General features: G+C 69.3%; 107 protein-coding genes, 1 tRNA gene and 3 CRISPR repeat arrays (1 of these 111 only partly in view). Of the genes, 48 read left to right on the plus strand and 60 right to left on the minus strand.

The genetic code is table 11. From position 1 onward, the window contains the following. Window positions 1-6 precede the first annotated feature (6 nt). Window positions 7-1258: direct repeats of the CRISPR family, unit length 29 nt; unit sequence GGGACCATCCCCGCGTGCGCGGGGAGCAG. A gap of 489 nt (window positions 1259-1747) precedes the next feature. From cas3 to cas2e, 8 genes are read left to right on the plus strand one after another with little or no spacing between them, the layout of a single operon-like run. Beyond that, window positions 1748-4630, plus strand: a complete 2883-nt coding sequence (cas3, locus tag AB0L06_RS30930) for a CRISPR-associated helicase Cas3' (RefSeq protein ID WP_500234656.1) — start codon at window positions 1748-1750, stop codon at window positions 4628-4630. Next, window positions 4620-6326, plus strand: coding sequence for a type I-E CRISPR-associated protein Cse1/CasA (casA, locus tag AB0L06_RS30935; protein ID WP_500234657.1), 1707 nt, complete (start codon window positions 4620-4622; stop codon window positions 6324-6326). Before cas3 ends, casA begins: the two co-directional genes overlap by 11 nt. Then, complete coding sequence (casB, locus tag AB0L06_RS30940; protein ID WP_500234658.1) at window positions 6323-6979, plus strand: type I-E CRISPR-associated protein Cse2/CasB; 657 nt, start codon at window positions 6323-6325, stop codon at window positions 6977-6979. Before casA ends, casB begins: the two co-directional genes overlap by 4 nt. Next, on the plus strand, window positions 6976-8175 hold the full coding sequence (cas7e, locus tag AB0L06_RS30945) for a type I-E CRISPR-associated protein Cas7/Cse4/CasC (protein ID WP_500234659.1): 1200 nt from the start codon (window positions 6976-6978) through the stop codon (window positions 8173-8175). Before casB ends, cas7e begins: the two co-directional genes overlap by 4 nt. Beyond that, a complete protein-coding gene (gene cas5e / locus AB0L06_RS30950) occupies window positions 8172-8891 on the plus strand; it encodes a type I-E CRISPR-associated protein Cas5/CasD (protein WP_500234660.1) in 720 nt (239 codons plus the stop codon). Before cas7e ends, cas5e begins: the two co-directional genes overlap by 4 nt. Next, complete coding sequence (cas6e, locus tag AB0L06_RS30955; protein ID WP_500234661.1) at window positions 8891-9589, plus strand: type I-E CRISPR-associated protein Cas6/Cse3/CasE; 699 nt, start codon at window positions 8891-8893, stop codon at window positions 9587-9589. The genes cas5e and cas6e overlap by 1 nt, the downstream gene beginning before the upstream one ends. Next, entirely contained in the window at window positions 9586-10536 is a 951-nt protein-coding gene (gene cas1e / locus AB0L06_RS30960; RefSeq protein WP_500234662.1) for a type I-E CRISPR-associated endonuclease Cas1e, read from the plus strand. Before cas6e ends, cas1e begins: the two co-directional genes overlap by 4 nt. Continuing rightward, window positions 10533-10883 carry a type I-E CRISPR-associated endoribonuclease Cas2e gene (gene cas2e, locus AB0L06_RS30965; RefSeq protein WP_500234663.1) on the plus strand — a complete coding sequence of 117 codons (351 nt, stop codon included), beginning with the start codon at window positions 10533-10535 and terminating at the stop codon, window positions 10881-10883. The genes cas1e and cas2e overlap by 4 nt, the downstream gene beginning before the upstream one ends. A gap of 151 nt (window positions 10884-11034) precedes the next feature. After that, window positions 11035-12116: direct repeats of the CRISPR family, unit length 29 nt; unit sequence GTGCTCCCCGCGCACGCGGGGATGGTCCC. Window positions 12117-12285: 169 nt separating this feature from the next. On the opposite strand, the gene AB0L06_RS30970 is transcribed toward cas2e, so the two are convergent. Next, a complete protein-coding gene (locus AB0L06_RS30970) occupies window positions 12286-12669 on the minus strand; it encodes a hypothetical protein (RefSeq protein ID WP_500234664.1) in 384 nt (127 codons plus the stop codon). A 516-nt stretch (window positions 12670-13185) separates the two neighbouring features. On the opposite strand from AB0L06_RS30970, the gene AB0L06_RS30975 reads away from it, so the two are divergent. The 6 genes from AB0L06_RS30975 (at window position 13186) to AB0L06_RS31000 (ending at window position 20375) form a co-directional block, all read left to right on the plus strand. Further along, on the plus strand, window positions 13186-14175 hold the full coding sequence (locus AB0L06_RS30975) for a LuxR C-terminal-related transcriptional regulator (protein ID WP_500234665.1): 990 nt from the start codon (window positions 13186-13188) through the stop codon (window positions 14173-14175). A 150-nt stretch (window positions 14176-14325) separates the two neighbouring features. Beyond that, the gene (locus AB0L06_RS30980; protein ID WP_500234666.1) at window positions 14326-16005 is read left to right on the plus strand and encodes a S9 family peptidase; all 1680 of its coding nucleotides are present in this window, start codon (window positions 14326-14328) and stop codon (window positions 16003-16005) included. Then, a complete protein-coding gene (locus tag AB0L06_RS30985; RefSeq protein ID WP_500234667.1) occupies window positions 16002-17240 on the plus strand; it encodes an MFS transporter in 1239 nt (412 codons plus the stop codon). The genes AB0L06_RS30980 and AB0L06_RS30985 overlap by 4 nt, the downstream gene beginning before the upstream one ends. 189 nt (window positions 17241-17429) lie before the next feature. Further along, window positions 17430-17975, plus strand: a complete 546-nt coding sequence (locus AB0L06_RS30990; RefSeq protein WP_500234668.1) for a hypothetical protein — start codon at window positions 17430-17432, stop codon at window positions 17973-17975. 293 nt (window positions 17976-18268) lie between these two features. Continuing rightward, a complete protein-coding gene (locus AB0L06_RS30995; protein ID WP_500234669.1) occupies window positions 18269-18568 on the plus strand; it encodes a hypothetical protein in 300 nt (99 codons plus the stop codon). Between the two features lie 64 nt (window positions 18569-18632). Then, window positions 18633-20375, plus strand: coding sequence for a relaxase/mobilization nuclease domain-containing protein (locus AB0L06_RS31000; RefSeq protein ID WP_500234670.1), 1743 nt, complete (start codon window positions 18633-18635; stop codon window positions 20373-20375). Between the two features lie 64 nt (window positions 20376-20439). Here the strand turns inward: AB0L06_RS31000 and AB0L06_RS31005 are convergent, their stop codons facing one another. Continuing rightward, window positions 20440-23667: an NACHT domain-containing protein gene (locus AB0L06_RS31005; protein ID WP_500234671.1), complete on the minus strand. Its 3228-nt coding sequence runs from the start codon at window positions 23665-23667 to the stop codon at window positions 20440-20442. A gap of 1154 nt (window positions 23668-24821) precedes the next feature. On the opposite strand from AB0L06_RS31005, the gene AB0L06_RS31010 reads away from it, so the two are divergent. From AB0L06_RS31010 to AB0L06_RS31025, 4 genes are all read left to right on the plus strand, one after another. Further along, window positions 24822-25265, plus strand: coding sequence for a transposase (locus AB0L06_RS31010; RefSeq protein WP_500234672.1), 444 nt, complete (start codon window positions 24822-24824; stop codon window positions 25263-25265). A gap of 20 nt (window positions 25266-25285) precedes the next feature. Next, window positions 25286-25477, plus strand: a complete 192-nt coding sequence (locus tag AB0L06_RS31015; protein WP_500234811.1) for a transposase — start codon at window positions 25286-25288, stop codon at window positions 25475-25477. Between the two features lie 447 nt (window positions 25478-25924). Then, window positions 25925-26437, plus strand: coding sequence for a hypothetical protein (locus tag AB0L06_RS31020; RefSeq protein WP_500234673.1), 513 nt, complete (start codon window positions 25925-25927; stop codon window positions 26435-26437). Window positions 26438-26551: 114 nt separating this feature from the next. Further along, window positions 26552-26974, plus strand: coding sequence for a hypothetical protein (locus AB0L06_RS31025; protein WP_500234674.1), 423 nt, complete (start codon window positions 26552-26554; stop codon window positions 26972-26974). Window positions 26975-27415: 441 nt separating this feature from the next. Here AB0L06_RS31025 and AB0L06_RS31030 read toward each other — a convergent pair whose 3' ends face one another. The 11 genes from AB0L06_RS31030 to AB0L06_RS31080 all read right to left on the minus strand — a co-directional run bounded on the left by AB0L06_RS31030 (window position 27416) and on the right by AB0L06_RS31080 (window position 36623). Then, window positions 27416-28336 carry an aKG-HExxH-type peptide beta-hydroxylase gene (locus tag AB0L06_RS31030; protein WP_500234675.1) on the minus strand — a complete coding sequence of 307 codons (921 nt, stop codon included), beginning with the start codon at window positions 28334-28336 and terminating at the stop codon, window positions 27416-27418. Window positions 28337-28438: 102 nt separating this feature from the next. Next, window positions 28439-28606, minus strand: coding sequence for a hypothetical protein (locus AB0L06_RS31035; RefSeq protein ID WP_500234676.1), 168 nt, complete (start codon window positions 28604-28606; stop codon window positions 28439-28441). Between the two features lie 119 nt (window positions 28607-28725). Beyond that, the gene (locus AB0L06_RS31040; RefSeq protein WP_500234677.1) at window positions 28726-29466 is read right to left on the minus strand and encodes a hypothetical protein; all 741 of its coding nucleotides are present in this window, start codon (window positions 29464-29466) and stop codon (window positions 28726-28728) included. Continuing rightward, window positions 29463-31361 carry a radical SAM protein gene (locus AB0L06_RS31045; RefSeq protein WP_500234678.1) on the minus strand — a complete coding sequence of 633 codons (1899 nt, stop codon included), beginning with the start codon at window positions 31359-31361 and terminating at the stop codon, window positions 29463-29465. Before AB0L06_RS31045 ends, AB0L06_RS31040 begins: the two co-directional genes overlap by 4 nt. Before the next feature lie 30 nt (window positions 31362-31391). Beyond that, the gene (locus AB0L06_RS31050) at window positions 31392-32219 is read right to left on the minus strand and encodes a hypothetical protein (protein WP_500234679.1); all 828 of its coding nucleotides are present in this window, start codon (window positions 32217-32219) and stop codon (window positions 31392-31394) included. 47 nt (window positions 32220-32266) lie between these two features. Beyond that, window positions 32267-33208: an NAD(P)-dependent oxidoreductase gene (locus AB0L06_RS31055; protein WP_500234680.1), complete on the minus strand. Its 942-nt coding sequence runs from the start codon at window positions 33206-33208 to the stop codon at window positions 32267-32269. After that, a complete protein-coding gene (locus AB0L06_RS31060) occupies window positions 33205-33882 on the minus strand; it encodes a TylF/MycF/NovP-related O-methyltransferase (RefSeq protein WP_500234681.1) in 678 nt (225 codons plus the stop codon). The genes AB0L06_RS31055 and AB0L06_RS31060 overlap by 4 nt, the downstream gene beginning before the upstream one ends. After that, window positions 33876-34334 (minus strand): NUDIX domain-containing protein, encoded by a 459-nt coding sequence (locus AB0L06_RS31065; RefSeq protein WP_500234682.1) that lies wholly within the window; start codon window positions 34332-34334, stop codon window positions 33876-33878. The genes AB0L06_RS31060 and AB0L06_RS31065 overlap by 7 nt, the downstream gene beginning before the upstream one ends. A 23-nt stretch (window positions 34335-34357) precedes the next feature. Next, complete coding sequence (locus tag AB0L06_RS31070; protein ID WP_500234683.1) at window positions 34358-35227, minus strand: isocitrate lyase/phosphoenolpyruvate mutase family protein; 870 nt, start codon at window positions 35225-35227, stop codon at window positions 34358-34360. Continuing rightward, window positions 35227-35904 carry a dTMP kinase gene (locus tag AB0L06_RS31075; protein ID WP_500234684.1) on the minus strand — a complete coding sequence of 226 codons (678 nt, stop codon included), beginning with the start codon at window positions 35902-35904 and terminating at the stop codon, window positions 35227-35229. The genes AB0L06_RS31070 and AB0L06_RS31075 overlap by 1 nt, the downstream gene beginning before the upstream one ends. Next, on the minus strand, window positions 35904-36623 hold the full coding sequence (locus AB0L06_RS31080; RefSeq protein ID WP_500234685.1) for a hypothetical protein: 720 nt from the start codon (window positions 36621-36623) through the stop codon (window positions 35904-35906). The genes AB0L06_RS31075 and AB0L06_RS31080 overlap by 1 nt, the downstream gene beginning before the upstream one ends. Before the next feature lie 195 nt (window positions 36624-36818). On the opposite strand from AB0L06_RS31080, the gene AB0L06_RS31085 reads away from it, so the two are divergent. From AB0L06_RS31085 to AB0L06_RS31095, 3 genes are read left to right on the plus strand one after another with little or no spacing between them, the layout of a single operon-like run. Continuing rightward, a complete protein-coding gene (locus AB0L06_RS31085) occupies window positions 36819-38360 on the plus strand; it encodes a helix-turn-helix domain-containing protein (protein WP_500234686.1) in 1542 nt (513 codons plus the stop codon). A 60-nt stretch (window positions 38361-38420) separates the two neighbouring features. Then, the gene (locus AB0L06_RS31090) at window positions 38421-39413 is read left to right on the plus strand and encodes an asparaginase (protein ID WP_500234687.1); all 993 of its coding nucleotides are present in this window, start codon (window positions 38421-38423) and stop codon (window positions 39411-39413) included. 33 nt (window positions 39414-39446) lie between these two features. Beyond that, window positions 39447-39914 (plus strand): PPC domain-containing DNA-binding protein, encoded by a 468-nt coding sequence (locus tag AB0L06_RS31095; protein ID WP_500234688.1) that lies wholly within the window; start codon window positions 39447-39449, stop codon window positions 39912-39914. On the opposite strand, the gene AB0L06_RS31100 is transcribed toward AB0L06_RS31095, so the two are convergent. From AB0L06_RS31100 to AB0L06_RS31115, 4 genes are all read right to left on the minus strand, one after another. Beyond that, window positions 39892-40530 (minus strand): nucleotidyltransferase domain-containing protein, encoded by a 639-nt coding sequence (locus tag AB0L06_RS31100; protein WP_500234689.1) that lies wholly within the window; start codon window positions 40528-40530, stop codon window positions 39892-39894. The genes AB0L06_RS31095 and AB0L06_RS31100 overlap by 23 nt on opposite strands. 257 nt (window positions 40531-40787) lie before the next feature. Further along, window positions 40788-41627 carry an alpha/beta fold hydrolase gene (locus AB0L06_RS31105; protein ID WP_500234690.1) on the minus strand — a complete coding sequence of 280 codons (840 nt, stop codon included), beginning with the start codon at window positions 41625-41627 and terminating at the stop codon, window positions 40788-40790. A 276-nt stretch (window positions 41628-41903) separates the two neighbouring features. Then, window positions 41904-42089, minus strand: coding sequence for a DUF397 domain-containing protein (locus AB0L06_RS31110; RefSeq protein WP_500234691.1), 186 nt, complete (start codon window positions 42087-42089; stop codon window positions 41904-41906). Next, window positions 42086-42943, minus strand: a complete 858-nt coding sequence (locus AB0L06_RS31115; RefSeq protein WP_500234692.1) for a helix-turn-helix domain-containing protein — start codon at window positions 42941-42943, stop codon at window positions 42086-42088. Before AB0L06_RS31115 ends, AB0L06_RS31110 begins: the two co-directional genes overlap by 4 nt. A gap of 84 nt (window positions 42944-43027) precedes the next feature. Here AB0L06_RS31115 and AB0L06_RS31120 point away from each other — a divergent pair, with 84 nt between their 5' ends. Continuing rightward, window positions 43028-43390 (plus strand): hypothetical protein, encoded by a 363-nt coding sequence (locus tag AB0L06_RS31120; protein WP_500234693.1) that lies wholly within the window; start codon window positions 43028-43030, stop codon window positions 43388-43390. A 564-nt stretch (window positions 43391-43954) separates the two neighbouring features. Beyond that, a complete protein-coding gene (locus tag AB0L06_RS31125; protein ID WP_500234694.1) occupies window positions 43955-44437 on the plus strand; it encodes an ATP-binding protein in 483 nt (160 codons plus the stop codon). 126 nt (window positions 44438-44563) lie between these two features. Here the strand turns inward: AB0L06_RS31125 and AB0L06_RS31130 are convergent, their stop codons facing one another. From AB0L06_RS31130 to AB0L06_RS31225, 20 genes are all read right to left on the minus strand, one after another. After that, window positions 44564-44800, minus strand: coding sequence for a hypothetical protein (locus AB0L06_RS31130; RefSeq protein WP_500234695.1), 237 nt, complete (start codon window positions 44798-44800; stop codon window positions 44564-44566). A 19-nt stretch (window positions 44801-44819) separates the two neighbouring features. Next, entirely contained in the window at window positions 44820-45716 is an 897-nt protein-coding gene (locus AB0L06_RS31135) for a hypothetical protein (RefSeq protein WP_500234696.1), read from the minus strand. Between the two features lie 27 nt (window positions 45717-45743). Further along, on the minus strand, window positions 45744-47690 hold the full coding sequence (locus AB0L06_RS31140; RefSeq protein ID WP_500234697.1) for a toprim domain-containing protein: 1947 nt from the start codon (window positions 47688-47690) through the stop codon (window positions 45744-45746). After that, on the minus strand, window positions 47687-48025 hold the full coding sequence (locus tag AB0L06_RS31145; RefSeq protein WP_500234698.1) for a hypothetical protein: 339 nt from the start codon (window positions 48023-48025) through the stop codon (window positions 47687-47689). Before AB0L06_RS31145 ends, AB0L06_RS31140 begins: the two co-directional genes overlap by 4 nt. A 134-nt stretch (window positions 48026-48159) precedes the next feature. Next, the gene (locus tag AB0L06_RS31150) at window positions 48160-49119 is read right to left on the minus strand and encodes a DUF2637 domain-containing protein (protein WP_500234699.1); all 960 of its coding nucleotides are present in this window, start codon (window positions 49117-49119) and stop codon (window positions 48160-48162) included. A gap of 14 nt (window positions 49120-49133) precedes the next feature. After that, window positions 49134-50666: a hypothetical protein gene (locus AB0L06_RS31155; RefSeq protein WP_500234700.1), complete on the minus strand. Its 1533-nt coding sequence runs from the start codon at window positions 50664-50666 to the stop codon at window positions 49134-49136. Then, on the minus strand, window positions 50650-51054 hold the full coding sequence (locus AB0L06_RS31160; protein ID WP_500234701.1) for a hypothetical protein: 405 nt from the start codon (window positions 51052-51054) through the stop codon (window positions 50650-50652). Before AB0L06_RS31160 ends, AB0L06_RS31155 begins: the two co-directional genes overlap by 17 nt. After that, window positions 51051-51794 (minus strand): hypothetical protein, encoded by a 744-nt coding sequence (locus AB0L06_RS31165; RefSeq protein ID WP_500234702.1) that lies wholly within the window; start codon window positions 51792-51794, stop codon window positions 51051-51053. Before AB0L06_RS31165 ends, AB0L06_RS31160 begins: the two co-directional genes overlap by 4 nt. Continuing rightward, entirely contained in the window at window positions 51791-52186 is a 396-nt protein-coding gene (locus tag AB0L06_RS31170) for a hypothetical protein (protein WP_500234703.1), read from the minus strand. Before AB0L06_RS31170 ends, AB0L06_RS31165 begins: the two co-directional genes overlap by 4 nt. 28 nt (window positions 52187-52214) lie before the next feature. Continuing rightward, on the minus strand, window positions 52215-52658 hold the full coding sequence (locus AB0L06_RS31175) for a hypothetical protein (protein ID WP_500234704.1): 444 nt from the start codon (window positions 52656-52658) through the stop codon (window positions 52215-52217). A gap of 13 nt (window positions 52659-52671) precedes the next feature. Continuing rightward, window positions 52672-53487 carry a hypothetical protein gene (locus AB0L06_RS31180; protein ID WP_500234705.1) on the minus strand — a complete coding sequence of 272 codons (816 nt, stop codon included), beginning with the start codon at window positions 53485-53487 and terminating at the stop codon, window positions 52672-52674. An 81-nt stretch (window positions 53488-53568) separates the two neighbouring features. Further along, window positions 53569-54372 carry a hypothetical protein gene (locus AB0L06_RS31185; protein ID WP_500234706.1) on the minus strand — a complete coding sequence of 268 codons (804 nt, stop codon included), beginning with the start codon at window positions 54370-54372 and terminating at the stop codon, window positions 53569-53571. Next, a complete protein-coding gene (locus tag AB0L06_RS31190; protein ID WP_500234707.1) occupies window positions 54369-54809 on the minus strand; it encodes a DUF4913 domain-containing protein in 441 nt (146 codons plus the stop codon). The genes AB0L06_RS31185 and AB0L06_RS31190 overlap by 4 nt, the downstream gene beginning before the upstream one ends. An 87-nt stretch (window positions 54810-54896) precedes the next feature. Then, window positions 54897-56702 (minus strand): type IV secretory system conjugative DNA transfer family protein, encoded by a 1806-nt coding sequence (locus tag AB0L06_RS31195; protein WP_500234708.1) that lies wholly within the window; start codon window positions 56700-56702, stop codon window positions 54897-54899. After that, window positions 56699-58144: a putative type IV secretion/conjugal transfer ATPase gene (locus AB0L06_RS31200; RefSeq protein WP_500234709.1), complete on the minus strand. Its 1446-nt coding sequence runs from the start codon at window positions 58142-58144 to the stop codon at window positions 56699-56701. The genes AB0L06_RS31195 and AB0L06_RS31200 overlap by 4 nt, the downstream gene beginning before the upstream one ends. Before the next feature lie 13 nt (window positions 58145-58157). Next, window positions 58158-59639 (minus strand): SCO6880 family protein, encoded by a 1482-nt coding sequence (locus AB0L06_RS31205; protein WP_500234710.1) that lies wholly within the window; start codon window positions 59637-59639, stop codon window positions 58158-58160. Then, window positions 59620-61041 carry a hypothetical protein gene (locus tag AB0L06_RS31210; RefSeq protein WP_500234711.1) on the minus strand — a complete coding sequence of 474 codons (1422 nt, stop codon included), beginning with the start codon at window positions 61039-61041 and terminating at the stop codon, window positions 59620-59622. The genes AB0L06_RS31205 and AB0L06_RS31210 overlap by 20 nt, the downstream gene beginning before the upstream one ends. Next, entirely contained in the window at window positions 61038-61715 is a 678-nt protein-coding gene (locus AB0L06_RS31215; protein ID WP_500234712.1) for a DUF8175 domain-containg protein, read from the minus strand. Before AB0L06_RS31215 ends, AB0L06_RS31210 begins: the two co-directional genes overlap by 4 nt. Further along, the gene (locus tag AB0L06_RS31220) at window positions 61712-62047 is read right to left on the minus strand and encodes a hypothetical protein (protein WP_500234713.1); all 336 of its coding nucleotides are present in this window, start codon (window positions 62045-62047) and stop codon (window positions 61712-61714) included. The genes AB0L06_RS31215 and AB0L06_RS31220 overlap by 4 nt, the downstream gene beginning before the upstream one ends. Continuing rightward, a complete protein-coding gene (locus AB0L06_RS31225) occupies window positions 62041-62556 on the minus strand; it encodes a hypothetical protein (RefSeq protein WP_500234714.1) in 516 nt (171 codons plus the stop codon). The genes AB0L06_RS31220 and AB0L06_RS31225 overlap by 7 nt, the downstream gene beginning before the upstream one ends. Window positions 62557-62712: 156 nt before the next feature. Between AB0L06_RS31225 and AB0L06_RS31230 the strand changes: the two genes are divergently transcribed. The 3 genes from AB0L06_RS31230 (at window position 62713) to AB0L06_RS31240 (ending at window position 64537) form a co-directional block, all read left to right on the plus strand. Then, window positions 62713-63057: a helix-turn-helix domain-containing protein gene (locus AB0L06_RS31230; RefSeq protein WP_500234715.1), complete on the plus strand. Its 345-nt coding sequence runs from the start codon at window positions 62713-62715 to the stop codon at window positions 63055-63057. 30 nt (window positions 63058-63087) lie between these two features. Further along, a complete protein-coding gene (locus AB0L06_RS31235; RefSeq protein WP_500234716.1) occupies window positions 63088-64047 on the plus strand; it encodes a C40 family peptidase in 960 nt (319 codons plus the stop codon). Between the two features lie 256 nt (window positions 64048-64303). Further along, window positions 64304-64537, plus strand: coding sequence for a helix-turn-helix transcriptional regulator (locus AB0L06_RS31240; protein ID WP_500234717.1), 234 nt, complete (start codon window positions 64304-64306; stop codon window positions 64535-64537). 301 nt (window positions 64538-64838) lie between these two features. After that, a CRISPR array of direct repeats spans window positions 64839-65723; the repeat unit is 29 nt; unit sequence GTGCTCCCCGCGCACGCGGGGATGGTCCC. Window positions 65724-66144: 421 nt separating this feature from the next. Here the strand turns inward: AB0L06_RS31240 and AB0L06_RS31245 are convergent. Further along, window positions 66145-66218: transfer RNA gene (locus tag AB0L06_RS31245), tRNA-Pro, on the minus strand. A gap of 110 nt (window positions 66219-66328) precedes the next feature. Between AB0L06_RS31245 and AB0L06_RS31250 the strand changes: the two genes are divergently transcribed. From AB0L06_RS31250 to AB0L06_RS31310, 13 genes are all read left to right on the plus strand, one after another. Beyond that, window positions 66329-67183, plus strand: a complete 855-nt coding sequence (locus AB0L06_RS31250; RefSeq protein WP_500234718.1) for a hypothetical protein — start codon at window positions 66329-66331, stop codon at window positions 67181-67183. A gap of 84 nt (window positions 67184-67267) precedes the next feature. Further along, window positions 67268-69157, plus strand: coding sequence for a SpoIIE family protein phosphatase (locus AB0L06_RS31255; RefSeq protein ID WP_500234719.1), 1890 nt, complete (start codon window positions 67268-67270; stop codon window positions 69155-69157). Between the two features lie 78 nt (window positions 69158-69235). Next, window positions 69236-70417, plus strand: a complete 1182-nt coding sequence (locus tag AB0L06_RS31260; protein WP_500234720.1) for an acyl-CoA dehydrogenase family protein — start codon at window positions 69236-69238, stop codon at window positions 70415-70417. Then, window positions 70414-71193, plus strand: coding sequence for an SDR family oxidoreductase (locus AB0L06_RS31265; protein WP_500234721.1), 780 nt, complete (start codon window positions 70414-70416; stop codon window positions 71191-71193). Before AB0L06_RS31260 ends, AB0L06_RS31265 begins: the two co-directional genes overlap by 4 nt. 14 nt (window positions 71194-71207) lie before the next feature. Further along, window positions 71208-71825: a TetR-type transcription factor C-terminal domain-containing protein gene (locus AB0L06_RS31270; RefSeq protein ID WP_500234722.1), complete on the plus strand. Its 618-nt coding sequence runs from the start codon at window positions 71208-71210 to the stop codon at window positions 71823-71825. A gap of 18 nt (window positions 71826-71843) precedes the next feature. Continuing rightward, on the plus strand, window positions 71844-72998 hold the full coding sequence (locus AB0L06_RS31275; protein WP_500234723.1) for an acetyl-CoA C-acetyltransferase: 1155 nt from the start codon (window positions 71844-71846) through the stop codon (window positions 72996-72998). 79 nt (window positions 72999-73077) lie between these two features. Next, window positions 73078-74247, plus strand: coding sequence for a CoA transferase (locus AB0L06_RS31280; protein WP_500234724.1), 1170 nt, complete (start codon window positions 73078-73080; stop codon window positions 74245-74247). Next, entirely contained in the window at window positions 74244-75065 is an 822-nt protein-coding gene (locus AB0L06_RS31285) for an HTD2 family dehydratase (protein ID WP_500234725.1), read from the plus strand. Before AB0L06_RS31280 ends, AB0L06_RS31285 begins: the two co-directional genes overlap by 4 nt. 43 nt (window positions 75066-75108) lie before the next feature. After that, window positions 75109-76308: an acyl-CoA dehydrogenase family protein gene (locus AB0L06_RS31290; RefSeq protein ID WP_500234726.1), complete on the plus strand. Its 1200-nt coding sequence runs from the start codon at window positions 75109-75111 to the stop codon at window positions 76306-76308. A 114-nt stretch (window positions 76309-76422) separates the two neighbouring features. Further along, the gene (locus tag AB0L06_RS31295) at window positions 76423-77283 is read left to right on the plus strand and encodes a helix-turn-helix transcriptional regulator (RefSeq protein WP_500234727.1); all 861 of its coding nucleotides are present in this window, start codon (window positions 76423-76425) and stop codon (window positions 77281-77283) included. A 93-nt stretch (window positions 77284-77376) separates the two neighbouring features. After that, complete coding sequence (locus AB0L06_RS31300; protein WP_500234728.1) at window positions 77377-78132, plus strand: SDR family NAD(P)-dependent oxidoreductase; 756 nt, start codon at window positions 77377-77379, stop codon at window positions 78130-78132. A gap of 50 nt (window positions 78133-78182) precedes the next feature. Further along, entirely contained in the window at window positions 78183-79157 is a 975-nt protein-coding gene (locus tag AB0L06_RS31305) for a quinone oxidoreductase family protein (protein ID WP_500234729.1), read from the plus strand. A 92-nt stretch (window positions 79158-79249) separates the two neighbouring features. Continuing rightward, window positions 79250-80650 carry an MFS transporter gene (locus AB0L06_RS31310; protein WP_500234730.1) on the plus strand — a complete coding sequence of 467 codons (1401 nt, stop codon included), beginning with the start codon at window positions 79250-79252 and terminating at the stop codon, window positions 80648-80650. On the opposite strand, the gene AB0L06_RS31315 is transcribed toward AB0L06_RS31310, so the two are convergent. Then, the gene (locus tag AB0L06_RS31315) at window positions 80610-81182 is read right to left on the minus strand and encodes a peroxiredoxin-like family protein (RefSeq protein WP_500234731.1); all 573 of its coding nucleotides are present in this window, start codon (window positions 81180-81182) and stop codon (window positions 80610-80612) included. The two genes, AB0L06_RS31310 and AB0L06_RS31315, sit on opposite strands and share 41 nt — an antisense overlap. 42 nt (window positions 81183-81224) lie before the next feature. Between AB0L06_RS31315 and AB0L06_RS31320 the strand changes: the two genes are divergently transcribed. Further along, window positions 81225-81860: a TetR/AcrR family transcriptional regulator gene (locus AB0L06_RS31320; RefSeq protein WP_500234732.1), complete on the plus strand. Its 636-nt coding sequence runs from the start codon at window positions 81225-81227 to the stop codon at window positions 81858-81860. A gap of 16 nt (window positions 81861-81876) precedes the next feature. Here the strand turns inward: AB0L06_RS31320 and AB0L06_RS31325 are convergent, their stop codons facing one another. The 4 genes from AB0L06_RS31325 to AB0L06_RS31340 are packed head-to-tail and all read right to left on the minus strand — an operon-like array spanning window position 81877 to window position 85296. Further along, window positions 81877-82959: an NAD(P)H-dependent flavin oxidoreductase gene (locus tag AB0L06_RS31325; RefSeq protein WP_500234733.1), complete on the minus strand. Its 1083-nt coding sequence runs from the start codon at window positions 82957-82959 to the stop codon at window positions 81877-81879. After that, a complete protein-coding gene (locus AB0L06_RS31330) occupies window positions 82956-83687 on the minus strand; it encodes a CoA-transferase subunit beta (RefSeq protein WP_500234734.1) in 732 nt (243 codons plus the stop codon). Before AB0L06_RS31330 ends, AB0L06_RS31325 begins: the two co-directional genes overlap by 4 nt. Continuing rightward, a complete protein-coding gene (locus AB0L06_RS31335; protein ID WP_500234735.1) occupies window positions 83684-84547 on the minus strand; it encodes a CoA transferase subunit A in 864 nt (287 codons plus the stop codon). Before AB0L06_RS31335 ends, AB0L06_RS31330 begins: the two co-directional genes overlap by 4 nt. Further along, window positions 84547-85296, minus strand: coding sequence for an enoyl-CoA hydratase family protein (locus AB0L06_RS31340; protein ID WP_500234736.1), 750 nt, complete (start codon window positions 85294-85296; stop codon window positions 84547-84549). The genes AB0L06_RS31335 and AB0L06_RS31340 overlap by 1 nt, the downstream gene beginning before the upstream one ends. 63 nt (window positions 85297-85359) lie before the next feature. Between AB0L06_RS31340 and AB0L06_RS31345 the strand changes: the two genes are divergently transcribed. Together AB0L06_RS31345 and AB0L06_RS31350 are read left to right on the plus strand one after the other, a co-directional pair. Continuing rightward, window positions 85360-86121, plus strand: a complete 762-nt coding sequence (locus AB0L06_RS31345) for an SDR family oxidoreductase (protein ID WP_500234737.1) — start codon at window positions 85360-85362, stop codon at window positions 86119-86121. 10 nt (window positions 86122-86131) lie between these two features. After that, window positions 86132-87040, plus strand: a complete 909-nt coding sequence (locus tag AB0L06_RS31350) for an SDR family oxidoreductase (RefSeq protein WP_500234738.1) — start codon at window positions 86132-86134, stop codon at window positions 87038-87040. A 4-nt stretch (window positions 87041-87044) separates the two neighbouring features. On the opposite strand, the gene AB0L06_RS31355 is transcribed toward AB0L06_RS31350, so the two are convergent. Then, window positions 87045-88490 carry a serine/threonine-protein kinase gene (locus AB0L06_RS31355; protein ID WP_500234739.1) on the minus strand — a complete coding sequence of 482 codons (1446 nt, stop codon included), beginning with the start codon at window positions 88488-88490 and terminating at the stop codon, window positions 87045-87047. Between the two features lie 191 nt (window positions 88491-88681). Here AB0L06_RS31355 and hrpA point away from each other — a divergent pair, with 191 nt between their 5' ends. After that, a complete protein-coding gene (hrpA, locus tag AB0L06_RS31360; RefSeq protein WP_500234740.1) occupies window positions 88682-92641 on the plus strand; it encodes an ATP-dependent RNA helicase HrpA in 3960 nt (1319 codons plus the stop codon). Window positions 92642-92702: 61 nt separating this feature from the next. On the opposite strand, the gene AB0L06_RS31365 is transcribed toward hrpA, so the two are convergent. Together AB0L06_RS31365 and AB0L06_RS31370 are read right to left on the minus strand one after the other, a co-directional pair. After that, the gene (locus tag AB0L06_RS31365) at window positions 92703-94301 is read right to left on the minus strand and encodes an ABC transporter permease (protein ID WP_500234741.1); all 1599 of its coding nucleotides are present in this window, start codon (window positions 94299-94301) and stop codon (window positions 92703-92705) included. Next, the gene (locus tag AB0L06_RS31370; protein ID WP_500234742.1) at window positions 94298-95251 is read right to left on the minus strand and encodes an ABC transporter ATP-binding protein; all 954 of its coding nucleotides are present in this window, start codon (window positions 95249-95251) and stop codon (window positions 94298-94300) included. Before AB0L06_RS31370 ends, AB0L06_RS31365 begins: the two co-directional genes overlap by 4 nt. A gap of 119 nt (window positions 95252-95370) precedes the next feature. Here AB0L06_RS31370 and AB0L06_RS31375 point away from each other — a divergent pair, with 119 nt between their 5' ends. Then, window positions 95371-95925, plus strand: coding sequence for a GbsR/MarR family transcriptional regulator (locus tag AB0L06_RS31375; protein ID WP_500234743.1), 555 nt, complete (start codon window positions 95371-95373; stop codon window positions 95923-95925). A 207-nt stretch (window positions 95926-96132) separates the two neighbouring features. Continuing rightward, window positions 96133-97701 (plus strand): chromosome segregation ATPase, encoded by a 1569-nt coding sequence (locus AB0L06_RS31380; RefSeq protein WP_500234744.1) that lies wholly within the window; start codon window positions 96133-96135, stop codon window positions 97699-97701. Between the two features lie 75 nt (window positions 97702-97776). Here the strand turns inward: AB0L06_RS31380 and AB0L06_RS31385 are convergent, their stop codons facing one another. The 3 genes from AB0L06_RS31385 to AB0L06_RS31395 form a co-directional block, all read right to left on the minus strand. Then, window positions 97777-97992, minus strand: a complete 216-nt coding sequence (locus tag AB0L06_RS31385; RefSeq protein ID WP_500234745.1) for a hypothetical protein — start codon at window positions 97990-97992, stop codon at window positions 97777-97779. A gap of 165 nt (window positions 97993-98157) precedes the next feature. Continuing rightward, window positions 98158-98868: a hypothetical protein gene (locus AB0L06_RS31390; RefSeq protein WP_500234746.1), complete on the minus strand. Its 711-nt coding sequence runs from the start codon at window positions 98866-98868 to the stop codon at window positions 98158-98160. Window positions 98869-98960: 92 nt separating this feature from the next. After that, the gene (locus AB0L06_RS31395; protein WP_500234747.1) at window positions 98961-99476 is read right to left on the minus strand and encodes a hypothetical protein; all 516 of its coding nucleotides are present in this window, start codon (window positions 99474-99476) and stop codon (window positions 98961-98963) included. Window positions 99477-99766: 290 nt separating this feature from the next. Here AB0L06_RS31395 and AB0L06_RS31400 point away from each other — a divergent pair, with 290 nt between their 5' ends. After that, on the plus strand, window positions 99767-100570 hold the full coding sequence (locus AB0L06_RS31400) for an ABC transporter ATP-binding protein (RefSeq protein WP_500234748.1): 804 nt from the start codon (window positions 99767-99769) through the stop codon (window positions 100568-100570). A 45-nt stretch (window positions 100571-100615) separates the two neighbouring features. Here AB0L06_RS31400 and AB0L06_RS31405 read toward each other — a convergent pair whose 3' ends face one another. The 5 genes from AB0L06_RS31405 to AB0L06_RS31425 are packed head-to-tail and all read right to left on the minus strand — an operon-like array spanning window position 100616 to window position 105961. After that, complete coding sequence (locus AB0L06_RS31405) at window positions 100616-101935, minus strand: AAA domain-containing protein (RefSeq protein ID WP_500234749.1); 1320 nt, start codon at window positions 101933-101935, stop codon at window positions 100616-100618. Continuing rightward, window positions 101932-103404 (minus strand): hypothetical protein, encoded by a 1473-nt coding sequence (locus AB0L06_RS31410; protein ID WP_500234750.1) that lies wholly within the window; start codon window positions 103402-103404, stop codon window positions 101932-101934. Before AB0L06_RS31410 ends, AB0L06_RS31405 begins: the two co-directional genes overlap by 4 nt. Further along, window positions 103401-104588, minus strand: a complete 1188-nt coding sequence (locus tag AB0L06_RS31415) for a hypothetical protein (protein WP_500234751.1) — start codon at window positions 104586-104588, stop codon at window positions 103401-103403. Before AB0L06_RS31415 ends, AB0L06_RS31410 begins: the two co-directional genes overlap by 4 nt. Then, a complete protein-coding gene (locus AB0L06_RS31420; protein ID WP_500234752.1) occupies window positions 104585-105520 on the minus strand; it encodes a hypothetical protein in 936 nt (311 codons plus the stop codon). Before AB0L06_RS31420 ends, AB0L06_RS31415 begins: the two co-directional genes overlap by 4 nt. 48 nt (window positions 105521-105568) lie before the next feature. After that, window positions 105569-105961, minus strand: a complete 393-nt coding sequence (locus AB0L06_RS31425) for a VOC family protein (protein ID WP_500234753.1) — start codon at window positions 105959-105961, stop codon at window positions 105569-105571. 43 nt (window positions 105962-106004) lie between these two features. Between AB0L06_RS31425 and AB0L06_RS31430 the strand changes: the two genes are divergently transcribed. After that, on the plus strand, window positions 106005-106694 hold the full coding sequence (locus AB0L06_RS31430; protein WP_500234754.1) for a histidine phosphatase family protein: 690 nt from the start codon (window positions 106005-106007) through the stop codon (window positions 106692-106694). A 64-nt stretch (window positions 106695-106758) separates the two neighbouring features. Here AB0L06_RS31430 and AB0L06_RS31435 read toward each other — a convergent pair whose 3' ends face one another. Both AB0L06_RS31435 and AB0L06_RS31440 read right to left on the minus strand, forming a co-directional pair. Then, the gene (locus AB0L06_RS31435) at window positions 106759-107661 is read right to left on the minus strand and encodes a serine hydrolase (protein WP_500234755.1); all 903 of its coding nucleotides are present in this window, start codon (window positions 107659-107661) and stop codon (window positions 106759-106761) included. Beyond that, window positions 107658-108545, minus strand: coding sequence for a LysR family transcriptional regulator (locus AB0L06_RS31440; RefSeq protein WP_500234756.1), 888 nt, complete (start codon window positions 108543-108545; stop codon window positions 107658-107660). Before AB0L06_RS31440 ends, AB0L06_RS31435 begins: the two co-directional genes overlap by 4 nt. Window positions 108546-108690: 145 nt before the next feature. On the opposite strand from AB0L06_RS31440, the gene AB0L06_RS31445 reads away from it, so the two are divergent. Continuing rightward, on the plus strand, window positions 108691-109713 hold the full coding sequence (locus AB0L06_RS31445; protein ID WP_500234757.1) for an MBL fold metallo-hydrolase: 1023 nt from the start codon (window positions 108691-108693) through the stop codon (window positions 109711-109713). Window positions 109714-109879: 166 nt separating this feature from the next. On the opposite strand, the gene AB0L06_RS31450 is transcribed toward AB0L06_RS31445, so the two are convergent. The 4 genes from AB0L06_RS31450 to AB0L06_RS31465 form a co-directional block, all read right to left on the minus strand. After that, window positions 109880-110392, minus strand: coding sequence for a hypothetical protein (locus AB0L06_RS31450; RefSeq protein WP_500234758.1), 513 nt, complete (start codon window positions 110390-110392; stop codon window positions 109880-109882). Between the two features lie 57 nt (window positions 110393-110449). Continuing rightward, window positions 110450-111259 (minus strand): ArsR/SmtB family transcription factor, encoded by an 810-nt coding sequence (locus tag AB0L06_RS31455; RefSeq protein ID WP_500234759.1) that lies wholly within the window; start codon window positions 111257-111259, stop codon window positions 110450-110452. Window positions 111260-111626: 367 nt separating this feature from the next. Continuing rightward, window positions 111627-112493 (minus strand): NAD(P)-dependent oxidoreductase, encoded by an 867-nt coding sequence (locus tag AB0L06_RS31460; protein WP_500234760.1) that lies wholly within the window; start codon window positions 112491-112493, stop codon window positions 111627-111629. A 399-nt stretch (window positions 112494-112892) separates the two neighbouring features. After that, window positions 112893-113318 carry the 3' end of an alpha/beta fold hydrolase gene (locus tag AB0L06_RS31465; protein ID WP_500234761.1) on the minus strand. The gene runs 1083 nt beyond the window's last position, so only the last 426 of its 1509 coding nucleotides appear in the window; the start codon falls outside the window, past its right edge; its stop codon occupies window positions 112893-112895.

Raw genomic sequence — 113318 nt, forward strand, 5'->3', positions numbered from 1 at the left:
GATGACGGGACCATCCCCGCGTGCGCGGGGAGCAGGCCGAGAAGAACACCACCGGGGCGTCCGCCAGGGGACCATCCCCGCGTGCGCGGGGAGCAGCCGGCGAACGCCGAGCCAATCGCGCGGATGACGGGACCATCCCCGCGTGCGCGGGGAGCAGGCCGAGAAGAACACCACCGGGGCGTCCGCCAGGGGACCATCCCCGCGTGCGCGGGGAGCAGGCGTTGCGGATCGTCAGGACCGTCCGGCCCGTGGGACCATCCCCGCGTGCGCGGGGAGCAGCCCGCGCTGTTCGTCCGGGGACGCCTCCACCGGGGACCATCCCCGCGTGCGCGGGGAGCAGAAGAAACTCAAGCGGCAGGAGGCGCGCGAGGAGGGACCATCCCCGCGTGCGCGGGGAGCAGAGCCGCGTCTACGCGGGCGGCGGCGAGCTCCCGGGACCATCCCCGCGTGCGCGGGGAGCAGCGGATGTGCACGATCGGGATCTCGCCGAGAGAGGGGCCATCCCCGCGTGCGCGGGGAGCAGGAGTTGCTGGACACGGCGGTGATCCACGCGCGGGGACCATCCCCGCGTGCGCGGGGAGCAGACAAGCTGGACGGCCGACAGTCCGCCCTGTGGCGGGACCATCCCCGCGTGCGCGGGGAGCAGATGCGAGTCTCGGCGAGGGCCGGGCGCTCGACGTGGACCATCCCCGCGTGCGCGGGGAGCAGCACGGGTGACACAACTCGTCGTACTCCGCCCGGGGACCATCCCCGCGTGCGCGGGGAGCAGAAGAGCCCGGCACGAATCCCCGCCTCCAGGTAGGGACCATCCCCGCGTGCGCGGGGAGCAGACCGAGATCCTCACCGACCTGTTCCGCACCTGGGGACCATCCCCGCGTGCGCGGGGAGCAGCTCCGCCGCTGGCCTCGGCTCCTGTGCGGCTGAGGGACCATCCCCGCGTGCGCGGGGAGCAGCTGCGCCGGTCGGCCCAGTAGTGGCTGATCCCGGGACCATCCCCGCGTGCGCGGGGAGCAGAAATCTAGTATTCAAGGCGCATGTTCGGTATGGGGACCATCCCCGCGTGCGCGGGGAGCAGATATGAGCCAATCCCCAGATCTGACCGAGGCGGGGACCATCCCCGCGTGCGCGGGGAGCAGCGGCTGGTCCGTCACCAACGTGACGGTGGACAGGGACCATCCCCGCGTGCGCGGGGAGCAGCCGGAACAAGCAGATCAGAAAGGGGGTCTGATGGGACCATCCCCGCGTGCGCGGGGAGCAGACTTCGCGACCTGCATGTTTGCAGAGCCGCACGGCCAATTTCGAGTACTTCATGCGAGTCGGACAAATTGGGCATATGCGATGTGTGAAGGTTCAACTGGTCAGAACGCACTGGATCCTCGTGAGAGCTCCGCCGTGGAGGGCTGATGGCCAGCACCCGCAGGGTTTGGTCGCCTGGCTTCGGAACTTACAGCCCCCACTCGAAGCGTAAGCCCAGGGCATCTCCGAAGCTTCACTGATCGCGTCACGCGTTGTCGGTGAGTGCGGCCCAGCGAGAGCTGCCCTTGTGTGCGGACGTGGCTTGTCGGTCGAGTCGCTCGATCGAGGCGCTGGCCATGGGCGGACGCGTGTCGGCGTTCGGATGTGGTGCTCCCTGTGTATGCGGGGAGTATGGCGGTTCGTCCTTGGGTGGGCTGATCGCTGGAGCGTGGACGCTTGCGGGTTGGCTGATTCTGGGGACGCCGTCGGACTTCTGTTGTTAAATGCCGTCATGCTCAGTGAGGGGTGGGCGGTCCTCCGGCTCGACGAGGGCCTGTCTGGCGCAGCACGGTCTGTCTGGGCCAAATCTGATCATGATGCGGACGGGTATCTGCCTCTGTGGCGTCACATGGCGGATAGCGGGTCGGTTGCCGGTCTGCTCTGGGACAAATGGGTTCCGGAACAGGTCAAGCGGATCATCGCTGAAGCGCTTCCGGAAGGTGTTTCGGACGCGCGGCTTCTTTTGATCTGGTTGGCGACGTGTCATGACATCGGGAAGGCGACGCCAGCGTTCGCTTGCCAGGTCGATGGCCTGGCCGACAGGATGCGGGACGCCGGACTGAAGATGCCGCCGTCGAAACAGATGCCGGATCGCAAGTATGCGCGGCATGGGTTGGCGGGGCAGGCCCTTCTTCAGGAATGGCTGATGGGGCGGTTCGGTTGGGCCAGATCGGCGACCTTGCAGTTGACGGTTGTGGTCGGTGGGCACCACGGGGTGCCGCCGGATCCCGGGGCGGTTCGCAAGCTGAATGATCATCCGCATACGCTGCGGACTCCTGGCAGCGAAGCGCAGTGGCGTGAGGTTCAGGGTGAGCTGCTGGACGCTTGTGCGAAGGCGTGCGGCGTGGAGGAGCGCCTGGCGGCCTGGCGGACCGTGAGGTTGCCGCAGCCTGCGCAGGTCCTGCTGTCCGCCCTCGTGATCGTCGCGGACTGGATCGCCAGCAACCGGGATCTCTTTCCGTACTTCCCGGAGGCGGCGGGCGCGAGTGATGGGGAGCGGGTTGCTGCCGCGTGGGCGGGGTTGAACCTGCCCATGCCTTGGCAGCCCCAAGAGCCTTCCTGTAGCCCCGCGGCCCTGTTCAGTTCTCGCTTTTCCTTGCCGCCGGGCGCGAAAGCACGTCCGGTGCAGGAGCAGGCGGTCCTGGCGGCACGGGCGATGAAATCACCGGGAATGATGGTGATCGAGGCCCCCATGGGAGAGGGGAAGACCGAAGGAGCTATGGCCGTTGCGGAGATCTTTGCCGCGCGGTCGGGCGCTGGTGGGGTGTTCGTCGCGCTTCCCACCATGGCTACCGGGAATGCCATGTTCCCGCGACTGCTGGAGTGGCTTCGACGGCTCCCCGGCGCGGACACTGGTTACTGGTCGGTGTTCCTGGCGCACTCCAAAGCAGCACTGAACGAAGACTTCGCGGAACTCATGCGCCGCGGCCGGAACCGGCTGAGTTCGGTGGATGTGGACGGAGAATCCAGTTCCGGAGCGGAAGACACTTCGGCGGAGCTGGTGGCCCATCTGTGGTTGGTCGGACGCAAGAAGGGAATGCTGTCCTCTTTCTCTGTGGGGACCATTGACCAGCTCCTGTTCATGGGCCTGAAGAGTCGTCACCTTGCGCTGCGGCACCTTGCCCTTGCAGGGAAAGTCGTCGTCATTGACGAGGCCCACGCGTACGACACCTATATGAACACCTACCTGGAGCAGGTGCTGGCCTGGCTGGGGGCCTACGGCGTTCCGGTGATCGTGCTGTCGGCGACGCTTCCGGCGCAGCGCCGCCGCGAGTTGGTCGCCGCCTACCAAGGGACGCCCGACCTGGGAACCGGCTCTGAATCCGAGGGGTATCCGCTGCTGACGACGGTCGAGCGCGGACGGCCCGCATCCAGCACTGTGGTCGAAGCGTCCGGGCGGCGTACCGCAGTTCAGGTAGAGCGGCTGGATGATGACCTGGACGTACTGGCAGATCGGCTGGAGGCCGAACTGACGGACGGCGGATGCGTGTTGGTCATCTGCAACACCGTCAAACGCGTCCTGGCGACGGCCGAGCACCTCCGTGCACGCTTCGGTCAGGACGCTGTCGGAGTCGCCCATGCACAGTTCGTCGACCTCGACCGCGCGGCCAAGGACGCCGAGTTGCTGCGGCACTTCGGCCCGCCAGGCGAGGACGTCGAACGTCCGGACGGACGGCGCATCGTGGTCGCCAGCCAGGTTGCCGAGCAGTCCTTGGACATCGACTTCGACCTTCTGGTCACCGACCTCGCCCCTGTCGACCTGCTGCTGCAGCGCATGGGACGCCTCCACCGACATCAGCGTGGCCAGGACCAGAACGAACGACCGCCGAAGCTGCGCAGGGCGCGCTGCCTGATCAGGGGAGCGGACTGGTCGACGTCGCCGCCCGAACCTGTTTCGGGGACGGTCACGGTGTATCGGCGGTGGGCTCCGCTGCGGGCGGCCGCGGTGCTGGAGCCGTACCTGAGTGGGACGTCCCCGTCCGGCGCGATCGTGAGCCTGCCCGACGACATCAACCCGCTCGTGCAACGGGCGTACAGCGAGCAAGACATCGGCCCAGACGCCTGGCAGGACGCCCTCGCCCAAGCCTGGGAAGAGGAACAGATTCACCAGGCGAACCAGCGCAAGGACGCCGAGACGTTCCGCCTGGACGATGTCGGCAAGCCGGGCCGGTCGCTGCTGGGGTGGGTCCAAGCGGGCGTGGGCGACGCCGACGACACCCCGGCCGGACGAGCGCAGGTCCGCGACATTCGCGAGACATTGGAAGTCCTCGTTGTCCAGCGCGGCGCTGACGGGGTGCTGCGAACTCTGCCGGGCCTGTCCAAGGAGCGCGGCGGTGTGGAGATCCCGGTCGATACCGCCCCGGACGCTCGTGTCGCTCGCATCGTGGCCGCATGCGGTCTGCGGCTGCCGTTCGTCTTCTCCATCCCCGCGGTGCTGGACAAGGCGATCGCTGAGCTGGAGGAAAACTACATTCTGGCGTGGCAGACCCCGGAGAGCCACTGGCTGGCCGGCGAGCTGGTTCTGGTGCTCGACGAGAACTGTCAGACCCACCTGGCAGGCTACGCGCTGTCATACAGCCACTCCGATGGGCTAGAGGTGACCGGTGTCGAGTGAATCCTCGGACCTCGCGTTCGACCTGACCGAGCAGCCGTGGATCCCGGTCCTGCGGGCGGACGGATCCGACGACGCCGTTTCACTACGCGACCTGTTCCACCAAGCCACGGACATTCGCCGGCTCGTGGGAGACGTCCCTACCCAGGACTTCGCCCTGCTGCGCCTTCTGCTGGCGATCCTCCACGACGCCATCGACGGGCCACAGGACATCGACGACTGGCAGGAACTCTGGAACAGCAGCGACCTGCCCACCGACGCCATCTCCGCCTACCTGGACGAACACCGCGACCGCTTCGACCTTCTGCACCCCAGCGTCCCGTTCCTCCAGACGGCCGGACTCCGCACCAGCAAGGACGAGGTCTTCCCGCTGGACCGCCTCGCCGCCGACGTCCCCAACGGCGAGCTGTTCTTCACCATGCGGGCCAACGGCGTCGACCGCCTCGACTTCGCCGAGGCCGCACGCTGGGTCGTCCATGCCCACGCCTTCGACACCTCCGGCATCAAGACAGGCGCCGCCGGCGATACGCGGGTCAAGAGCGGCAAGGTCTACCCGTTGGGCGTCGGCTGGGCCGGCAACCTCGGTGGCGTCATCGTCGAGGGCGACTCTCTCCGAGAGACGCTTCTCCTCAACCTCATCGGGTTCGAGGCCCCAGGGATGAGGAAGCCTGACCGTGGCCTCGACCGGCCGGCCTGGCGCCAGGACCCCACCGGACCCGGCCAGCGCGCCGTGTTGGAGTTGGCCCACCGTCCTTACGGCCTCCGTGACCTGTACACGTGGCAGTCGCGGCGCATCCGGCTGCACTTCGACGGTGATGGCGTCCACGGTGTGGTGCTGGGCTACGGCGATCCGCTTTCACCGGTCAACCTGCACGACCGCGAACCCATGACCGTCTGGCGACGCAGCCCGGCCCAAGAGAAGAAGCTGAGCAAAAGCACGGTCTACCTGCCGCGCGAACACGACGTGACTCGCTCGGCCTGGCGCGGCCTCGGCGCACTTGTCGCCGGACGCGTCGAAGGCCACGACCAGCGTGCAGAGGCCGCCTCGATTGTCCGCCCCGGAGTCCTGGACTGGGTCGAGCGGCTGACCGTGGAAGGTGACCTCGAGCCTGACATGATGATCCGCGCTCGGCTGGTCAGCGCGGTCTACGGTACCCAGCAGTCGGTCATCGACGAGATCATCGACGACTCGGTCTCCATGCGGCTCGTCCTGCTGCGCGACCGTGACACCCGGTTGGGACAGACCGCGATCAACGCAGTCTCCGATGCAGACACGGCGGCACGATTGCTCGGAGACCTGGCCGCCAACATCGCCACCGCAGCCGGCGCCGATCCCGACCCGGCGCGTGAGGCGGCCAAGACGCTGGCGTACGCCTCGCTGGATGAGCCGTTCCGCCAGTGGCTGGCCGAGCTGCATGTCGGCGACGAGCCGGAAGCGCGCCGTCTCGAATGGCAGCGGCAGGCCTACATGCTCGCCAACAGCCTTGCTGGCGACCTGATCCGCGACATGCCCGAAGCAGCATGGGACGGCCGAGTGATCACCACGAAGAAGGGCAAGGAGCTCTGGCTCAACGCCGCCAGCGCCGATCTGATCTTCCGCCGAACCCTGCGCAAGGCGCTCCCAGGCCCCGCCGCAACCGGCACGGACGTCGCCGAGCCCTCCGTCACTGACAACGTCCCCGTTCAGGAGTCGGCATGACGACACAATCCGTCGGACGCCACCAGATCCCCGAGATCGTCGCCAAGGTCGCCGGAGCTCGGGTCCGAGAGCTGCAAGGCGGCTATTTGAAGGATCTCAGCTTGGCTGTCGCCATGCTGGCGCAGTTGAGGCGCGGTGCGGGCAAGGTTCCGGCCGACGTTCCCGAGCTTTGGGGCATGACCGGCACCGAGGGGCTCTTCGATGAGGTTCCCGAGCTGGCCAAGTGGGAGAGCGAGGCCGCCTGGGCCGAGAATGCGCTGTTCCTGGCTCTGACCTTGTACGCGTCCCACCAGCAGTCCCACCGCAACGCACCGATGCACAAGCCGGATGTCGAGCTCGGTGAGGCGGTCCGGCGACTGTCGGGGGAGGAGATCGACGAGCCGATCCGGCGACGCTTCGTCCGGGTCGGTGCCGCCAGCACCCCCGAGGTCCTCGCCTACCGCATGCGGGAAATCATCACGCTCCTACGCGGCGCGGCGATCCCGCTCGACTACGCCACGCTCGCACATCGGCTCTACCAGGCCCAGACTCCTGACGGCATGGCCGAGGTCCGACGCCGCTGGGGCCGCAGCTTCCACGCCTTTCGCCCCTCGCCCGCCCCATCCGCAGACGCCTCCACCGGCGAGGACCCGACCCCCAAGGACGCCGAATGAGCACGCGCATCATCGTCGAGCTGCACGCCCTGCAGACCGTCCCGCCCAGCAACCTGAACCGGGACGACACCGGCACCCCCAAGTCCGCGCTCTATGGCGGTGTGCGTCGTGCGCGGGTTTCCAGCCAGGCGTGGAAGCGCGCCACCCGCAAGAGGTTCCACGACCTGCTCGACCCCAACGAGCTGGGCGTCCGTACCAAACGCGTTGCGGAGGAGCTGGCCAAGCACATCCGCCGCCTGGACGACTCCATCCCACAGCAGGAAGCCTGGGACCTGGCCGCCGAGACCATCCAGACCGCGACCGGCTCCAAGATCGAGCCCCCCAAGCGCGCCAAGAAGGCCGACGACACCGCCGCCGTGGCGCCGGAGTCGAAGTACCTGATGTTCTTCAGCACCAGGCAGCTCGCCGGCCTCGCGGAACTCGCGGTCAAGGGCCGCGACGACATCAAGGGCTTCTTCAAGGACAAGGACAACAAGGCCGAGGCCAAGCAGCTCGCCAACAGCCGCCACTCGGTCGATATCGCCCTGTTTGGACGCATGGTCGCCGACGGCGCCGACGTCAACGTCGACGCCGCCGCCCAGGTCGCGCACGCCCTCAGCGTCCACCGCGCCGAGGTCGAGTCCGACTACTACACCGCCGTTGACGACGCCAAGAGCCGCGAGAACCAGGACGACCTCGGCGCCGGAATGATCGGCACGGTCGAGTTCAACTCCGCCACCCTGTACCGTTTCGCCGCCGTCGACATCGACCTGCTCCGCCGCAACCTCGGCGCCGGCCTCCGCGACGACGAACCGGGCACCGTCCCCGTCCGCCGCGCGGTCGAGGCGTTCGTCGAGGGCTTCATCACCTCACTGCCCACCGGGAAGATCAACACCTTCGGCAACCACACCCTGCCGGACGCCGTGCTGGTGAAACTGCGCAGCTCACGGCCGATCAGCCTCGTGGCCGCCTTCGAGGAGCCCGTCCGGCCCGCAGAAGGTGTCGGCGGACACGTCCGCGGGGCAGCCGAACGCCTCACCGCCTACCTCCCCGACATCGAGAGCGCCTACGGCGTGAACGGCACCGACGACGCCTGGGTGATGACCGTCGGCCCCAACACGGTGCCCATGCAGGAACTCGGCGACAAGGTCAGCCTGCCCGAACTGGTCGAGCAGGTCGGTGCCGCCGTCGCCGCACGCCTGGACGACCAGCAGTGAGTGTTCTGCTCCTGCGCCTGGCCGGTCCCCTCCAGGCATGGGGGGCCTCGGCCAGGTTCGCCCGCCGCACCACCGAGCCCGTCCCGACGAAGAGCGGCGTGATCGGACTGCTCGCCGCCGCCCTCGGCCGCGACCGCACCGACGACATCACCGACCTGGCCGACCTGCGCTTCGGCGTAAGGACCGACCAGCCTGGCACCCTCGTCCGCGACTACCAGGTCGCCGTCCACTTCGAGACCGGGAAATCCATGCCAGTGTCCGAACGCTTCTACCTGTCGGACGCCGTCTTCATCGCCGGAGTCGAAGGCGACACCGACCTGATCGAGCGCCTCGACGCCGCACTCCGGACCCCTGCCTTCCTTCCCTACCTCGGCCGCCGCTCCTGCCCTCCCTCCCAACCCGTCGACCTCGGCATCCGGCACGACGTCACACTCGAGCAGGCCCTCCACCAGGAACCCTGGCACGCCTCCGACTGGCACCAACGCCGCCGCCGCAACGACACCACCGTGAAGCTGGAACTCCACCTGGAAGCCACCAGCGCCGACGTCCCAGGCGACACCCTCCGGGACCAGCCGCTCAGCTTCGACCCGCACCACCGCCGCTACGCCCTACGCGGCATCCGCGTCGCCGACCCGGTGCGCAAGCCCAACCCCCGGGCACTTGCCACGACGGCGCCCCCCGACCACGACCCCATCGCCGCCCTGGAAGGCGCCTGATGTACCTGACCCGCTTCCGCATCAACACCGCGAGGGTCACCGCCCGACGCCTGCTGGCCTCACCCCAGAACCTGCACGCCGCAGTCATGTCCAGCTACGCCGACGCCCCCGACCCCGAACGCGACGGAGCCCGCGTCCTGTGGCGCCTGGACACCAGCAGCGACCGGGCCCAAACCCACCTGTACATCGTGAGCCCCGCCCGCCCCGACCTCACCCACATGGTCGAACAGGCCGGCTGGCCCACCACCGCCCCCCAGGGCTGGAACACCTACGAATACGCACCCCTGCTCACCCGCCTGGCCAAGGGCGACCGCTGGCGCTTCCGACTCACCGCCAACCCCGTCCACACCGCCCGCCGCAACGACAACGAACCGACCAAGCTCACCGCCCACGTCGGACGCGTCCACCAGAAGAACTGGCTCCTGGACCGCCAGCACGCCGCCGGCTTCCAAATCGTCGAGAAGCCCCTCGCCGACCGAGCGCTTGCCGAAGGTGACGAGCACGAACTGCTCCTGCACAACCGTCGCCAACTGTCGTTCCGACGGGGGCGCCCACCCCAGAACGTCACCCTGGTGACACTCACCTACGACGGTCTGCTCGAGGTCACCGACCCCCAAGCCTTCCGCCACACCCTCACCAACGGCCTGGGACGCGCCAAAGCCTACGGCTGCGGCCTCATCACCCTCGCACCCGCATGAGCACCGTCGGGAAACGCGGAGCCTCCACCCCACGCGAACTCACCCGCATGGGAGACCGCATCTCCTTCATCTACCTGGAGCGCTGTACCCTCCACCGCGAAGACAACGCCATCACCGCCGAAGACGCCGACGGCATCATCCACATCCCGTCCGCGACCATCGGCACCCTGCTCCTCGGCCCCGGCACCCGTGTCACCCACCAGGCCATGAGCCTGCTCGGCGACAGCGGAGCCGGAGTCGTCTGGGTCGGCGAACAAGGCGTCCGCTTCTACTCCGGCGGACGCTCCCTCACCCGCTCCTCCCACCTGGTCGAAGCCCAAGCCACCAAATGGGCCAACCGCCGCACCCGCCTGGACGTCGCCCGCGCCATGTACCGGCTGCGCTTCCCCGGCGAAGACCCATCACGCTTCACCCGGCACGAACTCCTCGGCCACGAAGGCCAACGAGTCAAAGACTGCTACCGCCGCGAAGCCACCCGCGTCGGAATCACCTGGCACGGCCGCAACTACGTCCCAGGCGCCTTCGACGTCGGCGACGCCGCCAACCAAGCGGTCACCGCCGCGGCCCAATGCATGTACGGCATCGCCCAGACCACCGTCGCCGCACTCGGCTGCGCACCTGGCCTCGGCTTCATCCACTCCGGCCACGAACTCGCCTTCGTGCTGGACATCGCCGACCTCTACAAAACCGAGATCGCCATCCCCGTCGCACTCGAAACCGCCGCAGCGAGCGCCGACGACGTCGGCGCCCGAACCCGCCGAGCCATCCGCGACCGCGTCAACGACGTCAGCCTCCTCCGCCGCTGCGTCAACGACATCAAGCACCTCCTTCTCCCGGATGCCCCGGACGGTGACCCCACTGGCGCCGAGTTTGACCAGGTCACCCTCCAAAGCGACAACGGCCTCGAAGTCGAATCCGGCTACAACTACGCCCAGGACCCCTGGTGACCGTCATCGTCCTCACCCGATGCCCCTCCGGCCTGCGAGGCTTCCTCACCCGCTGGCTCATGGAGATCTCACCCGGCGTCTTCATCGGCAACCCGTCCGCCCGCGTCCGCGCAGCACTGTGGGACGAAGTCATGAAGTACGCCGACACCGGCCGCGCCCTGCTCGCCTACACCACCAACAACGAACAGGGCTTCACCTTCGAGACCTACGACCACCACTGGCAGCCCGTGGACCACGAAGGCGTCACCCTCATCCGTCGCCCCAAACAGGCCCCGACGATCAGCGCCACACCCCCGGCCAAAGGCTGGAGCAAAGCCTCCAAACGCCGCCGCTTCGGCAACCGCTGATCCACCCGCGCCACGAGCGAGCACGGGGCCAAGCTCGCCACCCCACAAGCCAGCAAGCTGAACCGGCCACCGACCCATGTCCGATATGTCCAACTCTCAAGAAGTGCTCAATTTCGGCTGCCTCTCGTCCCAAACCCCCAGGTCAGGAAGAGTGCTCCCCGCGCACGCGGGGATGGTCCCCCGACCGGCCCCAGCGCGGACGAACTCTCCGAGTGCTCCCCGCGCACGCGGGGATGGTCCCCCTGTTTAAAGTCCATGAGGACCGATTCCGCGGTGCTCCCCGCGCACGCGGGGATGGTCCCGGGGTGGGACTCGAATCAAGACGCAGAACAGAGTGCTCCCCGCGCACGCGGGGATGGTCCCACATAAGAATGGCATTCGAAAAAGTGGGGCGGGTGCTCCCCGCGCACGCGGGGATGGTCCCCTGTAGGTAAGCCTGAGCCTAATCCTATCGTCGTGCTCCCCGCGCACGCGGGGATGGTCCCCCGATCCTGGACCAGGAATCCCTGCCGTCACACGATCAGCCGGACCAGTGCTCCCCGCGCACGCGGGGATGGTCCCGGCACTTACTCGACCATCGTTGACATGCTGACGGTGCTCCCCGCGCACGCGGGGATGGTCCCGAGGCCCTGGGCCTTGTCCGTGGTGAGTCGGGGTGCTCCCCGCGCACGCGGGGATGGTCCCGGAATCCAGAGCCAGCCCCGGCTGGGACTGCCGTGCTCCCCGCGCACGCGGGGATGGTCCCGCGCTCCACCCGATCGGGACCCCCGTGACCTAGTGCTCCCCGCGCACGCGGGGATGGTCCCGGGCACATCGTCACCAACAGCGGCCGGACGATGTGCTCCCCGCGCACGCGGGGATGGTCCCCTGGAGAATTCGTACCGCCAGGTCCTTGAGAGCTGCTCCCCGCGCACGCGGGGATGGTCCGAACGACCTGCGGGAACTGGCCGCCGCGGCCAGGTGCTCCCCGCGCACGCGGGGATGATCCCCTCACGCGGGCACTCATCGCCCACGCGGAGGAGTGCTCCCCGCGCACGCGGGGATGGTCCCGGCGACGCGGACGAGCCGGGCCACCAGTCCTCGTGCTCCCCGCGCACGCGGGGATGGTCCCTCCTCCGGGTCGACCCGTGTCGACACGGTTGTGTGCTCCCCGCGCACGCGGGGATGGTCCCGCCCAACCGTCACTGATCGCCGCGGCGGCCTCGTGCTCCCCGCGCACGCGGGGATGGTCCCGCGGGCCTTGCTCTTCTCGCCCCCCTCGCACAGTGCTCCCTGCGCGTGCGGTGACGGTTCCACGTTCACGGTGACGGGGGGTACGCCACGCAAGTGGCTTTGGCCCGCCTAGATCTCAGCTTTTCAAAGAGCGCTGGCCCAGCAGGCTAGGTTCGCGCCTGGAGGCAGGTCAGAGCGGCACTGAAGGGTGGGACGCGAAGGCATGGGCGGTGGTTGTCGGCCACTGGGCTGGGTGCGGGTTGCGGTTGGGGCCGTGGGGCCAGTGGCCGCGGAGGAGAGCGATCAGGTCGAGGCCAGCCCAGTAGTCGATCGTTTGGTGGATCACGTCGGTGTGTTCGCCGGGAGCGGTGATCCAGATGGTGGTCGGTGCGGTGTGTCCTGCGCGGATGCGGGTTGCCTTGGCTTCGAGGTGTTCGATCGAGTCTTCCAGGGACTCGAACACGGCCAGTCGGCCGTCGATGGCGGCGTCGGCGACTTCGGTTTGCTGACCGCGGAGTATGAGGCTCAGATCGTGGCGGGTGGTGACGACGTCGGGGAGGCGTTCGTCTTCCATGAGAGCTTCGACGAGGGCTGTGCGGAGCCAGTCGTTGGCGAAGGGGCCTCCGATTCCGCTGTGGAGTGGGCGGGCAATGCTGTGGAGGAGTCGCTGCCTGCGTGGTCTGTGGTCGTGGTTCGTGAGTGTGGGGCGGTTGGGGTGTCCCTTCGACACGTCCGAGCGCCGATGACTGAGAGGGCTTGAGGTCGTGGACAGGTCAGTACTGGTGTGCCCCTGAGGCTTCTCGCTCATGGTGTCTCCTGCCTGTTGTCGCTGGCGATTGACCTGATGGAAGCCGAGCGCCCGGGGCGGAAGCCACGCCCAAAGTCCCCAAGACGGGAAGTGACCTCGCGGGGGTGGCGCGGGAGTCGGTGTCAGGAGCGGCCGAAAGCGCTGCTGGATCGGGGGATCCCGTGTGCCCTCGCCAGTGCGTGTCGAAGGTGATCGGTTCTTGTCTCTGGCGAGAAATGCTCACGCGCGTCGCCATACTGTTACGCTGCGTAACTTCATGGGTGCTGGTCGTGAGGGGAATGTGTGGCGGACGGGCTCGAGGTCGAAGCGCAGCTCCTGGAAGGCATCATTCCGGACGACCTGTACCGCGCCTACCGGCTGTTGCTGGACGGGCAAGGCTGCCCCTCAGCAGAGGCGATCGAGACTCTTGGGACCACAGAGGTCGTCAAGGCGTTGCTCGATCGGGGAATGGCGTACCGAGGGCCTGAAGCGGGAGAGGCGCCGCTGCTGATGCCAGCGCCGCCACACCTGGCGCTTCAGGCGGTGCTGGCCGAGATGAACCAGCGACTGACCGACGAGCATGAACGGTTCTTGGCTGGCCATCGACGTCTGGTCGAATACATCCCGGCCCCGCGCGTGAGCGAAGAGGGGGCGGCTCGTGGACTGATCGAGGTCGTCACCGAGCCGGCGGAGATCACGCGGTTATCGGGTGTCCTGGTGAGTGCGGCCAGGCGTGACTGGCTGACGTTGGAGAACTTCCTGACCGACCGTCCCATCGACGACAACATGATCATCGCGCCGCCGCCCACTCTCCGGGCCGGGGTGCGGAGCCGCACCATCTACGAGAGCCGCGCCGCCGAGCATCCCGCCATCGCCGAGATCATCGCGAGCGCCGCCGAGGTCGGTGAGGAATCCCGCCTGGTGACCGGGATCGGCATGAAGATGAAGCTCGCCGACAGCGTCGCCCTGCTCCCACTCGGACCGACAGGGATGACAGGTGCGGTCCTGGTTCGCTCGCCAGTCATCGTCGCGGCGCTCCGCGACTACTTCGAACTGCTTTGGGAGCGGGCGACGCCACTCGGAGCCGTACACCCCGACAGTCCGCTCACCGAGGATCTACGCGCGGTACTGGAGCTGATGGCCCAAGGTGTCGACGACGATGCCATCGCACGCCGCCTGAAGATCAGCACCACGACCGTCCGGCGCCGCATCACCAGCATCCGCGAGGAACTGGGGGCCGCTTCGCGCTTCGCCGCTGGCGCCGCAGCCGTCCGCCGTAGCTGGATCAAGTAACCGCCCACACCGAACACCAGGAGCGTCATGCCCCCGTTCCAGTACCAGGACTTCGTTCCCGCTCAACGCTTCCAACGCGTTCTCGCCTTCTCCCCGCAGGGCGACCACATCGCGTACTCGAGTAACGCCGACAGCCGGTCCGCACTCTGGATGGTGCCGGTTGCCGGTGGGTCCGCGCGCAAGATCACGCAGATGCCAGGCCGGATCATCCGGCAGGCCGCATGGACGCCGGACGGCAGTGGTCTGGTGTTCGCCGCGGATCACGAAGGTGATGAGCAGTTCGGCATATTCCGGGTCGGCCTCGACGACGCCGAGCCGACTCCGATCGATGCGAGCCGGGAATGCCAGCGCCTTCTCGCGCCGGACCCGTTCGACCGGGAGGGGCGCCGCCTGCTGTACGCGGCCAATGATCGTGACCTGGCCGTCCAGGATCTGCTGGTCCGAGACCTGGTCACGAGCGAGGTGCAGCGGTTCGAGCCGGAGAAGGACGTGGTGTTCACGCCCGTGGCGTTCTCCCCGGACTCACGTTGGCTGCTGGCGTCGGGCGATCGCTCCAACACCGAGTCCGACGCGTATCTGATCGACCTCACCCATCCGGGTGCCGAACCGCAGCGCGTCACCGCAGCACATGGGAAGGGTCTGTTCGAGCCGCAGGCTTGGGCGCGGGACTCCTCTGGTTTCTATCTCCTGACCGACCTGTGGGGCTTCACCGCCGCGGCGTTCTACCGTCTCGCTGACCACACCCTGAGCCCGGTCACGCGTCACGAATGGGACGTCGAACAGCTCGATGCCGCCGATGATGGGACGCTCGCGTGGACCGTCAACGAAGCCGGACGGTCGGTCCTATACGTCCAGCACGAGGGGAAGGTGGTCCAGCCGGAAGTGCCGAGCGGCGTGATCTCGACGCTGACCTTGTCGGCGGACGGCCGCAGGGCGGCGATGCTGCTGGACACGCCCGCGCATCCGGAAGAGATCGTGGTGGTGGATCTGGATGATTCCTCTCCGCGCCGCCTGACCGACGGTCGTCCGTCGGCGCTGCGCGGGATCGAGCCGGTTGTCCCGGAGTCGATCACCTACCCAACAGGCGGCGGACGGGAGGTGCATGCCTTCGTCTACCGTCCTTCGACGCCTGGCCCGCACCCGGTGCTGTTGTCGATCCACGGCGGTCCCGAAGGGCAGGAGCGTCCTCGCTACGCGGCCCTCTACCAGCATCTCCTCCATCACGGGATCGCGGTGTTCGCGCCCAATGTTGCTGGGTCGACCGGCTATGGCAGCGCCTATCAGAAGCTGATCTACCGTGACTGGGGCGGTATCGACCTGGAGGACTTGGACCACGCCGTCCAGTACCTGCAGACCAGGCCCGAGTTCGACAGCGGCCGGGTCGCGGTCTTCGGCGGCTCCTATGGCGGGTTCGCCGCGCTGTCCTGCCTGGCCAGGCTCCCGCACCCCTGGGCCGCAGGCGTCTCGATTTGCGGCCCCAGCAACCTGGTCACCCTCGCCACCGGCGCACCGCCCACCTGGCGGAGCGTGATCGACGCCCTCCTGGGCAACCCCGAGAAGGACGCCGCGCATCTGCTCGCCAACTCGCCGATCACCTACGCCGACGCGATCCAGGCCCCGCTGATGGTTCTGCAGGGAGCTCGTGACCCGCGGGTGCCGCGGGCCGAATCCGACAACCTCGTCGAGCGGCTTCGCGGTCGCGGTGTTCACGTCAGCTACGAGGTGTTCCCTGACGAGGGGCATGGGTTCACCACGCAGGCGAACGAGCTGCGCGCCTACTCCGAGGCCGCGGCGTTCCTCATCACGCATCTCAGCGGGGACGGCCGGTGACGGCGGTTCGCCTGTTCACCAACCGGGCCATCATGCCCCTGCTGATCGCGCGGGTCGTCTCGTCGGCGGGAGTGGGGTTCGGGCAGGTCGCGTTCGTTTGGGGGATGAAGGTCAATGGCTACAGCGCCGGCGCGATCTCCCTGGTGGCAGCCTGCAAGGCCGTGCCGGCTCTGTTGATCCTTGCGGGCGGTGTCCTGGGGGACCGCTTCAAACGTCACCACGTTCTGGCTGCCGCCGAGCTCACAGCGTGCGCCACCTGGGTGGCCATTGGTGCGTGCCTGCTCAACCGGCACACACCGACAGCCCTGCTCTGCGCCCTCGCGCTGCTGTCAGGAACGGCCTACTTCATCTTTCTGCCCACCGTCCGAGGAATCACCGCCGACCTCCTGGCGGATGAGCAGTGGCACTGTGGGAACGCGCTCGTCGGACAGAGCGAGGCCGTTGGCGCGCTGCTCGGCCTGGCCGCGGCGGGCGTGGTCGTCAGCTCCCTCGGCTCAGCGTCCGCGGCTGTCCTCAAAGCTGCGATGTGCCTGGTCAGCGCCGCGTTGCTCCTGCGGCTCAGCATTCCAGGTCACAGGACGAAGACACCCGGGCCGTTCGCCGAACTCGCGGCCGGATGGAAGCTCTTCACCTCGCGCCCCTGGCTTTGGGCGATCGCGTTGCAGTTCGCCGCCGCTGTGATGGCCACCGCGACGTTCACCGAGATCATCGGACCGCTGTTCATGTCCGACCATGGCCGTAGTGCCAAGACCTGGGGAGTCATCGGCGCGTGTGAAGCCTTCGGGGCTCTCGCCGGGGCGGTCCTGGCCGTCCGGTGGAAGCCGCGGCGCCCCGTCGTCGTTGCGGTCGGCCTGCTGATCCTTGCAGGAGCGCCGATGCTGACCGTCGGTGTTGCTGCGTCCTCTGTGGTCATCGCAGTGAACATGTTCGTGTCCGGTGTCGCCAAAGCGATCTGCCTGGTGCTGTGGATCACCCAGCTTCAGCGGACCTTGCCCGTCGAAACGCTCGCCCGCGTGAACGGCTGGAGCATCGTCTCTGCCTACGCCCTGGCGCCTATCGCACTCCTGCTGGTGGGCCCGCTCACTGAACTCGAAGGTCCCGGCAACGCCGCCTTGGTGGTCGCGACGGTTGTGCTGGCTTCGACCGTTGTAGCGCTGCTTGTTCTCTCGTTGGGGGTTCGCGTGAACAGGCGAAATGAGGAAGAGGAGCGGGCCGAACTGCTCACGGCCCAGTAGCGGCATGCGCTGCTGACTAGGAGAAACAACGTTCGGACACACGGCGAACGCGAACCTTGACTCTGTGTTGCCAGCAATGGAGTATGGAGCGCAGAGCGTGCCATCTCATCTCCTGGTGCGCGAGCCATAGTCAGCCTCAGAGGAAGGAAGCTCAGATGATCGGATTCAGCCTGATTGTGGAGTTCCTTCATGCCCAAGCCTGGCACATCGAACGATGACCACACCCTTGAGCTTGCCTGCGATCTCCGCGAGCGAGTTCGAGACCTGAACTATGCGACGTCGGGTCCGCCTGGACTGACGGCGCCGCAGACCGTCTACGCCATCCTGGGCAACCTGAACGAGGCCGCCTACGGGCCGGACCAACTGCTTGAGCAGATGGGCGAGTTCCTGGAGCAAGAACGCTCGGACGGACGGCTGACCGGCACCAGCGAGGATGGGCCGGACCTGGCGGTGAGCCGCGTACAAGACGAGCTGGTTCAAGCGGCCGAGTACGCCCAGGAACTCAGCAACGCACTCGGGGCCGCACAGCGCGAAATGGCCGTTCTGGTTGCCCCGGAGGCTGGCACTCCACCAAGTCTTCTCCACGAGAGAGTCCCTCTGGCCGACCAGTCCAATCCGGCAGCGGTGGCGAGTGCCGACCTCCCGTCCGGCGTTGCCGGTCCACCATCACCAGCACACTCGCTTCCGCCGATTCGTCCGACGATCCCTCGGCGTGCTCCTGGCCGAGCGCCGTAGCGGGCTGAGTTGTGCGGCGTACCCCGGGTCTGCGCCGGAGCGTTGCCGCCCCCACGGGCCTTGCTCCGCGCGGAGCAAGAAATGGAAAACATTATGTCTTCGAAGGTTGGACCGAGCGCGGTCCAACCAGGAGGGCCAGATCGGGCGCGATCTGGCTGGAGGTGCGAGTGGCTGAAGGACCTTGTCCATCGGGCCGGAGGAAGCGGGAAGCGACAAGACGGAGCACCCGGGCACATCAAAGCCCTCGTCGTTCCAGGGCTGTCCTTGCCTACCTGTCTGACGAGGAGCATGCGGTGTTGGACACCGCAGCGAAACGCGAGCACCTGGCCCTGGGCGCGTACGTGGCCCAAGCAGCTCTCGCCCAGGCATCCGGTGTGCCCAGCGCGGACCAATCTCTCCTGCGTGAGCTGCTGAAGGAGCTGATGCAGGCCCGCAGCCAGGTTCGCAGGCTCGGCGTGAACCTCAACCAGTCCGTGGCCGCTCTGCATTCGGGAGAGCTCACCGAACAGCTCGGCGCCTACGCACGGGCATGCGCGCGGACGGTGGACAAGCTCGATCGAACCGCAGACGAGGTCTGTCGGCGGCTCGCGTGAAGGCGCGACGAGGGCATCAAGTGTGATCGGGAAGATCAGGCGGGGCACCCGGGTGGAAGGGCTCTTGCGATACCTGTTCGGCCCTGGCGCGGACGGCGAACACCGGGATGCGCACGTCGTCGCAGGGTTCGACGCCCCGGGCGAACTCGAACCGACACGGCGCCCCAACGGCAGCCGCGATCTCCGCCGACTGGATGCGCTGCTCACCCAGCCGGTGAAGCAACTGGGGGAGCGAAGCTACCGCAAGCCCGTCTGGCACATGTCGCTCCGGGCAGCGCCGGAAGACCCGATCCTGGCCGATTCGCAGTGGGCCCGGATCACGGACCAGATCATGGACCGAGTCGGACTCGCGCCGGACGGCGATCCGGACGCCGTCCGCTGGATCGCCGTCCGGCACGCCGACGACCACATCCACGTGGTCGCCACGCTGGCCCGCACCGACGGCATTCGTCCAGAGGTCTGGAACGACGGATACCTGGTTCGAGAAGCCTGCCGTGCTGCGGAGGACGAGTTCGGACTGCGGCGGACCGCCCCGGCCGACCGGACCGCCGCCCGGCGCGCCACCCGAGCCGAGCTCGAGAAGGCACGCCGCATCGGCAGGACAGAAGACCCTCGAACCACGTTGCGTCGTCACGTCCAAGAAGCAGCGGCATCGGCACGGACGGAGAGCGAGTTCTACGAACTACTACAGGAGGCCGGTGTGCTGGTCCGCCACCGGTACAGCAAGCAGAACCCGGACCAGGTGACCGGATACGCGGTCGCGCTGCCGGCCTACCGGACCGCCTCCGGACCGGCAGTTTGGTACAGCGGCGGCAAACTCGCCGCCGACCTGACCCTGCCCAAGCTCCGAACCCGCTGGCCTACGACCAGGTTCCCGGTGTCCGGACGAGGGCTGGACGAACGGACCGTCCGCGCCTACCTCCGGACCACCGTCCGCCAAGCCGCGGAAGCCTCCCGGACCGCCGCCGACTTCCTCGCCCACCTGGACGCCGCAGGAATCGTCGTCAAAACCAGACGCAGCATCCAAGACCCCGATTCGATCACCGGGTACGCCGTCACCCTCCCAGACCACCACGACGCCCAAGGCCAGCCCGCCTGGTACTCGGGAGGCAAACTCGCCGCCGCCCTGTCCTGGACGAACCTGTGCCGAACCTGGAGCGGTTCCCCAACCCCAACACCGCCTGTCGAACTATCAGCCGATGAACGCCGTGCGATCTACAACGACGCCGCCCGCGCCGCCGCGTTCGCCACCGCCGAGATCCGCCGCCACACCGTCACCAACCCCCACGCAGCGCGCGACGCCTGCTGGGCAACCGCCGACCTCCTCCACTCCGCAGCCGAGGCGACCGGAAACCACCACCTGGAACGGGCAGCTGACGCCTACGACCGCGCAGCACGCGCACCACACGGACGCATCCCACACCCCATGCCCAGCGGACACCGACTCCGCAACGCAGCCCGCATCCTGGCCGTTGCCCGAACCAGCAGCGGCCCAGGTATCCAGGTCCTCGCAACACTCGCCGCCGCAATGCTGACCCTCATCGAAACCATCGGTGACCTGCACAACCTCCATTGCCGCCAAGCCCGGAGCGCGGCGGCAAAGGCCGCATGCAGAAGCCTTTCGGGGGTCGCCCGCGACCGCACGCCCTGGCTTACAACTGACCTGCCTCGGCAGCAGAACCCCGTTGCCGTCGCGATGGCAGACGTTCCGCACCCCTGGGTCTCGCCGACTCTCGGCACTCCCCAGCCTCTGGTAAGAGGCGTACCTGGTAGGAGGCGATCCCAACCCAGTAGGGGAGTGAGGTAAGCGAGGCCGCGATTTGAGCTTTGACTTCTCGGACTTGAAGGACCACAGGTCCGGGCATCACTGTTTATCCAGAAAGGCCATGCCTGGCAAGGGAGTGCAAATTTGGGGCCGTCAGCCATGCTAGGAGTCGTTGAAGGATCAATGCCTCATCCGGACTCGACGGTTCCACTAGAGCTTCACGCAGGGTGCGTCCAGCCTCGGGTCCGCAGCCCATTTCAATGATCTCTTGCAGTGCACGCCAGCGTGTCTCGGTGGATACGCCCTGTGTGATGCAAACTTGGCACAATAGAGATGCGGCTACACGGGCGAAATTCTGCTCTTTAATTAGGTCAGCCAAGGCGATGAGCTGATCGATCGTGAGCACGGTCTTAACGCGGGCCACGATCTCCCATACGGCCTCGCGCCCGGCCGTCATCAACCAAGCACGAACGACAGCCTGGAGTTCTGGCACGGTTAGCCCCGGGTCGGCGAGCAGTTGTTGTCCCAGCTCCGTCACCGTCATGGCCTCTCCGTGTTCAGCCAGGATCGGCAGGAGAAGTGCCCGCAATGCAGAACTTCTGTATGGACGGGCCCGCAATGCCGCTATGACTTCCTGACCGGCCGCTTGCCGGTCGTGCTGAAAGAACGTCTTGGCTGCAGCTAGGAACGCCTTGTTTGGAGATGCTGGATGGTGGAGAATTCTTTGTGCAAATAGAAGGATTATTTCGGTGGGGGCATCAATTTCAGACAAAAGGGCCATCAGTGATGCGAAATCCTCTGGGCGCCCTTGAAGTTTTTCTAGCCAGTTTAGTGATTCATTCGCCGCACCGGGACCGATTGCCTTCACTAGCACCATCAGTGCGTGATCAAGATTGTAGTGCTCGTGCGTATTGGTGGAGGCGAGGCTCATCCGGACAAGCTCGGCAGATTGGCTCTTGAAACCACATTGGAGGAGGTCATGTGCGACGGTAAGCCGCTCGTCTCCGTTCCAGGTGGAATGTCCACGCATAACCTCCACAATCTGGTCTGCTGCGGCCGATCCGGCACTGTCGATCCAGGCCTCTACAAACTCGCCGATGTCCTCGTCGTTGCAAGATTCATCGAAAATGCGGTGAGCGAACGGGCGCATCTCATCAATGAAGCCAAAACGAATCAGCGTCATGGCCAGCCCCTTGGCGGCCCAGACGTAGGTGTCAGCCCTTCTTGCGATGGCCCTTGATACTTCTTCGGCGGCACCACGCCCTTCGAGGGAAAACCAGAGTTCTCCGGCTCGCTCCAGTGTTCCACCGTTCTGATCAGTGCCAGCCAATATGGAACGGGCCAGGTCAACGAGATTCTCCGTGCAGCCCATTTCCATGAGCTGCTCGGCGGCTTCCAGCTGATTCCAGTTGGAAGTGTGCGAGTCATTGAGCACTCCCTTCAACTTCTGGACCCGAAATGTCACATCTTGCGGATCAAGCGAAGATAGGTGATGGCAGCAAATTAGAACTGTGTCCGGATCTGCATTTTCCGAGAGTTTCCTGAGTATTTCGACGCCTGCTCGCAAGGAGGCAACATTTGCATAGGCTACTGCCGCTTGGATCCGCAGAGAGGATGCAAGTTCCTCAGTTTCAGCTATTTTCTGGAGGTGAGCTGCCAGGCGTCTATTTCCGCGCAACTGGGACAACTCGGTCAGAATTTTAGGGTCACTTGATGAAAGTGGGCGGCCTGAATCATCGGCGAAATCCATTAGGCGATCGATGACTGCCTCTTCTAGGGCTTCCCCCAGTGGGACGCCAGCTGTGACCAGACGTAGAGCCATGATCCGATGCGTCAGATCCCCAGCCAGGAGATGGCGGACAAGAAGGCTGACGTCATTTCCTGGCCTCCTTGCCCAGAGAGCGAACGTGAACAGAATCCGATTCTGCGTGGCGGCGTTGCTGACTGCAGCGGACCATGTATCTAGGCCTGGAAAGTCTGCCGATATATTGGCAGCCTCGTCCCGTGCTGCGATGAACTCCGCGAATGAATGGTGGAGAAATGACAGGTCGGCGCCATCAAAGGCCATGACTCCCGTCTGTGCCAAGAACTGGCCAAGTTCACCTTCGGCCCGATCTGGCCAACTCAAGCTCTCCGGAAGCTGTGAACCCAGCCATCCTGTTGCCTTGCTTAGTAGTGACTTCGATGTTTGTGTTCCGATGCGCTCCCATGCCAGATAAGTCACGAGACCGTCCTGGTGTGCGAGGAGCCAGTCTGCGAGCTCGCCGAGTCCTCGGAGCTGCCACCGTTCGCGGAAGCGGGCTATGACGTCGGCGTTTCCCTCGCGCGCCGTCTTGAGCTCATCAAGGAACGTCTGGTACAGGTCGATTCGCCCTCTGGGTAGAGGTGCATGCGGATTTCGGCTGCGGAATGCGGCTGCGAGCGTCGTCAAGAGCGGCACCTGAAGGACCTCTTGTAGATCCGCCTGGCCGACTTCCGAGAGAAAGTCCCGGGTATCGAGCGCCGGATTGGAAACACCCTGCGCTATGAACCAGCGTTCCACGAACGCCCGTTGTTGGTTGGCATCAAACCCCTTCAGAGTGTAAAAGCCAATACCCTGCGTATTTGTGAATGGATCGAGCTCGGGCTGGGGAAGGGATCTTGATGTGATAAGGAGGCGACAATTGCTGCTTGGCCTGGTCTGCTCTGCCAGCTTCTCGAGAATTTTCTTCCGGACGTTAGGAGAGGACACCTCGTCGAGCCCATCGACGACGACGAGCCACCGCACACCGTGAGGGCGTCTCGCGAAATAGTCGGGGCTGACCGGGCTCACTAGCGTGCCCGTACGGGCTGCCGCATCGCTTAGTTGTTGATGCCAGGCCCGGGGGGTGAGTAGGTCGGTTGGCGTCATGCGAACAGCGGCGACGGCCTCCGAACACCAGGGGTCCTCTGCTTGCTCCATTCGCAGCCAATAGCGAGCGATCTGGCGCACCAAGTGCTGCCCCAGAGTGGTCTTGCCAGCTCCAGGTCCGCCAGTGATGAAAAGGTGATCATGTGCTGACAGGGCCGCAGCGATAGTAGGCACAGGCCGACCAGCCTGTGGTGCGGGCTCACCGGTGCCAGGAGAGGGGGGCTGGAGGTCCTGCTCAACGTAGACCTCAGACAGCGGCGGCTTGTGGACGCCGAGCAGTTCGTACGGGAACTGTTCCGCCGCATTGGCCTGACTGCGAAGCAGATCCTCAAGCCACGGCGCCGGCAGGGGGATATCCGTCCATTGGATGAGTGGCGCTTCGGGCACACGCTGGCGTTGCGCGAGCTCGTCGCGCTCCTGGCGTAGCTTGGCCTGCGTCCACAAGACAGTGACAGGCTCTTGCCGCAGCCCGAGGACTGCAGCGATTTGGAGCGTCGCTTCAAGGGTGTGAAGGCTATATCCGCCGAGGATGTCGTACAGGGTGTTCTTGTTAGGGAGCCGTGTGGGCTGCTCCCTGAGTAGAGCGTTGGGGGAGCCATACCTAGATGTACGGAGGGCTCCCTGCAGATGCGCCGTCAGCGTCGAGAGCTCAGCGCTGGCTGTGTCCTGTGCCTTGCGAGGCCTTCCACCCGGCAATCTTCTCTCCCGGTTTCGTTCGTGTTTCCCAACACTAGAGGGAAACTCCGCGTTCCATGCAGGGTTGCCGCATCAGTCGGATGATGGCGAGGAGCAGGGCATGGCGGTGTTCGATGCGTTTGGGGCGCTGGTGGGGGGAACCTCCGGGTTCGCGGCTCTGTGCCTTACGGTGTGCGGCCTGGGAAAGCGGTGGCTTCGCTACCGAGAGAACACGCAGCAGGAGGCGGAGCACACGCGACGGGTGGCGTTGGCGGTACAAGGCACGGACTCACGGGATCGGGCAGCGGTGGTTCGGGCCTGCGCTCAGCGGAGGTCATGACGCCATGGGGATCTGCCAGCTCGTGCTTGATCCGCAGAAGGTGCGGGGCTTGTGTTGGTTGGCCTCTGTCGTCGGCGTGAGGCACCTCCCAAACTCCACCACATGCGGCAGATCCTCTTGGCGGTCTTCACCCGCAAGAGGGGCGTTTTCGGAGCTGTGGCAGCTCACGGTGACTGCGATGTCCCCGCCGCGAGGTTGTCCTTTGCCTACTTGGCCGCGCACCTTGGCAGGGGTTGTCTATTTCTAGGTGTAGTTGTCGTCAGTAGCCGGTGGCAGCAGGGGGGGGACGCGATCGTTGCGTCCGGACTGGAAGGTCCGCTGCGGCTGCAGCGATCAGGGGGAACAGTGAGAGGGCGCCGAGCTTGCGCCAGTTCACCCATTCGGTGATGCCGGTCTCGTACACGCCATTGCGATCTCGTCGTACTCATGGTTGGCGAGGTGGGCGCGGACTTCGGGTGTGATGGACATCGGAACACCAGGTGAAGCTTGCGGGGTGGCGGAGTAGGGTCTGGGTGGGTCACCCGCCGGTCCTGAATCCAGCACAACTCCGGGGCGAGGGTGGCTCAGCAGGGTTAGGTCGGGGATGCTGGTGGAGTCGCGCCCTGACGTGGAGGGCGTGATGCGAGCCCATCACCGGTATCCGACCGATCTGTCCGATGAGGAGTGGGCGCTGGTCGCGCCGCTGATTCCGCCTCCGAAACCGTGTGCTCGCCCGCCGGTGCATCCGCGTCGGGAGATCGTGAACGCGCTGGCCTACTGGGTGCGGGCCGGGTGCGCCTGGCGAATGCTCCCGCGGGACCTGCCGCCATGGCAGACGGTCTACCACTACTGGCGGTCCTGGCGGATCGCCGGCTTGTGGGAACGGCTGCTGACCCACCTGCGTGAACACGAACGCCGCTACCGGGGGCGCGAGGTCGCGCCAAGCGCCGGCATCATCGACAGTCAGAGTGTGCGGGCCACCGACAGGGGCGGCCTGCACGGGTACGACGGTGCCAAGAAGGTGCCCGGGGTCAACGGCATCTGCTGACCGACACGTTCGGCACGGTCCTGGGTGTCTGCGTCAGCCCCGCCAATGTCAGCGACCGGGACGGCGCGCTGGTACTGCTGACACGCGCCCGCCCCGACCTGCCCCGACTCGGCCGCATCTGGGCCGATCAGGGCTATTGCGGCCAGGTATCTCGACGACGGCGGGCCGCTCGGCCATTCGCTGCTCGATCAGCGGCTGTCGGCAGTGTGTGACCGCCGAGCGGTGGATGGAACGTTGCTTGACGTTGTCGGTGTAGACGGCGTTGCTCCGGATGGCCTTGCCGACCTTGTAGGTCCGATCAGCTGGCCAGGCGATCCTGGCCTTGCCAGCAGTGCGCTGTGGGGAATCGCACGGCACCCTACGGAGAACCCGGCTGCCAGAACCAAGCAAAACCCTGTAAGGCGCGCCAGAATACTTGGTTTCGGGCGACACTTAGGAACAAAGAGCCAAGTGTCCACGCAAAAGTGAACCAGTGTTAACCATCGAGCGCCTAGATGTCGGTCGCCGAACTTCTCGGCCGAACCTGGTCATCCATCACCTTTCCGCTGAAAAACCATTGACGCGTGCCTGGATTCAAATTCATATTGGGGAAGTTCCATCCACCCTCCATGTTCCTCGCGTGACGCCACCCCCCCCCACATGAGCAGGAAGAGTTTAAAATGCTGCCCAAGAAAGCCGCTTTACGCATGATGGCCATCAGCCTGACCACGCTTTCGCTGTCGGCCATCCCGGCCACTGCGGCTGTTGCCCAGACGCCGTGTGAAGTAGATCAATTGATGCCCGGCTCTCACATCGCATTCCAATCCTCGAGTGGAAACACCCTGGGTCGCATTAGTCTATTTTACGACTCCTGTGGCTACAATGTGTGGGCCTCGATTGGTGGCGCAGGTGTCTACGGTGATCACCAGGTTCTGTCCGTGGATCTGGTGGCCGGTGATGGGGTCAATGATTCCAGTGCGCACGTCATCTCCCATGCCGACAACAGTGGAACTTTCGACAACAGGGTCGATATCAACATGGTCGACCTCAAAGCCTATGCCCCGCCAAAGTTTTTCCAGGCGCGCGGCTTCGTCAAGGACGATCAAACTGGCTGTTCGATCTACTTCGATTCGGACTGGCATGGATTCTCGTACGGCGCCGACACCGGAGGCGGCTGGGACGGGGACTGCTGATCGCCGAACTTGGCTCCGAGGCGCAAATAACCGCAGATGGGGGCTTGCACACGTGCAATGAGTCGCACTCGCCAGGACAGGGTTTCAAGAACCGACAGGATCCGAGAGGGAATCATGCGAAACAGGCTTGCCATGTCGGCCGCTGCCGGGGTCTTGGCAGTTTCCACCACGCTCGTCGCCTCGGGTACTGCCGAGGCTGATTCGGATAGCTATACGCAACACGGTGTCGAGATCGGCACCTACAACTACGGGACTGCCCCGTACGCCTACATTTGCAATCACCAGTCCAGTACCAACTCCTTCTATTTTGCGGTCTGGGCCCCGGACCCGCCGGGCGGAAACGACTGGGTGACCATCATGGACTCGCAAGGCCGCACCAAGTATGGCTGGGTCACCACCCCCGCACTGACGCCGGGCTCGTGCGCGGTGTACTCATTCACCACCTTCGTCGGCCAGACTGTTCAGGTAGTCGCGAAAAGTGGCAGTCTATGGTTCTTTGGCACCAACCCCGTCTTCTACAGCTTCGATCCTCAGTGAGATCCTCTCGACTGCGCGGCGCGTAAGGTGACGACGGACCGTCGAGCGGCAGCCCTGCCCCTGCAACGCGGTTCCGCCCGACACCTGCTACGCCATTTCCTCGCACTCCGAACGTAAGGCCGACTGCGCCTGCATACCGCGTGGGTGCGAGCCCTAATCTGTTAGCGGGAAGACATATCAGGAGCGTCCCGTCCACCGCCGAAAGCGGAGGACGGGGGGTGTCTTGCTGAGCTACCTCAGTGGGTGGTTGCCGCGAGCTTGCCGCACCCGGCGGCGGTGAGTCTCTTCTCCAGCTCAGGCCGCAGGCGGCCGTTCCGGCACCACCCAGCTGGCGGTTGGGGCAACTTCCACATCAGTGAGTGAGGGGAACGGTGGGCTTGCTCCTTAGCCCTGGGCAGGCCCCACGTAACGTCATGGTCACCACTGGTCAGGGGACCTCTATCAGTGGTCCCCGGCTGTGCAGTGCAGGGCGGTCTGGACGGCAGAGAATACTCGCTCCTGCAGGAGGGCAGACGTGAGCAGGGCGGCAGCTTCGGTGAAGGCGGGTAGGGCAGCCCGAAGGAGCCACCGTTGTTCAGCCAGGTAATCCGCCAGAAAGGCGCGAGCAGGTGGTGAGGCGTCGTTGAAGGCGGCCGCACTGTAGATCGTGGTGAGGGAGAACGCCCAGCAGGCATGGAGGAACCCGAAGGCGGGTCGTCTTTCTGCGCGCCATGGTGAGTAGAAGGTGATGTCGTCGGGAAGTGCGACCGTCTCCATGGCGAGGGCTTCGTTGAGCCAGTGGTGGCCAGCCTCGTGGATGAGGTCACGCGCGAGAACTTCGGCGGTGGTGGTGTAGTCGGTGAAGACGGTGCCGGGGAGACGCGTGATGCTCCAGCTGAAGAGGGTTGTGCGCAGGTCCCGTTGCTCGAGCAGGCAGATGATCGGTGCGTGCTGGTCCACCAGGTTGCCGAAGCCGTGTTTCTGGGCCGAGGTCAGTGCCGTCGCGAGTAGTCCGTGCAGCGCGGTTGGGGCAGGCCAGGTCTCCGGCGCGATGAGGTAGTACGCCGTGTCTGAAATCGGGGACTGTAGGAGCCGACTGGGCGCCGGGTTGAGCAGGAGGCGCATTCCCATGCCGGAGTTCATGGAAGTCAGGTGGATGAGATCGTGAAGTACGGTCTCCTGGTACCAGGAGAGTCGGCCACCATCGCGGCAGGTGGCGGCCCGCCGAGCTCCCTCGAGGAGGTGGTGGGCGGCGGCGTCGGCGACGGCTGTGCCGGTTGCGCCAGGTCCGCTGAGGTTGCTGCCCAGGACTTCCGCGATGCGCTGCGTTCGACATGCTCTCCGCGCTTGGAGGCCAAGGAGATCGAAGAACTGCTCGGTCATGGGCGGGTGTGAGAGATCAGCCACGGGCATGCTTCCTTGGGCGGCGGTGCGTCCGGCAGGGGCTGCTTGGCCGGTGCCGGACGCGCCGTGATCTGTGATGGGTCACTGCTCGATGTCGTTGCCGGGTTCCTCAGCGGTCTGCTCCGAGCGGGAAGGGCTCCAGCCGTGCGCCGACGCGTTGGAGGTGTGGGCCGTGATCCGCACCGGAGCGTCGTCGTACAGGGTGTCCACGGCTTCGAGGAACTCGCTGAACTGGTCTTTCTCCTTCACCTGTCCTCCTTGGCGGATGGGGATTGATGGTTCACCTCGGCCATGGCGGCCGTGGCGGATCGGGGCGTCTCGAAGGAGGCGGGATCGGTGGCGGGCTGCGGCTCCGGTGCATGATTGCCTCACGGAGGCTCGGGGGATGGCGCTTCGGCGGTCAGGAGGGTGAGGAACTTGCGTACTCGCCCAGCCTTGACGGGCTCGGTGCCGTGGATGAGCTGGCTTCCGAAGACGACCAGGGCGCCTACTGCGGGGCGCACGGTCCAACGGGTGCGTTTCATCGCGCTGAACCAGGCTGAGGAGCCGTCGGTGCCCTCGGACACGAACCGCATTCCGGGCGCGTAGTTGGCGTGAGGAATCGGGGCCGGTGGGACCCAGGGGGACTCGCTTCCGCTGGTTTCGACGTAGAAGCAGCCGCTGTCGTCGGGCGTGAACTCGATGCTGACGCTTGCCGCAGCGATCTGTCGGGGCCAGGCGGCTGGGCTGGGTGCGATGCCGTCCGCGTGGGCGCTGACGTACTGACCGGCCTGATACTCCAGAAAGATCCAGGGACGATGCCCCTCAACCGACGGCAGGTTCCGCCTGATCGAGGCGCGGTTGCGCCCGAGGGCCCTGTTCAGGATGGCTTCGGCGGCGGCCGGGACGTCGGTCAGTTCGACGCGTCCGCAGGGTTCGTACAGCGCGCGGGCTTGACCGGAAGTGAGGCCGGGGACCTCGTGGATCGTGGAGGTACGGGCGCTGTCGAAGGAATCGCGTCCCCGTTGGGCCAGGACGAGGTTCATGACCTCGTTGAGGTACTGCACTTCATCGGGGTCGAGGAAGTCTTCGACGGTGTGGACACACAGGGTCTCTGCGATGTGGATCAAGGGTGTACCTCCGTCGAGTCGAAGGCGTTCGACTCCGATGCCGCGGGAGGGCACGCGCATCGGAATCGGGCGTCACCGGAGGGGCGCTCGTCGACACGGTCGATGAGCCCGGTGAGGAGCTGACTGCTGGTGGGGAGCGCGGCGAGATAGTCATCTGGCCGGCTGTCGGCCACTGGCGCCAGCCGCAGGTCGAGGACTGGATGCCGGTTCCCGGTGGTGGTGCAGAGAAGCAGGTTGCGACCGAGCTCGACCCTGCATTCAGGGGGCAGGTGGTCACCGGCTCGCGCGGCGAGTCGGCACAAGTCGGCGGAGATCTCGGCGGCTTCGGCTGGGTCGCGCGGCAGGATGCCGACGGACAGCTCACGCTGCGGTGTGTTCGGGGTGGCGGGGTGTCCTTGGCAGCTGTCGTAGGTGATGTAGCCCCAACGTTCAGTGATGGCCTGGACGAGGGGAAAGACTCCCGGCTCGATGCCTGCGCGCCACTGCGGGTGCCTGGGGTCGAGGTCATCCGCCTCGTGAACTCCTGGGAGGCCCACGGTGTTGATGTTGCCGACGACGCTGGTGCGCAGCCGGGCTCGCTGTCGCAAAGCGAATGGGTCGTCCCAACGACGCAGGAACGCGGCGACGTCGCGCATCTGGTTCGGCTGGTGCGGACGCCAGCGAAGCCTGGTGCACCAGACCGCTTCGGGGTGATCCGGCTGTGCGAGCAGGGCAGCGACGCCGTCGACCAGTCGCATGCGGTGGTCGCAATAGACGTCGCCGAGGTCGGCGTGTGAGTACCGGCGCCGAACGGCCATACAGCCCCCTCCACAGGTGTCCTGATAGTCACACGTGACACACGGCGCGATGAGGGCATGGGCGTCAGCGAGCAGGCGCGAGCGGTCCTGTGCGTGCCGTACGTCCTGCTGTGAGTTGAGGAGTGGAAGGCGGGAGAGTTGTGCCTGGGGCCATGGCAACTCGTCGCAGCTGCCGAGGCGGCCGTCGGGATACAGCGTGAAGATGTGGTCGCACTTGAGGTCGTCGAAGTGGCAGGAGCCGGTGCGCAGGCCCCTAAGGCGACGGATCACCGATACGACCGGGTCCAGCTTGACCTTGCGGAACCATCCGGCGCGGACCCAGTGGACGGCCGCGGTGAGGATGAACTCAGCGTACTGGGGCGGGGTGATGGCCCAAGCCGGTCCGGATGGTCCGATCGCTGCGGCCTGCCGCACTCTGCTCGCGCCGATTCGCTTGGATGCTGATCGAGTCGGCGTGACCACTGAGCTGTCGAAGCAGGGGACGAAACTGATCGCCGTCACGGCTGAGAAGGACGCCAGGTGGTCGACGATCTCGTCGGCCCGTCCGAGGACCTGCGGAGTGACAGCGCAGATGAGCGAGGCGTTTCGGCTTCGGCGCTCCAGCAGCCGCAGGCTCTCGGCGACTCTGGGGTAGACGGGAGCTCCGTCGTAGTCGACTCGCCAACTGTTTCCCTGGGCGTCCCCATCGAGGGAGATTCCGATCTCCAACGAGGGCAGGTGTTCGTCGAACAAGTCGAGCCATGCATCGTCGAGGCGCAGCCCGTTGGTCTGAAGACTGACCCGGATCACGTTCGGGCTGGACGCCAGCGCGCGCAGGACCTCGACGACCGCGCTCTTGCCCGCGGTGAGTGGCTCCCCGCCGTGGAGTTCGATCGCGAGAGGTCGTTCTGCGAACAGTGCAGCGAGCTGGTGGACTTGCGCAGCGTCGATGCGGCGTCCACCCGGCGACTCCTTGCGCTTCTCGAAGCAGTACAGGCAGTCGATGTCGCAGGTCTCTCCCCGCAGCTTGAGGATCACTGACACAGCCGCGGCGTGGTCGGCGGGATCGAGTCGCGCGTACAGGGCATCGAGGTCGTTCGAGGGCGGCGCGGTGGACAACGCTCACCTCCAGGGCAGAGTTCTCGGTGGTCAGGCGGTCGTGGACTCCAGGTGCTTGGCCCAAGCGAGCAGGGCCGAGTCGGTGAGCGGAAAGCGGTCGTCGGCACGCCGCAGGAACCAGCCGTCGCTATAGCGCTGCGGGAGCCATCGGGGATCGTGGGCCAGCGCAGGAGGCGACGCGCCGTCGCGGTCGGTGACCGGATGGCAGGACAAGAGGGCACGAGTTAGGCGTTGCTGGACTGGTCGGAACCACTCCCAGGCCGAGTCGCGCCGGGGGACAGACGGTCGGCTGGCATCCCACGTTCGGGTGGCGATGAGGGGGAGCCATTTCTCTCCGAGCAGGGGGAGCCCAGCGGCGGCGCACTCGGCCGATGCGAGGGTCAGGCTCAGGCGGTCCAAGACCAGATCAGCCGAGGCGTGCAGGCCGTCCTCGAGTAGACCGATGAGGTCCTCGGTCAGGCTTGCCACCGTCTCGGCGCGGTCGGCCACGGCCCAGGAGCGGTAGATCGCGGCCTCCCTGGAGTTGACGATGGGGATCCATTGGCCTGCTTGGAAGCGCTTGGCGGTCCGCAGACTGGTGAGCCTGGGGAGGTCCTTGCGGATCCGCCGGAAGAGCGCGAGATCGTCGGCGCGAACGTCGAAGCGGTGAAGGAGTCGGTGCAACTCCTCGATCCGCTGTGTGGTGGAGACCTGGAGATCGATCCGTACTCCGCTGGTGGTCCATGAGCCGGGTTCGGGCAGCAGTGGCTCGTCGCCCACCAGCCGAAGGTCGATATCGCTGGTGGCGTGGGCGAGCCCGCACGCCAGAGCGCCCTCCAAACTGACCGTCACGCCCGGATTGGCGGTCTGGAGAGCCATGGCGGTCCGCCTCGCGATGCCAAGGCGGCGGCCTACCGAGTCGCTGGTCATTGGCTCTCCCCGCGAGCTTCGCTGTCTGGATGAGGCATCGAGTCGACGGTGATCGAGCGGATGATCCGCGTGAGCCATGCGTCCAGCTCCTGGCGCACGTCGGTGCGCTGAGCGCCGATGTGTGGGGTGATCAGCAGGTTCCGCGGACCCGTCAACACGTTCACTTGACTTGTGTGCTCGGGGTCGATCGCGTCCAGAGCGAGACCAGTGATCCGCTCGGCGTCGAGCGTGCGCAGGAACGCGCCGACGTCGAGCGTCTCGATTCGGCCGGCGCAGAGCACCAGAGGCCGACGGTCGGCCACCGCGGTGAGGAAGTCCCGTCCGAACTGTCCTCGAGTCTCAGGCCGCAGCGGGATGGCTAGGACATGGAGGTCGGCGCGTTGGACAAGGACTCGGGCCGGTAGTTGCCGCAGCTCGTACTGGTTGGAGGGCCAGCAAGCGAAGGAAACCCGGCGGACGAAGGGGGCGAGTAGCTCGGCTGTCGCTCGCCCGACAGGACCCGCACCCCAGATTGCGACGTCGAGGTCTGACAGAGGCGTGCCCAGGCAGGCGTCTTTGAGGTGTTGGCCTTGGACGAGACCGTTGTGCCCCAAGGGGAGGCGGCGGGCAAGGCTGAGTGCGGCAGCCAGGCACCATTCGGCCACGGCGGCGGCACTGGCGTCGGGGTTGCGGTGCAGGATGATGCCGCGCCGGTCGAGTTGGCGGACGTCGATGTTGTCAGTTCCCGATCCGGCTCGGAGGACGTGTTGAAGCATCGGCAGCCGGCCGAGCTGCCGACGGCCCAGCGGTGTGCCAGAGCGCAGTGCCGCGATGGTGGCCCGAGCGGCTCCAGGTGGGGACTCGAAGTCCGCTACCTCGATCACCTCGACATCAGGGCAGGCGCGTTGGAGTCGGTCCAGGTCAGCGGTTCCTTTGGCGATGAGGACGGTGTGGGTCATCGGCCGAGCTCCCTGGAAGCGGGAGCCAGGAATCGGCCCAAGGCGAGATCCCCGTCACCAATAACGACCTCGACCGGAGACGGCTCGCCGAAGAAAGCGTCTGCCGCCCGCTTGACGCCGGGCAGGCCGTTCCACGCCTTGGGGTTGACGGCGGTGTCGGCGTAGTCGTCCAAGAGGAGCACCCCGGTGGGGGTGAGCCGGGGCACGCAGGCCCGCAGTCCGGTGAGGGTGGACTCGTAGAAGTCGCCGTCCAGGTAGGCCAAAGAGATCACGGCCGGAAGGTCGTCCGGGAGGGTCTGCTCGAACCAGCCCGCGTGGATCGTCGGTGGGGTCCGGCCCCAGCGGGAGTGAGTGTCCAGGACGTCCTGTGGAGTAGAGAACAGTTCGCCTTCAGCGAGGTGATCGGAGTCCTGGTCACTAGGAGCCGGCATCCCGGCGAACGAGTCGAAGACGTGGACCTCGCGTCGGCCCCCGTCGAGCTGATCCAGGACGCAGCGGATCCACAGAGCCATCGCGCCGCGGTAGCAGCCGAGTTCCACTATCGCCCCGTCAACGTCCCGGTCGACCAGGCGGCCGAGTTCGTCGGCGATGACGTTGAGCCGGTCAGCGCAGACCGTGCCCGCGTGTTCGGTAAGAAGCCACTCGCGGACCTCGTCGTCCACAGGGATCACCACCTGTCGATGAACGGATCGCTGAGTCGGCCTTGGAGAGCGGCCACCAGAGGCACGTTGATCCGGGGCAGCAGGAACACCTCGGTGAGCTTGCTGACGGACACCCACTCGAAGCCGACCTGGAGTGGGTCAGGCGGGCTGGAGAACTGGGGATTGACGCCGTCCTGCGGCTCGGCCAGGAAGGTGAACTGAGTCTTCTGGACTGTTCCGAATTCTGCGTTCCAGGACGCCGGGACGTACTCGGTCACCAGAAGGAGCCTGTCGACGGCCACGTTCAGCCCCGTCTCCTGCCGGACCTTGCGACGGACCGCGGCGCGCAGGCCCTCTCCCTCTCTCGCCTTGCCGCCGGGCAGGTTGTAGTGGAACCCGGCGTGATCGTCATACGACAGGAGAAGGATCTGGTCGTCGTGAAGAACCGCAGACTTCACCGACACGCTGATGCGAGGAAGGGGCATCACAGGGCTCCTTCAGACATGGGTCAGATACAGGACAACGCGCTCGGCTCACCGATCCGCAGCAGATCACCGACTGCCGCAAGCGGAGCCTCGGCGCTGGGACGAAAAGTGCCTTCGCGGGTGAACTGGCGAGCCGCGGCGCGCATGCCGGCCAGCGCGGCCCGGCTGAACTGGTTGGCATAGATGCACAGCCGGTACCCGGCCTCGCCCAACTCCGTGGCGGTGAGCTGGGGGAAGGCCGTGGGCACGGTCACCAGCGGGATCGCCTGCCTCCACCGGGCGGCCACCTCCAGCGGCTGGCAACCTGTCCGGTCCTTGGAGTGGATCAGTACGGCTTCCGCCCCCGCCTCAACAAAGCGCACCGATCGCTCCACGGCCAGCTTCAAGGGCGCGTTGGCGATCAGGGATTCGGTTCGGGAGACTACGACCAGGCCGTCTCCTACGATCTGGCGGATGCGTTCAATCTGCCGCACGACGAGTTCTTCGGCGGCCAGCTTCTGGGAGGAGTGCTCGGCGAAGCTGTTGCACTTTGGGTAGGCGCTGTCCTCGATGCAGATGGCGGCTGCCCCGGCCTGGTACAGATCGGCAGCGATCCGGGCGACGCCTTCGACAGTGCCCCCACCGTTGTCGACGTCCACGATCACCGGGTGCGTGGCCACGCGCCCGAGTGCGGTGACCACGTCGGCCAGATCGCGAACGCTGAGCACGTTGGCGTCAGGCAGGCCGAGGGAGGCGGACACTTCCAGGCCACTCACCCAGAGCGCGTCGAATCCCTCTTCCACGGCCAGACGAGCCGCCATCGCGTTGACGGCGCCAGCTGCGAGCAGGGGCCGTGTCGAGTCTGCTGAGGCGAGCGACTCGCGAAGTCGGACCACCGCGCGGGAAGTCGGCATCAGCTCTCCCTCTCAAGATCGGCGGACAAGCTGGGGATCAGTCCGAGTCGTTCAAGCGAGGTCCAGGCGGAATGGAGAACTTCCGCGGGGGTGAGGGTGGCGTCCAGACGCACCATGGTGCCGAGCAGAGGGAACGATCCCGAAGACCCGACGACCGCCTCATGCGCGTCGTGGAGTCTGGACTGCACGTCGTGGACATCCCAGTCCTCTCGGACGGCTTCCCCGGTCCGGCTCTTGGCTCTTCGCATGGAATCGGTGGGGGCAAGCTCCAACAGCAAGGTGGCGTCCGGCCCATCCACCAGCCCCTCCGCCAACGTTCGGTAGGTGTCCTGCGCCCGCGCTCCGTGCTTGACGGCGAAGAAGGCGAGATCGCTCAACAGCCACCGGTCCGCGATGACCGGCCGCACACCGCGCTGCGGGCGGACCAGGCGCTGCAGCGTCTGGTTCTTGTCCTCGACGATGGCCGCCAGGTGCGCGGCGCGGTTGTCTGCGGACGGCCGGTACTTGCCCTCGACGATCTGTTCAGCGTGTTCAGGCGACAGGAAGTTCGTGGTCAGCAGACACAGCGGGGCGACGTCGAACAGTCCCTGCCACAGCCGGAACAGACCCTTCCGAAGGGTGGTCTTTCCGGTGCCGTCCAAGCCCTCGATGGCGATGAAGGGGTGACGATTCGTCATCACTCGACCTGCCCTGCTCCGGTGCCGCCCGCGTACTTGGTGAACTGGCTGCGCCACACAGCGGTCGTGGTCACCAGGTCCACCAGACGCAGCTCGTCCAGGTCACTCAGCAGGGCGGGGACACCCCTCTCAGCCTCGAGAGACGCCGCGATGGTTTCGCAGTAGGAGCGCCGGGCCAATTCGTCATCCCGCGCTCGCAGAGCGACGGCCAGCACTCGGTTGGCCAGGCCGTAGGACACTGCTCTGACCGCGCATTCCAGGACCTGGACCTGGATCGGGTACGGATCCGGCTCCAAGGTCAAGGGCCGCACGCCGCGGTGCCTGATGAGGGCGAAGAACCCCACCCACCACGCGCTCGCTTCGACCGCCGCCACCGCCGCTTCAGCCCATGGGGCTGCAGTGCCGTCGGGGATCAGACGCATGCGAACCTGCGTCACCGCCCGCGCGAGACAGGGGGCACTGGCATTGCCGTCCACGCTGTGTTGCTGCGGGAGCGACCACCAGAACGTGAGGCCGGCTCTCTCCAACAGGACCCTTGCTTCCGGGGAGGGGAGAGCAGCGGGTGGCCGGGCAAGCCCTGTCACCGAGACGCCGCCGATGTCCGGCAGCTCTTCCACCTCTCGGACGACCCTGCGCCACTCCTCCTGGTGCAGGTGAAGCCGCTGGATCAGCAGCCCGTCCGCAAGGGTCTGCCAGGCCGATCTCAGCGACGGAGCCACACAATCCCTGCCAGAGTCTGTCGCTCTCATCCCGGTAGATCCCTCCTGCCGAGTGGCCACGCTGGCGGTATTCGCCGTCCGGCCCGTGGGGCTTCTCCTCTCATGGTCACCAAAAGCGCGGGCCGCGCTGATGGGCGTTTATGCGTGTCCTGAGATTGGTCGCCCCGACGGACCTTCGCCGGGAACGATGTCCATGTGGACAGCAGCCAACAGCGGCGGTGCACGTCCTGCGGGAGCACTCTGAGCCGCTACAGCGCTGGAACCAAATGTGCGCCCTGCCAGCGCGGACTGCACATCGCTCCTGAGTTCTGGGACGAAGCGCCGGTCCAGCAAGCAGTCGCCGCTTGGGATCTCGGAGCCCTCTGCCGCCTCATCCGAAGCCACACCGGGCTCTCGCAGGCGGCCTTCGCCCGGATCGTCAGCAGCGATCAGTCCGAGATCAGTCGCCTGGAACGCGGCCAAAGGATCATCAAGGACCGGCGCAGGGTGCTTCAGTGGGCACAAGTGCTCAACTTTCCCGAGCACCTGGCAGGCCAGCTCCCCAGCCATCCCGAGAAGACCCCGCCGGGCATCGAGGTCTCCTCCTCAACGTCGCGCGCCGGCGCCAGCGCCGGACCGCGGCAACTGCATCTTCCCGCAGGCCAGAGCCTCATAGACGGGACCCTTCCCACGCTCACGCTCAACGCCGACTCCTTCCACGGCAATGAGCTCCACATCAGGCGCGGTGCCGAGCTGGACGGCTGGTTGAGGACCCCCACGCGAGCGTTGCTCGTTGTCACCCGAACGGTCGACGGGGCAAGCCGGCAGTTCGTTGCCGATGCACGCTACGCAACCCAGTCGAACGCCGCGCAGGGTGAACGCGATCGCCTACTCCGCGTTCCCGCCGCATACGAGCTCGACGACCTCACGTTCGGAATCGTGTGGGCGGTCGCAGGATTCGACGCCGCCCTGCTCGGCGACGACGCCGGTCTCCACGCCGTCCTGCCGCTCACCGGTGGGGCCGATCTCGACCCGCTGTTCAGCGCCGTCCGAGACGAAGACCTGACGCCGGGTTCCCTGATGTTCGTCGGCTCGCAGACCAGCGCTCGCTACATCCTTGACCAATGCGGCCCGCTCGGGGATACACCCGTCTTCTGGACCCGAGAGCAGACCGGCGAGGAAGCGGCCACCTGGCTCCTGTTCACACACAAACTCGATTACCTCCGGCGAACAGCCCCGCCAGTCCCTGGGACGAAGACCAGGATCGGCCGGGCCTTCTGCATCCCAGCGGAAGCGGTCGCCCGATCTCCCGGCTACGAGCGCGTCTTGCTCTTTCTGGCGATCGCCTTGATGGAGTCCCTGGGGGTCACCACTTGGATCACCGAAGTCCCCGATCTCGCGGACACCGACGGCTTCGTCCTGATACCTCGTCGGGGCGCCATCATCGCCAGCTGGGTGCGAGCCGAAGCGGTGTCGAAGCTCAGGCACACCATGCGACCGGCCGAGCTGCATGCCTTTGCCGACGCCATCGGACACACCGCGGCGCATTCGGTCACGGCAGCCGCTCTCGCTCGTGACCGCCTCATCGCCACCGCTGAGTACCTCGAACTGGACTGGGGCTGGATCACTCGGCGTTGCCGCCAGCTCGCCTCCGTGGGAACGCGCGCCCTGGCTCGTCCCCGAAGCCACCTGATGGGTCTGGAAGGTCTGGACATGGCGTGCCGATTCGTCGCCTCTCAGCGTTCCCTGAACCGATAGCTTGCCCAGAGTTCCGTCTGCATACTCCGTGCGGGGCTGTGCGGAGAGAGGAGAGCGGTGTTGGGCGCAAGGACGATTGCGATCTTCTCCCTGGGCGGGACCATCGCGATGACCACCGATCCGGCTACCGGGGGAGTGGTGCCCGCCTTGTCGGCCCAGGAGCTCCTCGACGCTGTACCCGCCTTGCGGGACCTGGACGTGAACCTGAAGGTCCACGACTTCCGACGTCTCCCCGGCGCCTCGCTCAGTTTCGATGACCTGAGAGCACTCGCCGCTGCCATCACCGATGCCTTCCGAGACGGCTGCGACGGAGCCGTGGTCACCCAGGGCACCGACACCATTGAGGAGTCCGCTTACCTCCTCGACCTCCTGCACACGCGTGACCAGCCGATCGTCGTCACCGGGGCGATGCGCAACCCCACCCAACCCGGTGCGGACGGCCCGGCGAACATCCACGCGGCCGTCATCACCGCCGCCGCGCCCGAACTGAACGGCGCCGGTGCCGTGGTCGTCCTCGGAGACGAGATCCACGCTGCCCGGATCGTCCGCAAGTCCCACACCACCAGCCCGGCCGCGTTCACATCACCGACCTCCGGTCCCCTTGGACATGTCTACGAGGGACGGGTCCACCTCCACGGTCCGCTCCCCGTGCGCGCCTTGCTCTCCGGGCCGCTCACCCAGCCGACACCCCGCGTCGGCCTGTACACCGCGACCCTCGGCGATGACGGCGCACTGCTGGGCAGGATGGCCGAATCGTGCGACGGGCTCGTCATGGCCGCGTTCGGAGTAGGCCACGTCCCGCAGAGCTTCGTAGGGATCCTGGAGAGAACCGCGGCCCGCATCCCGGTCGTGCTCGCCAGCCGCATCGGCAACGGACCCGTTCTGCAGGCGACCTACAGCTTCCCCGGCTCCGAGAAAGACCTACTCGGCCGCGGACTGATCCGAGGCGGCCACCTCGACGCACTTAAGGGTCGGGCCCTCCTGTACGTCCTGCTCGCCCAAGGACGGAAGACGCCCGAGATCGCCGCAGCCTTCCGTGCCGCGAGCCAGTGAGCCCGAAGCCCTTCAGCCCCGTGAGGACGATCCATGCGCGCAAGCGAACTGAACCTCGGCCGCACGTTCGGCGTCACCTTCGAGCACGGCGAGGACTTCTTCGAGGCCCTCGCAGCGTTCTGCCAGGAGAACAACGTCAGCCAGGGCTACATCCCCATGTTCATCGGCGCGTTCTCGGAAGCCGAAATCGTCGGCACCTGCAACGGATTGAGCCACCCCGAGCAGCCCCTGTGGGACCGCACCCGTGTTGAGTCGGTCGAGGCCCTCGGCGGAGGAACACTCGCCCACAACCCGACCACCGGCCAGATCCTCCCGCACATCCACCTCGCCGCCGGCCTCAAAGGTGACAGCGCCGACGGACGCACCAGCCACCTCCTCAGCGCCCGCGTGCAGTTCCTCAGCGAACTTCTGATCGTGGAGGTCACAGAACCCACCATGACCAGACCCCCCAACCCCGAGCTCTACGACGTGCCGCTCCTTACCTTCGGCCCAACTCCCTGAGCCTCGACAACCAGGCGTGGCCAGGCATCGTCAACTCCAGAGCATCAGCGAGCCAGCCTCGCTGGTCGGCATCGAGCAGAGGCAGGGCCCGCTCGAAGTCAACTTCGTCCTTCGTGCGCACGTCCTTCGCCTTGTAGAAAAGCTGCACCTCGGGGCACAGATAGGGGACACCAGCCGAGGTCACCCGGCCAAGCCGCGCCATAGGACGTCGAACACGAGCGTCCCGGCGTGAGATCCATTCGCCGCCGTCGGCTTCGTCGAACATGAGCTGAACCGACCACGGTTCATCCGGTGACGGGCGGCACCAGACGTCATGGACACGATCAGGGAGATCCTCGCCCGCGGGCCACACACGAAGCGTTCCCGCACCGGGCGGATCCGCGCTGAAGAGATCCCAGGCTTCGAAGTAGCGACGGACCAGGGCCTGGTCCCGGCGAAGGACCAGCACATCGAGATCGCCGTGTGAGCGATATGGCTCACCGACGGCCAACTCGATCGCAAAGCCGCCAGCGATCCACCAAGGGAAGTCTGCCTCAGCGAGCAGAGCAGCTGCCTTCTCCGGCGAGAACGGAACCCATGGCCCCCGCGCCGAAACAGTCCCGTCCGTGCTGGTCACGGCCCATAGCATGGCACGCCCTCTGGAGGATCGCGCCAGTTTGACCATCCATACGGGAACGAGCGGACTGAAATGGTTGGCCTGCCCGGGCCGGCGAAATCTGCGGTTGGCGGGAGGCATGCCGTCGGTTTGGTCGCCCGCGTCATGGATTCGGCATGGGTGTAGCTCAATTCATTGGAGCAACCCGTACGAGCACACGAACCCGAGCTTTAGCCCGGGGGACCAGGGACTGAGCGCCAGTCTGGCCGCTGGTGTGCTCACCGGCGGAGCCAATCGAGGGCCGCCGGCGCGGAACTGAGGACGGAGATGTGTCCATCGTGTGCGGACAGCCACAGTTGTGCGGTACGGCAGTGGCGTGCGAGCCACTGCCCATGCGAGCTGGGGACGACCCGGTCCTGTCCGCCGTGCAGGACGAGTAGAGATGCGGCGATGTCGGCGGGGTCGAACCCCCATGGGGCGACGTAGGCGAGATCGTCGTCGATAAGCCCGTCGAGACCGTTGTCGACCGCTGGGCCGACGACCTCGTCGAACCATGACCATTCACCCGCGAGCGCGGCGTGATCGGCCTGAGTGAACATGTCCGGGTCGAACTGAGCGCTCGCCTCGTAGCGTTCCTTTGCCGCACGACCTGCGACAGCGGCGTGCAGGGACTCCGCACCGCCGGCCGCCATGCCGGTGAACCAGTCCAGCCGCTCGGCGTCGCGTGGGGCGAGCGCGGCGATGCTGATCACGCCGAGGACACGGTCACCCAGCAGCGCACCGCAGGCCAGAGCGTGGCAGCCGCCGCCGGAGTGCCCCACGACCGCGAACCGGTCGATGCCCAGTGAGTCGGCGATAGCCGAGACATGGGCGGCTGCTGATCCCACGTCCCGGCCTGGGGCCGGGCTGGAGCCACCGTAGCCGGGCCGGTCATAGGACACCCAGCGGATGGCCCGCCCGGCTCCAGCAGGGAACAGGGGCCGGGGAGGGGCTCCGATGTTCGGCGTGCCATGGTGCCAGAAGACTGTCAGGGGATTGGCGCCGGCGGCCGTCTCGGTGTCATAGACGTGCAGGGTTTGATCGCCGTCCAGCTTCAGATCAAACTCGGTGACCCCCATAGGCGTACCGTATCGACCACGACCGGCATGCCGACCCGCGGCCAGGCCTCCGGTGGTGTGGGCACCGGAGGCCTTCGAAGGGGCGACCACCGGTCGGGTTCGCCTTCTTTGAGCAGGTCGCGACCCAAGCGGCCAACTCAGGCTCGGCGACGAGTATGCGCTCACGACTTGACCGCCTGCTCACCGATGGCGAGCTACACCTGGACCTGATTGCTGGCCAGGTCGTCGCCTGAAGAAGCCCCCGTGCAGGCAACGGGGGCCTCGTCTGCAGGGCTCCTAGTTCTGTTCTGCCTTAATGCGGCTGACGAGTTTGCCGAGTTCGGTTCGCGTCACCTCGAGGTGGCCCTGTGTCAGGTTCTTGCTGTCTCGTACGCCGATGGCAGTACTCAGATCGGCCAGCTGTACGCACTGGCCGCCCTCCTGGGCGCTGTAGCTGCTGGTGCGCCACTTCGGTTCGTTCACGATGTCTCAAACCCCTCCGCAACTTCTCGGATCAGCTTCTCCGACGCCGTCGGGGAGAGCGTCACCTGGCTGAGCATGTCCCACAGCCGCCTGAGCTCGGCCACACGCGAGCTTAGTTCGATGACTTCACCGCCGCCTCCCGCGCTTTCGGTGTAGGCGACATCCTCGGCCCCTTCGGACGAGATCAGGGTAAAACCGCTCGCAGGGTACACAGGCGCGCCAGCAGGCACCACAAGAACACTTATGTGAGGCTCCGCTGCCCAGCCCAACAACTTCAACAACTGGGCCCGTGCGATTTCAGGACTCCCCACGACGCGTCGTACTGCGTCTTCGTCCAGAAGTACGACCAGCCAAGCGGGGTCCTCCCCTGAGATGGCGGCTTGGCGGTCGAGCCGCCCCTCGACCTTGCGCTCGAGCTCAGCCTTGCGCTGCCCGGCGCGCAGAACCGCTGTGGCGTACTCCGGGGTCTGCAAGAGGCCGGGGATGTGCCGCTGGTCGTAGATCCTCAACGCCGAGGCATCGGCTTCACGGCTGATGTAGCTCCGGAAGAACTCCGGGACGGCCGCCTGCGCCTGTTCGCGGCCGGCGTGCGGCTGGAGTTCTGTGAACTCCTCGGTTCCGTACCGACGGTTCAGCGCCTCCGCCAACTTCATGACCGGGGCCAACTCTCCGGTCTCGACCTTGCTGATCAGCTCCGGGACATATCCCAGCTCCGCTGCGAGCTGCGCTTGGGTCAAGCCCTCCGCATCGCGGTGCTTTCGCAGCTTTGAGCCCAAAAGGGAACGAATGTTCTTGTCCGGATCGAGCTTTTTCCTGTTCACCAAGTTGGGCCCCGAAGCCTTCAAGTTGGACAAGTTGCTCTGCCTTTCGAGGGTACCGGCGCCCCCCGAGACTGTGTGTCAAACGACGTAGACAGCTGTTCCGATGCAGGTGATCGCATGGCGTTCCGCTCCAACCCCGTAGAACCTCCCGACCATGGCGGCGTCCCGAAAAATCTTCACGGCTCGCCGAATCCTCGCCTGGTTGTCCTGCATGGCGCGGCCGTGGCTCATCGCCTGCCGGTTGAGATCTCGACCGCAGACAACGGCCGGAACTACTACCTCCGGCTCGACCGTGGGAGGCAGGCCCCTGCCCGCGTCTTCCACGGGCCTCGGATCGGCGATGCCGGACGGAACTGGTTCTACGGGGACGGCGGCGAATGGATCGCCGAATCCGATGACCTCACGTCAGCGCTGGTGTGGCTCAAGGGCAAGCACGCCGGGGGTAGTGCAATGCCCAGTGGCTTCGATGGCCAGACGTGATGGCGTGGCGACGCCGTCGAGGGACGCCGCGCCTGGCAGGCAGCGGACCATGCCCCGTCATGCCGATCAGAGGTCGAGTTGGCGAAGTGACCGGGCCTTCGGTGTCTTCGCCAATGTTCAGGCAAGTCGGTGCGTCTGTGCCGGACGCCATGCGGCAGGCGATGACCTGCCTGACCGTCACCCCCAAGACCGGGGTATCGGGCAGCACCCCAGCGGGCGACCTCCCGGAGGTTCCCCCGACCGAGCCCGGTTGCAGTAGTCCGTGCCGGGGTCAGTGGGACCAGCGTGGCGGCAAGGTCCTGCCCCGATGCCCCGCCATGCGCCTCCGGGCGGGACGACGTCCCTGACGCATCCCGCCCGGGGGACCACGCACCCCGAACACATGGACCGATGTTGCTTGGAGCAGCCAGGAGCCACCAGAGAGCAGCCGTTGAGCGGCCTATGGGAGGAGGCCAGCGCACCTGGCGTTGATGACGGAGATTTGCGCTGATCGCTATCACTGCCGCCCGATCGCAAGGGCCCAACCACGGCCACGGGCGGCAAGGAGTGGAGGAGAAGACGGTCATGGAAAAACTCAAGTGGAAGTACTGCAGCGCAGCCGACTGGCTGCACGGTTCCGGCGAGATGCGTTGGCGGCGTACCTTCTCCGGCAAGGCGTCGCAGGCTTCGGCCGCGCGGCACTTCGCCCGCGCGTTGTTCGCTGGAGAGATCTGCGCGGACGTGGTGGAGTTCGTCGTGTCGGAGCTGACCGCCAACACCCTGCGGCACACCTGCTCGGCCGACGAAGGTGGCTGGTTCGGCGTCGAGCTGGCCTATGGTGACCCGGTCTACGTCGGGGTCACCGACATCGGAGGCCGGGGCATCCCCACTGTCCAGCAGCCGGACGACGCCCTGGAGAGCGGACGCGGTCTGTATGCGGTGTCGCAGCTGGCGATCGCGCTGGGCATCCACGGCAGCCCTGTCCTCGGTCACACTGTCTGGGTCGACCTCGACCGCCACCAGTCCCTGGAGGCCCCCGCAGGGCTCGGCATCCCCTTGGCGTCCTAGGGAGGGACCAGCCTGGGGTTATCAGGCTGGTCCCCCGGGATCAGGGTCCCACGGTGTTCCAGGTGGCTGGAACACCGTGGGACGTCCCATCTCTGGACACATGAGGATCGCGTCCATGAGGCGACCTCATGGGGGAGGTGGCAGCTGGAACTCGCTTCGTCGGGGCATCTTGAAGGCGAGAACCAGGGCGAGAGGCCAGCCCAGGACGGTCGCGCAGCAGAGGATGTTGAACAGGAGGACGAAGGAGATCGCTTCGGCGCGTCTGATCACCGCGATCCAGGTCGGGAGGAGCGGGAGGACCACGATGCCGACGACGATGAGGAAGGCGAGGGAGAGGCCCGCGTTTCCAGTGGGGAACTGCATGGTTGGGTCTCCGTTCTGATCAGAGGTTGCGTCGGCGGTTGCGGTCCGGGGACGGGCCTGGCCTCCGATGGGATGGGGCATGCTCGGCCGGTCGGGCCGTGGACACAGCGAGGGCTTCGTCGATGGTGAAAGGGAAGCCTGCGTCCGCGAGTTCGCCCTCAGGGGTGGCGATACCGCTGCCGGCGCGGCGGGACGGTTGGAGCGGGACGGCCTTGGTGATGGCGTCCTCGGGGAGGTTGGTCGCGACCTCCAGCATGGTGCGCAGTTCGATCGAGTTCGGGTCATGTCCCTTCTCGCGGGCTTTGGTGCGGAGGTCGGTGGCGATCTGCTGGGCGCGTGCGTCCCGTTGAGCGGCGTTCAGGTCGGCGCGGGTGGGGCCGTGCTGATTGGCGGCCCAGGTGGTTCCTGTTCCTTGGGGGAGGGCTGGACGTGTGGGCGCGGGTTCGCCGGTGCGCGTGTTCGGGGCCTTGGTGAAGTAGGGAGCTGCTCGCAGCATTGCGTCCTGGCGGTCTTTGCCCTCGCTGCGTAGTTCGTCGTAGCGCTGCATGGCGTAGGGGTGGAGAGCGCGGAGGCGGGCTTCGCATTTGTCGGCGGCAGATCGAGCTGACTTCGAGTCGTTGATGTGGGGGAGTGCTGCGGCCCAGGTTTGTCCGGCTTCGTAGAGGTCGGCCTGGTTCAGCCACTCTCGATCGTGGGCGGGCGTCCATCGCGTTCGTGCTTCCTCGCGTGCGGCGCGAAGTGCTGCGCGTTCCCTCTCGGTAGCTGCTTCGTTCTGCGTGCGACGAGCCTCCTCTAACCGGCGGATGATGGCGTTGCATGCCTGTACGCCCATCACCGCGGCCATGGCGATCTGGCTGAGGCGCTGGCCGCCGAGGGTGAGGCCCGCGGTGAACGGATCGGGATGGTTCTCATTCACGGGTGGTCTCCTGTCGTTGTGGGCGGGTTAGCGGGTGTGCCGTCGGGACCTGGGATACGGGCCTGAGCTGGCGGAGCGGCGGTTGTGCCTGGGCGTGAGTGTGGCCGGGGCGTCGGGGCTGATGGCGTCGGCGACCAGGGCGGTGACGGTGCTCAGGGGAACGCCGGTCGCTGTGGCGACTCGGGGGACCTGGCGGACGATCTGCCCTTGGGGCATCTGGGCCATGACGGTGGCGGCAGCCCGGGCGGCCGTCACCTGCTGCTCGGCGTGGTCGAGCGTTCCCCCGAACCGCTCGATCTGCGCGTCGACGACCAGGTCAGCAAGTGGAATTGCGGACTGTAGTGATTCGAGTACCTTCATGGATCCTTGGTAACGCAGGATGTCGGCAGGATCCTGGTCTTTGGGCAGAACAACCGCGTCAACTGGTCCCTTGACCTGCTGGAGTGTCTTCCAGGCACGCAGCGTCGCGCGGTGTCCGGCCGTGTCTCCGTCCAGTGCGAGTACCAGGCCGACGGCGTCGAGGTCGGCGTGGTTGCGCAGGCTCGAGAGATGCTCGCTGGTGAAAGCGGTGCCGCAGGGGGCGACGGGGACGAGGCCGTTTGGAGCGGCCGCAGCCACGGCCATGACATCCAGGGGACCTTCGACGAGAACTGGGCGTGCTCCGGCGTTCAGCCGGCCCCGGCCCTCGTGGAGACCGAAGAGGATCCGGCCCTTGCTGAACAGGCTGCTGGTGGGCGTGTTGAGGTACTTGGGACCGTGGCTGGTGTCGGGCCGGCGGCCGATGAACCCCACGACTGTGCCGTCCGGCGTCCGGAGCGGGATGACGAGGCGGTCGGTGAACAGTGGCCTTCGGCGATTGCCGCTGTCGCGGGCGAGCCCGGCATCGTGGAGCGCGGAGTCGGTGAATCCGAGTGTCCTGAGGTGTTCCAGCATGCCCTCGGCGGGCGCGTATCCGATCGCCCACGCGTCCAGGCCAGCTGTGGGGATGCCGCGTTCGGAGAGGTAGCCCGGGACCCAACTGTCGGACAGGCAGGTGCGGAAGTACCCGTGTGCGCTGGCGAGGGCACCGACCATGTCTTCGTGTGAGGTTGCGGCTGCCGCCTTGGGTGTTGTAGCTCGTGTCGCAAGACGGACTGCGCGCGCCGCTGGTGAGGACTCCAAGCGACGGCGGATCTGCTGGCTCGTGCGGACGATCTTTGTGGCCGTGCTGCTGACCGCAGCCAAAGACGGTGAGCGGGGGTCGGTCCCGGCCCAGGAGTCGACGGGCGGAAACGGGAGCTCGCCGGTGTCGGCTCCAAGGTGGGCCAGAGTGAGGTGGGCTATCGAGTCGGCGCGGACGCGTCGGACACCTCGACAGGGCGTTTGGAGATCCGGGTCGGTTTGTTCGCCGCCTTGCAGGACGTGGCTGAGCTGATGGGCCAGGACGGACAGCGCCAGTTCGTCACTGAGTTCGGCTGGCAGGACGATTCGGCGGTTGGGACGTCCTAGATAGGGCCAGCTTCCTCGATCGACGTAGATACCTACGTCGGCGGTCACCCGCAGGAGCCGTTCGAGGGCGTCGGATGCCGGAACGGGTTGAACGGGAGGGGCGATGTCGAGTGCTGGGCCGTCGGTCTGGGCGATGTCGAAGACGGAGTATGGGATGTCTCGGCGGGAGATGAGGCGGATGCCGCGCTCTCCTTTGCGGACCTGGCGCCCGCGGCTCTGCCAGTCGTTGTAGGTGCGTACCTCGCTCGCTGCGGTGCGCTGGGCGCCGATCAGCAGAGTGTTGGTGAATCCGAATCGTCCGTGCCGGTCGGCCAGTTCGAGCCAGGCCGTCCAGGCGAGTCGTTCGTCCAGGAGCTGCTGGGTCTGGTGATCGGCGATGCCGCGCAGGACGGCGAGCTGGTTCCCTCGCTCGGCGTCGGCCTGGCCAATGCCAGCGGCGGTAGTGCCGGCATCCTGCCCGGGCGGGGTGAAGTCGGCTGAGTTCATCGCTGCTGGTGGTCCAGCATCCAGATGAGCAGGCGGGCGACGGACTGGACGTCACCGGTCGGGCCGAGTAGGCGTCCGTGGGCGGTGACGTAGGCGTAGGTTCCCTCACTGCCTCCGCACATGACCGTTTCGTTCCATCCGTTCTTGTGGACGCGTAGCCGCCAGATGCGGCTGCGGGGCCGGGTGAGGCGCGTTCGGACGCCGAGGGTCGTCAGCACGGTGCGCAGTTGATTGAGTGCGACTTCGCGTGCCCTCTGGTCGGGGTCGCGCTGGCTGCGGGCCCTGGGCGCGGGGACGTTCTGGCGGGTGGCGGACGACGAGGCGGTTGCGGTCATGGACGTCACTCCCAGCTCTTGATCGTTAATGCGATGCGATCTCATCAACTAAAGTTGTTGGCGCTCCGACAATGCACGTTCGGTAAATCGATGTCAACCATGAGCGACGATCTCCATGGGGCGTCGTCTTCGAGCTATGACCCTGGGATGGTGGCCGCAGTACCCGCGCTGGCGTGCTGGCGGAGCTCGGTGAGGCGCTCGTTGGAGATGGTGAAGCCCAGCGTCCGCAGCTGCTGCCCGAGCTCGGTGCGACTCAGCACCCGTCCCTCAACTTGGGCATCGCGCAGCGCACGCCGTGCCGCGAGCAGCAGCTCAGCGCTGAGCCACTCCGGGAGTGGCGGTTCGAGCTCTGGCGACGCCTGGACTGGAACACCCGCTACGAGCGGTTCGTGGTTGGCGCCGAGCAGGCGGAGGTTCAGGCGTTCGGGGAGTGGGGCGCGCCACCGCCACGCGAGCCGCCCGTATTGCTGCTGGAGCCGTCCGACCTCGATGAGACGACGGTGCTCCAGGTCGAGCGCCTCTCGGTAGGAGGTGATGTTCCACAGAGCCATCTGCCTCCACAACGGCGCCGTGGACAGCGGCGCCAGGAGCCACCTCCGGGAGGGGATGCGTTCCGGGCGTGTGCCAGTGGCGAGCCCGACCCGACGCCGGATCAGATGGCGGATGCCCTCGATGGCAGTGATGAACAGGATGGGCATCGCAGCGTGCATGAGGCTTCCGGCCAGGTCCCCGCGTGCAGCCGCCACATTGACCGCGACCGTGGCCGCGATATATCCCCAGGCGACCCAGCGAAGTACGGGCCAGGGCATGTCCAGGTACTCCATCAGCAGGTCCCAGGCGAGCAACACCAGGATCCCCACGTCCATGCCGACCGGCACGATCCAGGCACGCTCACCGAACCACGGTTCGGCCATCACGCGGACGGTGGTGAACGACCCGACCGCGCCGAGGGACGCCAAAGCGACGATCAGCGGCGCGAGCATCCCAGCGACGATCCGGACGGCCTGGGCCTGCCCAACATCCGGTAACTCGGCCGGAACGGGGCGTTCGGCGGGATGCGCGGTCGAGGTCGCAGTGGTCGGGGCGACAGACATGACTCTCCTCCTTCTCAAAGGCGTGGCGACGGTCGCTGCGGATCGGCGGGCTGGCGGAATGGAGACGAGGCAGGCGGCGAAATGCCGAACGCTCCGTCGACGAGTGAAGACGCCGGGCAGTCTGCGCTGGCCAGGGCAGCGGGGGAGGGTAAGGCAGCACTGCGCAGGGCCAGAGTTGTTGCGGGGTCAGGCTCGGGCGCGATCTCGCGCATGAGGTGGGCGAGTCGGGAGATGACCTCGCGCCCGTCAGCGTGGTTGGCGGGGTAGTGGTACCGGAGCCTGACGATCTCCTCTCGTCTGCCGTGCTTCCTCGGCCCGCCGATCGGGCTCGTTTTGGGATTCTTGAGGGTCCGGATGCGGGCCACGTCGTTGATGGCATGGCGGTGTCGGGCGGCGATGTTGTTGCAGGTGCCGAGGGTGGTGATGGCCGTGAGGCCGAGCCTGGCGACGTCGGAAAGGGTCGGGGCGAGCTGCGCGGGGTCGGTGGGCGCGGGCTGTGCGCGGTGGCCCGGTTTCCAGGTCGGGTCTGTGTAGCCGAGTCGTCCGAGACGGATGACCAGGTCGCTTGCGTCCGTAGCCGGACCGATCACGGGAGTGTGGAACTCGGCGGTCAGCTCGTTCCAGGTCCGGGCGATGGTCCGCCACCGGCTGGACATGCGGTTCATCGTCTTGAGCACGGGCCATAGCCGGTCGGCGCTCTGAGGATCTCCGAGCGCTTCCAGGCGGAGGCGAAGCATGGCGACCAGGTGAAGGTCGAGTTCGTGCGTGATCGTGGCGGCGCGGGCGAGGTACCGCCAGGTGGTCACCGATCCTTCGGCCTGGGAGGCGTCCAGTCGGCGGACGCTGGCGTCGATGCCGGTCAGGAGCTGATCGCGGTCCTCGTCGGCCTCGGGCGGGATGCGGTCAGGGATCTCGAGCAGGGAAACGGCTTGGAGACCGGTCTCGTGGCGATGGTCGTGGGGGAACATGCCGGTCAGCGCCGCCGCCCGCAGCAGGAACTGCCCTGCCGGGCGTGAGGCGGGACCGGATTTGATGGCGAGCTGGCCGGCGGTGGTGGCGTGGTCGCCGATCAGATGGAAGAGGTCGGCTGCGACGTCGGGAGCGGAGATGACGGCCGCGACGGATGTCGGGGCCCGGCCACTGTCCGGGGACGGCAGGTGGGTGTCCAGCAGATCGAGGCCGCAGCCGAGTGCCACAGCGGCCGCTCGCAGACTCTGCGCCAGGCTCGTGTCCTGGTCAGCGTCGGGCGTAGGTCTGTCCAGGTAGGCCGTCGCGTGGCGCAGGGACGCTCCGGCTTGGCGGGCGATGTCGCGGGCGCTCGCGCCGTCGTCGCTGGGGAGGCCGAAGCCGCGGCTGATGCGGTCGGTGTAGCGGGTCAGCACCCGGGCCAGCCGCCCCAGCTCGGTGACCGAGCTGGGGCGGCCGGCCTGGACGGCGATGTCCGGACGGCGTAGGGCCTCGTGGACCTCAGAACGGTGACCGTCGGCGACCGCTGCCAACTGCCCGAACGTGGCCATGCCCGACTGTTCGCTACTCGAACTGCTCACGCAGCCGCCCCGCGTATCGGGCCGCGTCCAGGCAGGCCACCACGTCACTGGCGTCCGGGCTGGTCTCGGCCAGGCCGATCAGGGCCGCGCATACGCGGTCTGCGGTGGCGGCGATCTGGTCCAAGGCGGCAGTGATGTCTTCCGCGGTCATACCGGCCACCGCGTCGGTCATGGTTTGTGCGCGGCAGGCGGCTGTGGACGGCAGGGACGGGGCGACGCGTAGGGCGCTGAGTGCGTCACTGGCCTCGCCTTCGGCGAATCCGAGGCGGATATAGCCGTCCGGTGTCCGGTCGATCGCCCGGGTGATGAGCGCCTTGGTGCGGGAGAGGTCGGCGTAGACCTCTTCCAGGACGGACGCCGGTTCGGGTTTGGTGGCGGTGAAGTTCATGTTGATCCCTTCGGTCGGGTGGTGTTGTCGTGCGATGCGAGGCGCGCGGGATGTTCTTGGAGCGGGACGGCGGCGCGCAGCTGTCGCACCCGTTCGTTGATCTGCGGTTTGAGATTGGTGAGGAGCTCGTGTGAGGTGCTGCCGCTCCACGCGGTCAACGCCTTCAGCACGCGGTCGTAGGTCTGAGTCCACGCGGGTGCCGCGGATCCGAGATGCAGGTGCGCCCACGCGTCGATCAGCTCGGCTTCGGCCTGGTCCACGGTGACGGCAGCCCGGAACATGCCCTTGACCGGCGGGAACGACCCAACGGGCTCCAGGGCGACGGCGTGCTCATGATGGACGTACGGAAGCCCTGGGACTCTGACCAGGTACGACGGGTCTTCTGCGTGGGCGTCGTCGATGCCGCTGATGATGCCGCGCCGGTGGGGACTGTGGCGTAGCTGGACGGCGTCTCCGATCGCGTACCGGCGGGCGGCTGCGATCTCGTCAGCGTAGGTTTCGTGTCCTGCGACAGCGGCTTCCATGAAGCTTACGCCGTTCGCGGGCGCAAAGTGCTCCAGGTCACAGAGCAGTGCTGACATCAGCGTCTGCACATAGGTGCGCTCGCCGGGCACCGCGGACGGCCCGTCGCCGAACACGCGGCGTTCGTAGGTGCGCAGCGCCTCGGTGGCGGCGGCGATGCGCTTGACGGCCGGGTCGTCGCTGGATCCGGCAGTGACGGAAGCGGGGACGGTGCTCATGCGACCTTCTTCAACGCGGCGTGGGCGCGGCCGGCGTGGTGGACGGCGGACAGGCAGGCGATCCGGTCGGCGGGGTCGGTGGCCTTGTTGGCGGCTTTGAGGAGGGTCTCGCTCACCAGGAGCACCAGCGAGGAGACCTGGGCCGCGAGCTCGGTCAGAGGAGAGTCCCCGGGATCGCTCCAGGCCGGCGCGTCCGAGAGGGCCCACCAGGCGTCGATGGCGGCGGCGAGCGCGTCGTTGCAGTCCGTCCGGAGGTGTTCGGGGGCGGTTTCGGCGAGACGAGCAGTGGCGCGCTCGATGGTCTCCAGGCCATAGAAAGCGGCGGTGAGCAGCGCGGACAGGGTGTCGGCGCCTTGGATTTGGCTAGTGACGAAGCGAATGTGGTCGTCCATGGTTCTCCGTTCGAGGTTGCGTGATGGGCTAGCGCGGACCGTGAGCGAGTGAGCGGTGCAGCTCGGTGGTCAGGGCCTGGGTCCGCACCATCGCTTTGAGCGCGTACAGGGCGTCAGCGGTATCCGCGGCCTGTTGGGCGGTGACCAGAAGCGCCTCGGTCAGGGCTTCGGCCAGGTCGATGAGTCGGCTGGTCACGGTGGCCAGATCGTGAACGGCCAGCGCGACGGTCGGCGGCGGGATGGTCAGCGGCCAGGCCATGGACGGTGCACCGGCGAGGTCGGCGCGGGCTTGGGCCGCGTGCTGGTGGATGGCGGCCCAGCGGGGAGGCGGGTCGGGTGCGTCCAGGAAACCGAGCTCTTGGACGGCGTTCTCGAGCAACTCCAATGCGGAATAGGCAGCGGCGAGGCGGCCAGGCAGGGGCTGCCCGACGGCGAGTGCATCGATGGCTCGGGCGATCAGGGGCAACGACATGGGGAACTCCTGGTCAGCGGTGCGGGCCGGAACGGGACTGCCGAGTCGGCGGCTTCCCAGGGGCGGAAATTGGCTTGGGAGGTGCTGTGAGGTCGGGATTCGGGTCGCCGCGGTCGGCCGCGGCGAGGCGGGCCGGGTTCTGCCACGCGGAGGTGGCGCCGGGCCTGGTGAGCGCGCGGTATGCGGACTCGACCTTGGGAGCGAGTAGGGCGTCGAGCCGGTCGCTGGGCAGCTGCGTCCAGTCAACGAGTGCGTTGAGGAGAGCGTTCAGGTTCCGGGCATCGTCTGCGTGCGGGGGTCGGCCAAGTCCTTCTGCTTGCAGCAACTGGGCGCAGGAACCGATGACGGCCTGTTCCGCATCGAGTGGGGAACGGATGTCCCCCTCGGTGGTTTTCACGGGACCGAACTGCGGGGCAGAGCGCAGTTCCGTCGCGAGGTAGGACCGTTCCCGAACGTCCCCGGGGCCCTGGACGTGATACACGGCCTGCCCGTCCTTGGCATCGGAGATCCCGGCGACCACCCCGCGCGCGGACAGGGCCGATCGATGGGCCTGCTCTGCGGCTTCGCCGACCAGCTCGACGCAGGCGCCGCGGGCGAAGCGGCCTTCTTCGGCGCGTTCGTCGGCGAACGCCAGCCGGGCGGACTCCAGGGCGTGGTCGAAGTCCACGCCCTGGAGCGAGCAGTAGTGCATGAGGTCGGTGAGAAGGTCACTGACCTCCTCTTCTCCGGGGAGCTCGCGGAGGCGCAGGGTGTCGGGCTTCTCTCCGTACAACTCCAGGAGTTCCTGGGCGCTCTTGGCGGCGGCGAGATTGTCGTTGATTTCGGGCATGGGGAAGCTCCTGTCAGAGTCAGGGTTCGCATACGGCGGGACGGAGCTCCGGCCGCAGATGGGCTTTGGGTGACGTGAAGTTCAGGGGCGGGGGCTGCGCGCCGGTGGCATAGGAGGGTGTGGTCGAGGTTCGGCCGATGGGGATTGCCCCGTCTGGAAGGCCGAGTGGGCAGGGAGGTCGCTTGCTGCGATTTGGGTGGCGTTGTGCTTCGGAGAGGAGACGGCCGCCTCAGCCGCGGCTCGGATGATCCGCTCCTTCAGCGCCTCCGTGACACGTTGAGCGGGGACACCAGCCCATTGGCCCAGCGCGATCGCGATCACGGTTCGATCAGTCAGATCGCGGGGGTCGGGTTCCCGCCCCTTCTGCAGCGTGCGTGCCCAGGCGTCGACGAGCCTCTGTTCCGCTTCTGAGGGCCGGGCTATGGCCCCCTGCCTCAGGTTGACGCCGGGGAACGGTTTGGTGCTGCGTAGGCAGGCGCGCGGGAGCCGGATCGGTGTCGGCACACCGGGGAACGCCACGGAGTACTCAAGAGAGCCGTTGTCCGCATGGTGGATGGCAGAGACGAAACCGCAGGTGGGGGGCAATGCGGCAGATCGAGGGATGGTCTCGACGGCATCGTCCACCTGCAGGTACCCAGCGGGCGGGCGTTCGTGCTCAGGAGCGCTGGTGGGAGCGTTCAGGCTGGCCAGCGCGGCGACCGGTTCGGAATCGATGGTGATGCGATGGCGGTCGGCGTAGTCGGCCAGGTCCTGCAGCAGACAGTTGACTGTCATGCGGGTGAGGAGCCTGCTGCCGCGATACGAACGTCCCTCGGGGAGGACCGCCAAGGTGCGGTCATAGGCGTCCAAGGCGGCTTCGGCGCGCGTGAGAGGGCCGTCCTTCATACGCTTGCCTGGCCGTCGGGCTGCGGTGCGGGTTCGTCCCACCAACGCAGAGGGGCAGGTTCGGTGCGAGCCTGATGCGGTTCGAGGTGTTCGTCCTCGGTGCACTGGTAGAAGGGGCCGCGGGCGCCGAGCAGGATGGGCAGCTGGGCGTCGAGGTGGTCGCGGTACCAGAGGCCGATGCCAGTCGCGCCCTGGAGGCGGCATGCCTCCCAGGACTGCCACAGCGCGGTCAGCCGAGAGATCGCTTCGGCGTGGTTCCACCACTGGGTGCACCACCGGAACTCCCCGCCGAGCGTGCGGCGGTACATCGGGACGAAGTACTCGGTGACCCACGTGGCCACCGACGGGTGGAACGGCTTGGTAACGCGGTCTACGGCACGAGCGGGATCGGTGTGCTTGGCGACGGATCCCATCGCCGGGTGTTCGGATTCGGACACAGCAGGTACTCCAGGGTGTTCGCAGCGTTCATGGGACGTGCTCCTTTCGTGGGGTCGTTCAGAGAATGTGCAGGTGAAGCTGGTGGATCAGTCGTCGGGGTCCAGGTCGGCCTTCTTCTGGTGGTAGCGGCGGGCAGCCTCGGTGATGGCGGCGTCGGCGGTTCTGATCGCGGCGTTGATGCGGGTCGTGTGCGGGCCCCGGTACCAGGGGCGCAGTTGGATCAGGGCGGGGCGGGTGCCGGTGGCGAGCAGTAGCGCTGTTCCGGCGGGCAGGGCTCGGATGTCGGCGGCCTCGAGGATCTCCTGTCGGCGCAGGGAGATCTGTTCGGAGGCGCGGCCTTCGTTGTAGGTGATGGATCGGACGGGGACGTCGTGCTGGCCGATGAGGGTTGCCAGGTCGCGGGCGAGCCTGGGGGAGTCGATGCCCGCTCCGATGAGCTTGCGGGTGGCTGCGCCCCAGAGCGCTGCCATGCCGGGTTCGCCCCACACGGTCACGCCCTGCTCATAGGACTGGAGGATCGTGACCGGGACGATTCCGCGTGATCCCAGGTGGGAGTAGAGCTGGGGCAGGTCGGCGATGCGGCAGATGTTGGCCGCTTCGTCCAGGACGACGACCATGGGCGGGTCGAGTCGTCCGCCGGATTGTTCGGCGCGGCGTTCGGCGGCGCGCATGGCGGTGTCGGTGAGCGCGGCGATCAGTGGAGCGGCGGCGCTGAGGGATTTCGACAGTAGGTAGAGGGTGTCGCGGGAGGCGGCGAAGGCGTCCGGTTCGAAGACCGGCAGCTCGTCTTGTGAGGTGACCCAGGCGAGGATTTCCTGGTCGCGTAGGCATTTCGCGGCGGTGCGGGCGGTCTGGTAGATCCCGTCGCGGGTCTCGACCGCGCCGTTCTGCGTGCCCTTCAGCGAGGAAGCCATCAGATGGAAGCCCGCCTGCTGGAGCAGCTCGATCGGGGTGGGCACCGCAGGCTCGTCCAGCCATTGGGCGATGTGGTGCATCGAGCGGTCGGAGGTGGCGGCTGCCAGGAGCAGTGCGCACAGCAGGTCTTGTGCGGCCGGTCCCCAGAGGTCCTTCTTCTGGCCGTCGTCGACGGTGAGGACGAAGTGTCCGGCGAGGCGGTGGGCGTCCTCGACGGTGGCCAGGTTCGCGAGCGGGTTCCACCACCATTCCTGGGCCTGGTAGGTGATGCGCTGGGGGTCGAACAGCCAGATCTTCCCGCCGGTCTTGGCGGCTCGGACGCTAGAGATCGCGGACCACAGGTCGGCCTTGTTGCTGGTGGCGATGACCGCGCCGGGCGCCGAGAGCACATGGGGGATGGATTGGGTGGTCGTCTTGCCCGAGCGCGGCGCCATGAAGGCGACGACGGTGTCCTCCCAGGAGCTGTACAACCTGGCCCCCGTCCCGGCGGGCTTCAGGGCATCGCCCATCACCAAGCCGATGTCGTCGCAAGCCAGCTCGGCGGGCACGCGGCTCGTCAGGGAACGACGCAACGCCACAGCACGCGAGGCGGTGGCATCAGGCGACAGCTCAGCGACGTTCGCTCGTTCGGCCAGCGCAGCAACCGGGTCACCGGGCGGAGTGAGGCGCGCGGCGATGCGTCGCCATGCGGCCCACGCCAACGTCCCGACCCCAGCGGCGAACCCGACGACGAGCGCCAGAACCAGCAGTGTGGGCGTCCCAGGCCACATACGGGACGCCTGGCCCCGGGCGAGCGCCAGCGCGAAGTCCACACCGAACGCCATCACCCGCCCACCAGCCAGCACGGCGGCGATGCGCGCGGCGGCCCACAGCAGCCACAGGCATCCGATCGGCAGCCAGCAGGCGATCAGCACCATCCAGCCGCCTGCCGCGTTCGAGGCCCAGATGGAGGCGCGTGGCCCGAGAGCGCGGGTCATGCCGTGCCTCCTCGGATGGCCTGGTCGGTGTCGTAGAGGTCGAACTCGGGGCCGACCAGCGAGAGTTCGACGGGGATGCCGAGGCGTTCGCCGGTCTTGATGAGGTACCGGCCGCGTCCGGGGTGGCGTGCGCCAGCGGTCCAGGAATCGGGAGCCGACCAGGACGCGACGAGGTGCTGTTCGGGGCCGGTGAGCGGGGTGATCTGGTGGACACGGCCCAGCTCACGGGGCGGCAGCCCGGCCAGGACGGTGATGGCGGCACGCTCGACGAAACCGCGGGCCTTCGCGCGGTCCGCCTCGCTCGGCAGGGCGTCCAGGTCAGAAAGAGAGTGGGTGATCATGATGGAGGCCATGCCCTTGGCACGGTTCAGCCGGGTCAAGGCGTCTGCGTGCTCGACCAGGCCAGGCGCTCCGCGCAGGGCCCGCCAGAGCTCGTCCATGACACCCAGGTGGGTGCGACGCGGGGCACCGGTGAGGTCGGCGAGTGCGGCGGTGGCGTCCACCATGCCGAACGCGTACGCCCAAGTGCACAGCATCGCGGCGGTGAGGAGCTTGTCCCCGGCGGCCCGAACACGTGAGATATCGACGCTGATCGCTGGCGCGTCCAGGTCAAGGGGGCGGGTCGTGGGCGCATCGAAGACCCCGGCGAGCGAGCCGGTCAGCAGCAGTTGAAGAGTGAAGTGCAGCTCCCGGATCTGTCGTTGGTAGTGCCGCTCCGAATCGGTGCGGGTCACAGCACGCAACTCGGCAGGCCCCTGCCCGAGGATGCGCAGGACGTCCGGAACGGTCGGCTCGCTGTCCAGCCGGTCATCGAGCAGGTCCAGGGCCCGGCCAAGGATGACCTCCTCGGCGTTGGTGATGCGGGCTTCGCGGACCAGCGTCGCCAGCGCGAGCAGGAGCGACAGCCGACGAGAACGGACCTCCCAGCGCAGGGTTTCCGAGCCGGTCCCCTTGACCGCTGCCAGTGGCCCGGCGTCCAGAGGGTTGATGCGGTCGAGACCGCGCCCGATCCGGATGACCTGGCCGCCGAGATGATCGACCAGCATCGTGTAGTCGGGCTTGGTGTCGCCGAGAACGATCGGGGTCGTACCCGTCGCCACCGCGCCGGTGAGCAGGCGTTTCACCAGGGTGGACTTGCCGGTTCCGGGCTGGCCGAGGACGAACATGCCGGGGTTGGTGACCAGTCCGGCACGTAGCCAGGCCAGCGGGTCGCAGCACACGACCTCGCCCCACAGCTGGTGCCGTCCGATCGGCGTCCCGAGGGTCGGCGTCCCGGATCCGGCGGTGAAGGGGAACAGTCCGCAGACCTGGCTGGTGGTCGCTTGGAACTCCGGCGCCGCTTCGACGTGTGCGACGCGTCCAGCGCCTGGGTGTTTCCAGCCCCAGGGCGGAGCCAATGGCTCGGCCATCGCGGCGGTCTCGGCATCGGTTTCGCTGGGCACAGGTGGCTCCTTCCTACCGGGGGAAACGGTGAGTGAGGTCGGGCGGGCAGATCCCGCAGGGCAGCGTGGTGGCGAACGCGGCGGCTTGACTGCCCCAGAGGCGACGCAGCCGGATCCTTGCTGTTTCGGCGGCGGACTCCACGTGCCTGACCGCGCGAGGAAGCAGATCGGGATCGGTGACGGTGACCGCTGCATACATCGACACCAGGCAGACGCCGGCTCCCGCGGCCTCCTCCGCGGCGGCCTGGTGGGCACGAGCGGTATCGACGCTGTCGCGGGCGGTCTCGTCACGCCCGGTCCGGCGACGGAACTGCGTGCGGAACGACGCGGCGTTGACCTCCTGCTGGACCATCCGGCTAGCGGCGGCCGCCGGAAGCGCCCGGTACTGCAGCGTGACTCGCTTGGGGAACGGGCCCGGGGCGACCAAACTCGCGAGGATGTCGGAGCGGACGTTCTGGCGGGGCGGCTCGTGCCATCCCCAGCACACCGAGACGCCGCCGTCGTGCTCGTAGCGGTCGGTGTGCTCGCGAGCGGCGAGCGGTCCGGCATCGCCCCAGGTCAACACCTCAGGGATGCCATGGCCCAGGAGCCGGTTGACCTCGCCGCGACTGTGCGGGTCGAAGGCGATCCTGATCGTCCCGGCGATCTCCGCCGCCGAAGCCCGGCCCAGCACCGACACCCCGCAACCACCGAGTCGCGACGCCAGACCGTCCAGCAGCCGCCCAAGCTCGGCAACGGCCTCGGCAAGCGAACGCGGCTTGGTCGCCGAGACCTTCGGATCGACAGTGATCGACACACGGGTATCCACGTCAGCAGCAGCCACAGGCGCGGTCCGCACCAACTCGTCCAAGATTGCCACCGCGGATGCCGGCGCATCCGGCACCACTGAACGGGACACCGCGTCGGCCAGAGTCGAACCGGGCTCAGGAGCGGTGTCGACGGTGACGCTGACCCACCGCACCTGAGGCAGATGTCCCAGCGACGCCAGCCACCCACCCCAAGAGGCCACCCAGGTGTCACCGTCAGCCCGATCCGCCAACCACGTGGAAGCGGGAACGACGCGCAACGTCGCGGTCAGCAGACCGGTGCGACGATCCCAGACGATTCCGTAGCGGCCGCCGCGTCCGTCCTCGGCATTGAGCAACGTCAACGGCGCCAGAGCGCCAGGGAGCTGGAACGCACGCGGATGTTCCACCACGATCCCTGCTAGGTAACGTGTCCGCCCTCGTAGAACCGCCCACCACCAGCGAATACGCACCAAGACGAGCCGTCCAACAGGGATCCCGCCGATCCGGACCAGGCAGAGTCCACCAGCCAACAGAACAGGTAGTGCCACATACGGCAGGACAACCGGACGGACCGAGGCGAGGACGACCAAGACCAGGGTGACGGCCAGCGCGACGAAGGTCGCGCTGGTGTCCAGACCCAGCAGACCGATGCCATGTCGGCGCCGCCAGCCGCCGTAGGTACGGATTTCAGGCTCCACCTGCACCACCTCCCGCATCCCCTGCGCCGGTCGGTGCGCCCGATGCGCCGCCACCGCTGCTGCCCGTGGGGTTTCCGAGCCAGCGGATCGCCTCCGGCCCTCGCCTCCGCTCTTGGTCCACCATCTGAATGGTGGCCGGGCCAACAGGCTCTCCACTCGAGGATGTTGAGCCCGCTGCCACGTCAGAGGCCCCGGACGCACTTCCAGACGGCGTTGCCGCGTCGGCTGCACCAGGCTGTTCTGCCGTGGAGAAGGACGGGGACGAGGGCCCGCCAGCAGTACCGTTGCTTTCGCCTCCGGGGGCGCCGGAGAAGCTGGCAGTGGGGGAACCCGAGGAAGTGGTGCGGTCGGAACCGTGTTGCTCGCCGAGCTGCTCCGACAGGCGGCTCGCGTGCTCCCTTGCCGCGCCGCCTCCAGACCCCGCACCGGCTATTCCGGGGGCCCAGCCGTATCCGCGCAGTGCGCCGATCGCGGTCATCCCGCCCATGACGCTGTTCATGATTCCGCCGCCGGACCCGGACGAGACGTTGCCGGTCGTCCAGGTGAAGAACCGCAGCAGCACCGGGAAGGCGATCAGGCTGAGCAGCATCATGGCGAAGCCTGCGATCTTGGTCTGCAGGTTCTCGCCGGTGCCGACGAAGGTGAACGCGGTCGCGTACACCGCCGCGCCGGCCGGCTTGTAGAAAATCAGGGCGAGCATCCACCCGCCGACCGTCTTGAACCACCCCTTGGTTGCGCTGGTCATCATCCCGGCCGCCGCCAGCGGCAGCATCCCCGCCAGCAGGACGATCGCCGCACCACGCAGGATCAGCAGCAGCGCCTGGATGATTCCGATGAACAGCGCGAGAAGCCCGAGGATCACCACCAGCACGGCCGGGACGCCCTGCCCAGAGAGCATCAGGTTCGTCATCGTGTTGGCGAAGCCGCCCGAGGCCGAGGCGTCAAGCGCCCAGGACACCCACTGGTCGCCCCACTCCAGCAGCCGATTGGGTAGCACCACTCCCAGCACACTCACCACGGCCAGGACGGCCAGACCGGTTCCGGCATCGATGAGCGGCGTCGCGCGGCGCAACAGGGCCAGCTTCGCGGCCACCACCAGTAGCGCCCCGACCGCCACCGCGATCGTGAGCGGCTGCATCAGCTCGTGCATCCGCGCGACAGCGGGCTCGGTCTCCAGATTCGGCGACGGAGACTGCACCCACCATGAGGAGGTCTGCGAGACGAACCACTTCACCGCGGACGTGACTGCCTTGGCGAGACTGTCCAGGGCATTGCCGCCCGCCTCGGCCGCGATGTCAGGCAGCGGTATGCCGAAGGCGTGCCCGTCATGATGGTCGACGGTCTGGACACACTGCGGATCCAGAACGGTGCTGCACGGCGGCGCGAACGGTATCGGAGAGAACGGCATCATCGGCCGCTCCCGGTGGTGGGGAAGCGTGTGTAGCCGTCCGCCGAACTGATCGGTGCCGCAGCTGCCAGCCAAGTTCCGCCGGGAGGGGCGACCACACGCCAGTCGCCGTTATCCCACTGCACCTGGATACGGGTCACCGCCCGGACGACTTGGTCGCTGTCACCCGGACCGGCCGACACCACATCCAGGCTCGCGGTCACCGGTGTGTAGCCCTGCCAGCGGAACGCCTCCAGCGTTGCGTAGGCGCGAGGAGTCCCCGGTGTGGCCGAGGCGAGGTTCATCGAGGCGAGGATTCCGGTCCTGTCCGGCCCGATGAACTGGGTGTTCACAGTGTCGGAAGCGGTTGCCAAACCCCAGCGCGGATCAGAACGCACCGATACATGAACCGCGGCCAGCAGGGCCCCGAGCGGGGAGCGCGTGAAGCCAGCGGCCCGGTCACCCTTGATGAAGTGCGGCCCCTCCGAGGCCGAGTACGGCAGCCGGAACCCATGGAAGTCTCGCCACTCCAGGCCCGACAGTGGCGTGGCGGGGGAGGCCTGGAGTTGATCGCTGACGGAGGTGGGCGGACGAACGACTCGCTGGTCGTGGCCGCGGTGGTCCGGCAGAAGCGCGAACGAACCGAGCGCGAGCACCACACCAGTGGCAGTGCTGATGAGGGCGAGTCGGCGGTTCACTTGAAGAACACCCCCACGATCGCGGAGGAGGTCGCGGCCAGGCTGAGTCCGCCCAGCACCCAGGGGATGCCGGTCGCACCGTCGGCGGCGAACGTGGATCGGTTCTTGCGGCCGATCGCCATTTGCCCGGCGCAGATGAACAGTCCGGCGACGCCACAGATCAGCACTGCCCACTTGCCCCAGCTGAGAAGGGTGTTCACTTTCTCGTCCAGGCCGGGCGGGGGACTCGGCGCCGGGTCGGGAACCTGCAGGCCGTCGCCCGGCGATGTGGTGGCCTCGGGTTTGGTCATCAAGGTCAGTCCCAGCAGGTAAGGGGAGAGGAACATCAGCACTCCCTCGCGGCTGGGGTGACGCTGTTCGCCGACTGGGCGGCCAGGGCGAGGATTCGGTCGAGCGCGCGCCGTGCCTTGGAGGGAACGGAAACCCGCGTCGGGTCGGTGGCCAGGCGTAGCGCGGGCATGAACGGCACCCGCACCACTCCGGCGACCTGCGGAGCCAGTAGTGCGAACCGCGAGCTCGCGTCCCGTGGCTCGCCGAAACCGTCGTCGACGATCGCCAGCACCCGCACCTGGTGGCCGACACGCCCCAGGTAATGGCGCGCGGTGATGGCACGACGAGAGCTGGCCACGGTGTTGCGCGTGACCAGCACTATCGGCGTGTCGGCGACCTTGGGGACATGTTCCGTGGTGCCCAGGTCGAGTGCCCCGCCGAGCAGGACGGCCAGCGTGCTGGTGCCCGCTCCGCCATGCGCTCCGATCAGGCGCAGGTTGCCTGGACTGAGTGGTTGGGGAGCGGACGGGCCCGGGCTGGCCAGGTTGAGTTCGAGTCTTCCAAGTTGCATCCGGATGCCTCCGGTCGGTTGCTCAGAGTTGCGATACGGGCACCGTACGTGTCAATATTATGGAGCGCAAGCATCGCCAAGCATTTTCATCAAACTTCAACGCATCGAACAACGTGCTTCCGCAGCACTACGTCCACGAGAATGAAAGGTGAGACCGTGACCGCGACCCCAGGAGCCGACATGGCCGACCGCCCCGGCAATGACACCGACGCAGCCACCGGCCGCGACCCGGACGTCCTCACCACTGCCGAACTGGCCGCCAAGCTGGGCCTGTCCGCCCAGACCGTCCGCCGCATGGCGCACGCAGGACAGATCCCCGCGCTCAAGACCGGCAAGGACTTCCGCTACTCCTGGGAAGCGGTCCGCGAGGTGTTGCGGCAGCCCCACCGCGAACCGGGGACCGCCGATGAGTCAGACCCGAACGAGCCCACCGAACCCGCCAGGCGTGCGGGCTACCGCGCGCAGCGCCGCGCCCACAACGAAGCCACCACCACCGACTGATCCGCGTCCAGCCCCAGCGCGGCGGCCCAAATGCTGAGAGTCGCCGCGGCCGGGGCAGCCCTGTCAACGCTGCCGCTTCTGCTCGTCCCCAGCGCATCACCCAGCAACGCCAGCCCGGACGTCGCGGGCGCGCCCACCGCACAAGCCCGCCGCGACATCCCGCCCGACTACCTGCGCTGGTACATGGACGCGGCCCAGACATGCCCTGGGCTGTCCTGGGCCGTGCTGGCCGCCATCGGTAAAACGGAATCCGACCACGGCCGCTCTACCGAACCCGGCACCCACTCCGGCGAGAACTACGCCGGCGCCGGCGGCCCGATGCAGTTTCTCGCCTCCACCTTCAGCACCTACGCCACCGACGGCGACGTAGACGGACGCACCGACCGCTACAACCCGGCCGACGCCATCTACACCGCCGCCCACTACCTCTGCGCCAACGGCGCAGGCAAAGGCGGCACCCACCTCCGCGCGGCCCTCTACGCCTACAACCACAGCAACACCTACGTCGCAGGCGTCCTCGCACTCGCCGCCAAATACGCCGCACCCACCGCCACCACCCGAGGCCAAACCGCCATCCGCGCCGCCCTCCGCTGGCTCGGCACCCCCTACTCCTGGGGCGGCGGCAACACTGCAGGCCCCACCCGCGGCATCGCCCAAGGCGCCAACACCGTCGGCTTCGACTGCTCCGGACTCACCCAATACGCCTGGGCCCGAGCCGGAATCCACCTCGACCGCATCGCCGCCGCCCAATACCGCGACGGCCCCCACATCCCACGCAACCAACTCGCCCCCGGCGACCTACTCTTCTTCGCCCACGACACCACCGACCCCGCAACCATCCACCACGTCGCCCTCTACCTCGGCAACGGCCGCATGATCCACGCCCCCCAAACCGGCGACGTCGTCCGCACCTCCGCCTTCACCGGCAACCCCTACCGCGAACGCGAGTACGTCGGAGCCATCCGCCCTGGCAACTTCACCTCATCCTGACGGGAGGTCTTGTGCACCAGGCTCACCCAAGTTTCCAAATCCGCTGTCTATGGCCGCCATGTCTGCCTGTTGGGGAACCAGATGTCCCGATCGCCCAACGTCGCACCCATGCCAGGCCATCACCGTGAATGGGACGAGGCGCACTCGGACCTCCGACGTCCCAAACGCACCTCTTGCCACCGTCGCCCCGCTGTCCGTCGGGGCGACGGCCCATGAGGTGTCGGCTTCACTCGAATCACCGATCAAGGAGAACCCGATGGATGCATTCAACCGCTCGGACCTTGACAGCCTTCCGACTGTGGTGGACATTCCCACTGCAGCCAAGGCTCTCGGCATCTCTCGTTCCTACGCTTACATCCTTGCCAAGGAAGACCGCTTCCCATGTCGAGTGATCAGGGTGGGGACCGGCTATCGAGTTCCGACCGCCGCAATCATGGCCGCTCTGGGCGAGCAGTTGCGATGCGCTCAACATGACGACGACCCACAGTAGGTGACGCCCTGCTTGGCGGACTGGCTTCCTCGCTGAACCCATTCCGCCAAGTAGGGGCTCCCTACACTCGATTTGATCGGCGATGCTGCTGGCCTGACGGCGGGCGAGGGGCGTCGAAGCAGTCGCAAACGCAGCAAGCAGCAGGCCTGCGCACAGAAGTCAGACGAAACTGAGGGGGCGTAGTCCGACTGGTGTCGAATCACACGGGAGCAGCGGGGCATCGGACGTGTCTGATTTGTCGGGCTCGCATGAAGTGCTCGAAACTGGCCTTGTGGCCGCGTAACCGTGCAGGTCATTGAGTGTGCTCCCCGCGCACGCGGGGATGGTCCCAGGCGGAGCATTTGGTTGCGCGACAGGCCGGGGTGCTCCCCGCGCACGCGGGGATGGTCCCTCATCAGTCGATCAGACGTAGGTGCGGCTCACGTGCTCCCCGCGCACGCGGGGATGGTCCCGAGAGCAACGTGCGGAAGGTCGCCGCCGCGCTGTGCTCCCCGCGCACGCGGGGATGGTCCCCTGGAGCAGGGCCTCCGCGCCCTGCCGACGTAGTGCTCCCCGCGCACGCGGGGATGGTCCCCGTACCGTACGAGATCCAGACCCTTCGGGGGAGTGCTCCCCGCGCACGCGGGGATGGTCCTGAGCGCCTCGTCCCCGCCCGTACTTCCGAGGTGGTGCTCCCCGCGCACGCGGGGATGGTCCCATCGCGTTCACGCAGGCTGACATGTTCGACGTGTGCTCCCCGCGCACGCGGGGATGGTCCCCCGACCGTAAGGTGTTCACCCCGTACGCCGACGTGCTCCCCGCGCACGCGGGGATGGTCCCTCTCCGCAGGGGGTGAACGTGCCCGCCACCCTGTGCTCCCCGCACACGCGGGGATGGTCCCGCGGCCATGAAGTACATCGGAACCCCCTACCAGTGCTCCCCGCGCACGCGGGGATGGTCCCCACCACAGTTGCAGGGGACTCAGCTGCACCTCGTGCTCCTCGCGCACGCGGGGATGGTCCCCCGGACCACATCGAGTCCTCGGTGTACAGCCGGGTGCTCCCCGCGCACGCGGGGATGGCCCCATGACCACGGATGCGCCTGCTCGTGCAGCGGTGTGCTCCCCGCGCATGCGGGGATGGCCCCTGGGACGCGTCCCAGGTGTAGGCCGAGCCGCAGTGCTCCCCGCGAACGCGGGGATGGTCCCAGGGACCGCGTGTGGCCGTTGCCCGTGGCGTTGTGCTCCCCGCACACGCGGGGATGGTCCCCAGCTCAACGAAGAACCGCCGTCCAGGGCTGCGGTGCTGCTCGCGCACGCGGGGATGTTCGAGCGGGAGGTCGTGTGTGCCGTGGTGCTGCTGTGCTTGGCCCATTGTTTGTCTGCCTCTGGTCTGGATGCTTGCCAGAGGGCGACGGCAGTTGGGAGGGGCTTCTTCGAGTGAGGGTTTTGGGGTGGGGGTGATGTGAACACGGAACCGTTGCGGAGGGCGGACGGGGTCCGTTGGGGTGGTGTGTGGACCGGGGGAGTGGCTTGTGGGGCGGGGTGGGCCACTAACGAATGGCTAACAAACGATCAAGAGGCCGGTCCTCCGTGGTGGAGAACCGGCCTCTGACCTGCTACTTCCCGGTCGGGACGGCGGGATTTGAACCCACGACCCCTTGACCCCCAGTCAAGTGCGCTGCCAAACTGCGCTACGTCCCGGTGTTTTGCCCCCTCGTTGAGCGGGCGTGATTACTCTAGCGCAGTTCCAGGGCTAGTGCGTACCGGGAAAGCGGGTGGCGGGTCGGGTGCTGGGTGCGGTGGGGTGCCGGGTGGGCGCCGTCGTCGGGTTGGGCTTGGCGCTCGGCGGGTGTGCGGACGGAAGGGCGCCTGTCGTAGTGGAGAGCAGCACGGTCAGGAGTGGGACGCCCCGGGCGACGCCGGAGACGCGGTCGCCGGTGGCGCGGGCTTCGGTTCGGGTGCCTGATGGGGTGCGGGCCTCCTATGCGGTCTTCGAGCATGGGGCGATGGTCGTGCAGCACCGGCCGCATCAGGTGTTCCGGTCGGCTTCGGTGATCAAGTTGCTGATCGCGCTGGACCAGCTGGAGAAGAAGGACGACCCGCTGCTGGGCCCGATGCTGCGGTCGAGTGACGACGGGGCGGCGTCGGAGCTGTGGCGGCGGAACGGGCGCGGGGCGATCGTGACGCGGATGGCGCGGAAGATCGGGTTGACCGAGACGGCGCCGCCGCCGGCGGAGAAGCCGGGGTTCTGGGGGTACTCGGCGCTGAGCGCGGCGGACGTCGTGAAGATCTACCGGTACCTGTTGGAGAAGGCGCCCGCGGGGGCGCGGGAGACGGTGCTGGGGGAGTTGCGGCGGGCGACGCGGTGCGGGACCGATCATTTCGACCAGTTCTTCGGGATTCCGCGTGCGTTGAAGCGGCCGTGGGCGGTGAAGCAGGGGTGGTCCGGATTCGGGGACGCGCCGGGGCGGCCCTGTTCGAACGGGGCGATGCCGGCGTTGGGGCCTGATCTCGGGATCGGGCGGCCGGTGCTGCATACGACCGGGATCGTGGGTGACAAGATCGTGGTGGTGCTCACGTTGCAGCCTGCTGGAACGTCCTTTTCGACGGCGTATCGGCAGGTCACAGGGCTTACAAGGGAGGTCTTCCGGGCTGCCGGGGGTTGATCGGACTTTACCGATTTAAGGGATGGGCATCCGTTTACATGGTGTTCATGACTGTACGGTCGTGAATGTCGTGAGGGGTACAGGGTGACGGAGACGGATGCGATGCCGATGGGCGCCGGGTTGGGCGTAGGGGACGGGGCGCAGGAGCGCGCGGTCCTCGCTGAGGCTCGTATCGTGCTCGCGGACCGGCTGGGATGCCCGTCCGGGGAGGCCCTGCAGCATCTGATCTGGCTGGCCCGCGACCTTGATCTCGAGCTGGACGAGGCGGCCGCGCTGGTCGTCGACGGGGGCCGGGCCGTCGCGGAGAACCCGGACGCGCCGCTCGGCGGCGTCGGGCGCGGGGCGGTCGTCGCCGAGGAGCCGCCGGAGGCCGAGCCGGTCGCTGAGGAGCTGCTGCGGCGGGTCGCGGCGGCCGACACGGCGCAGGACGCGGTGATCCTGGCGTCGCTGACGGACGATCCGAGTGCTCGAGCCGTGCTGGACGCGTCGCTGACGTCCTCGGCGCACCTGGTGCCCGTGCGGGACGCCGACGGGCGCGTCGTCGACTTCCTGTACGCCGGGGTGAACGCCTCGGTCGATGATCTTTTCGAGCGCGCTCCGGATGAGCTGGTCGGGCGGCGTCTGCTGCGTATCGAGCCCGGGGCGGCGCTCTCGGGGCTGTTCGCGGCTTATGTGCGGGTTCTGGAGTCCGGTGAGCCGTTCGCGCGGGGGCCGTTCCTTTATTCGTCCGCGCGGGACGGGGTGACGCGGGCGTCCCGGATGACCGTCCGGTGCGTGCCCGTCCAGTCCGGCGTGGTCGTCTCGTGGCGGTACCTGCGCGGTGAGGACCGGATGCGCTGGCGTCTGGAGCGCGCCGAGCGCCTGGTCGCGATCGGGTTCGCCGAGTGGGACCTGGCGACCGGGCGGATCACCGGGTCGCCGCAGATGGCGGCGAACTACGGGCTGGACGCGGTGGCCGGGATGCTGGTCCCGGACGAGCTGGGCGCGGTGATCCACGCTGAGGACCGGGAGTTGATCTCCGAGGGGCTGCGGACGCTGTTCGCGCGCCGGGAGCCGGTCGAGGTGGAGCACCGGGTCGTCCTGCCGAGCGGCCGGCAGCGGCATCTGTGGGTGTTCGCCGAGCCGGTGCTGGACGCGTCGGGCAAGCCGGTCACGATCAACCTCGTCTCGCAGGACATCACACGTCGTCGCGGTGTCGAGCGCGCGCTCGCCCGGACGCGCCGGGAGATACTGCGCCAGCAGGCGCTGACCGCGCAGGAGCGCCGGGTCACGGCGACGCTGCGCCGGGCGATCCTTCCCGATCCGGAGAGCGGCGGCGTGCGCCGGCTGCCGGGGGTCCAGGTCGCGGTGCGGTCGCTGGCCGCTGAGAGTGACGCGCGGATCGGCGGCGACTGGTTCGCGACGCGTTCGCTGGCGGACGGGCGGGCCCTGATGGCCGTCGGTGACGCGGCGGGGCATGGACTTCCGGCCGCCGCGGCGATGGCGCGCATGCGCAACGGCCTGCTCGGCATGGCCTACACGGGGCGTTCTCCTGGACGGCTCGTCGGCTGGTTGAACGATCTGGTCTTCGACCTGGAGCCCGCCGCGACCGGGACGGCCGTTGTGGCGCACTTCGAGCCGCAGTCGCGTTACCTGGAGTGGGCCAGCGCCGGGCATCTGCCGCCCGTGCTGTTGCGGGACGGAAAGGCCGGCACGCTCGCGGCCGAGGCCGATCCGCTGCTGGGCGCGGTGCCGGAGTACGACTACGGGACGCACTCGACGCTACTGAAGCCCGGCGATCTGGTGCTGTTCTACACCGACGGCCTGGTCGAGCGGCGTGACGCCGACCTTGAGGACGGCATCACGCGACTCTGCGACATCCTCTGCGAGTGCGAGGACGCCGATCCCGACGCCGTCCTGGACCGGGTGCTGGAGCGCATCGGCCACGACCGTTCGGCCGACGACACCACGCTGTTCGCCTTCCGCGTCGCCTGAGACGAGATCACGGAAACGTCCCGACCCGCGGCGTCCGTCGGCCATTCTTTCTAACAACCGTTTGGTAGAGTTCGGGGCGTGAACCGGAACGAGACCCCCGAGGACCGGGCCTTCCGCGCCGAGGTCCGCGACTGGCTCGAGACGCACCTGTCCGGGGACTTCGCGCACGCGCGCGGCCTGGGCGGGCCGGGCCGCGAGCACGAGGCGCACGAGGAGCGGCTCGCCTGGGAGCGGCACATGGCGCGTGCCGGCTGGACGTGCGTGGGCTGGCCGAAGGAGTACGGCGGACGCGGCGCGAGCCTCGAGCAGCAGGTCATCTTCAACGAGGAGTACGCGCTCGCGGACGCCCCCGCCCGCGTGAACCACATCGGCGAGAACCTGCTCGGGCCGACCGTCATCGCGTTCGGCACGGGCGAGCAGCGCGCGCGGTTCCTGCCGCCGATCGTCGCCGTGGACGAGTTGTGGTGCCAGGGGTACTCCGAGCCGAACGCCGGTTCGGACCTCGCGAACGTGCAGACGCGGGCCGTCCTCGAGGACGGCCGGTGGCGGATCGACGGGCAGAAGGTGTGGACGTCGCTCGCGCTGGAGGCCGACTGGTGCTTCGTGGTGTGCCGCACCGAGCCCGGCTCGTCCCGGCATCACGGGTTGTCGTACCTGCTCGTCCCGATGCGGCAGGACGGCGTGGACATCCGGCCGATCGTCCAGCCGACGGGGACCTCGGAGTTCAACGAGGTGTTCTTCGACGGCGCGCGCACGGACGCGGCGAACATCGTAGGCACGCCCGGCGAGGGCTGGCGCATCGCGATGGCGACGCTCGGGTTCGAGCGCGGTGTCGCGACGCTCGGCCAGCAGGTCGGGTTCCGGCGCGAGCTGGAGGGCGTGATCGACCTGGCCCGCCGCACCGGCGCGATCGACGATCCGCTGCTGCGCGACCGGCTCACCCGGTCGTGGATGGGGCTGGAGGTCATGCGGCTGAACGCCGTGCGGACGATGGCGGGCGTGGCGTCCGGCGCTCCGGGGCCCGAGTCGTCCATCTCCAAGCTGGTCTGGGGGACGTGGCACCGTGAGCTGGGCGAACTGGCCATGGACGTGCTCGGCACGGCCGGCCTGGTCGCCACCGATGAGCCGTACGACCTGAACGACTGGCAGCGGCTGTTCCTGTTCTCCCGCTCCGACACGATCTACGCCGGGTCGAACGAGATCCAGCGCAACATCATCTCCGAGCGGGTGCTCGGACTGCCGAGGGAGGCCCGTCCATGACCGTCCCCACCTATGTGCCTGGGCACGGGCTGCTCACGGACAAGTCGGTCGTCATCACCGCGGCCGCCGGGGCCGGGATCGGCGGTGCGGCGGCCCGCCGCTGCCTGGAGGAGGGGGCGCGCGTGTTCATCTCGGACGCGCACGAACGCCGCCTCGGGCAGAGCCTGGAGGACCTGGCCAAGGAGTTCGGCGAGGACCGCGTGGCCGTGCAGCCCTGCGATGTCACCGACGAGGCGCAGGTCCAGGCGCTCTACACCGCCGCCGCCGAACGCTTCGGAAGGATCGACGTCGCCATCAACAACGCAGGTCTCGGCGGCACCGCGAACCTGGTCGACATGGAGGACGACCAGTGGACGCGCGTCCTGGACATCACCCTCAACGGCACGATGCGCTGCACGCGCGCCGCGCTCCGCCACATGCGCGGCCAGGGCGCGGGCGTCATCGTCAACAACGCCTCGGTCATCGGGTGGCGGGCGCAGAAGGGCCAGTCGCACTACGCCGCGGCGAAGGCGGGCGTGATGGCGCTGACGCGGTGCGCGGCGCTGGAGGCGGCCGAGTTCGGCGTCCGGATCAACGCGGTCTCGCCGTCGCTGGCGATGCATCCGCACCTGGTCAAGGTCACCGACCAGGACCTCCTGGACGAGCTGACCGCCCGCGAGGCCTTCGGCCGCCACGCGGAGCCGTGGGAGGTCGCGAACGTTATGGTCTTCCTGGCCAGCGACTATTCGTCCTACATGGTGGGCGAGGTCGTCTCCGTCTCCTCTCAGCATCCTTAGGAAACCGACACACGATGAGTCCACGACGGCGCGACGCCGAGGGAACCGCCGCCGCGCGCGCGGAACGCCGGGCCGAGCTGCTCGCCACCGCCGCCGGGGTGTTCGCCTCGCAGGGGTACTCGGCGACGACGATCCGGCAGGTCGCCGACGCGGCCGGGATCCTCGGCGGCAGCCTGTACTACCACTTCGACTCCAAGGAGTCGATGGCCGACGAGATCCTCTCGACGTTCCTGGACGACATGTGGGCCTCCTACGACCGCGTCCTCGCCGCCGGGCTCGGCGCGCGCGAGACGCTCGAGGCCCTGGTCGTCGAGTCGTTCCGGTCGATCGACCGGCACCGTCCCGCCGTCGTGATCTACCAGAACGAGTCCAAGCACCTGGCGACCAGCGAGCGCTTCCGGTACCTGCTCGACTCGCATCAGCGGTTCGAGCGGATGTGGACCGACCTGCTGGAACGGGGCGCCGCCGAGGGGGCGTTCCGCGCCGACCTGGACCGCGGGCTCGTCTACCGGTTCATCCGCGACACCGTGTGGGTGGCGGCGAACTGGTACCAGCGCGGCGGACGGCTGTCCGCCGAGGACATCGCCAAGCAGTACCTCGCCATGGTGCTGGAGGGCATCCAGGCGACATAGCCGAAGAGGAGACCCCCGATGGCCGAGGCATACCTGGTCGACGCCGTTCGCGCCCCGGTGGGACGGCGCGGTGGCGGGCTGGCCGCCGTCCATCCCGCCGACCTGGGCGCGCACGTGCTGAACGCGCTCGTGGAGCGGTCGGGGATCGACCCGTCCGCAGTGGAGGACGTGGTGTTCGGGTGCGTCGACACCGTCGGCCCGCAGGCGGGGGACATCGCGCGGACGGCCTGGCTCGCCGCCGGGCTGCCCGAGGAGGTGCCGGGCGTCACGGTGGACCGGCAGTGCGGCTCGTCCCAGCAGGCGGTGCACTTCGCGGCGCAGGCCGTGCTGTCGGGGACGTCCGACCTGGTGGTGGCGGGCGGCGTGCAGAGCATGTCGCAGATCCCGATCGCGTACGCGATGACCGCCGCCGAGCCGCTCGGCTTCGACCGTGGTCCGTTCGCGGGGTCCAAGGGCTGGGTGCGCCGGTACGGGGACGGCGAGGTGTCGCAGTTCGCGGGCGCCGAGCAGATCGCGCGTGACTGGGACATCTCCCGCGAGGCGATGGAGGAGTACGCCTACGCCTCCCATCAGAAGGCGATCCGGGCGATCGACGAGGGACGGTTCGCGCGCGAGATCGCGCCGCTCGAAGGGGTGGCGAACGATGAGGGGCCGCGCCGCGACACGACCCTGGAGAAGATGGCGGGCCTGAGGACCCTCGTGGACGGCGGACGGCTCACCGCGGCGCTGGCCTCGCAGATCTCCGATGGCGCGGCCGCGCTGCTCGTCGCGTCCGAGCGGGCCGTCCGGGAGCACGGGCTGACGCCGCGCGCCCGGATCCACCACCTGTCGGCGCGCGGGGAGGACCCGATCCGGATGCTGTCCGCGCCGATCCCCGCGACCGCGTACGCGCTGAAGAAGAGCGGCATGCGGATCGAGCAGATGGACGTCGTCGAGATCAACGAGGCGTTCGCGTCCGTGGTGCTGGCCTGGCTGCGGGAGACCGGCGCGGACCCGGCCCGCGTGAACCCGAGCGGCGGCGCGATCGCGCTCGGCCATCCGCTCGGCGCGACCGGGGCGCGGCTGATGACGACGCTGCTGCACGAGCTGGAGCGGACCGGTGGACGGTACGGCCTCCAGACGATGTGCGAGGGCGGCGGTCAGGCGAACGTGACCGTCCTGGAACGCCTGTAGGGACCGTCCCGAGCGGCGGTGGCCCGTGGACTCCGGCGTCTCCGGCATACTCGGGCGGAGCCCCCCATGGAGGACGCCCATGCTCGAAGGTCTGCGGATCGTCGAGGTGTCGAGCTTCGTCGCCGCGCCGCTAGGCGGCCTGACGCTGGCCCAGCTCGGCGCGGACGTGGTTCGGGTCGATCCGCTCGGCGGCGCGGCCGACACCGCGCGCTGGCCGCTCGCGCCGTCCGGCACGAGCCTGCTGTGGACGGGCATGAACAAGGGCAAGCGGTCGGTCACCGTGGACTTCCGCTCCGCCGAGGGCCGCGAGGTCGTGACGCGCCTGGCCGCCGAGGCGGGGATCGTTCTGACCAACGCGGTCGGACGCGGCTGGCTGTCGTACGAGGCGCTGCGTGAGACGCGTCCGGATCTGATCCTGCTGCAGGTCGAGGGCAAGCCGGACGGCGCCGCCGCGGTCGACTACACGGTGAACGCCGAGATCGGGTTTCCGCTGGTCACGGGCCCGGCCGACCATGCGGCGCCGGTCTCGCACGTCCTGCCCGCCTGGGACGTGGCGTGCGGACTGTACGCGGCGGTCGGGCTGCTGGCCGCCGAGCGCCGCCGCTCCCGGACGGGCGAGGGCGCCCACATCAGGCTTCCGCTGTACGACGTGGCTCTCGCGACCGCGGGCAACCTCGGGCTGCTCGCCGAGGCGCAGCTCGGCGTCGAACGCGAACGCATCGGCAACCACCTGTACGGCGGCTTCGGACGGGACTTCGCGCTCGCGGGCGGCGAGCGGGTGATGGTCGTCGCGCTGACGCGGCGGCACTTCGCCGACCTCTGCGAGGCGACCGGCATGACCGCGACGGTCGATGAACTCGCGCGCCTGCTGCACGCCGACTTCGCCGTCGACGGCGACCGCTACCGGCATCGCGAGGCGCTCGCCGCGCTGTTCGCGCCCTGGTTCGCCGCGCGGACGCTGCCCGAGGTCGAGGAGGCGCTGAAGCCCTGCCCCGCACTGAGACGCGGGTCCGTGCTGTGGGCCCCGTACCGGCGCTTCACCGATCTGGACCTCGCCGCCAGCGCGCTGATGGACGAGGTCGACCAGCCGGGCGTGGGCCGTGTCCGGGTGCCCGCGTCCCCCCTGAACACCGGTGCGGGGCGGCCTGCCGCCGTTCCGGCGCCCGAGCTCGGCGAGCACACCGACGAGATCCTCTCCGGGCTGGGCCTGGACCCCGCCGACCTACGCGCGAAGGGAGTCGTTGCGTGATCGACATCCAGGGCTGGAGCCCGGACCCGCAGGAGACCACCGAGATCCTCCAGCCCGGACCCGCCCACGGCCTGGCGGGCCTGCTCGGCGCGCCGTTCGACGGCGAGGAGCTGCCGCCGCTGTGGCAGTGGCTGTACTTCCTGGAGCGTCCCCCGCAGGATGTGCTCGGACCGGACGGGCATCCGGCCGAGGGGCGGTTCCTGCCGCCGATCCCGAACCGCCGCCGCATGTTCGCCGGGGGCCGGTTCCTGCAGCGCGAGCCGCTGCGCGTCGGCGACACCGTGACCCGCCGGGACGAGATGGTCGCCGCGAACATCAAGCAGGGGCGGACGGGCGAGCTGCTGTTCGTGACCGTCCGGCAGACGTTCCTGCGCGACGGGCAGAAGATCGCCGTCGAGGAGCAGGATCTGATGTACCGCTCCGGCGCGCCGGACTCGGCGCCGCCCGAGCCGTCCTACAAGGAGCCGGTGCTGAACAAGACGCCGTGGCGGACGACGTTCATCGCCGACCCGGTGCTGCTGTTCCGGTTCAGCGCGCTGACCTACAACGCGCACCGCATCCACTACGACGAGGACTACGCGACCAACGTCGAGGGGCATGCCGGGCTGGTCGTCCACGGGCCGCTGCTGGCGATCCTGCTGCTGGAGCTGCCGCGCCTGGCCGGGCACAAGGTGACCGAGTTCTCCTTCCGGGCGCGGCGTCCGGTGTACGCGGGCCAGCCGGTCGCGGTGGTCGGGCATCCGGACGGCGAGCTGGCCGTGATCGGCGCGGCGTACGCCTCGGGGCCGGTGTCGGCGCTCACGGCCACCTTCTCGTAGGGTGACGCTGACGTAAGCGGGCACTTGCGGCGGAGGGTGTGCGATGGGGCGGCTTCATGCGACGGGACGGCTGCAGCAGACGTTCGGGCTGACCGGGGAGCAGCGGGAGATCGTCGCGACCGTGCGGGCGTTCGCGGAGAAGGAGATCCTGCCCGTCGCGACCGGGCTGGAGCACGCCGACGCCTACCCGGAGGAGATCGTCGAGGGGATGCGGCGGCTCGGCCTGTTCGGGCTGACGATCCCTGAGGAGTTCGGCGGGCTGGGGGAGTCCCTGCTCACCTACGCGCTGGTCGTGGAGGAGCTGTCGCGCGGCTGGATGAGCGTGTCCGGCATCGTCAACACGCACTTCATCGTCGCCTGGATGATCGCCCACCACGGCACGGACGCCCAGCGGGCGCACTACCTGCCGCGCATGGCGGCCGGCGAGGTGCGCGGCGCGTTCTCGATGTCGGAGCCCGAATGCGGGTCGGACGTCGCGGCGCTGCGCACCCGGGCCGTCCCGGACGGGGACGACTACCTGATCACCGGGCAGAAGATGTGGCTGACCAACGGCGGCACGTCCCACCTGGTCGCGACGCTGGTCAAGACCGATCCGGACGCCGGGCACCGGGGCATGACGACCTTCCTGGTGGACAAGGAGCCCGGCTTCGGCGAGGTCGCGCCGGGGCTGACCGTCCCCGGGAAGATCGCGAAGATGGGGTACAAGGGCGTCGACACGACCGAGCTGCTGTTCGACGGGTACCGCATCGCGGCCGGTCGGATCCTCGGCGGCGAGCCCGGACGCGGTTTCTACCAGATGATGGACGGCGTGGAGGTCGGCCGCGTCAACGTCGCCGCCCGCGCCTGCGGCGTCGCCCGCCGCGCCTACGAGCTTGCAGTGGACTACGCGCGCCGCCGCGAGACGTTCGGGAAGCCGATCGCCGAGCACCAGGCCGTGCTGTTCCGGCTCGCCGAGATGGCCACCAAGGTCGAGGCCGCCCACCAGATGACGGTCATGGCGGCCCGCCGCAAGGACGGCGGCGACCGCAACGACCTGGAGGCGGGCATGGCCAAGTACCTGGCGGGCGAGTACTGCAAGGAGGTCGTCGAGGACGCCTTCCGCATCCACGGCGGCTACGGCTACTCCAAGGAGTACGAGATCGAGCGGCTGTACCGGGAGGCGCCGATGCTGCTCATCGGCGAGGGCACCGCCGACATCCAGAAGATGGTCATCGGTCGCCGGCTGCTCGCCGAGGACGGCTAGGGTTCCGGCGCAGGCCGCCCGCTGAGGACGGTCAGGGGTTCGGCGCAGGTCGCGCGCCGAGATCGGCCGGGGGTTCGGCGCGGGCCGCTCGCCGAGCATGGTTAGGGTTCCGGTATGGCCGAGATGTCCTTTGATTCGGACGAGCGCCGCCGCGACGGCCTGCGCGAGTTCCTGCGCACCCGCCGCGCCCGGCTCACCCCCGCCGACGTCGGCATGCCCGACGCCGGACGCCGCCGCACGCCCGGCCTGCGCCGCGAGGAGGTCGCCGTCCTCGCCGGGGTCGGGGTGTCCTGGTACACCTGGCTCGAGCAGGGCCGCGACATCCGGGTCTCCGAGGACGTCCTCGACGCGATCGCCCGGGCCCTGCGCCTGGACGGGGCCGAACGCGAGCACCTGTACCTGCTCGCCGGGCTGAACCCGCCGCGCGCCGAGGCACTCCCGGCCGTCCCGGTGTCGCCCGAGCTGCTCCGCGTCCTGGACGCCTGGGCGCCGCGTCCCGCCTACATCCAGGACCGGCACTGGGGCTTCCAGGCCGTCAACGACGCCGCGCGCGTGGTGTTCGGCTACGGCGACACCGACCACAACTGCCTGGTCAGCTACTTCACCAACGCCCGCTTCCGGTCGACGAACACCCTCTGGGATCGCAACGCGCCGGACGTCGTCGGACGGTTCCGCTCCGACATGGCCCGCTACGCGGACGACCCCGAGTTCCCCCGGATCGCCGCCGACCTCGCCGCCGTCTGCCCCGAGTTCGCCGAGCTCTGGGAGCGGCACGACGTGAGCACGGGCGCCGCCGCGACCAAGGCGATCCGGCATCCCGAGGTCGGCGAGCTGGTCTTCGACGCCACGCTGCTGCCCCTGCCGGACCATCCGGGCCTGAACCTCGTCCTGCACAACCCGCGCCCCGAGACCGGGACGATGGAACGCCTGGCGAAGCTGATGAGTGACGGCCCGCGCCTGGTGGAGGCCAGCTGACCCTCCGCCGGCCGGCCCCCTGAGGGTGGTGGTGCCACACCCAGGATGAGCCGACACTGCCGGGTTCCGCCGCCCGGCGGCAGTCTTGTCGGCATGACGAAGCGCTTCACGAACAAGACGGCTCTGATCAGCGGCGGCACCAGCGGCATGGGTCTCGCGACCGCCCGGCTCCTGCTGGACGAGGGCGCCCAGGTGGTCATCACCGGCCGCGACCAGGCCCGCCTGGACGCCGCCGCCAAGGACCTGGACGCCGGCGACCGCCTGCTGGCCGTCCGCGCGGACGCCGCGAACCTCGCCGACCTGGACGCCCTCGTCGAGCGGATCCGTGAGCGGTTCGGACGGCTCGACGTGGTGTTCGCCAACGCGGGCGTCGGGGCCTTCGCGCGCAGCGCCGAGGTCACCGAGGACGACTTCGACCAGGTCGTCGGCACCAACTTCAAGGGCGTGTACTTCACGATCCAGAAGGCCGTCCCGCTGATGACCGGCGGCGGATCGGTCGTGGTCAACGCGTCCTGGACCCTGTACCGGGGCATGGCCGCCGCGTCGGTGTACTCGGCGTCCAAGGCCGCCGTGCTCAACCTCGCCCAGACGCTGTCCAGCGACCTCGCGGACCGGAAGATCCGGGTCAACTCGGTCAGCCCCGGCTACATCGACACCCCGATGTTCCGTGGCGCCGCCCCGACCGACGAGGAGGCCGCCGTCTACGCGGGGCAGGTCGTCACCGGTCGGCTCGGCACCTCCGAGGACGTCGCCCGCGCCGTCGCCTTCCTCGCCTCCGACGACGCGTCCTACATCACCGGCCAGGACCTCGTCGTCGACGGCGGCCTGGTCTCCTCCATCCCCGCCTGACGCCCGAACCCCCAAAGCCCGAAGCTCGAAGCTCGAAAGGAACCACCGCCATGAAGGCCATCACCATCCCCGAGTTCGGCGACGCCGACGTCCTGCGCCTCGACGATGTCGCGGTGCCCGAGCCGGGCCCCGGCCAGGTGTCGATCGACGTCGAGTACGCGGGCGCCAACTTCGCCGAGGTCCTGTACCGGCGCGGCATCGCCGACGTGCCGCTGCCGTTCGTCCCGGGCATCGAGGTCTCCGGGCGGATCCGGGCGCTCGGCGCGGGCGTCGACGGGCTGCGCGTCGGCGAGCCCGTCGCCGCGCTGACGATCGTGAACAGCGGCGGGTACGCCGAGGTCGCCGTCACCTCCGCCGACCTGGTCGCGCCGCTGAACGGCCTGGACCTCGCGGTCGCGGCCGCCGTCCCGTCCAACAGCACCACCGCCCACCTCGTCCTGGACCGGATCGCCCGGATCGCGCCCGGTGAACGCGTCCTCGTCCACGCCGCCGCCGGGGGCGTCGGCAGCCAGCTCGTGCAGGTCGCGCGGCTTCTGGGCGCGGGCACGGTCGTCGGGACGGTCGGCAGCCAGGCCAAGGCCGACGCCGTCCGCGAACTGGGCGTGGAGCACGTCCTCCTGCGCGACGAACTGCCCGGACGCGTCGACGAGCTGACCGGCGGCGCGGGCTTCGACATCATCGCCGACATGGTCGGCGGCCAGGCCCGGCGCACGAGCCTTGCGGCCCTGGCCCCGTTCGGACGGCTGATCGCGATGGGCAACGCGTCCGGCGCGGACGACGTCCCGGTGTCGCCGAACGAGCTGTGGATCTCCAGCAAGACCGTCTCGGGGTTCAACCTCGCGGCGTTCAGCGCCCTGTACCCGGCGGAGGCGGGCCGCGCGCTGCGCCGGGCGGTCGCCGCCGTCGCGTCCGGCGACCTGCGTGTCCAGGTGGAGGAGATGCCGCTGGAGAAGGCGGCCGAGGCGCACCGCCGGATCGAGTCGGGCTCGACCACGGGCAAGCTCGTCCTCGCCGTCCGCTCCTGAGCGCCGGGGACGGAAACCCCGTTGACAGCGGCCGGACGGCATCCCTAGCGTCCATCTGTCAAGAAAGTTTCCTAAAAAAACAGGAGTGGGACGTGCGGCTCCGGGACGGCATCGGAACCAGCGGCACCAGCGGCGGCACGGCGGCGCCGGAGCGGCTGTTCGCGGGGGAGTACGCCGCCCCGGTCGCGGCCTTCACCGCGCTGACCGTGCTCACGGCGCTCTCCGGGCTCGCGGTCGTCCCGACCCTGCCGATCGCCGTCCGCGCGCTCGACGGACTGTGGCTGTACCCGCTGGTCGCGAGCGCGTTCGTGGCGGCGGGCCTGGTCGGCGGGGTGATCGGCGGCGCCTGGTCGGACCGGTCCGGCCCGGGACGTCCGCTCGCGGCGGGGCTCGCGCTGGCCGTCGCGACCCTGGTGGTGTCCGGGACGGCGGGGACGGTCTGGCAGCTCGCAGCCGGACGCTTCCTGGACGGTGTGTCCGCCGGGATGATCGTGGTCGCCACCAACGCCGCGATCGGGCAGACCTTTCCGGACCGGCTGCGGCCCCGGGCCCTCGCCCTGCTGAGCGCCGCCTGGGTCGGGCCCTCGCTGGCGGGCCCGCCGCTCGCCGGACTGGTCGTCTCCTGGTGGTCGTGGCGCTGGGTGTTCCTCGGCCTCGCGGCGCTGATGCTGCTGCCCGGCCTCGCGGTGATCGTCCTGCTGGGAAGGCTGCCGCGGCGGGACGCGACGACCGGGAAGGCCGAAGGCCCCGGCCTGATCGTGGCCCTGGCGGTGAGCGTCGGAGCCGGGCTCGGGCAGTACGCGCTGTCCGGACGGAGCGCCGTCCACCTGGCCTGCGGGATCGCGGCCCTGCTCGTGCTCGCCGCGTTCGTGCGGCGGATGCTGCCGCCGGGCACGTGGCGCGCCGCGTCCGGGCTGCCCGCGACGGTGCTGATGAACGGCCTGGCGTCGGGGACGTTCTTCACGCTCGAGGCCATGGTCCCGCTGCTGCTGAACCTGGACGGAAACGTCCCGCCCGCCGTCGCCGGCCTGGCCTTCACCGGATCGGCCGTCGCGTGGGCCATCTCCTCCTGGGCGCAGAGCCGCTACCTGGCCGACCACCCCCGGCATCTGCTCGTGGCCGCCGGCGCCGTGCTGCTCGCCGTCGCGACCGGCGGTGCGGCGATCGCGACAGCGGCCGGGCTGCCCGCCTGGATTCCGGCGTCCTCACTGGTCGTCGCGGCCGTCGGTATGGGGATGACCGCGCCGACGCTGACCGTCCTGTCGCTCGCGCACGCGCCGTCCGGACGGACCGGCTACGCGGGAAGCGCGATGCAGACCAGCCAGAACCTCGGCCAGATCGGGATCCTCGCGCTCGGCTCCGCCCTGCTCGGTACGGCCGCCTCCCCGGGCTCGTCCTTGACGCGGTTCGGGCCCGCGCTGGGCGTGCTGGTCGTCCCGTGCGCGGTGATCGTCATGCTCGCTGCGCGAGCGAGATCCACGCGGGCCTCGTGAGGGCCAGCATCTCGTCCACCGACCACTGGTCATTGGCGTGGACGCCGAGCTTGCTCGCCAGCACCGAGCCGTCCGGGCCGATGAGGAAGTCGCCGGGCAGGCCGAACCGTCCGCCGTTCGGACGGTTGGCGGGCAGCTTGTCGCGGCGGAGCCGACCGGCCACCACGGCGCGGACGATCGTCGGCCACACGCGCGGGTCGAGCAGCGCGCGCGGCCTCGACTCGACGCCGAAGTCCACGTAGAGCTCGCGATCCGGGTCGGGGATCGCGTCGAACGGCAGGTCGGCGACGTACTCGCGCAGCTCGTCGGCGGGCGAGTGGAAGACGACCACCTCGCGGACACCCGCCGCCTCGATCTCGGCGTGCCGGACGGCGAACGAGCGCAGGTGCAGGTTGCAGACCGGGCAGCCCGCGAAGCGGCGGAACTGCAGGTGGACGACGTGGTCCGGGTCCGGAATCGGGATCAGCCCGCCGGTCGCGGACGTCAGCTCGTAGGTGCGCAAGGAGGTTCCTCCCTCGTAGGTGTACGCCATACGCTTACAAGCGTAGGCGTAGGGCGTACGCTGTCAAGTCCCATGCCGCGCCCACGCTCACTCACCCGGCCGCAGGTCGCCGCCGCCGCGCTCACCGTCGTCGACCGCGACGGCCTCTCCGCGCTGTCCATGCGCGCGGTCGCCAAGGAGATCGGCGTCAGCACGATGGCGCTCTACCGCTACGTCGACGGCCGCGACGACATCGAGGGCCTCGTCGTCGAGCACGTGATGTCCGGCATGGACACGAGTCCGCCCCCGGACGGCCCGTGGCGCGACCGGGTCGCCGCGCTGGTCGAGCGGATCCGGCTCACCGTCGGCGCGCATCCCGAGGTCATCCCGCTGACGCCCGTCTACCGGCACCGCTCGCCGACGCTGCTGCGCTGGTCGGAGACCATGCTCGGGGTCCTCGCGGACGCTGGGTTCGGCGGCGACGCGCGGGTCATCGCGCTGCGCGGCGTGACCGCCTACATCATCGGCGCGATCCAGCTCGAGCACCTCGGCCCGCTGTCCGGGCCCGGAACCGACGCGATAGCCGCCCTCCCGCAGGAGGAGTTCCCGCACATGTCGGCGGCCGGGAGCATGGCCCGCGCGATCTCGGCGCACGAGGAGTTCCGGCGCGGTCTCGACCTGCTCCTGAACGGCCTCGACAGCCGCGCCGTCGGCGGCGACGAGCTCTGAGGGACCCCGGGCGCGTTCAGCGCACCAGGTAGGACGGCTGCCGCGCCAGCACCTCGGCGGCCTGCGCCACGATCCCGCCGATCAGCTCCGCGCAGCCCGGCAGGTCGTCGATCACCGCGACGACCTGCCCGGACGCCATCACGCCCAGATCCGGACGGCCGTCCACCATCGCGGCCTTCAGCAGCATCGGCGTGTTCGCCGCCATCAGCACCTGCGACCACGACAGGTCCTTGCCGTGCTTCATCGCCTTCCCGTCGGCGAGCATCGCCCGCCACGACATCCCGGAGATCCTCCTGAACCGGGCCGCGTTCCGCAGCGCCCGGACGAGCCCGGACACCCGTCCCGCGCCCTCCAGCCCGTTCACCAGGTCGGTGCGCAGCACGCGGTGCGGCATCCCGTCGACCTGCCGCGTCACGACGGTCTCGGTCGTGCCGAGGTAGACCTTCTTCACCTCCTCCGGGACGGAGGAGTCGGACGTCAGCAGGAACCGCGTGCCCATCGCCACCCCGGACGCGCCGTAGGCGAGCGCAGCCGCGAGCCCGCGCCCGTCGAAGAACCCGCCCGCCGCGATGACAGGGACGTCCACCGCGTCCACGACCTGGGGGAGCAGCAGCGTCGTCGCGACCGGGCCGGTGTGCCCGCCGCCCTCGCCGCCCTGCACCAGCACCGCGTCCGCGCCCCACGCGGCGACCTTCTCCGCGTGCCGCCGCGCCCCCACCGAGGGGATCACCACCACGCCCGCGTCCTTCAGCTTCGCGATCAGCTCCCGGCGCGGCGCCAGCGCGAACGACGCGACCTTCACGCCCTCCTTGATGAGCAGGTCGATGCGGTCGCCCGCGTCGCCCGCGTCCGCGCGCAGGTTCACGCCGAACGGCGCGTCCGTGCGGTCCCGCACCTCGTGGACGGCCAGCCGCAGCTGCTCGAGCGTCATCGTCGCCGACGCCAGGATCCCGAGGCCGCCCGCGTTCGCGACGGACGAGACCAGGCGCGGACCGGCGACCCAGCCCATCCCCGTCTGCACGACCGGATGCCGCACGCCGACCAGCCGGGTCAGCGGCGTCTCGAGCACGCGCTCTGTGGTCCCGCGCTCCGCGGTCATGCCGGGACCTCGCGGTCGCGCAGGCCCTTCGGGTCCAGCACCTCGCGCATGATCCGCAGTTCCTCGGCGGTCGGGAGGCGCGTCTCGGGCACCTCGTCCGGGATCGCCAGCTCGAACCCGGTCGCCGCCACCACCTCGTCCACCCGCACGCCCGGGTGGACGGTCCGCAGCCGCATCCGGCGGTCCGGCGTCGCGAAGTCGAGCACGCCCAGGTTGGTCACCACGGCGCGGATCTCGTGCGCGCCGCGATCCCAGCCGACACCGCTCACGAAGTCGACCTTCTCGGTGAACACGCGCGTCGAGTGCCTCGGCACCCAGTAGCTCGTCGGGTTCAGGCGTGTGTTGCCGGGTCCGCCGCGCGATCCGAGCAGCTGCCGCGACGGCTTCGCCCAGTCGCCGATCGCGGAGATGTTCATGTTGCCGAACGCGTCGATCTGGCTTGGGCCCATCACCACGTGCCGCCGCCCGTTCAGCACGAGCCACAGATGGTCGCGGAATGTCAGCCAGCCCTCGATCTCCGTCGCGGACGACCCGAGCGGCGTCGGCTCGGCCGACAGCACCGGCCCGCCGTCGGTGGTCAGCAGGTCGGGCTCGAACGTCGCGCGGGCGAGCCGCGAGCCGAGCATCGGGACGAACCCGGCGACAGCCGCCGCCACGATCTCGCCGTCCCCGCGGAACAGCTCGGCACAGGCCACCGCGCACACCTCGGCGCGCGAAGCATCCGTCATCGCGATGACTCCTCTCGGAACGCCCGCACCGCGTCCTGGTAGGCGGCCTCGTCGCCGGACAGGAACCGCTCCCCGAACGCCGCCCACGCGGCCGGATCGGCGGCGGACTTCGCGTACAGCCTCTGGAACGCCTCGTCGCGTCCGTGGTCGGGCTCGCAGGTGGTGAAGTGCGCGCCGTTCGGCGTCTCCACGACCCCCGCGACGTGCGCCCGGCTGATCAGCAGCGACTGGAGCGGGCCCTCCTTCAGCAGGTCGGAGGTGTCGACGAGCCGCTCGCACGACACGTACGACCTCCTGGCGGCCTTCACGAACAGGTCGTCCATGTACGGGTCGGGGCCGAGGTACTGCGCGTTGCCGCGCGCGTCGGCCCGGTTCATGTGCACCAGCGCGACGTCCATCGTCAGCGCCGGGACCGCGACCAGCTCCTCGTCCCCGTACGGCGACCGGACGGTCCTCAGCGACGGGTTCACGCGCATGACGTCCGAGCCGAGCCCGGCCGGCGTCGGTAGGAACGGCAGCCTGTGCGCCGCCGCGTACAGGCCGAACATGAACATGCCCTCGCCGTACTCGGTCAGCTCGATCGCGCCGTCCTGCCGGGCCGCGCGGAAGTGCGGCTCGAGCGGGATCGTGTCGAGCGTGACGAACGCCGTGACCAGCCGCCGGACCTTCCCCGCCGCGCACAGCAGCCCCACGTCCGGACCGCCGTAGGACACCACGGTCAGGTCCCGCAGGGACGAGCGGCAGATCGCCCGGACCAGCGCCATCGGCTTGCGCCGCGACCCCCAGCCGCCGATCCCGACCGTCATCCCGTCCGACAGCGAGCCGACGACGTCGTCGATCGACATCACCTTGGAGCCCATCAGCGTGCCCCCCTCTCGACGAACTCGTCCCGAGCCCGGTCGCCCGCGCCGACGAGGTTCAACTCGAACGTGAAGCCCTGCTCGTACCGGTAGGACCGCTTCACGTCGACCGGGTCGATGCCGTTCAGCGACTCCTTCGCCCGCCGGATGACGTACCGGTCCTTGGCCGCGATGTTCTCGGCGACCTCCATCGCCTTGCCGCGCAGCTCGTCCGGCGGGACGACCTCCAGCACCGAGCCGTGCCGGTGCAGCTCGTCCGCGGTCACGTTGCGGCACGTGTAGACCATCGCCCGCATGAGGTGCTGCGGGACGAGCCGTGCCAGATGCGTGGCCGCGCCGAGCGCGCCCCGGTCGACCTCGGGCAGCCCGAAGTAGGCGTCCTCGGACGCCACGACGATGTCGGCGTTGCCCGCCAGCCCGATCCCGCCGCCCAGGCAGTACCCGTGGACGGCCGCCACGACCGGCACCTCGCAGTCGTAGACGGCCGCGAACGCCGCGAAGCAGCCCCGGTTCGCCCCCACCAGCGCGGTGTGGCCGTCCGTCCGCTGCATCTCCTTGATGTCGACGCCCGCGTTGAAGCCGCGGCCCTCGGCGCGCAGCACCACCGCGCCGACCCGCGGGTCGCGCCCGGCCGCGAGCAGCGCGTCCGCCAGCTCGTGCCAGCCCGCCACCGTCAGCGCGTTCACCGGCGGAGCGGCGACGACGATCTCCGCTACGCCGGACTCGTGGGTCGTGGTGGAGACTCCCATGCGCTACCTTTCCACCAAACATTTGTTAGAACTGACCGTAGAGGCCACCGCGGGGAGGACGCAATGCCGCACCCGAAGCTCGACCTCACCGGACGCACGGCCGTCGTCACCGGCGGCGTGCGAGGCGTCGGACTCGGCATCACCCGCGCGTTCCTCGCCGCGGGCGCGGACGTCGTCGCCGTCGCCCGCCACGAGCCGGACGAACTCCCCGAGGTGGACGGCCGGCGTGCCCGCTTCGCCGCCCTGGACGTCCGCGACCCCGACGCCGCCCAGGCGTTCGCAGGCGGCCTCGACCGCGTCGACGTGCTGGTCAACAACGCGGGCGGCACCCCGTTCCAGCCCGTCGCGGACGGCGACGTGCGCCGCCACATCAAGATCATCGAGTTGAACCTGATCTCCGCCCTGGTCATGTCCCGGGCCGTCCACCCCCGCATGGCCGAGGGCGGATCGATCATCATGATCGGCAGCGTCAGCGGCGTCCGCCCCTCGCCCGGCACCGCCGCCTACGGCGCCGCCAAGGCGGGCCTGGCCAGCCTGGCGACCAGCCTCGCCGTCGAATGGGCCCCGGAGATCAGGGTCAACACCGTCACCCTCGGGATGGTCCGCACCGAGAGCTCCCACCTGCACTACGGCGGCGAGGACGGCGTCGCCGCCGTCGCCGGGACCGTCCCGCTCGGCCGCCTCGCCGATCCCGCCGACGTCGGCGCGGCCTGCGTCTTCCTCGCCTCGCCGCTCGCGGGCTACGTCAGCGGCTCGTCCCTGCTGCTGCACGGCGGGGGAGAGCGTCCCGCCTTCCTGGACGCCGCCACCGTGAACCGCACCTGAAGGAGTCTCGATGATCTGCAAGGACCGCGTCGTCATCGTCACCGGCGCCGGGCGCGGACTCGGCCGCGCCCACGCCCTGGAGTTCGCCCGGCAGGGCGCGAAGGTCGTCGTCAACGACCTCGGCGTGGCCCGCGACGGCACCGGCGACGCCGCCTCCGGCCCCGCCCGCGACGTGGTGACCGAGATCGAGAAGCTCGGCGGACAGGCCGTCGCCAGCCCCCACGACATCGCCACCGAGGACGGCGCGAAGGCCCTGGTCGCCCTCGCCGTCGACACCTTCGGCGGCCTGGACGTCCTGGTCAACAACGCCGGCTTCCTCCGCGACCGGATGCTGGTCAACCTCTCCGAGGACGAGTGGGACGCCGTCGTCCGCGTCCACCTCAAGGGCCACTTCCTGCCGCTGAAGCACGCGGGCCTGCACTGGCGCGCGCAGAGCAAGGCGGGGAACCCCGTCGACGCCCGCGTGATCAACACCTCGTCCGGCGCGGGCCTGCTCGGCAGCGTCGGCCAGGGCAACTACTCGGCCGCCAAGGCGGGCATCGTCGGCCTCACCCTCGTCGCGTCCGCCGAACTCGCCCGCTACGGCGTGACCGTCAACGCCATCGCCCCCGCCGCCCGCACCCGCATGACCGAAGAGGTCTTCGCCCAGACCATGGCCCGACCCGCCGAAGGCGAGTTCGACGCCATGGCCCCCGACAACGTGTCACCCCTGGTCGTCTGGCTGGGCTCCACCGAGTCCCGCGCCGTCACCGGCCGCGTCTTCGAAACCGAAGGCGGCCGCATCTGCGTCATGGACGCCTTCCGCCACGGCCCGTCCATCGACAAGCGCTCCCGCTGGAACCCCTCCGAAATCGGCGAAGCCGTCACCGTCCTCCTGGCCCAAGCCCCCACCCCCGAACCCGTCTACGGCGCCTCCTAGCTGATCAGGACGGGCGGTAGTAGGCGAGGTAGCGGCCGACCTGGGTGACGTAGTCGTGGTATTTGGCCGGTGGGCCCTTGGCGGCGACGACGCGTTTGGAGGACGTGCGGTAGGTGGCGGCGAGGTTCAGGGACGGATCGCCCGGGACGTTCGCGAGGTCCTTTCCCCAGTAGCAGAGGAACCTGCCCACAGCGGGGATGGACAGGTTCGGGGTGATGGCGGACGGGCGCGGCTCGGGGTTGTTCAGGCCGCCCGGCTGCCAGGCGGTCAGCACGTGCGGTGTCCATCGGGCGATGCCGTACTCGTCCTTCACCGGGTCGGCCAGCTTCGCGTTGAAGTCGCTCTCGACCTTGAGCATCGCCGCGATGAGCGCCGGGCTGAGCCCCCTCAGCCGGCACCACGTCCCCGCCCGGACGATCAGGCTGCGGTACTGCGCCGGAATGCCCCGGTCGGTGCGCAGCCACCGGCCGCCCGGATCGTCCGGCCCCGAGACGTTCCCGCTGGTGTGCTGCGCCAGCCCGAGCTCGCCCCCGCCGCCCACCGCCAGAAGCGTCCCGGTTCCGCCGGCCACGGCCACCGCGAGCGCGGCGGCGGCCAGCAGGATCCGGCGGCGTCGGCGCCGCCCGAAGCGGCGGGTGCGGGACTCCGGCAGCGGATCGGTCTCGATCTTGCTGGTCGTCCGGGACAGCGCCTCCTCGAAGCCCACGGCGGACGGCCAGCGCTCGTCCCGGTCGGAGGCCAGGGCGCGCAGGACCACCGCGTCCACCGACGGCGGGACGCCCGGACGCAGCGAGCCGGGCGGCGGCGGGTCCAGGCGCGGCGGCTCGCCCGTCAGCAGGTGGTAGGTCAGCGCGCCGAGGCCGAAGACGTCGGCGCGGTGGTCCGGAGCGCCGTCGATCACGGCCTGCTCGGGCGCCATGTAGCCGGGCGACCCGGCGGGCAGGGTGAGGCTGGACAGCCGGTCCCCGGTCCGGGCGATGCCGAGATCGGAGATCATCACCCGCTCGTCCCGGCCCGGTCCGGAGTGCAGCAGGACGTTGGAGGGTTTGACGTCCCGGTGCACGATGCCCGCCGCGTGCAGGTCGCCCAGGGCGTGGGCGACCTCGCGGGCGAGCCGCAGGGCCTCGCCGACGGGCAGCGGCCCGGCCGCGAGCCGGTCCTCGACCGTGCCCCGGTCGGCGTAGGTCATCACGAAGTAGGGGCGGCCGTCGTCCAGCGTGCCGATATCGAACACCTGGACGAGCCGGTGCGAGTCCACCCGGCGCAGCAGCCGCGCCTCCTGGACGAACCGCTCCCGGACGTCGTCCCGGTCGGCCCAGTGCTCGGCCAGGACCTTGATCGCCACCGGCGAGTTCAGCTCCGCGTCGTGGCCGAGGTGGACCATGGCGAACGCGCCGGAACCGAGGAGCCGGTCGATCCGGTACCGACCGGCCGACGGAGGGGTCTCCATGACTCCTCATCATGAGCGATTCCCCCGCGCCATGGCAGGGCCTCGGCGATGACGGCGGATTTCGGGCTTATGTCCCCGTCCGGAATGCGGCGGCCCGCGTGGACGTTGCACCTGCTCGGGCCGGAAAATGATTCGCCGTCGGGGGTCGGGACGGTTACGGTGCCCCCGGTCCGTATTCTTGCTGTTCGATTATGAGGACGACGCCTGTGAGTTCGCCGCTCGCCGATTTGCGCGCGCGCCTGCCCGAGCTGATGCCGCGCGATCGGCAGAGGCTCCGCCGCCGGATCGAGGGCACGGCCAAGATGCGGGACGCCGACCGGCGCGACCGCCTGGCCACCGAGATCGCCGCCGAGGTCGAGGCCGCCGCCCGCCGGGTCGAGCGCCGTCGTGCCGTCGTGCCGGCGGTCACCTACCCCGCCGAGCTGCCGGTCTCGCAGAAGAAGGACGACATCGCGGCCGCGATCCGCGACCACCAGGTCGTGATCGTCGCGGGTGAGACCGGGTCCGGCAAGACCACCCAGCTCCCCAAGATCTGCCTGGAGCTCGGCCGGGGCGTGCTCGGCTCGATCGGCCACACCCAGCCGCGCCGGCTCGCCGCCCGCACGGTCGCCGACCGCATCGCCGAGGAGCTCGGCACCGAGCTGGGCCAGGCCGTCGGGTACAAGATCCGGTTCACCGACCGGTCGAGCGACGACACGCTGGTCAAGCTGATGACCGACGGCATCCTGCTCGCCGAGATCCAGACCGACCGGCTGCTCCGCCAGTACGACACGCTGATCATCGACGAGGCGCACGAGCGCAGCCTCAACATCGACTTCCTGCTCGGGTACCTCCGGGAGATCCTGCCGAAGCGGCCCGATCTCAAGGTGATCATCACCTCGGCGACCATCGACCCCGAGCGGTTCTCCCGGCACTTCGACGACGCCCCGATCGTGGAGGTGTCCGGCCGGACCTACCCCGTCGAGGTCCGCTACCGGCCGGTCGCCGACCCCGAGGACCCGTCCGCCGATCCGGACCGCGACCAGGTCCAGGCGATCGTGGACGCCGTGGACGAGCTGGAGCGCGAGGCCCCCGGCGACGTGCTGGTGTTCCTGTCCGGCGAGCGCGAGATCCGCGACACCGCCGACGCGCTCACCAAGCATCTGGCGAACAAGCGCGGCCATCACGAGGTGCTGCCGCTGTACGCGCGGCTGTCGTCGGCCGAGCAGCACCGGGTGTTCCAGTCCCATCGCGGACGGCGGATCGTCCTCGCGACGAACGTGGCCGAGACGTCCCTGACCGTCCCCGGCATCAAGTACGTCGTGGACCCGGGCAACGCCCGCATCTCCCGCTACAGCCACCGGCTGAAGGTGCAGCGCCTCCCGATCGAGCCGGTGTCGCAGGCGTCGGCGAACCAGCGCAAGGGCCGCTGCGGACGAGTGTCGGAGGGCATCTGCATCCGGCTGTACTCCGAGGAGGACTTCGAGTCCCGCCCCGAGTTCACCGACCCGGAGATCCTCCGCACCAACCTGGCCTCGGTCATCCTGCAGATGACCGCGCTCGGCCTCGGCGACATCGCCGCGTTCCCGTTCGTGGAGCCGCCGGACCGCCGCAACGTCAAGGCCGGCGTCGACCTGCTGCACGAGCTCGGCGCGATCGACCCGGACGAGAAGGACCCGAAGAAGCGCCTCACCGTCCTCGGCCGCCGCCTCGCCCAGCTGCCCGTGGACCCGCGCCTCGGCCGGATGGTCCTGGAGGCCGACAAGAACGGCTGCGTCCGCGAGGTGCTGATCATCGCCGCGGCCCTGTCGATCCAGGACCCGCGCGAGCGTCCCGCCGAGCACCAGCAGGCCGCCGACGAGAAGCACCGCCGGTTCGCCGACCCGACGTCGGACTTCCTGGCCTACCTGAACCTCTGGAACCACCTGCGCGAGCAGCAGAGGGAGCTGTCGGGCAGCGCGTTCCGCCGCACCTGCAAGAACGACTTCCTGCACTTCCTGCGCATCCGCGAGTGGCAGGACCTGCACACCCAGCTCAAGCAGGTCGCCAAGACCCTCGGCGTCACCATGAACACCACCGACGCCGCCCCCGAGCGCATCCACGTCTCCCTCCTGGCCGGTCTCCTCTCCCACATCGGGCTGCAGGACATCGACAAGAAGGACGAGGGCGGTCCGCGCCGCCGCGGCCAGCAGGAGTACCTCGGCGCCCGGAACGCCAAGTTCGCGATCTTCCCCGGGTCGTCGCTGTTCAAGAAGCCGCCGCGCTGGGTCATGTCGGCCGAGCTGGTCGAGACGTCCCGGCTGTGGGCGCGGGTCAACGCCAGGATCGAGCCCGAGTGGATCGAGCCGCTCGCCGGGCACCTGGTCAAACGGCAGTACAGCGAGCCGCACTGGTCGAAGAAGCAGGCGGCCGTCATGGCGTACGAGAAGGTCACCCTGTACGGGGTGCCGATCGTCGCGCAGCGGAACGTCAACTACGGGCGCATCGACCCCGAGCTGTCACGCGAGCTGTTCATCCGGCACGCGCTGGTCGAGGGCGACTGGGAGACCCACCACAAGTTCTTCCACGAGAACCGCGCCCTGCTCGAGGAGGTCGAGGAGCTGGAGCACCGCGCCCGCCGCCGCGACATCCTCGTGGACGACGAGACGCTGTTCGACTTCTACGACGAGCGCGTCCCCGAGGACGTCGTGTCCGGGCGCCACTTCGACACCTGGTGGAAGAAGGCCCGCCACACCGAGCCCGACCGTCTCGGCTTCGAGAAGTCGATGCTCATCAACAAGACCGCCGACCAGGTCACCGAGGCGGACTACCCCGACCACTGGCAGCAGGGCCCGCTGCGGCTGAGGCTGACCTACCAGTTCGAACCCGGCACCGACGCCGACGGCGTGACCGTCCACGTGCCGGTGCAGATCCTGAACCAGGTCAAGTCGGACGGCTTCGACTGGCAGGTCCCGGGGCTGCGCCGCGAGCTGGTGACCGAGCTGATCCGTTCGCTGCCCAAGCAGCTGCGGGTCAACTTCGTCCCGGCGCCCGACTTCGCCCGGCGCGTCCTGGAGCGGGTCTCGCCGCGCACCGAGCCGCTGCTGGACGCCCTGGAGCGCGAGCTGACGCAGCTGACGTCCGTCCCGGTCGCCCACGAGGCGTGGGACCTGTCGCGCCTGCCCGCCCACCTGCGCATGACGTTCCGCGTCGTGGACGAGCGCAGGCGCACCATCGAGGAGTCCACCGACCTCGACGCGCTCAAGCGGAAGCTCGCCGTCAAGGTGCGCGGCACGCTGTCCAAGGCCGCGTCCAAGGAGGGCATTGAAAAGGACGGCCTGACGTCCTGGACACTCGGCGAACTGCCCCGCACCTACGAGCGCAAGCAGGCCGGGTACGAGGTCAAGGCGTTCCCCGCGCTCACCGACGAGGGCGAGAGCACGGCCGTCCGGATGTACGAGACCGAGGCCGAGCAGCGCCGCGCCATGTGGAACGGCACACGCCGGATGATCCTGCTGAACGTGCAGTCCCCGGCCAAACAGATCCAGGGACGCCTCGGCAACCAGGCCAAGCTCGCGCTCAGCCACAACCCGCACGGTTCGGTGCCCAAGCTGTTCGACGACTGCGTCTCCGCGGCCGTCGACAAGCTCATGGCCGACGCCGGGGGACCGGCCTGGGACGAGGCGGGCTACACGCGCCTCTACGACCTCGTCCGGGCCGACCTGTACGACACGACCGCCGCGATCGTGGGCCAGGTCGAACGCATCCTCGCCGCCACGCACCAGCTCGACCGGGGCATGCGCGGCAGCACCAGCCTCACGCTCGTCCACGCGCTCACCGAGATCCGCGACCGCCTCGCGGCGCTGGTCGGGCCGGGCTTCGTGACGGCGACGGGTGCGCAGCGCCTGCCGGACCTGCTCCGCTACGTCCGGGCCATGCAGGTGCGGGTGGACAAGCTGCCGGAGAACCCCGGACGCGACCGCATGCTCGCCAACCAGGTGCAGGTGCTCCAGCAGGAGTACGACAACCTGCTGCGACGCCTTCCGCCCGGCCGCCGCGAGGACGACGCCGTCACGCAGATCGGCTGGATGCTGGAGGAGTACCGGGTGAGCCTGTTCGCGCAGCAGCTCGGCACCCGCTTCCCGGTGTCCGACAAGCGCATCCGCAAGGCCATGGCCCAGATCCAGCCGTAGGCGCGCACGACACGAAGGCGGCGGTGGCCCGAGGCCACCGCCGCCTTCCTTCGTCGTGGAATCAGGACGTGATGTCGCGCCGCCGGAAGGCCCACAGACCGGCCCCGACGAGGACCGCCGCGATCGCCAGCATCACCAGCAGGGGGGTGACCGACCAGGTCGTGCCCGGCAGCTTCGGCGTGTGCGCGAACGGCGAGATGTCCATGACCCACCGCGGCAGCTTCAGCAGCGGCCCCATCTCGCCGAGCAGCAGGAACACCACCAGCACGGCCCAGCCGAGCGCGGCGAGCCGGGGCAGCAGCCCGTATCCGAGGACGACCACGCCGACCACGACCCACGCCGCCGGGATCTGCACCAGGGACGCGCCGACGAGCCGTCCGAACTGCGCGCCGTCGCCGCTCTGCACCGCGTAGACCGCGCCGCCGACCACACCGGTGATCAGCAGCAGGAGCACTCCGCCCAGCAACGCGATCAGCACCGGCCCGGCGGCCCAGCGCCACCGGCTCACCCCGGTCGCGAGCACCGGCTCGGTGCGCTGGCCGGTCTCCTCGCCCCGCAGCCGTCCGACCGCCTGCACGCCGAACGCGGCCGCGAAGATCGAGGCGAACACCATGTCGGTCGCGAGGAAGGCGTCGGTGATGCCCTTCTCCCCGCCGAGCTTGGTGATGAGGTCGTGCGCCTGCTGGCTGCTGGCCATGTTCCCCACATTGGACGCGATGCCGCCGAGCACCGCGCCCAGCACCAGGAACGCGATGGCCCAGCCGAGCAGCGACCCGCGCTGGAGCCGCCACCACAGCGAGATCGCGCCGCGCAGCCGCGGGGCCGCGGTGACCGGGCCCTCCCGGTCGGGCAGGAGGCCCGCGCCCAGGTCGCGCCGGGACACCAGCGAGTACGCCGCGACCGTCATGACCGCGGCGAACGCGACCATGATCAGGAGCACCCACCAGCGGTTCCCCGCGTATGGGCGGAACTGCTGGCCCCAGCCGATCGGGGACAGCCAGGACAGCCAGCGCGGGCCGCCGCTGCCGGACGCGTCGCCCAGCGCCCGGATCAGGTAGAACGCGCCGAGCGCCGCGAACGAGTAGCCGGTCGCGGTGCGCGCGTGCGTGGTGAGCTGCGCGATGACGGCCGCGATCGCGCCGAACGTCACCCCGACGCCGCCCCACGCCACTCCGGCGGCGGCCGAGCCCGAGGCGGGCAGCCCGGCGATGGTGAGGCCGAGCGCGCACAGCACGGCGACCGCCAGGTTCGCCGACAGCACGACCGTCAGCGCCGAGGTCAGCGGCGCGCGGCGGCCGACCGCGGTCGCGCCGACCAGCTCCAGCCGCCCGCTCTCCTCGTCGGCCCGGGTGTGCCGGACGACCAGCATGATCGACATCGCGGCGGCCGCGATCGCGCACAGCACGTTGAGCTTGAGCATCGACACCGCGCCGAGGGAGGTCGGGTCGTAGACCCGCCCGTACAGCGCGACCAGCGCCGGGGTGTCGTTGGTGTTGGACGCCAGTTCCGCCCGGGACGCGAGGTCGGGGTAGAGGCCCTTGGTGGACGCCGCCGTCGACGCCGCCATGATGACGATCACGTAGAGCCAGACCGGCATCATGATCCGGTCGCGGCGGAGCGCGAGCCGGGTCAGCGCGCCGGTGCCGGCGAGCGCGGTCATCGCGATCCCGCCTTCGCGTCGTTCCCGCCGGACGACCCGCCGGACACGGCCTTCCCGTTCCCGTTCAGGTCGTCCTGGTAGTGGCGGAGGAACAGCTCCTCGAGCGTCGGCGGCTGGCTGGTCAGCCCGCGCACGCCGATCTCGGTGAGCCGGCGCAGCAGGCCGTCCAGCTGCGCGGTCTCGACCTCGCACTTGAAGATGCCGTCCTTGAAGTCGGGGTCGTGGACCCCGGGCAGGTCGGCCAGGCCGTGCGGGGGGCCGGCGAGCTCGGCGCGGATCGAGGTGCGGGTGAGGTGCCGCAGCTCGCTCAGCGTCCCGGTCTCGACCGTGCGGCCCTTGCGGATGATGGTGACCCGGTCGCAGAGCGACTCGACCTCGCTGAGGATGTGGCTCGACAGCAGGACGGTGCGTCCGCTGCCGCGCTCGGCGCGGATGTACTCCTGGAAGACCTCCTCCATCAGCGGGTCGAGGCCGGAGGTCGGCTCGTCCAGGATCAGCAGTTCGGCGTCCGAGGCGAGCGCCGCGACGAGCGCGACCTTCTGCCGGTTGCCCTTGGAGTAGGCGCGGCCCTTCTTCTTCGGGTCGAGCTCGAACCGTTCGAGCAGCTCGTCGCGCCGCCGCGGGTCGAGGCCGCCGCGGAGCCGTCCGAGCAGGTCGATCACCTCCCCTCCGGAGAGGTTCGGCCACAGGGTGACGTCGCCCGGGACGTAGGCCAGCCTGCGGTGCAGCGTGGTCGCGTCGCGCCACGGGTCGCCGCCGAGCAGTCGGGAGGTCCCGGCGTCGGCGCGCAGCAGGCCGAGCAGGACGCGGATGGTGGTGGACTTCCCGGCGCCGTTCGGGCCGAGGAAGCCGTGGACCTCGCCGGGGCGCACGGTCAGGTCGAGCCCGTCGAGGGCGCGCGTCCGGCCGAAGGTCTTCACCAGGCCGGAGACGGAAATGACCTCGTTCATGATTCACAATCTACACGAGATTCACGATTTCGTGAACATAATGAATACGCTAAACTGGCGTGTCGTAGCCCCGGTCGCCACCGACCGGATGGGTGTTCGAGTGGGGGAGTTGATGCCGGGTGGCCGACGAGCAGGCGCCGGACGGGACGCGTTCCGGACGTGACGAGGAGGCCGTGCTCCGCTTCGTGGAGCGGTTCGCGTCGTCTCTCGCCGATACCGGGTGGCCACGCATGGCCGCACGCGTCTTCGTCGCGCTGCTGGCCACCGACAGTGGTGCGCTCACCGCTGCCGAGTTGAGCGACGAGCTGCGGATCAGCCCGGCGGCGGTGTCCGGCGCGGTGCGCTACCTGACCCAGATCGACCTGGTCTCCCGCGAGCGCGATCCCGGCACCCGCCGCGACCTTTACCGGGTGGAGAACGACGCGTGGCAGGGAGCCCTCAGCAGCCGCGACGCCGCCCTCAGCAAGTGGGCGGCGGGCCTGCTGGAGGGGGCCGACCTGCTGGGCCCGCGCACCCCGGCCGGAGTGCGCCTCACCGAGTCCGCGGAGTTCTTCGAGTTCATCCGCCGCGAGTTCGACACCGTCATGGAGCGCTGGATCGCACACCGTGAGGACCTGCGGACCGCCGCAGAGCCGACACCGGACAAGGCGGACGCTCGGCCTTCGGGCGCCTGACGTCCGAAGGCGTCCGGACATCGCCCGCTGATTCAGTGGCGAATGCTCACTTGGTGAGCATTCGCCGTCATCAGAAGCTGACAAAGCGGTTCTGTCCGGTGGTGAGGTCACGAACGCGTCACCATCGGTGATCGTTCGAGGGTGGTGGTCCCCACACGTCCCGCCAGTCCCCTGCGGACACCCTCCGAAGTGCGTAAAGTTCATCTCATGCCTAACAGTGACGAGCGCGACAACTCGGGTGTTCCGGAGCGGGGGACCTCCGGCGACGCCGTGGCCCGGACCGCCGAGGGCGGCGAGGTCGCCAGGCTGGGAGACCCCGTCACGGTCTGGCCGTGCGCCAACTGCGGACGTCCCGTCCCGCAGCCGGTCGGCGCCGCTCGCGCCATCCGCTACTGCCCGGACAACGAGGGCGCCTGCATCCGCGAGGCGCGCGAGCGCCGCGAGCGCGTCCGGGACGCCCCCGGACTCACCGGCCAGGTCGCGGCCACCTGGGAGATGGTCGAGCGTCTCGAGCAGGCCGCCGACGCGCTGGCCGGATCGCTGAGCGCCGAGCTGAGCGTCGCCGGCGTGGAACGCCGCATCGCCGAGGTGCGCGCCGAGGCCGCGCGCGAACTGTCCGTCGCGCAGAGCGAGCGGGACGCCTCGCAGCGCCGCGCCGACGACGCCCGGAACGAGTCCGACCACGCGCGGCAGCGCGCCGACGCCGCCGACAAGGACGCCACCCGGGCCCGCGACGAGGCCAAGAAGGCCACCGCCAAGCGGGACGCCGCCCAGAAGGCGTGGGAGGAGGCGCACGAGATCGCCCAGCAGGCGGTCACCGCCAAGCTCGCCGCCGAGAGCGAGCGCGACCGGATCGCCGCCCGCGAGACCGAGCTGCTCGCCGCGCTCGAGAGCACCCGCGCCGACCTGGTCGCCCAGCACGCCAAGGTCGCCGAGGCCGAGGGCGCCGCCGAGAAGCAGCGCGTCGAGGCCGCCGTCGCCAAGCAGGGCGCCGAGGACCTGCGCAACTCCATGCGCGACACCGAGGCGCAGCGCCAGCGCGCGATGCAGTCCGCGAGCAAGGCCGAGGCCGAGCGCACCGCCGCGCAGCGCGCGCAGTCGGAGGCCGAGGCCGAGACCGTCCGCGCCAAGGCCCTCGCCGAGGACGCGGTGAAGGAGCGCGACGCGGTGCGCGAGCAGGCGAGCCAGGCTCTCGCCGAACGCGACGACCTGCTCGGCAAGCTGAACGAGCACTCGCTGCAGGTCCGGCAGCTGTCGCAGTCGGTCGCCGAGCAGCAGGCCGCGCTCTCCGCGCTCGCCGAGGAACGCGACGCCGCGCGCGCCGAGGCCGACCGGGCGCGCCGCCAGATAGACCAGTTCACGCACAACACGCTGTCGTCGAACCTGCCCGCCGGCCGCCCGCCCGCGGGCCCCTCGCCGAACGCGACGGGCGCCCCTGTCATGCCGGACGCGCCGGCCTACCCGGAGAGCATGCCTCCCGTCCCTCCGGCGAACGGCGGCGGCATCTACCCGCCCGGCGAGCCGTCCAACGGCTACCCGCCGGCCGACCAGAACAGCGGCGGCTACCCGCCGCCGCCCGAGCCCAACGGCGGCTACCCGCAGGCGGACGCCGTGCCCATGGCGGCCCCGGTGCCCGGCCCGGTCGGCATCCCGTCCTCCATCACCGGCGGCACGCCCTACGTGGGCAGCGCGGGCGTGACCGGCAACGGCAACGGGCTGAACGGCCACCGCCGCGGCCCTGACGACCGCGAGGACCCGCTCTTCCACAAGCCGTGATCCGCACCGCCCATCGCGGGCGGACGAAAACGAAGACCGGTGCCGGGTGTGAACACCCGGCACCGGTCGTTTCCGTTACAGATAGCGGACGATCAGGACGAGCACCAGCACCGTGCACGCCACGATCCAGATGGCGTGCCCGCGTTCCCTGCTGGCGGCGACGCGCAGGTTGGTCACCCGCCGCCTGCTCTGCCTGACGTCGAACATGGCGCGCCGAGCGCGCTCCCAGGTCATCCCCATGTAGACGGCGAGTCCCGCCACGGCGAGGATGAGGACTGCGTTTCCGGTCATCGGGCCCGACCTCCGTTGGCCACAGATGCTCAGATTCAACGCGATTGTCCCCGCCCCGAACCGTGCCGCGCGACACATTTCCGAAATCGATCCGTCGGGCGGGCATCGTGTCCGACTCCGGATCATGGGTCTCGCCAGGGAGAATTCCCCCCGTTCCGGGAGGTGCTATCCGCGGAAGCGCTCGGGATCGACCTCGATCCAGATCTGCTCGGCCCGGCCGATGAGCCGGCCGTCCGCGCCGTAGACCGCGCTGCCCGCGAACATCTTGCGGCCCTCCCGGCGCCGCGCGAAGCCCACCGCCACGCACGGCTCGCCCTCCTCGGGCAGCTCGTGCACGTGCGCGGTCATGGTGCCGAGGACGGCGGGGCGGCTGCCCGCCGGGTCGAACGCCCAGCCGCCGGGGCAGTCGAGCGCGGCCCACACGAGCGCGGACGTCGGGGCGTCCCACGGCGTCCAGGGGCAGGCGACCGTGCCGTCGACCCCGTCCACCGGGCCGGGCGCGAGGCGCATGCCGTCACCGGGCGCGCGGTCGGGCCCGCACACGAAGCAGCCGGGGAACGGGTGGTCGCCGCCCGCGTTGAACTTCTCGGCGGCCCGGGCCGCGACGTCCGGCGCGACCGCCGGGACGGGGTCGGAGGAGAAGACGTCCGCGCGGGCCTCGGCGACCAGGCGGTCTCCGTCCCGGAGCGTCACGTGGCCGCGGGCGCCGTCCTCGTCGGCCACGCGCAGCGGGGTCTCCAGCGGCGGCGGCAGGCGCAGCGCGACCCGCACCGCCTCGGGCGCGGCCGCGGGGGCGACCTCGGCGGCCAGGAGTCCGGCGACATAGCCGCCGTTGCCCGAATTGTCCGGACCGTGGAACCGAGCCTCCACCAGCATGTGGGAACCCCCGCGCGCGAGATCGAATGGAATGGTCGAATCCTAGCGAGGGTTACCAAAGACTAAGAATTCGGTCAAAACACCTAGAAGGCTCAGATCGCGCGGGACGGCTGCGGACGTCCCGGACGGGTCGAGAAGAACACCGAAAGCGACCCGTTGAGCCGCGCGCGCACCGTCTCCTCGTCCACGGGACCGCCCTCGGGGACCGGACGGCGCTCCAGCGCACGCTCTATCAGCAGTTCGATGTTGCGGTCGGCGACCATGACCGAGCAGGTGTCGCAGGCGAACCACGGGTACAGCATGTTCAGCACCGCGACGGCGGTGTCGTCGTCGGACAGGTCGGTGGTGTCGAGCTCGACCTCGAACATGTCGGTGGCCTCGGGGTCGAGCGTGGGGTAGTAGAGCCAGCTGGGGTCCGGGGCGGCGCAGAAATCGCAGGTCGGATCGGCGTCGGCGGGTGTTCCGACGGCCAGTTCGAGCGCGTGGTCCCAGGGCTCCACGCGGCGGTTGTGGCGGTAGCCCACGGTGTCGAGCGCGCCCTCGCGGTTGTGGGTGACGTCGTGCACCTCCCCACCGCACCGGGCGCACATGAAGCCGATCTCCTCCATGCCTTCCCCCTGATCGCTGAGGCACCGATCTCACAGTATCCGGAAGCGGGCCGCCCGCGTACCTGCCCCACACGATTCGATCTTGCCCGGATTCGGCCCTGTTGCCCAGGGGCCCGCGGGCCGTCCGATACCGTGGGTCTCCGGTGCTGCCCGCGCCCCGGCGATCCCGGCAGGGCCCCGTTTCCGCACGCAGCCCACGCGCCGCGCCCCGTCTCGTGCCCCTCAGCCCCCACCTCGTGGCCGATCGCGCCCGTCCACGCGCCGCGGAGCACGAACTCCGGAGGTAGCCCGTGCCCCTCGTCCCCGTCGCCCGCGACGCCGTCCTGAACGCCGACAAGATCGAACTCGTCCGCTCCGGCCGGACGCTGCTCGACCGGGTCTCGATGACCGTCCTGACCGGCGAGCACTGGGCGCTGATCGGCCCGAACGGCGCGGGCAAGAGCACTCTGCTCGGCATCCTCGGCGCCTACACCCACCCCACGCGCGGCACCGCCGAGATCCTCGGCCACCGCCTCGGCCGGGTGAACGTGCACGACCTAAGGGCGCGTATAGGGCAGGTCAACCCCAGGCATCCCCTGGAGTCGGCGCGGACCGTCCGGGAGATCGTTCTCACCGGCGCGACCGGCACCATCGAACTCGTCCCGCGCTGGACCCCTTCAGAGGCCGAGCTGACCCGCGCGGACGAGCTGATCGCGCTCATGGGCCTCACGCCCCGCGCCGACGCCCGCTGGCCGAACCTGTCCCAGGGCGAACGCGGCCGCACGCTGATCGCCCGCGCGCTGATGCCGGACCCGCCGCTGCTCCTGCTCGACGAGCCCGCCACCGGCCTCGACCTCGCCGCCCGCGAACGCCTGCTCACCGCGATCGACGTCCTGCGCGAGAACCGCCCGGACCTCACGACCGTGCTGGTCACGCACCACCTGGAGGAACTGCCGGCCTCCACCAGCCACGCGATGCTGCTGCGCGAGGGCACGGTGCTGGCGTCCGGCCCGGCCGACGAGGTGCTCACGACCGAGCTGGTCAGCGCCTGCTTCGACCATCCCGTCACGATCACCCGCGCGAACGGGCGCTGGGCGGCCACCGCGGGTCGCTGAAACAGGTCGGCGGCCGGCGAAACGGGCCGGGCGCGGCGAAGCAGGTCAGGCGTCCGCGCGGACGCGGTGCTCCCCGAGCCGGGCGAGCACCGCCTGGTTCGCCTCCCAGCCGTCCGGGAACTTCACCGGGACGCCCAGCCGCACCGGCTCCGCCGACGGATGCGCGTCCAGCAGCTCCGGGATGCCCGCGCGCGCGACGACCAGGCACGCGTGCCGGTGCCGGGACGCCAGCACGCACAGCCGCCCCGACTCCAGGTGGAACGCGGTCGCGTCCCGCCGTCCGGACAGCGGGTGCAGCACCACCGTCACGTCGTACTCGCGGCCCTGCAACCGGTTGGCGGTGTCGACGGTGATGCCGTCGGCGTACGGGCCGAGCGCGAGGCGGATCGCGGCGACCTGGTCGCGGTGCGCCGCGCCGACCGCGATCCGGTCCGCCCCGACCGGGGCCTCACCGCGCTCGGAGTGCGCCACCGGGCCGCGCTGCAGCATCCGGACGGCCAGCGCCGCCGTCGCCTGGACGGCCTCGGAGTCCGTGCGCAGCGTGTGCCGCGCGGGCAGCTCGTACAGCGCCCATCCGGACGCCGCGGCCTCCTCGACGGCGCGGTCGTAGGACGTGCCCATCCCGCCCGCGCCCAGCTCGAGCCGCCGGTCCTGCGGGCCGGTGCCCGACCGGAACCCGGTGAACGGGTAGAACGCCTGCGACACCACCGGCGCCGCCGACGCCGGAAGCCGCCACGACACCGGCAGCCGGTGCACCGGAAGCTCCGGATTGTGCGCGAGCAGGACGGACACGGCGCTGCGCATCGGATCCCAGGACAGGCCCGCCCAGCGCTCGACCTCGACCGTGGAGAACGGGTCGAGCTGGCCCGGATCGCCCACGAACAGCGCCCGCTCGAACCGGCCCGCGATGCGCAGCAGCATGTCCGAGCGCATCTGGTACGCCTCGTCCACGATCGCCCACGGCCACGACCCGTCGGTCAGCGTCGCCCACTTGGCGGCCGTCGCGATCACGATCGTCCGGTCGGCGATGTCGTCGGCCTTCAGCGCGACCCGCACCGCCGCGTGCGCCGTCACACGCTCGGACGCCACGTACCCCGCCGCCGACAACCGCCCGATCGTCAGGTCCGGGTGCTCCTCGGCGATCCGATCGATCAGGTCGTCCACCTGCTCGTTCGTCTGCGCCACGATCATCAGCCGCTCGCCCGCGCGGGCCAGGTGCGCGGCGGCCCGCACGACCAGCGTCGACTTGCCCGCGCCGGGCGGCGAGTCCACCACGACGCCGCGATGGTCCTTCGCCAGATCGGCCAGGACGGCCTCGACGACCCGGTTCGCCTCCACCGCCGGGCTGGTCACCGCGGCGCTCATGACCACACCTCCGTCGCGTCCTCGTCGGCCGGCTCGTACTCGGCGGGCGGCCCGCCGTGCGTCCACGGGGTGTCCTCGCGTTCGGGGAACTTCGACGCGCCCCACGAGTCGGCCGTCCGGGACGTGAACACGACCCGCTGCCCCGGCTCGGGCACCACGCCCGGCTCCGGAGTCTGCTTGCGCCCCATCCCACCGGTCAGCTCGAGCAGGACGTCCTGACCGTCGATCTCCACGACCCTGCCCTTGAGCCCCGGACGGGCGGCGTTCACGACCGTCGCGCCCTCGTCGAGCCGGACCGGGTCCTCGGTGCGGATCCGCACGTACGGACGCAGCTTCGGCCGCTTGCCCGACTCGTCCAGCCGGGTCGGCTCGGACTCGGTGACCATGCCGCCGAACGCCTGGCCCGCGAGCCGCTGCTCGGCCATCACCAGCGGATCGTCGAACGCGCGCTGCGCCTCGTAGGACTCCTGCGAACGCTCCAGATCGTGCAGGCGGCGCGCCGCGCGGACCGCGTCGTCCAGCTTCGCCTGCGGCGGACTCTCCGCGAACTCGCGGTGGAAGTAGGTGAAGGAGTCGCGGTCCCGCTCCCAGCGCTTCGGCACGCTCGCGCCCTCGGGCAGGGCGCGCAGCAGGTCCAGCGCGCGCCAGGCCAGGTCCCAGGTCGGGATGAGCTGCGAGGCGACGGCCGCCCGGATCCGCTCCTCGGCGCGCGGCTCCCCGCCGCTCTCGTCGAACGCCGCGATCGCCGGGGCGAGCACCTCGTTGTCGAACGTCGGGTCGGTCGCCGGACCGGCGGGCGGGCTCACCACCGGATCCTCGGCGCGCGCGGCGGCGGACGGCCCGTCCATGCCCTCGGGCGGATCGATCCAGCCCATCAGCGCGGCGAGGTTGCCGTCCTCCAGCGAGCTCTGCCCGGTCGCCCAGTGCAGCCGCAGCGTCTCGGTCAGCGTCAGCAGCACCGACGACCCCGGACGGTCGTTCCGGTCGGCGAACCAGGTCAGCCAGCGGCCCAGCATCGGGACGGCCGGATCGACGGCCCACGGGCCCTCGGTGCTCCGGAACCGTGTGGACCGCCCCAGCAGCCGCAGGAACCCCACGCTGCCCCGGTTCGGCACGATGATCTGCGGCGCGCGCTCGTACCGGAACCGCTCCTCGCCGTCCTTGGACGGCTCGAGCGTCTCGGTCGCGCCGCGCTCCGCCTCGACGTGCTCGACGACGGCCTTCGCCAGCTCCGCCGCGTACCCGAACCGCAGGTCCCGGTTGCGCGGCTGCGGGACGACCAGCAGCGTCGGAGCGTTCCGGTCGGTGCCGAGCATCGTCGCCAGCGGCGCCGCCGCCTCACCCGCCAGCTTCAGCGGGATCATCACCAGCGGCGTCTCGCTGAGGTGGCAGTGCCGGACGGTCGCGACCGGCTGCGCCCGCCCGGACGCGATGGCCTCCAGCTGGGCGAGGGCGGTGAGCGTGCTCACGCCGTCCGCTCCAGAACGCCGGCGCCGTGCGCCGGGACGCCGACCAGCGGCGCCGCGGCGTCACGCGCCGGGACGGCCGGAGCCGGAGCCGCCGCGAGCGCCTCATGGCGCAGCCGGGCGGCGACGCGCAGCTGCTCGGCCGTCTCGGCCATGTCCTCCGACGGCTCCCGGACGCCCCGCGCGAGGTCGAGCGCCGTCACGACGCTGTCCACACCGCCGAGTTCATCCCGGACGGACCGTCCGAGCGTCCCCGTGGCCCCACAGGCACGTGCCTCGTCCCGGCAGAACAGCGCCATCTCGCAGCTCGACATGCATTCGGGCGCGTACCGGGCCTCCACCGAGCGCACCGCCTCGGGCAGGGCGTCGTCGAGCGCGAACGTCAACCCGTCCGGCATGTCGCGCGCGATGTCCTCGGCGCGGGTGAGCCGCGCGAGCTGCCGCCGCACCACCGCGAGCTGCGGCCGGACGTCCACGGGCGTGGCCGTCGGCCGGTTCGAGAAGTTCTCCGGGCACACCAGGAACACCTCGTGCGACACCCGTTCCGGGTCGTGCCCGAGATCGGCGACCAGCTCGCGCAGCGCCAGCACGTACACCGCCGACTGCCGGGCCGCCGCCGCGACCTGCTCCGGCTCGGCCTGCCCGTCCACGACCGCGAACGACTTGACCTCCACGACGTGGAACCGGCCCCCGAGCTGGAACGCGATCACGTCCGGCTCCAGGTAGGCGCGCTGCCCGGCGATGTCCAGCCGCAGCAGCGGATGGTCGAACATCGTGCCCTCGCCCGACTCCAGGGCGCGCGCCATCAGGTGCCGGGTGCGGGTGTGCCGCACCTCGCGGCTCTCGGTGCCGACCGACTCCAGGTCGTCGTAGGCGACCTCAGGGATGTCCAGCCCGAGCCCGTCGCGCAGCAGCGCCAGCAGCTCGGCGCAGCCGTCCGCCTTCACCTGCGCCTCGAAGGCGTTCCCGCGCGTGATCGCGAACTGCGACTGCCCGAACGGGGCGCCGAACCCCAGATGCCGGGCGACCGCGTCCTTGTCCACCGCGGCGGCGTCCATCACCCCGCGCCGCGCGCAGCCCGGGTTCGCGGTCAGCGCCGCTATCGTCCGGGCGTCGTGGTTGCGGGCGGTCTCGCCGCCGCGCAGGTGGGACAGGTCGGTCGCCGTGTGGTCGTCGTCTCTGCTCATCGCCGTCGCCGGTTCGTCGTGTCGCCCGGGCTCTCGCCCGCGCCTGTGGTCGTGTTGTCGCCGGTGCCCAGGCCCGCGCCGGGGCCGTCGCCGGTGGCCGTCCGGCGGGGGAGGACGCGCAGCCCGCCGCCGAACAGCAGTGACGCGTCGTCCAGCGCGTCCGCCGCGCGCCGCGCCGCCGCCGCGCGGTCCCGCCCGTCGGCGTCGCGGTGCACGGCCAGCTCCGCCCGCGCCGCCTCGGCGACCACGGCCGGCTCCACCGCACCGTCCGTCCCGACGGTACCGCCCGTCGCCCCCGGAATGGTGGCGGCGAACCGCCACAGCAGCCGCTGGACGCCCGCGTCCCGTCCGGTATCGGTGCCTTTCGCGCGTTCCGCCACCCGGATCGCCGCCGTGAGGAAGTCCACCCGGGCGCTGAGCGGACCGACGATGCGCTGCCGCAGCGGCCACGTGCTCACCGTCAGCAACCCGCGCGCGGGGGCCAGCAGGTCGGCGGTCAAGGCCGCGCACAGGTAGTACGGACGCGCATACGGCGCGGACCGGAACGACCGCTCCTCGTCCCGCCGCAGGCTCGTCAGCCGCGTCGCCGGGATCTCTCCCGGAAAGAACGCCCCGTGGACGGCGCCGATCAGCTTCGGCGCGGCGGGCACGCCCAGCAGCGTCAGAGCCTGATGGACCTGCTCCCGCACCGGCACCAGCCCCCGCGCGACTCCACCGACATCTCTGCGTGCTTGAGCGGGTGTGGGGGAGTCCATGACGGGATCACCGCCGAGGACGGCCTCGTCCCACGCCTGCTCGGCCCGGCGCAGTTCGGTGCGCAGGCTCCGCGCGGCCTCCCGGTCGCCGCCGGCCGCCGCGCGGCGGACGGCCGCACGCAGCTCGGCGATGCGCTCCTCCAGCACGTCAGGGGAGGAGCCGGGTGATCCGGACATGCGGGAGAGCGTACCGCGACTTCCAGTAACTTCCAGTGTTTTCCAGGATCATCCGCGTTGATCGCGCCGCAACGGATGATCTTCCGGGATCTCGACCATGACGATCCGGATCCCCTCCGGATCCTCGATCCACATCTCGACCAGCCCCCACGGCTCGGCGCGCGGCTCACGCACCACCCGAACCCCGGCATCGACCAGGCGCGCGTGCTCGGCCCGGACGTCCCGCACCTGGAGCCACAGCATCGGCGCGCCCTCGCCCGCCGTCCCCGGCCCGCGTCCCGACACCTCCAGGAACCCGTTGCCGAGGAAGAACACCAGGCCGGGATCGTCCGGCGGGCCGAACTCCCGGTACACCGCCAGCCCGAGAACGTCCCTGTAGAAGCGGCGCGCCCGCTCGGGATCGGCCGGACGGACCAGCATGCGACTGCTCAGAACCTCCATGCGCTCCATCATTCCCAGTGGGCGATATGGCAGCCTTGTCCGCGTGACGGACCCTGAAACCGCCCCCCGACGCGTCTGGCTGATCCGGCACGGCGAGAGCGAGTCGAACGCCGGCCTCCCCTCCCACGGCCCCGGTGCCTCGCCGCTCACCCCGCTCGGACGCCGCCAGGCGGACCGCGTCGCCGCCCTGTTCCCCTCCGCGCCGTCCCTCATCGTCAGCTCGACCTTCGTCCGCGCACGCGAGACCTCGATGCCGACGCGCACCCGCTTCCCGGACGTCCCCTATGAGGAGTGGCCCGTCCAGGAGTTCACCTACCTCGGCTCACTGCACGGCCCGAACACCACGAACGAGGAACGCCGTCCCCACGCAGTGGCCTACTGGAAGCGGTCCGACCCGTCCCACGTGGACGGCGGTGACGGCGAATCCTTCCAGGACCTCGTCTCACGCGCCCGCGCGATGCTCGACACCCTGGCCGCCCGCCCCGAACCCGGCCTCACAGCGGTCTTCTCCCACGGCCTGTTCATCCGCGCCGCCATATGGACGCTCCTCACCGGCATCACTGAACCGACGTCCGACCAGATGCGCGCCTTCCACCAGTTCATCCAGGTCGGCCTCACCCCGAACGGCACGATCGTCGAACTCACCCCCGACCCCCAAGGCCTCTTCACCCTCACCCTCGGGACCCCCACCGCGGACCTCGACCTCACCCCGCAGAGGACCGGAAAGGACTAGCCCCTTTCGCGCCTGGGCAGGTGGGCGTAGGACGTCGGTCGGCGCGTCTTCGATGCGGCCGCGCTCATCGTGCCCGTAGCCGGTCGTGGAGGGTGCGGGCCACGTGTGCCATGACGACCTCCGCCGTCGGCTGGATCGCCGCGGGCACGGTGGATTCGGTCAGGGCCGCGACGGCGTACCGGGAGCCGTCGTCGTGTTCGACCACCCCGATCTCGTGGCGCAGGTTGAGCAGTGTGCCGGTCTTGGACGACCACCGTGAGGCGTCCGAGCTGAAGTCGGGCGCGAGCCGGTGCCGGATGACGTTCAGGCCCATGAGGGAGCGTACCTGTGCGGCGACCGCGGCGGGGACGCGGGTGGGGACCCACAGGGCTTGGAGGAGGTCGACGCAGGCCCGGGCGGTTCCGGTGTTCGCGCGGCTGACGTCCAGCTGGGGGACCGGGTGCCCGCGCCCGGCGGTGCGCGACCCGATTGCCAGTGACTGGGCGAGGTGGACCTCGCCCGGCTCGAACCGCTCCACCGGGGTCTGGGTGAGCTCGTCCATCGAGTGGCGCACGGCGATGCCGGCGATGCCGGCCCTCTCCAGGACGCGGTTCACCTCGGCGGGCGGGACCAGGCTGAACAGAGCGTCCGTCGCGCCGCTGTCGCTCATCGCGGTGCTGAGGTAGAGCAGGTCCTCGACGGCGATCCAGGCCGGGTGCCGGAACCTGCTCAGCCCCACCGGACCTGGTGTCGTGATGCGCCCGGGGGACACCTCGATCACGGCTGCCGCGTCGATCCGCCCGTCCTGGACGTGCTCCGACACGGCCACCGCGAGCGGCACCTTGACCAGCGACGCGATCGGCAGCTCAAGGTCTGGGGCGATGCCGAGCTCGTCGCCGGTGTCCAGGTCCCGGACCAGGTAGGAGCCGACCAGTCCCGCGTCCTTGAGCATGCCCTGGAGCTCCTGGACGGCCTGTTGGACGCTCATGGCCGCCCCCGCTCGCCGACCGGTACACCCAGACAGCGCGCGATCGGCTCCCTAAGCCCTTCGCTCACGGCTCGCACGTCGACGCCGCTGCCGGCGCGCAGCTGGTAGCCGCGGGCGACGGGTTCACCCACCAATGCGCGCCAGGACAGTCCCAACTCGTCGGCCTGTGCCAGCGAGCACAGCAGCAGGGCGCCCGCACGGAGGGTCTCGGACACGGCTGCGGTGAGCGAGGGTGCGAGGGTGATCTGCGCGGGCAGCAGGGCTGCGCGGTGACCGAGCTGTTCCAGGTGGTCCCGGATGTGGGGCAGGTCGTCCTCCGGCTGGATCCAGATCCGCTGGAACGTGCGCTGTGCCCGCCAAGGCCGTAGCGCCTCGATGTTCAGTGGCCGCCGGTCGGTGCCGGCCGCGTCGCCCACTCCGAGCGGGATGGCCCAGGTGGCCTCGGACGGCGGGACGGCGACGAGGGCCAGGCGCACCTCGTGAGCGTTGAGCAGCTCCGTGCGCGCGGCAGGGTCCGCGTGCCGGAACCCGAGGACCATGCCCAGATCGCGGGCGGCCGCGTCGAGTACGGCCAGCGGCCGGACCGGGCAGATCGCGGGGACCGCGAAGGCCAGCGGCTTGAGCTTGGCCTGCCCGGCGTCGTACTCCAGCGCGTCCGCGAGCTCGACCAGCCGTTTCGCGGACGGGAGCAGGTCCCGCCCGAACGGGGTCAGCGCGGCCCGGCGGCCGGAGCGGTCGAACAGGAGACCGCCCAGGTGCCTCTCGAGCGCGGCGATCCGCCGGCTCGCGACAGGCTGCGGAACCCCGGCCGCCGCAGCGCCCAGCGTGAAGCTTCCCCGCTCGCCCACATGGGCGAACACCCGGCACGCCCCCACCAAGTCCACCGCCGCATCGTATGCGGAAAGCGCATGAAAGGCGTCAATTCCGTCTTTGTGTGAATGGATCGGCCGACGGCAGGCTGTCGGCCAGGCCTCTCATGAAGGCCGCGCTGGACGCCCTCGGCTGATCACGCACAAGAGGAGAACCGCAATGACGTCTTCCCCCCGGCACGACCCGGCCGGCCAACTTTCCAGGCGCCGCTTCGGCCAGTTCGCCGCCTTCGCCCTTGCCGCAGGAGCCGGCTCGCTCGTCCTCCCCGGACGTGCCGCCGCAGACGGCGCCGATGCGCAGACCTTCTATGACCGCGCCCGCGAGCTTGCCGGGAACGACCCTGTCCTGTGCGCCCTGGAGAAGGCGCTGACCCCCGGCATGCCCCTTCCTCCGTTCCCGCCCGTCCCGGAACCGGTGAGGCTCTTCGACGACCTCGCCTTCCTGAGCGCCGGCTGGGTCTCCGCGATGGCCGTGCTGACCGACGAGGGCATCGTCCTGATCGACGCGCTCACCTCCCCGGCGGACGCCGAGAACGTCATCGTCCCCGGGCTGCGCGCGCTGGGCGCCGACCCGGCGGCGATCAAGTACATCGTGGTCACCCACGGCCACTACGACCACTTCGGGGGCGCGCAGTTGCTCGCCGACCGCTACGGGGCACGGGTGCTGATGTCCCCGGCCGACTGGGACCTCGTCGCCCGCACCGGGCCCGCCGACGCACCCGTCCGGGACCTGGACATCATGGACGGCCAGAAGCTCACGCTCGGCGGCACCACGATCCGGCTGCACCACACCCCGGGTCACACCCCGGGTACCGTTTCGCCGATCATCCCGGTCCGGGCGGGCAACCGGCGCCACACCGCCATGCTGTGGGGCGGCATGTTCCCACCCGACACGCTCCCGGAGCTGCGCACCTTCCTCTCGTCCATCCAGTCCTTCCGGGCGCGGGCGCGGGCGGCGGGCGCGGACGTGGAGCTGTCCAACCACCCCAACGACCACGCCCTCGAACGTGCGCAGCAGCTTCGCGACCAGCCCGGCGGACCGAATCCTTTCGTGCTCGGCCGGCCGCGGACACAGCGGTTCATGGCCGTGATGGACGCCATGCTGCGCGGCCGGATCGCCGACGCCGAGGCCACCGGAGTCTCCCCGAGCCCACGGGCAGCGGGAGCGCACGCGTGCTGCTGAAAGCCGCCCAAGCCGCGGCACCCTGCACCTGACCCGGCCGCGCGCCGGTACCCACCCAAGCCGAGCATCTCCTACGGCGCGCGGCCGGTCGCCCGGACGCCGAAGAGCGAGCCCTGTCCCAGCGCCTGGTCGGCGAGCGGGCGCACCGTCGCCACGCGCCGGAGGATCAGGCTGTGGCCATGGCTCCGGCGCCTTCGGGCAGCAGGGCCAAGAGCTGTGCCGCGTGGTTCGGCAGCTCCACTTCTGTGAGGCCCGTGATGAGTTCCCGCAACGGCATGGGCTGATCGACCAGGACTTCGCCATTGGACAGGAGCAGGGCCGGCACCAGTGTGTCGAGTTCGGCCTCGCTCAGCATCGGTCCCCCGAGTGCGCAGAGGGCGTCTCCCAGGAGACGGATGCGGTCACGAAGCCCCGCGTTGCCGCCGGTGAGCGCGATGACGCGTTCGATGGTCCAAGAGTCCTGCGCCATGCGGTTGTCATACGTCGTGTTCGTTCCCGAAGCGACAGCGGAGACGGCCGCGATGGTGGCGCCGGTGACGATGGCGACGTGCGCCAGAATCTGATCGGCGTTCCACTCGCCGGCCGGTGGGACGGGGCTCGTGTCGCCGGAGTCGGCCACTGTGGCGGCAGCGTCCAGCAGCGCGCGGTAGGCGTCCCGAAGCGAGGTGTTGTCCATCATGTCTTCTTTCTGTGGTCGTGTACGGAGTGAATCCGGGAAGGCTGGGCGACTGCCGTCTCAGGCGTGCGCGGGGGACATCTCCCAGGGCGCCTGCGGGAGGACCTCGCCGGTCTCGAGCAGCGACTTGAGGTTCGCCAGCACGGCCGGCCATCCGCGCGAGATTCCGCCGAGCATCTCCAGGTTGGGGAGGTTCTCGTGGGTCACGGTGAGGCGGACGATGTCCTGGTGCGGCTCGACGAGGAAGGTGACAACCGACGGCTCTCTCGGCGATTCGGCGTCAGGAGTGTCCTCGAAGGTGATGACCAGGCGCGTCGGGGGCTCGGCCTCGAGCACCTGACCGACGACGTCGACGACACCTGATTCGTCGGCACGTCGGTGTTCCCAGGGCGAGCCGGGCTGCCAGTCCGAGACGTTGGCGTGTCCCCAGTACCGCGCCGTCAGGTCCGCGCTCGTCAGGGCCTGCCACACCTGATCCGCGCTCGCGTGGATGTAGGTGACATAGACGTAGTTCGGGACGGATGCGGGTCCGTTGGTCATGGCGTGTTCCTCCGCCTGGTTCTTGATGGCACTGATCACTTGCAGGCGCGGCTTGTCGAACCCCGATATCCAGCGCTCCTCGATCTCGTGGATCGGCGTCGGGTTGAGGTAGTGAAGCCGTTCCCGTCCGCGCCGCACGACGGTCACGAGGTTGGCCTGTCGAAGGATGTCGAGATGCTGTGTCGCCGACTGGCGCGCCATGTCCAGGCGTTCACACAGCTCGCGCAGCGTCTGGCCGTTGTGCTCGCGCAGACGGTCGAGCAGGAGGCGCCGGGTGGGGTCGGCCAGCGCCTTGAAAACCGGGTCCATCGCTCTCGCTTCGAAACTCACGCCCTGATTATGCAGGTATATACCTGCATAATGTCAACGGTGAGACCTGGCTCTCCGAACCCGGCTTCCTGCCGAGGTCAGGGAGCAGGCGGCTCAGGCCGGAAGACCGGGCCCTGGGCGTGCGGTAGTCCCGGCACCCCAGGGAAGGCGTCCGGGCCGGTCAAGAGACGGCCCAGCAAGAGATCGACGGGTACTCGGTGGTCGGCGGCGCGGCAAGGAGCGCCACGCGGTGGAGGGCGGGATCAACAGCCTCAAGCACCGCCCCGCGGTGGCCACGCGGTATGACGGGCTCTCCGTCCGCTATGAAGCGACCGTGCTGGTCGCAGCCGCCAACGAGTGGCTGTGACCAGCACTTCCGAAACACGGCCTAGGAGGCGAAGCCGGCGAAGTAGCTCGCGACCATGTCCTCCCCGCCGTGCCCCTGCTCGGTCGCGCGGACGAACCGCTGCCGCGCGGCCTCCGTCAGGTCCACCCGGACGCCCGCAGAGGACGCGGCCTCCAAGATGAGCCCGGTGTCCTTCGTCGCGTTCAGCACCGTGAACGTCGGGCTGAAATCACGGTCGAGGACGGCCCGCATCTTCGTCTGCAGGTAGCCGCAGTCGAGCGGCCCACCCGACACGACCTCGCCGAACGCGTTCGGATCCAGGCCCAGCCCCTCCGCCAGCGCCATCGACTCGGCCACCAGCGACGCCAGCGTGATGGCGTACCCGACCGTGACCATCTTCAGGCGCGTGCCTCCGCCCTCCGCGCCGTCCTCGCCCAGCCACAGCGTCCGCTGCCCCACGGCGTCGAACACCGGCTGCACCACCTTGCGCGCGGACTCCGGCCCCGCCGCCAGGACGACCAGCTTCCCCTCCTCGGCGGGCTGCCTGCTGCCCTGTACCGGCGCGTCCACGAACGTGAGCCCGTGCTGGACGGCCAACTCGGCAAGGGGCCCGATCGCGGCCAGGCCGACCGTGCTCATCTGCGCCCACACCGCGCCCACGCGGGCCTGCGGCGCCGCCTCTGTCATCACCTCGGTCACGATGCCGCCGTCCGTCATCATCGTGACGATCACGTCGGCGTCCGCAACGGCCTCGCCGGGGGAGTCCGCGACCCGCGCGCCCGCCGCGCCCAGCGGCTCGGCCCGCGCCCGCGTCCGGTTCCACACCGTCACGTCCAGTCCGGCGCCGACCAGGTTCCGTCCCATCGGGAACCCCATGGTCCCCGTCCCGAGCAGGGCGACAGCCGTCATCACGGCCCCCTCCGGTCCCGCGCGGCGCCCTCCGCGCCGCGCCTCCGCCGATCTCCTACCCAGATCAGCGACCCACAGGACACGCGGGACACGAACCCGCCGCCAGCCGCTGAGCCACGAACCCGCACGTCAGCCCGGGGTCACGACCCCACACAACAGTCGTCGGACCCGCCTGGTCGACTCGTCCGTCAGCCACCAGGACTGCGAATCTGCCATCAGCCGTGGGAAGCGATGCCGTTCGCACGCCACGGCCTTGATGGAGCAGCCGCTCGCCAGCAGATCTCGGACTATCTGGACCATTCGTCGGTCGTCATGGTGCGGCTGCCCTGGTCTCGATGAGCCTCACTGACGGTGTCGGAGTGGACGACGATGGGCGTTCGCAGGCGACGAAGCCTTCGGCTACCGGCGTACTGGGGCGGGCGGGATGTCTGCCAGACAGCCGGTGTCGGGGGTTCGCAGGTCGCGGATGAAGCCGGTCTGGATGGCGGCGACGCAGCCGCTGGGTTCGTGCTCGGCGACGTGGCCGGTGTTGGGGACTTCCACGACGGTGGAGTGGGAGAACTGGCGTGCGGCCTGTCGGCCTGTCTCGGTGGGGGTGTTGGCGTCGAGGTCGCCGGAGGTCACCAGGACGGGGACGTCGGGGAACGGTCCGCTGGTCGGCTGGCTTGGTCCGTGACGGTCGGGCCAGCGGACGCAGGTGTTTCCCTGGTCGTAGCTCATGCTGGTCCAGGCTCGCTTTCCGAAGGGCCAGTACTCCTGCTCGGGCAGTGCCGCGCGCGCGGCCGAGAACTGCTTGAGCCGGGCCGGGAGCGAGGCTTCGCGGCT

The organism is Spirillospora sp. NPDC052269, assembly GCF_040679435.1.
In the GTDB taxonomy this organism is placed as follows: domain Bacteria; phylum Actinomycetota; class Actinomycetes; order Streptosporangiales; family Streptosporangiaceae; genus Spirillospora.

Excerpts from the sequence above, each read along its gene's own strand:
- AB0L06_RS31385 (WP_500234745.1), bottom strand. The coding sequence starts at position 97,992 with ATGACCGGAAACGCAGTCCTCATCCTCGCCGTGGCGGGACTCGCCGTC.
- AB0L06_RS31120 (WP_500234693.1), top strand. The coding sequence starts at position 43,028 with ATGGCGTTCCGCTCCAACCCCGTAGAACCTCCCGACCATGGCGGCGTC.
- AB0L06_RS31010 (WP_500234672.1), top strand. The coding sequence starts at position 24,822 with ATGCTGGTGGAGTCGCGCCCTGACGTGGAGGGCGTGATGCGAGCCCAT.
- AB0L06_RS31450 (WP_500234758.1), bottom strand. The coding sequence starts at position 110,392 with ATGATGGACAACACCTCGCTTCGGGACGCCTACCGCGCGCTGCTGGAC.
- AB0L06_RS31325 (WP_500234733.1), bottom strand. The coding sequence starts at position 82,959 with ATGACCGCGGAGCGCGGGACCACAGAGCGCGTGCTCGAGACGCCGCTG.
- AB0L06_RS31345 (WP_500234737.1), top strand. The coding sequence starts at position 85,360 with ATGCCGCACCCGAAGCTCGACCTCACCGGACGCACGGCCGTCGTCACC.
- AB0L06_RS31415 (WP_500234751.1), bottom strand. The coding sequence starts at position 104,588 with ATGAGCAGAGACGACGACCACACGGCGACCGACCTGTCCCACCTGCGC.
- AB0L06_RS31065 (WP_500234682.1), bottom strand. The coding sequence starts at position 34,334 with ATGCCCCTTCCTCGCATCAGCGTGTCGGTGAAGTCTGCGGTTCTTCAC.
- AB0L06_RS31390 (WP_500234746.1), bottom strand. The coding sequence starts at position 98,868 with ATGCTGGTGGAGGCTCGGTTCCACGGTCCGGACAATTCGGGCAACGGC.
- AB0L06_RS31165 (WP_500234702.1), bottom strand. The coding sequence starts at position 51,794 with ATGAGCACCGTCCCCGCTTCCGTCACTGCCGGATCCAGCGACGACCCG.
- AB0L06_RS31105 (WP_500234690.1), bottom strand. The coding sequence starts at position 41,627 with ATGGGGGTCACCGAGTTTGATCTGAAGCTGGACGGCGATCAAACCCTG.
- AB0L06_RS31095 (WP_500234688.1), top strand. The coding sequence starts at position 39,447 with ATGCGCGCAAGCGAACTGAACCTCGGCCGCACGTTCGGCGTCACCTTC.
- AB0L06_RS31320 (WP_500234732.1), top strand. The coding sequence starts at position 81,225 with ATGCCGCGCCCACGCTCACTCACCCGGCCGCAGGTCGCCGCCGCCGCG.
- AB0L06_RS30990 (WP_500234668.1), top strand. The coding sequence starts at position 17,430 with ATGCCCAAGCCTGGCACATCGAACGATGACCACACCCTTGAGCTTGCC.
- AB0L06_RS31070 (WP_500234683.1), bottom strand. The coding sequence starts at position 35,227 with ATGCCGACTTCCCGCGCGGTGGTCCGACTTCGCGAGTCGCTCGCCTCA.
- AB0L06_RS31225 (WP_500234714.1), bottom strand. The coding sequence starts at position 62,556 with ATGCAACTTGGAAGACTCGAACTCAACCTGGCCAGCCCGGGCCCGTCC.
- AB0L06_RS31305 (WP_500234729.1), top strand. The coding sequence starts at position 78,183 with ATGAAGGCCATCACCATCCCCGAGTTCGGCGACGCCGACGTCCTGCGC.
- AB0L06_RS31160 (WP_500234701.1), bottom strand. The coding sequence starts at position 51,054 with ATGAACTTCACCGCCACCAAACCCGAACCGGCGTCCGTCCTGGAAGAG.
- AB0L06_RS31210 (WP_500234711.1), bottom strand. The coding sequence starts at position 61,041 with ATGATGCCGTTCTCTCCGATACCGTTCGCGCCGCCGTGCAGCACCGTT.
- cas7e (WP_500234659.1), top strand. The coding sequence starts at position 6,976 with ATGAGCACGCGCATCATCGTCGAGCTGCACGCCCTGCAGACCGTCCCG.
- AB0L06_RS31195 (WP_500234708.1), bottom strand. The coding sequence starts at position 56,702 with ATGACCCGCGCTCTCGGGCCACGCGCCTCCATCTGGGCCTCGAACGCG.
- AB0L06_RS31030 (WP_500234675.1), bottom strand. The coding sequence starts at position 28,336 with ATGACCGAGCAGTTCTTCGATCTCCTTGGCCTCCAAGCGCGGAGAGCA.
- AB0L06_RS30980 (WP_500234666.1), top strand. The coding sequence starts at position 14,326 with ATGGTGCCGGTTGCCGGTGGGTCCGCGCGCAAGATCACGCAGATGCCA.
- AB0L06_RS31050 (WP_500234679.1), bottom strand. The coding sequence starts at position 32,219 with ATGGCTCTCCAGACCGCCAATCCGGGCGTGACGGTCAGTTTGGAGGGC.
- AB0L06_RS31235 (WP_500234716.1), top strand. The coding sequence starts at position 63,088 with ATGCTGAGAGTCGCCGCGGCCGGGGCAGCCCTGTCAACGCTGCCGCTT.
- AB0L06_RS31290 (WP_500234726.1), top strand. The coding sequence starts at position 75,109 with ATGGGGCGGCTTCATGCGACGGGACGGCTGCAGCAGACGTTCGGGCTG.
- AB0L06_RS31425 (WP_500234753.1), bottom strand. The coding sequence starts at position 105,961 with ATGGAGGTTCTGAGCAGTCGCATGCTGGTCCGTCCGGCCGATCCCGAG.
- AB0L06_RS31365 (WP_500234741.1), bottom strand. The coding sequence starts at position 94,301 with ATGACCGCGCTCGCCGGCACCGGCGCGCTGACCCGGCTCGCGCTCCGC.
- AB0L06_RS31280 (WP_500234724.1), top strand. The coding sequence starts at position 73,078 with ATGCTCGAAGGTCTGCGGATCGTCGAGGTGTCGAGCTTCGTCGCCGCG.
- AB0L06_RS31350 (WP_500234738.1), top strand. The coding sequence starts at position 86,132 with ATGATCTGCAAGGACCGCGTCGTCATCGTCACCGGCGCCGGGCGCGGA.
- AB0L06_RS31275 (WP_500234723.1), top strand. The coding sequence starts at position 71,844 with ATGGCCGAGGCATACCTGGTCGACGCCGTTCGCGCCCCGGTGGGACGG.
- cas1e (WP_500234662.1), top strand. The coding sequence starts at position 9,586 with ATGAGCACCGTCGGGAAACGCGGAGCCTCCACCCCACGCGAACTCACC.
- AB0L06_RS31125 (WP_500234694.1), top strand. The coding sequence starts at position 43,955 with ATGGAAAAACTCAAGTGGAAGTACTGCAGCGCAGCCGACTGGCTGCAC.
- AB0L06_RS31270 (WP_500234722.1), top strand. The coding sequence starts at position 71,208 with ATGAGTCCACGACGGCGCGACGCCGAGGGAACCGCCGCCGCGCGCGCG.
- AB0L06_RS31020 (WP_500234673.1), top strand. The coding sequence starts at position 25,925 with ATGCTGCCCAAGAAAGCCGCTTTACGCATGATGGCCATCAGCCTGACC.
- casB (WP_500234658.1), top strand. The coding sequence starts at position 6,323 with ATGACGACACAATCCGTCGGACGCCACCAGATCCCCGAGATCGTCGCC.
- AB0L06_RS31420 (WP_500234752.1), bottom strand. The coding sequence starts at position 105,520 with ATGTCCGGATCACCCGGCTCCTCCCCTGACGTGCTGGAGGAGCGCATC.
- cas3 (WP_500234656.1), top strand. The coding sequence starts at position 1,748 with ATGCTCAGTGAGGGGTGGGCGGTCCTCCGGCTCGACGAGGGCCTGTCT.
- AB0L06_RS31405 (WP_500234749.1), bottom strand. The coding sequence starts at position 101,935 with ATGAGCGCCGCGGTGACCAGCCCGGCGGTGGAGGCGAACCGGGTCGTC.
- AB0L06_RS30970 (WP_500234664.1), bottom strand. The coding sequence starts at position 12,669 with ATGGAAGACGAACGCCTCCCCGACGTCGTCACCACCCGCCACGATCTG.
- cas6e (WP_500234661.1), top strand. The coding sequence starts at position 8,891 with ATGTACCTGACCCGCTTCCGCATCAACACCGCGAGGGTCACCGCCCGA.
- AB0L06_RS31395 (WP_500234747.1), bottom strand. The coding sequence starts at position 99,476 with ATGGAGGAGATCGGCTTCATGTGCGCCCGGTGCGGTGGGGAGGTGCAC.
- AB0L06_RS31295 (WP_500234727.1), top strand. The coding sequence starts at position 76,423 with ATGGCCGAGATGTCCTTTGATTCGGACGAGCGCCGCCGCGACGGCCTG.
- AB0L06_RS31460 (WP_500234760.1), bottom strand. The coding sequence starts at position 112,493 with ATGACGGCTGTCGCCCTGCTCGGGACGGGGACCATGGGGTTCCCGATG.
- hrpA (WP_500234740.1), top strand. The coding sequence starts at position 88,682 with ATGAGGACGACGCCTGTGAGTTCGCCGCTCGCCGATTTGCGCGCGCGC.
- AB0L06_RS31145 (WP_500234698.1), bottom strand. The coding sequence starts at position 48,025 with ATGACCGCAACCGCCTCGTCGTCCGCCACCCGCCAGAACGTCCCCGCG.
- AB0L06_RS31300 (WP_500234728.1), top strand. The coding sequence starts at position 77,377 with ATGACGAAGCGCTTCACGAACAAGACGGCTCTGATCAGCGGCGGCACC.
- AB0L06_RS31170 (WP_500234703.1), bottom strand. The coding sequence starts at position 52,186 with ATGGACGACCACATTCGCTTCGTCACTAGCCAAATCCAAGGCGCCGAC.
- AB0L06_RS31075 (WP_500234684.1), bottom strand. The coding sequence starts at position 35,904 with ATGACGAATCGTCACCCCTTCATCGCCATCGAGGGCTTGGACGGCACC.
- AB0L06_RS31025 (WP_500234674.1), top strand. The coding sequence starts at position 26,552 with ATGCGAAACAGGCTTGCCATGTCGGCCGCTGCCGGGGTCTTGGCAGTT.
- AB0L06_RS31185 (WP_500234706.1), bottom strand. The coding sequence starts at position 54,372 with ATGAAGGACGGCCCTCTCACGCGCGCCGAAGCCGCCTTGGACGCCTAT.
- AB0L06_RS31370 (WP_500234742.1), bottom strand. The coding sequence starts at position 95,251 with ATGAACGAGGTCATTTCCGTCTCCGGCCTGGTGAAGACCTTCGGCCGG.
- AB0L06_RS31140 (WP_500234697.1), bottom strand. The coding sequence starts at position 47,690 with ATGAACTCAGCCGACTTCACCCCGCCCGGGCAGGATGCCGGCACTACC.
- AB0L06_RS31380 (WP_500234744.1), top strand. The coding sequence starts at position 96,133 with ATGCCTAACAGTGACGAGCGCGACAACTCGGGTGTTCCGGAGCGGGGG.
- AB0L06_RS31445 (WP_500234757.1), top strand. The coding sequence starts at position 108,691 with ATGACGTCTTCCCCCCGGCACGACCCGGCCGGCCAACTTTCCAGGCGC.
- AB0L06_RS31335 (WP_500234735.1), bottom strand. The coding sequence starts at position 84,547 with ATGGGCTCCAAGGTGATGTCGATCGACGACGTCGTCGGCTCGCTGTCG.
- AB0L06_RS31265 (WP_500234721.1), top strand. The coding sequence starts at position 70,414 with ATGACCGTCCCCACCTATGTGCCTGGGCACGGGCTGCTCACGGACAAG.
- AB0L06_RS31240 (WP_500234717.1), top strand. The coding sequence starts at position 64,304 with ATGGATGCATTCAACCGCTCGGACCTTGACAGCCTTCCGACTGTGGTG.
- AB0L06_RS31355 (WP_500234739.1), bottom strand. The coding sequence starts at position 88,490 with ATGGAGACCCCTCCGTCGGCCGGTCGGTACCGGATCGACCGGCTCCTC.
- AB0L06_RS31340 (WP_500234736.1), bottom strand. The coding sequence starts at position 85,296 with ATGGGAGTCTCCACCACGACCCACGAGTCCGGCGTAGCGGAGATCGTC.
- AB0L06_RS31130 (WP_500234695.1), bottom strand. The coding sequence starts at position 44,800 with ATGCAGTTCCCCACTGGAAACGCGGGCCTCTCCCTCGCCTTCCTCATC.
- AB0L06_RS31315 (WP_500234731.1), bottom strand. The coding sequence starts at position 81,182 with ATGGCGTACACCTACGAGGGAGGAACCTCCTTGCGCACCTACGAGCTG.
- AB0L06_RS31180 (WP_500234705.1), bottom strand. The coding sequence starts at position 53,487 with ATGCCCGAAATCAACGACAATCTCGCCGCCGCCAAGAGCGCCCAGGAA.
- AB0L06_RS31150 (WP_500234699.1), bottom strand. The coding sequence starts at position 49,119 with ATGTCTGTCGCCCCGACCACTGCGACCTCGACCGCGCATCCCGCCGAA.
- AB0L06_RS31055 (WP_500234680.1), bottom strand. The coding sequence starts at position 33,208 with ATGACCCACACCGTCCTCATCGCCAAAGGAACCGCTGACCTGGACCGA.
- AB0L06_RS31435 (WP_500234755.1), bottom strand. The coding sequence starts at position 107,661 with ATGAGCGTCCAACAGGCCGTCCAGGAGCTCCAGGGCATGCTCAAGGAC.
- AB0L06_RS31330 (WP_500234734.1), bottom strand. The coding sequence starts at position 83,687 with ATGACGGATGCTTCGCGCGCCGAGGTGTGCGCGGTGGCCTGTGCCGAG.
- AB0L06_RS31175 (WP_500234704.1), bottom strand. The coding sequence starts at position 52,658 with ATGTCGTTGCCCCTGATCGCCCGAGCCATCGATGCACTCGCCGTCGGG.